The organism is Tabrizicola fusiformis (assembly GCF_013328815.1).
GTDB lineage: Bacteria > Pseudomonadota > Alphaproteobacteria > Rhodobacterales > Rhodobacteraceae > Fuscibacter.
In genome coordinates this window covers 55,333-165,199 of record NZ_JABUHN010000010.1, presented here as the reverse complement: position 1 = coordinate 165,199, position 109,867 = coordinate 55,333, and the positions used below count along the sequence as shown (strand labels likewise).

Here is a 109,867-nt window from a genome sequence, read left to right as displayed (position 1 = left end):
GGTCAGCTTGTCGATCACCGCGCCGGAATATTCGTCGTCCACGTCAACGATGACTTCCTCGACCGGCTCCATCTTCACGCCGTCTTCGTCCTTGAAGATCACGCGCGGGCGGCTGATCGACAGTTCAAAGCCTTCGCGGCGCATGTTCTCGATCAGTACGCCCATCTGGAGTTCGCCGCGGCCCGAAACCTCGAACGCTTCGCCGCCGGGGGTGTCGGCGATCTTGATGGCGACGTTGACTTCGGCTTCCTTGTTCAGCCGGTCGCGGATCACACGGCTTTGCACCTTGTTGCCGTCGCGGCCGGCAAGGGGCGAGTCGTTGATGCCGAAGGTCACGGTGATCGTCGGCGGGTCGATCGGCTGGGCGGGCAGGGCGGTATCGATGTCCAGCGCGCAAAGCGTATCGGCCACGGTGGCCTTGGTCATGCCGGCCAGCGTCACGATATCGCCCGCCACCGCCTCTTCAATCGCGGTCTGGGTCAGGCCACGGAAAGCCAGAACCTTGGTGACGCGGAACTGCTCGATCCGCTCGCCGGTGCGGGTCAGCGCCTTGAGGCTTTCGCCCACCTTCACCGTGCCGCTTTCGACGCGGCCGGTCAGGATGCGGCCGATGAACGGGTCGGCCGACAGCGTGGTCGCCAACATGCGGAAGGGTTCGGCCTGCTTGGCGATCTGCTTCGGCGCGGGCACATGTTTCACGATCAGGTCGAACAGCGCCGTCAGATCCTTGCGCGGCCCGTCCAGCTCCAGATCGGCCCAGCCCGAACGGCCCGAGGCATAGACATGCGGGAAATCAAGCTGTTCGTCATTGGCGCCCAGATTGGCGAAGAGGTCGAACACCTCGTTCAGCGCGCGGTCCGGTTCGGCATCGGGCTTGTCCACCTTGTTCAGCACCACGATGGGTCGCAGGCCAAGCGCCAGCGCCTTGGAGGTCACGAACTTGGTTTGCGGCATCGGGCCTTCGGCGGCGTCCACCAGCAGGCACACGCCATCGACCATGTTCAGGATCCGCTCCACCTCGCCGCCGAAATCGGCGTGGCCGGGGGTATCGACGATGTTGATGCGCACGCCGTTGTGTTCCACCGAGGTGCATTTGGCCAGAATGGTGATGCCGCGCTCGCGCTCGATATCGTTGCTGTCCATGGCGCGTTCGGAAACCGCCTGATTGTCGCGGAACGACCCGGACTGTTTGAGAAGCTCGTCAACGAGCGTGGTCTTGCCATGATCAACGTGCGCGATGATGGCGATGTTGCGAAGCTCCATCGGGAGGGGTCACTTTCAATTGTGCATTTGCAGCGCCGCTTACCGCGTTTCGCGGTCCGTGGCTAGGGGGGCCATCAGGTGGCGACGTAGCGGTCGCGGCGATGGTTGACGGCGATCACCAGATTGACGACGGCCGAGCCGAGGAAAGACAGCGCCACGGTGCGCAGCGGCAGGAAGGTCAGCGCCACCGCGAACAGGGCGGCGTCAAAGGCAAGCTGCGTCCAGCCCGCGCGAAAGCCGGTGCGGTCCTGCAGGATAAGCGCCAGAATGCCGATGCCGCCAAGGCTTGCCCCATGGCGGAACAGCGCCAGCAGGGCCGAGCCGGAAATCGCCCCGAACAGCACCGCGCCCACCACCGGGTTCAGCGCCTGAAACTGCACCCAGGACGGGAAGATCAGGGTCAGCCCCGACAGAAGCGCCACCGCGACAAAGGTCTTGATGGTGAATGCCAGCCCCATGCGGCGGTGTCCCAGCCAGTAGAACGGGATGTTCACCGCAAAGAACACCGCGCCAAAGGGCAGGGCGGTGGCATAGGATATCAGCACCGCCAGCCCCGCCGTCTGCCCGGTGAAAAGGCCAAGATGCGTCAGGATGGTGATGGCGAAACCCGCCATTCCGGCGCCATAGGCCAGACCTTGGGCATCTTCAAAGACGGTGTGGCGGGTGGTTTCGGGCAAGGCGGGGGGCATCGGGCCTCTCAGGTGGCGATATAGCGGTCTTTGCGGTGGTTTATCGCAAGAAACAGGTTGAAGACCAGCGCACCGAGGAATGACCAGCCCAGCGTAGCGGGCGCGATGAAAAAGGCTGACAGCGCGAAGAGCGCCGCATCGAAGATCAGTTGCGCATAGCCCGCGCGAAAGCCGGTGCGGTCCTGTAACATCAGCCACAGGATCGACACCCCGCCGAAGCTGCCGCCATGGCGCACCACCGCCAGCGCGGCAATGCCGAAGAGTGAGCCGAACAGGATGGCCGCGAAACCCGGCGCGATATGGTCAAAGCTGATCCAGCGCGGCAAGAGGGCAGTCAGCAGCGACAGCGCCGCAACGGTGGCCAGCGTCTTGAGCGCAAAGCCCGCCCCCATCCGCCGCCAGCCAAAGACCAGAAACGGCGCCGAAACCGCGAAATAGACCGCCGGAAAGCTCCATCCGGTGACATGGGCAATCAGGGCGGCGATGCCGGGGGTCTGGCCCGCGACAAAGCCCATATAGGACAGCACATGCATCCCCACCGCCCCCATGCAGACGCCAAAGGCGATGCCTTGGGCATCTTCGATGGCGGAATGATGGGTCGGGTCGGACATGGGGGCAGCCTAGCAGAGGTGGCTATAATGTCAATAATGCTGACCCTATTTCTGCACGCGCAGCCTGTGGCGCCAAAACCGCAGGAGCGAAAATCCGGGCAAAGGGGGGCTTTACAGCCCGGTGCCCGCTGCGGCACGAGAGCGGCATCCGCCAACACGAAGGGAGGCTGCGATGAATATCACCCGCTCGACCTTCGCAATTGGCGGAGCGTATCAGGCTTACGGACTGCGCCGGTCAAACCGACCGATCTGACGCCGCCGCCCGTTTCAGGGCCTGATCCTTTCCCAAGTCGATGCTGACTTGCCATCCCTTCGGATGGTCTGTCCGTTCCGGCTTTCCCACATCCAAACTCCAGAGGCCGCCCGGGCAAATCCCGGCGGGAATCCCGATGATCCAGACCCATATTGACCCGTCTGCCACACCTGTCGCCGCGCTTTCCGAACTGATCCGCCTGCATGGCGGGCGCCGCGTGCTGGTGACGCTGTTGCGGCTGATGCTGCGTGCAAGGCGGCCAAGGCCAGCCCATCCGCCGGATCTGATCGCCCGGCTCAGTCCGCATCTCCTGCGCGACATCGGGCTTGAGCCGGAACCACCGGCGCCCCCGCTGCCCGGCCTTCTGGCGCCGGGGCGGGCGGCTTGTTGAGCGGCAAGAAAAAAGGATGGGCAGATTGCCCATCCTACGCGGCCCAGCGGGCCATCAGGTGTAGGATGGGCAATCTGCCCATCCCGCCATTCAGCCGGCCAGCGCCTTGTTCAGATATTCATCGACCTTTTCCAGATAGCCGATGGTGGTCAGCCATTTCTGATCCGGGCCGACCAGCAGCGCGAGATCCTTGGTCATCCAGCCGTCTTCGACCGTGTCCACGGTGACCTTTTCCAGCGTGGTGGCAAAGCGCATCAGTTGTTCGTTGCCGTCCAGCTTGGCGCGGTGCTTCAGCCCGCCGGTCCAGGCGAAGATCGAGGCGATCGAGTTGGTCGAGGTCGCCTTGCCCTTCTGATGCTCGCGGTAGTGGCGGGTCACGGTGCCGTGGGCGGCTTCGGCCTCAACAATCTTGCCATCGGGCGTCATCAGGACCGAGGTCATCAGACCCAGCGAGCCAAAGCCCTGCGCCACGGTGTCCGACTGCACGTCGCCGTCATAGTTCTTGCAGGCCCAGACATAGCCGCCCGACCATTTCATCGCCGAAGCGACCATATCGTCGATCAGGCGGTGCTCGTAATGGATGCCCTTGGCCTTGAACTGCTCTTCGAATTCTTCGGCATAGATCTTGGCGAAGATATCCTTGAAGCGGCCGTCATAGGCCTTGAGGATGGTGTTCTTGGTCGAGAGATAGACCGGCCAGCCCTTGAGCAGACCATAGTTGAAGGACGAGCGGGCGAAATCGCCGATGCTGTCATCCAGGTTATACATGCCCATGAACACGCCCGAGGAGGGCGCGCTGTAAACGTCTTTCTCGATCACGGTGCCGTCCTCGCCGACGAATTTCATCGTCAGCTTGCCCGCGCCGGGGAAGCGGAAATCGGTGGCGCGATACTGGTCGCCAAAGGCGTGACGGCCGACCACGATGGGCTGGGTCCAGCCGGGCACCAGACGGGGGACGTTCTTGCAGATGATCGGCTCGCGGAAGATCACGCCGCCAAGGATGTTGCGGATGGTGCCGTTGGGCGACTTCCACATCTGTTTCAGGTTGAACTCTTCCACCCGCTGCTCATCGGGGGTGATGGTCGCGCATTTGACGCCGACACCGTATTTCTTGATCGCCTCGGCAGAGTCGATGGTGATCTGGTCATTGGTGCGGTCCCGCTCCTCGATGCCGAGGTCGTAATACTTCAGGTCGATGTCGAGATAGGGCAGGATCAGCTTTTGCTTGATGAAGTCCCAGATGATCCGGGTCATCTCGTCGCCGTCAAGCTCGACGACGGGGTTGGCTACCTTGATTTTGGTCATCTTGGGCCTCTTGGCTGTGGGGATTCGGATGGGGGCTGCATAGCGGAAAAGCGGCGCGCGGGGAAGATGGTATGCGACGGTATACAGAATTGTCGCAGCCTGTCGTCGGGCGGGATGCTTGCGGCGGGATGGGCATATTGCCCATCCTACGCGAACCAGAGGCGCGCCTTGGCCCTGACCCACTCCCAGAGTTGCGGGGCGCCGCGCGCCACCTTGACGCCAACCCGACTCTCCAACTGGTCATAGGTCACATCATAGGTAACCCAAGTCCCGCCGCCCGATTGCAGATTGGCCATCACCGGCTGCACCCTGTCCAGCGATTTGGCAAAGACGGCATCGGGGGTTTCGGCTGCCTCGAACTCATCCCAGAGCGCGCGGAAGGCCACGGCCAGATCTTGCGGCAGCAGGCCGAAAATCCGGTCGGCGGCGCGTTTTTCGGCGGCCATCGTATCGGCGCTGGCATGGGCAAGGCCATTGGCCGAATGGATCGGCACGTCGCCCACATCAATCTCGACCAGATCGTGGATCAGGAGCATTCGGATAACGCGGTTGATGTCCACGCCCGGCGCCGCCTGACCCTCCAGCACCATGGCATAAAGCGCCAGATGCCACGAATGCTCACCCGAGTTTTCCCGCCGCGACCCGTCGCACAGCGTCGTGGCGCGCAGCACCGATTTCAGCCGGTCCGCCTCGTTCAGAAAGGCGAATTGGGCGTCAAGATCGGCGCTCATGTTGCGGCCTCGTGTTTGGTGTTCCAAAGGGCCATGCCGATGGCCAGCAGCCCAAGCGGCAGCAGCAGGAGGACAAGCCACCCGCCCTGCATCCCCTTTCTGTCACAATGATGCAGCCCCTCAACCGGCAGCAGCGGGGCAAGGCACAGCGTGGCAAGGGCGGCCCAGATCAGGAATGTCCGGGTCTTTCGCGTGCACCACAGCCAGAGGGCGGCAAGAACGGCAAAGGGTGTGAGGGCCAGCGCAAGGTTGAGCAGCGTGACCTGAGATTTCAGGGCCGCCGCATAGCCGAAGGGCGTTTCATAATAGCATTCGCGCCAGGATTCTTCGGCGCGCGCCAGAAGGGCAAGAAGTGCCACCGGCGGCAGGATCGCCATGCCGGTGGCGGCCAGAACCCGCCCCGATGTCCGGCTCAATGCCCCACCGAATCGCGCGGCGCCATCGGGGCGGCGGCGCCGGTCCGCTTGGCCTTCAGGCTGCCTTCAAGGAACTTGCGCGCCCGCCGCTCGGCCAGGATCACCCGCACCGCCGTCATGAAGGCTTCCTGCGTGGTGGGTGAGGCGTCGAGCAGGATCTTCGAGACCTTTTCATAGAAACGGTCGTCGCCCAGCTCGTCCTGCGCGTCCAGCACGTCCTTGGCCAAAGCCTCGGTCAGATCCTGAAGGATGGCCATGTCAGCGGCTGACCTCGCCCAGACGACGCTTCACATAGGTCGAAACCGTGTCGATCATCGGCTTCATGTGATGTTCATCATCCTTGAAGAAGTGATCGGCGCCTTCGATCTGTTCATGGGTGATGGTGATGCCCTTCTGCTCGTGCAGTTTGTTCACAAGGCTGACGGTATCCTTCGGCGGCGCTACCTTGTCGGCGGTGCCGTTGATGATCAGACCGGACGAGGGGCAGGGGGCGAGGAAGCTGAAATCATACAGGTTCGCCGGCGGCGCGACCGAGATGAAGCCGGTGATCTCGGGCCGCCGCATCAGAAGCTGCATCCCGATCCAGGCGCCAAAGCTGAAGCCAGCGACCCAGCAATGCTTGGCGTTCTGGTTCATGCTTTGCAGATAGTCGAGCGCCGAGGCCGCATCGGACAATTCGCCGATGCCCATGTCATATTCGCCTTGGCTACGCCCGACGCCGCGGAAGTTGAACCGCATCACCGTGAAGCCAAGGTTATAGAAGGCGTAGTGCAGGTTATACACCACCTTGTTGTTCATCGTGCCGCCATATTGCGGGTGCGGATGCAGCACGATGGCAATCGGCGCGTCGCGGTCCTTCTGCGGGTGGTAGCGGCCTTCCAGACGGCCCTCAGGGCCGGCAAAAATCACTTCGGGCATTCGATCCGCCTCTTGCGCGAGGGATTTCTTGACGGAATCCCTCGGATAACTTAGAACCATTCCAAGAGTGAAGCCCATGGATGGCATTGCCTTTTGCAGGTAATGTCCGGGGGCTTTGGCGTCAATGGATTTGCAGGTGCAGGCATGAAACTCTCGACCAAGGGGCGCTATGCGATGGTGGCGCTGGCCGATCTGGCGCTGGCCGAGGCGCGGGCGGGCGGCGATGAGCTGATGTCGCTGGCCGCGATTTCCAAGCGGCAGGACATCTCGCTGCCCTATCTGGAGCAGCTTTTCGTCAAGCTGCGCCGCGCCGGTCTGGTCGAGGCGGTGCGCGGCCCGGGCGGCGGTTACCGTCTGGCGCGGCCGCCGGCCGATATCCGCGTCAGCGAGGTGATGGAGGCGGTGGAAGAGACCGTGGACGCGCTGCACACCGGGGCGGGGGCCAGTGGCGGCGTCTCGGGCACACGGGCGCAGAGCATGACCAACCGGCTGTGGGAGGGGCTTTCGGCGCAGGTCTATGTCTTCCTGCACCAGACCCGGCTTTCGGATGTGATCGGCAATCAGATGAAGCCCTGCCCGGCGGTTCCGGCGCTGTTTCAGGTGGTGGACGAGTGAGGCGCAGCTATCTCGACTGGAACGCCACCACCCCGCTGCGCCCCGAGGCGAAGGCGGCGATGGTTGCGGCGATGGAGGTGGTGGGCAACCCTTCCTCGGTGCATTCCGAAGGTCGGGCGGCCAAGGCGCTGATCGAGAAGGCGCGGGTGCAGGTGGCGGCGGCCTTGGGGGCGGAAGGGGCAGATATCGTCTTCACCTCGGGCGCGACCGAGGCGGCGGCACTGGCCTGCGCCGGGCGGGGGCTGGCTTGCGCAGCGGTGGAGCATGAGGCGGTGGCCGCCTGGTGTGATGGTGTGCTGCCGGTGGATGCGCAGGGCAGGGTGGCGGTGACCGATCCGGCCCGCACGGCGCTGCAACTGGCCAATTCGGAAACCGGGGTGGTGCAGGATCTGCCGCAGGGGCTGGCGGTGTCAGACCTGACGCAGGGCTTCGGCAAGCTGCCGCTCGCCTTCAACTGGCTGGGCTGTGACATGGGTCTTGTCGCCGCGCACAAGCTGGGCGGGCCGAAGGGCGTAGGTGCGCTGGTGCTGCGCCGCGGGCTGGATGTGTCGCCGCAGCTCAAGGGTGGCGGGCAAGAGATGGGGCGCCGTGCGGGCACCGAAAACCTGATTGGCATTGCGGGTTTTGGCGCGGCTGCTGCGGCGGCTGCGCGCGATCTGGCCGATGGGGTGTGGGAGCAGGTGGCGGAGATTAGAAATATTCTAGACTCAGCATTGTCTGCCCAGGGATTTGAGACTATTTCAGTCGGAAAATCGGTGCCGCGCCTGCCCAACACGCTGTGCCTCATCGCGCCCGGCTGGAAGGGTGAGACGCAGGTGATGGCGATGGACCTTGCCGGCTTTGCCGTTTCGGCAGGCTCGGCCTGTTCCAGCGGCAAGGTGCGCGCCAGCCGCGTGCTACGGGCGATGGGCTATGACGAGGGGCAGGCCGCACAGGCCATCCGCATCTCGATCGGCCCTTCGACCACCGAGGAAGAGGTTCTGCGCTTCACCGAAGCCTGGAGCCGCGACTACCGGCGCATCCGTTCGCGCGCCGCATGAATGACGGGGGGTAACCCCTTATGAGGAAAGGACAAGCCATGGCGGCTTTGGAAACTGAAGTGCGGGATGGCGTCGATCGGGAAACCATCGAAACCGTTCAGGCCATGGCGGGCAAATACAAATACGGCTGGGAAACCGAGATTGAAACCGAATATGCCCCCAAGGGCCTGTCGGAGGATATCGTGCGGCTGATTTCCGAAAAGAACGGCGAACCGGCATGGATGCTGGACTGGCGCCTTGCCGCCTATCGCCGCTGGTTGCAGATGGAAGAGCCGCGTTGGGCCATGCTGCATTACCCGGAAATCGACTATCAGGACCAGTATTACTACGCCAAGCCCAAGAGCATGGGCGTGAAGCCCAAATCGCTGGACGAGGTGGACCCGAAACTGCTGGCCACCTATGCGAAACTCGGAATTCCGCTGAAGGAACAAGCGCTTCTGGCCGGTGTCGAGGCGCCCGAGGGTGAGCGCAAGGTGGCCGTGGATGCCGTCTTCGATTCGGTTTCGGTCGGCACCACCTTCAAGGCGGAACTGGCCAAGGCCGGGGTGATCTTCTGCTCGATCTCCGAAGCGGTGCGCGAACATCCCGAACTGGTGCAGAAATATCTGGGCTCGGTCGTGCCGCAGTCGGACAATTTCTTTGCCACGCTGAATTCCGCCGTGTTTTCAGATGGTTCCTTTGTCTACATCCCGCCGGGCACCAAATGCCCGATGGAGCTTTCGACCTATTTCCGCATCAATGCCGAAAACACCGGCCAGTTTGAGCGGACGCTGATCATTGCCGACAAGGGCAGCTATGTGTCCTACCTCGAAGGTTGCACCGCGCCGAAGAGGGACACCCACCAACTCCATGCCGCCGTTGTGGAAATCGTCATTCTGGAAGACGCCGAGGTGAAGTATTCCACCGTCCAGAACTGGTATCCGGGCGATGAGAACGGCAAGGGCGGCATCTACAACTTTGTCACCAAGCGCGCCGATTGCCGGGGCGACCGGGCCAAGGTGATGTGGACGCAAGTGGAAACCGGCTCGGCGATCACATGGAAATATCCGTCCTGCATTCTGCGCGGCAATGACAGCCAAGGGGAGTTCTACTCCATCGCCATCGCCAACAATGCCCAACAGGCCGACACCGGCACCAAGATGATCCATCTGGGCAAGCGCACCAAGTCGCGCATCGTGTCCAAGGGGATTTCGGCGGGCCGCGCGCAGAACACCTATCGCGGGCTGGTGTCGATGCACCCCAAGGCCACCGACAGCCGCAATTACACCCAATGCGACAGCCTCCTGATCGGCGACAAATGCGGCGCCCATACGGTTCCCTATATTGAGGTGAAGAACAACTCCTCGCGCGTCGAGCATGAGGCGACCACCTCGAAGGTGGACGACGATCAACTCTTCTACTGCCGCAGCCGTGGCATGGATGAAGAAGAGGCGGTGGCGCTGGTGGTGAACGGCTTCTGCAAGGAAGTGCTGCAAGCCCTGCCGATGGAGTTTGCCATGGAGGCGCAAAGCCTTGTGGCGATCAGCCTTGAGGGTTCTGTGGGCTGATGGCGGAGCGGGCGCGCCAGATTGCCACAGGAGGCCGCCTCTGGCGCGGTGCGGCCTTGGCCGTTCTGGGCGGCGGAATCGGCGTTGCACTCTGGCGTGATCCGGCGCTGCTGGAGCGGCGCGAGGTGACGCTGCCGCTCGCGCTGGCCTTTGCGGCGCTGTGGATGGTGCCGCATCTGCGGGCGCGACGGGCGGCAGCCGGTTCAGCCGACGCGGCGGTGCAGCCAATCCGCGACCCGGGGGCAGACCGCGCGGCCATCGACCTCACGCTGGGCGGCGTTGCCGGGCTGATGTCGGGTGCTTTGTTCCTGTCCTTTGCCGGTTCGGCGGCGCTGCTGACACGGGGGCCGCATGTGGTGGACTGGGCTTTTGACCATCTGGAGACCAAGGGCCTTTGGGCGGTGATCGCAGCGGCGCTGGTGGCCGTGGTGTTGTGGCGGCTGATCAGCCTTGCCCTCATGGGGGCCATAAGGACCAGCCGGTTTCTGATGGGGTTTGTGATGGGCTTGTTCCTTTGGCTGCCGTTCCACGGCGCCTTTCAGGCCGGGCTCGCAAACCTCGGGTTTGAGTTGCCGGGTCTGATGACCCCCGTAAGCGGAGCAAACGGATGATCGTCACCACCACCCCCTCGATCGAAGGCCGTGCCATCACCGGCTATCTGGGCATCGTCACCGGCGAGGCCATTCTGGGCGCCAACATCTTCCGCGACCTCTTCGCGGGCATCCGTGACATCGTGGGTGGCCGCTCGGCTGCCTATGAACAGGAATTGGGCCGCGCCCGTGAAACCGCGCTGCGCGAGATGGAGCAAAAGGCCGCGGCGCTGGGGGCGCAGGCCATTGTCGGGGTGGACCTCGACTATGAGGTGATCAACAACATGCTGATGGTCTCGGCCTCGGGAACGGCGGTGCGTCTTGGCTGAGACCGAGGTCTCGACACTTGCGGCACATCTGGCGCTGTTGCGCGCCGAACTGCCTTTCGCGCGCCTGACGCGGGTGGTGGATGTCGGTGCCAATCCGCTGCTGGACGCGGCGCCTTATGCGGCCTTGCTGCGGCTGGGCGGATGCGACGTGGTGGGATTCGAGCCGCAGGACAAAGCATTTGCCGCCCTGATGCGCGACAAGGGCCCGAACGAGACCTATTTTCCCCATGCCGTCGGCGATGGCAGTGCGCAGATCCTGCATCTTTACACCTCGCAGGGGTTTGCCTCGGTCTTTCCGCCCAATCCTGAAGCCCGTATCCTTGCCACCGGCGACTGGCAGGAAATCACTGCCAAAGTGCCGTTCCAGACCGTCCGGCTGGACGATCTCGATACGCTGGGTGCGGTTGATCTGATCAAGATCGACATTCAGGGTGGCGAAGCGGCGGTGCTGGCCCATGCCCTCGGCGCCTTGGGCGAAGCCGTGGTCGTGATTACCGAACAGCGCTATTTCCGCCTTTATGAAGGCGAGCCGATGGCGGCTGGCGTGGATGCCGTGCTGACGGCGCAGGGCTTTGCCATCCACAAGCTGCTGTCGATCAACAGTTTTCAACTGAACTCGTCGCGGCGCAAGTTTCTGGCGCGTGAGGCGACGGCCGATCAGGCGGTTGATGGCGATGTGGCCTATATCCGCAACCCTGCCGGGATCGCCGGATGGAGTGACCAGCAGGTTCTGCATCTGACGCTGCTGGCGTCTTTGGTCCTCGAAAGTCACAGTCTTGTGCTGTATTGTCTGGACGAGGCGGTGCGCCGCGGGCTGGCCCGGCGCAATCTGGCCGACGCCTATCTGCGGCTTTTGCCCGATCATCTCTTGTCCCCCAAATTCAAGGCCGTCAAATGAGTGTCCCGCCCGCAGACACGGCACCCATACTGACCCTGCCGCCCGATGAGGCGGCGGCGGTGGCGGCGGCCTATGCGGCGGGGCGTGTGATCCTGGAATATGGCTCGGGCGGCTCGACCGTGCTGGCGGCCGAGATGGCGGGCAAGACCGTGACCTCGGTTGAAAGCGACCGGGCCTGGGCGCAGCGGATGCGCGACTGGTTCACGGCGCATCCCCCGGCCTCGCCGGTGACGGTCCATCATGCGGATATCGGCACGACCCGCGATTGGGGCTATCCGAAATATCTGCGCAGCCACATGAAATGGGCCGGTTATCCCATTGAAATCTGGGACGAACCCGGGTTCGTTGCGCCGGATGTCGTCTTGGTTGACGGGCGGTTCCGCATCGCCTGTTTCCTGACCGTGATGCTGAAGACGCCGCATCCGGTCACCGTGCTTTGGGACGATTACGACGATCGCCCGCATTATCACCGTGTCGAAACTCTGGTGCAGCCGGTGGCAAAGGCCGGCCGGCTGGCGCGGTTCGAACTCACCCCCACAGCCCTGTCGCCTGCGGCATTGCGGCTGCTGGCCGACAGCTATCTGGACCCGCGCTGACGGGACCGTCAAAAGTAGAATGAGGATAAAATGCTGGAAATCAACAACCTGCATGTGAAGCTTGAAGACGAGGACAAGGTGATCCTGCGCGGTGTCGATCTGAAGATTGGCGCAGGCGAGGTGCATGCCATCATGGGGCCGAACGGCTCGGGCAAGTCCACGCTGTCCTATGTGCTGTCGGGCCGCGATGGCTATGAAGTGACCGAGGGTTCCGCCACGCTGGAAGGGCAGGAACTTCTGGAGATGGAGCCGGAAGAGCGGGCGGCGGCGGGCCTGTTCCTTGCCTTCCAATATCCCGTGGAAATTCCGGGGGTTGGCAATATGACCTTCCTGCGCACCGCGTTGAATGCGCAGCGCAAGACCCGCGGCGAAGAGGAACTCTCGGCCGGGGATTTCCTGAAACTGGTGCGGGCCAAGGCCAAGACGCTGAAGATCGACGCGGAAATGCTGAAGCGTCCGGTCAATGTCGGTTTTTCGGGCGGCGAGAAGAAGCGCAACGAAATCCTGCAAATGGCCATGCTGGAACCCAAGATGTGCATTCTGGACGAGACCGATTCCGGCCTTGACGTGGATGCGATGAAGCTGGTGGCCGATGGCGTGAACGCGCTGCGCGATGCCGGGCGGTCTTTCCTTGTCATCACGCATTATCAACGGCTTCTGGACCATATCAAACCCGACGTGGTGCATATCATGGCCGCAGGCCGGATCATCAAGTCGGGTGGGCCGGAACTGGCGCTTGAGGTTGAGAACAACGGTTACGCCGATCTTCTGGCCGAGGTGGCGCAATGAACCTTCCCAAGGCGAAACAGGATGCGCTGACGGCGCGGCTTGCGGGCCTGTCCTTTGACGCCCGTGGCTGGCTGGGTGCGGCGCGGTCCGAGGCGCTGGCGCGGCTGGGCGCGATGGGCCTGCCGGGCAAGCGCGATGAATACTGGCGCTATACCGATCCGACCAGCCTGACCACGCCCGAGGCGCCGCCCGCCGCCGCCTTTGACGCCGGCGATGAGACGCCGGTGTTCGACGGTATCGACCGGGTGAAGCTGGTCTTCACCGATGGCGTGTTCGATGCTGACGCTTCGGACGATCTGACGCTGGCCGGGGTCGAGATCGAGCGGCTTGCCGAGGCTGGCGCGGCCGATATCCACTGGGCGCAGGGCCTTTATGGCGCGCTGGAGGCGCGGGGACAGACCCCGGTGCAACGCCCGCTGGCGGCGCTGGCCAGCGCCTTTGCCTCGGACGGCGTGCTGATCCGGGTGACGGGCCGGGCGGCCAAGCCGGTTTCCCTGATTTATCGCCATGTGTCAGAGACTTCCGATGCAATCCTGCATCACTGCGTGAAGCTTGAGCCGGGTGCCGAACTGACGCTCTTGGAAAACGGTCCCGCTGCCGCGCGCTTTACCAAGGTGCTGGAGGTCGAGGTGGGGACGGGCGCCCGCTTCCACCACATCCGCGCGCAGGGTCGTGACCACGCCCGCCGCGCGGCGACCCATGTCTTTGCCCGGATCGGGGCAGGGGCGCTGTTCAAATCCTTCACCCTGACCGCCAATGGCCGCCTGACGCGCAACGATGCGGTGCTGGAACTGGTGGGCGACGATGCCGTGGCCCATGTCGCGGGCGCCTCGATGGGCGACGGCGATTTCCACCATGACGACACCGTTTTCATCACCCATGAGGGCGAGCGTTGCGAAAGCCGTCAGGTTTTCAAGAAGGTGCTGAAGAATGGCGCCGTCGGCGTGTTTCAGGGCAAGATCCTGGTGAAGCCCGGCGCGCAAAAGACGGACGGCTATCAGATTTCCCAAAGCCTGCTTCTGGACGGCGACAGCCAGTTTCTGGCCAAGCCGGAACTGGAAATCTACGCCGATGACGTGAAATGCAGCCATGGCAGCACCTCGGGTGCGATTGACGATACCGCGCTTTACTACCTGCGCTCGCGTGGGGTGCCGCTGCGGCAGGCGCAATCGCTTTTGGTGCTGGCCTTCCTTGCCGAAGCGATTGGCGAGATCGAGGACGAGGCGATTGCCGAAGACATCCGCAGCCGTCTGGAGGGCTGGCTTCACCGCCACGCGCATTGAATGGCCGTCTCGACCGATATGCTGCGGGCATGGCGGCACCCAAGGGCGCTGATCCGCGAGAAGCTGGGGCAGGGGCCGCGCGAAGACCGCGCCCTTGCGCTGTTGATGGCGGCTTGCGGGCTGCTCTTCGTGGCGCAATGGCCGGTTCATGCCCGCGCCGCCTATCTGGACCCCACCACCCCGCTTGAGGCGCGGCTGGGCGGGGCGCTGCTGGGCAGCCTGTTCCTCCTGCCGCTGCTGGCCTATGCCGTGGCGGGTCTCAGCCATCTGGCGGCCCGGGCGGTCGGCGGCAAGGGGCAGGGGTTCGGGGCGCGTCTGGCGTTCTTCTGGGCGCTTCTGGCGGTGGCACCTGTGGCGCTGTTGCAGGGTCTGGTGGCCGGGATGATCGGGCCAAGCCCGGGGCTGATCGCGGTGCAACTGCTTGCCGGGGGCGGATTTTTGTGGATCTGGCTTTCAATGCTGGTCGAGGCGGAGCGCGGCTGATGCTGGAAGGTCTGGTGCTTGCGGCCCGCGATACGGTGATTGACGCGCGGGCGGGCGCGCAGCGGGTGATCGCGCTGCGGCTGCCGTTGGGCACGGCGGTTCTGGCGCTTCTGCTCACCTCGGTTCTGGCGGCCGTGCTGGCGGCGCTGACATTCCTCGCCTCGGGGATGGGCGACGATCCGGCGATGGCAGCGGTCTTTGGCAGCCCCTTCGGCCTTGCGCTGATGCAGGTCGCCGTGCAAGGCGTTGCGGCCTTTCTGATTTTCTTCATCGGACGGTTGTTCGGCGGCCGCGGGGCGCTGTCGGATGCGGTGGCGCTGATGGCCTGGCTTGAGGCGGTGCTGCTCTTGGTGCAACTGGCGCAGCTTGTGCTGATCTTTGCGCTGCCGCTTCTGGCCGAACTGCTGGGGCTGATGGCGATGGGGCTGTTCCTGTGGCTGCTGACGGTCTTTACCGCCGAGCTGCATGGCTTTCGCCGGCTGGGGATGGTGTTTCTGGGCATTCTGGCCACCGCGCTGGCGGTGGGCGTGCTGTTTGTCGGGATTTTGGGCATCAGCCCGGGAGGTTAAGCCATGTATGACGTGAACCGCATCCGCGCCGATTTCCCGATCCTGTCGCGGCAGGTGAACGGCAAGCCGCTGATCTATCTCGACAACGGTGCTTCGGCGCAAAAGCCGCAGGTGGTGATTGATGCGGTCACGCAGGCCTATTCGATGGAATATGCCAATGTTCACCGTGGCTTGCACTATCTCTCCAATCTTGCGACCGAAAAGTATGAAGCGGTGCGCGGCATTGTTGCGCGCTTTCTGAATGCCGGGTCGGAAGAGGAGATCGTCTTCACCTCGGGCACGACCGAGGGGATCAATCTGGTCTCTTACGCCTGGGCCGCGCCGCGTTTGCAGCCGGGCGACGAGATTGTTCTGTCGGTGCTGGAGCATCACGCCAATATCGTTCCGTGGCATTTTCTGCGGGAACGTCAAGGGGTTGTGCTAAAATGGGTGGATTGCGACGACAAGGGCGATCTTGACCCGCAGGCGGTGATCGACGCCATCGGGCCGAAAACCCGACTGGTCGCCGTGACCCAGATGTCGAATGTCACCGGAACCGTGGTGGATATTGCCGCGATCTGCGCCGCCGCCCGGGCGCGTGGCGTGCCGGTGCTGGTCGATGGCAGTCAGGGCGCGGTGCATATGCCGGTGGACGTGCAGGCCATGGGCTGCGACTTCTATGCGATCACCGGACATAAGCTATACGGGCCAAGCGGTTCCGGTGCGATATTCATTCGCCATGAGAGGATGGCCGAGATGCGGCCGTTCCTTGGCGGCGGCGATATGATCCGCGAGGTGACACGCGACACGGTGACCTACAACGACCCGCCCATGAAGTTTGAGGCCGGAACGCCTGGCATCGTGCAGCAGATCGGCATGGGCGTGGCGCTTGAATACCTGATGGCACTCGGCATGGCCTATATCGGCGCGCATGAGCGGGCCTTGCGCGACTATGCCCAAGCGCGGTTTTCGGGCCTCAACTGGTTGCAGATACAGGGAAATTCGACCGATAAGGGTGCGATCTTCTCCTTCACGCTGCAAGGGGCCGCCCATGCGCATGACATCTCGACCGTGCTGGACAAGCGCGGCATTGCCGTGCGTGCCGGCACCCATTGCGCCATGCCGCTGATGGAGCGGATGGGCCAGCACGCGACCTGCCGCGCGTCCTTCGGCCTTTATAACACCACCGAGGAAGTCGATGCGCTGATCTCGGCGCTGGAACTGTGTCACGAGCTTTTTGCCTGAACTTCCCGGCGGTTTCGCGTTGCACCGCCGGGCGTGTCAGGCTATAGCAGCGCGACAAGGCACCCATAGCTCAGCTGGATAGAGCGTTGCCCTCCGAAGGCAAAGGTCGCACGTTCGAATCGTGCTGGGTGCGCCAAACCTCCCACAGATGATTGTTCGATGTATTGACGGTTTGTCAGGCATTTCAGGGCTGTATCGGCATGGGCGGCGGGAGCTTATAATGACATAATATAGATTATGCGTTAATTGACCGTGCGGTGGGGGCCGCCCTGAGGCGGCCCTTTTTACACCACGGCGGCTTCGCGGAAGGCTTTGCCCTGCAGAACGCGGTCTATCGAAAGATCTGACAGATCAATGCTTTGCCAGCCGCCGTGCAGGATGTGTTCGGCCAGGCCGCGCCCGATGGCCGGCGATTGCTGCAGACCGTGGCCGGAGAAGCCGTTCATGAAGAAAAGGCTCGGCAGTTCCGGGTGCGGACCCAAAATCGCGTTCTGGTCCAAGGTGTTATAGGCGTAATGTCCCACCCAGTGGCGCACCACCTTCACCGCGTCAAAGCCCGGCGCGCGGTTCCAGAGTTGTTCCCAGATCACCTCTTCGAACAGGTTCAGGTCCGGCTCGAAATCGTCGGCGTCACAGGGGCCGTCGTTCTGCGGCACGGTGGCGGTAATCCACTGGCCCTGCTCGGGGCGCAGGTAAAATCCGGTATCCACCAGCAAGGGCGCATCGGGGTGGCGCGCGTTCGGGGCGTCGATCACGAAGACCGTGCGTTTGCGCGGCTCGACCGGCAGCGCAAGCCCGGCCCAGCCGGCGACCACGGCCGCACGGGTGCCCGCGGCATTCACCGCAGCATTGCAGGCGATCAGCCCGCCCTTGGCCAGATGCACGCCCGTCACCTTGCCGCCGGTGATTTCCAGCCCCACCGCCTCATCCGTCACAAACCGCGCGCCCTGCGCCTTGGCTGCGGCGCGGAAACCGGCCAAAAGGCCCATATTGTCGAACCAGCCTTCGTCCCGGGTGCCGAAGCTGCCTGCCGACAGATCTTCGACATTCAGCCAGGGAAAGCGCGCCTGCACCTGCGCCGGGGTCCAGACCTCGGTCGCGGCGCCGTGGCTGCGCTGCATGGCGGCCAGCTCTTCCAAAAGCGTGGCCCCCTCGGCGGTATGCGACAGGAAGAGATAGCCGTTTTCTTTCAGACCCAGGCTCCCTACCCCGGCCTCAACCCCAAGCCGTTCAGGGAAATTCCGAATAAAATCAACGCCGAACCGCGAGATTTCCACATTCACCGCCGTCGAGAACTGTGAGCGGATCGAGGCGACTGACAGCGCGGTCGAGGCTTTGGCAAAGCTGATGTCACGCTCGGCCACCAGCACCCGCAGGCCGGGCTGCATCCGGGTCAGCCAATAGGCGCAAGAGGCGCCCATCACCGCCCCGCCAATGATCACCACATCCACGCCTTCGGTCATCTCGCCTTCTCCGCCGTTGAACGGTCTCGACAGACCGTTGCGCGAAGGCATAGACTTCGGTCGGGGAAAGGACAAGCCGGGCGAATTACCGCAACCGCTTGTCGCAAAATGGGGAAAGCCGACGTGACAGAAATACTGTCGCTTTTGACACGCATTGCCGAGGCCAAGGCGATGGCCGAGGTCTGGTCGCTGGCAACCTCGCATCTGGCTGCGATGGGGTTTTCGCGGGTGAATTACGGTTTCACCCTGTTTCGCGGCAAACGGTCGGTCGGTGACCCGGATGATGCGCTGTTTCTGACCACGGCGGACCCGGTCTATGCGCAATTCTACTTCCGCAACGGATTTTTCGCCAAGACGCCGGCCTTTCGCTGGACGCTGAACAATGTCGGCGCCTGCACCTGGTCCTGGGTGCGCGAGGCGTTTCTGGCGGGCCGCCTGACGCCGGAAGAGGCCGAAACCGTGCGCCAGAACCTTGCCATGGGGATCGTGGCCGGCATCACGGTGAGTTTCCCCGAAAGCTCGACCCGGGCCAAGGGCGCGATGGGGCTGATCGCCGATCCGGGGCTGGACCCGCCCACGGTTGACCGCATCTTCGAGATGCGGCGGGACGAGATTCTGGCGCTGTGCCACATGATGCACCTGAAGCTGACGCACCTGCCCTTCCCCACCGCCCGCCGACCGCTGACCCAGCGGCAGCGCGAGGCGCTGGAATGGGTGGCCGATGGCAAGACCACGCAGGATGTGGCGCTGTTGATGGAGATTTCACCGGCCATGGTGGAAAAGCACCTGCGCTTGACGCGCGAGGCGTTGAGCGTGGACACCACGGCGCAGGCGGTGGCCAAGGCGGCGCTGATGAACCTAATCTTCACCCCCGACCCCGAGCCGGAACCGCTGGTCGCGGTGAGGTAGGGAATCCCTGACTTTCGTCAAGCCTGCCAAAATGGGACGTTTTCCGCGTTCCGTGAGTGATGGCTTCGGCCAGGAACAGCAGACGGGGATGGATTGCATTTTCAGTCCTGACCCGTCTGCAACGGCTGGCCGCGCTTCCCCGGCGTGGCTTCTCCCTGTCTGGGGCCGGTTCTTTGCCGGCTGGCCCTGCTTGGCCCTGCCCTCTGCCCGCATCCCCTGGGCATGGCGCGCGGTGCAGTCCGATGGGCTGCACCGCTTTTTCATGGCGATAGGACAGGGCAAAAAGAAAAGGGGCACCGGGTTGCCCCGATGCCCCTGCCCTGCAATCTGCGAGATGGATCAGCCCTGAACCATCTTGGCGACTTCGGCTGCGAAGTCTTCTTCCTTCTTCTCGACGCCTTCGCCCACCATCACCCGGGCATAGCCGGTGATTTCGACGCCGGCTTCCTTGGCGGCGGCTTCCACCGTCACGTCCGGGTTGATCACGAAAGCCTGGCCCAGCAGCGTGTTTTCCGACAGGAAGCGCTTCATGCGGCCCGGGATGATGTTGTTGTGGATCACGGCATCCGGCTTCGGCTTGGCCGAGGAGGCGTTTTCTTCCAGCGCCTTGGAGGTTTGCACCGCCAGTTCACGCTCGACGATCACCGGGTCCAGCGTCGCTTCGGAGAGCGACAGCGGGTTGGTGGCGGCGATGTGCATGGCGAATTGCTTGCCGATGGCCTGCGCCTTGTCGGCCGGGCCGTTCAGCGCGACCAGCACGCCGATCTTGCCCATGCCTTCGGTGGCGGCGTTGTGGACATAGGACACAACGGTTTCGCCTTCCAGAATGTGCATCCGGCGGAAGGTCATGTTTTCGCCGATCCGGGCGATCGATTCCTGGATCACCTCGTCAACGGTCTTGCCGTTGAGGTCGGCAGCCCGCACCACTTCAACCGACTCGCCGGTTTGCAGCGCCACCTTGGCCACTTCGCGCACCAGCGACTGGAAGTCGGCGTTCTTGGCGACAAAGTCGGTTTCCGAGTTGATTTCCACGGCCACGCCGCGGCCATCGGTCACGGCGACGCCCACCAGACCTTCGGCGGCAACGCGGTCGGCCTTCTTGGCGGCCTTGGCAAGGCCCTTGGTGCGCAGCCAGTCAACGGCGGCTTCCATGTCGCCATTGGTCTCGGTCAGCGCCTTCTTGGCGTCCATCATGCCTGCGCCGGTCGAATCGCGCAGTTCCTTCACCATCGCTGCGGTGATTGTCATGTCAGTCTCCTGAAAACGGATATGGCCCGGCGGCTAACACCGCCGGGTATCAAGCATGTGACGGGGCTCAGGCCTCGACAGCGGCGTCTTCTTCGGGCGCCGCTTCCAGCGCGCCAAGGTCAACGCCGGCGGCGCCCAATTGGGCCGACATGCCGTCCAGCGCCGCACGGGCCACCAGTTCGCAGTAAAGCGAGATGGCGCGGGCCGCGTCGTCATTGCCGGGGATGATATAGTCCACGCCCTTGGGCGAGCAGTTGGTGTCAACCACGGCCACAACCGGAATGCCCAGCTTCTGCGCTTCCAGAATAGCGAGGTCTTCCTTGCCAACGTCGATGATGAAGATCAGGTCCGGGGTGCCGCCCATTTCACGGATGCCGCCCAGCGAAGCCTGCAGCTTCGCCTGATCGCGTTCCATGTTCAGACGCTCTTTCTTGGTCAGGCCCTCGGCGCCCGAAGCCAGAACTTCGTCGATCTGCTTCAGACGGTTGATCGACAGCGAGATGGTCTTCCAGTTGGTGAGCGTGCCGCCCAGCCAGCGGTGGTTCATGTAGAATTGCGCGCAACGCTCGGCTGCTTCGGCGATCGGCTTTTGCGCCTGACGCTTGGTGCCGACGAACAGGATCCGGCCGCCCTTGGCGACGGTGTCGCGCACGACCTTGAGTGCGGCGTCCAGCATCGGGACGGTCTGCGTCAGGTCGAGAATGTGGATGCCGTTGCGGTCCCCATAGATGAACTCGCCCATCTTGGGGTTCCAGCGTGCGGTCTGGTGGCCGTAGTGAACGCCAGCTTCCAAAAGCTGACGCATGGTGAACTCGGGAAGAGCCATGTCCGTATCCTTTCCGGTTTTGCCCTTGGCAGGTGATCTCAGGGTTTCCCCCAACCGGTGGACCCTGCGGGATTTCTCCCCGCAAAGGCCCGCACCTGCCTGTGAAGTGCGCGCCCTTTACGCTGGCCGGATCAGGAACGCAAGCCGAAAGACCGGATCAGCGGCATTTGTGGCCGATGGCCGCGACATGGCGCAGATCGGTGCCGCAACAGCCGCCCAGCACCCGCAGCCCCGGCAGATGGCGGCGCAGCGCGGCATAGTCCGCCGCCAGCGCCTGCGGGTCGCCCGCGTCCAGCTCGGTCGCCTCATCCAGCTCGGCATGGCTGAGGCGTGAGGCATTGGCCCGGATCGCACCGATCCGCCCGGCCCAGCCGCCGCGCAACTGGTCGGCGAAATGCGACGGGTGGGCGCAGTTGATGCCATACCACGCCGGGTAACCGTCGGTGGCGGCATCGACAAGGGCCGTCGCCTCTTGCAGGGTCTGGCCGCCGATCAGCCGCCCGTCGGTTTCCACCGTGAAAGACAGCGCCACCGGCACCCCCATATCCTGCGCCGCCTCGGCAATGCCGATCGCCTCGCCGGTCGAGGAGATCGTCACCGCCGTCACCATATCCACGCCCGCGTCGGCCAGAACGGCCACCTGCCGGTGGTGATAGTCAAAGGCTTCGTCCGGGCCCAGCACGCTGTCGGGCCGGTAGGCATCGCCATGCGGGCCGATCACGCCGTTGATGATGGCCGCACCGCGGCCGTGGCCATCGCGCAGACCCTGGGCAAAGGCCACCGCCGCCCGGTTGGCGCGGTCGATCGCGCCCGGGGCAAGGCCCATCACCTCGCCCCAGCCTTCGCTGGCCCGCCATGTGGCGGTGTCCAGCACAAAGCCCATGTCCAGGGCCGCCGCCTGATCGAGAAAGCCGGTGAAATAGCGTTCCAGCGCCGCCCTGCCCGCGGGATCGTCCAGCAGGGGAAAGGCCGCGAATTGCGGCAGTTCCAGCCCTTCAAGAAAGATCATCGCGGTTTCCAGCCCGCCATCCGTCAGATGCAGCCCGCCGCCCATTCGGGACAAAAGCGCTGCGGTGGCCTCGCGTGACATCCTGCCCTCCCCGGCCCCACGCCCAAAGACCGCAACCGCGGGACCACCCGGCTGCGGTCCGCCCCCCGCAAGGGAAAGGCCCTGCCCCGCCATCCTAGCACGGAATTGCCGCCGCTGCGACGGCTGCAACCCCCCTTGCGCCTCTGGCGATGGCGGGCGATGAAAGGGCCATGACACCGGATATCCTCTGCATCGGCTCTGTCCTGTGGGACATCATCGGGCGTTCGCCCTCCTCCATGCGGCTGGGCGCCGATGTGCCCGGGCGCATCACCCGGCTGCCCGGCGGGGTGGCGATGAACATTGCCATGACGCTGGCCCGCTTTGGCCTGACCCCCGCCATCCTGACCGCCATCGGCCGCGACGCCGAAGGGGATGAGCTGATCGCCGCCTGTGCCCGTCTGGGCCTGCGGGTCGATCATGCCTATCGCTCGGATGACCTGCCGACCGACCGCTATATGGCGGTCGAAGGCGCCAATGGCCTGATCGCGGCCATTGCCGATGCCCATTCGCTTGAAGCGGCGGGGGACAAGATCCTTGCCCCGCTGGCCGATGGCGCCTTGGGAACGGTTGCGGCGCCCTGGCCCGGCCTGATCGCGCTGGACGGCAACCTGACCGAGGCGCTGCTGTCGCGCATCGCCGACAGCCCGCTGTTCGCTGCCGCCGATCTGCGCGTCGCCCCCGCCAGCCCCGGCAAGGCCGAGCGTCTGCGCCCGCTGATGCGCCATCCCCGCGCCACGCTGTATGTGAACCTCGAAGAGGCCAACCTGCTGACGCAGGGCTGCGCCGAAACCGCCGCCGAGGCCGCCGAGGCGCTTTTGCTGCGCGGGGCCGCCCGGGTGCTGGTCACCCATGGCGGCCAGCCCTGCGCCGAGGGCACGCAAGGCGCGGGTGTGATCACCGCCACGCCACCGCAGGTCATGGTCGCCCGCGTCACCGGCGCCGGCGACACCTTCATGGCGGCCCATATCGTGGCCGAACGTCAGGGCGCCCCGCGGGCCGAGGCCCTTGCCCGCGCCATCCACGCCGCCGCAATCTATGTATCCGGAGACATCGGCACATGAGCCTTCCCCTCACCTTCGCCCCCGAAGTGGCCGCCGCCCGTGCTGCTGGCACCCCCATCGTGGCGCTGGAATCCACCATCATCACCCATGGGATGCCCTTCCCACAAAACGTAGAAGCCGCCCGCGCCGTCGAGGCCGAGGTGCGCGCCCATGGCGCCACCCCCGCAACGATTGCCATCATGGACGGCCAGATTCACATCGGCCTGACCGATGCCCTTCTGGACCGTCTTGGACAGGCGTCCCATGTTGCCAAACTGTCGCGCGCCGATCTGGCGGCCTGTCTGGCGACTGGCGGCATGGGGGCAACCACGGTTGCCGCCACGATGATCTGTGCGCAACTGGCCGGGGTCGAGGTTTTTGCCACCGGCGGCATCGGCGGCGTGCATCGCGGCGCCGAAACCTCGTTCGACATTTCGGCCGACCTGCCGGAACTCGCCGCAACGGCGGTGACCGTGGTGGCGGCGGGGGCCAAGGCCATTCTCGACCTGCCCAAGACGCTGGAATATCTGGAAACCGCCGGCGTGCCGGTGATCGCCTTCGGGCAGGATGATTTCCCCGCCTTCTGGTCGCGCTCGTCCGGTTTGAAGGCCCCCCTGCGGATGGACAGCGCCGAGGCCATCGCCGCCGCTCACCGGATGCGCGGGCGGCTGGGCCTGCCGGGCGGGCAACTGGTGGCCAACCCGATCCCGGTCGAGGCCGAAATCCCGCGTGCCGAAATCACCCCCGCCATCGAAACCGCGCTGGCCGAGGCCGAGGCGCAGGGCATTGCCGCCAAAGAGGTGACGCCCTTCCTTCTGGACCGCATCCTTGCCCTGACCGAGGGGCGCTCGCTGACCTCGAACATCGCCCTTGTTCTGAACAATGCGCGGCTGGGGGCGGCAATTGCGCGGGCTTTGACGCGCTGACGCATTGTGCCCGGCGGGCCGGCTGCCTAGATTGGGAACGCTTGCAGGAGGCCCCATGTCCGAACCCGATCACCCCGCGCGCCGTTCCCTTCTCGGGGCGCTGCGTTCCTCTTTCCTGACCGGGCTTGTCGTGGTGCTGCCGGTCGGCCTGACGATCTATGTCGTCTGGGGCGTGATCGGCTGGATCGACGGCTGGATCCTGCCGCTGATCCCCTCGCATCTGCAACCCGATGCCCTGATGCGCCGCTATTTCGGCCCCGAGGCGAATTTCCCGGTGCGCGGCGTGGGGGTGTTGGTCTTCCTTGTCTTCACCGCGCTGATGGGCTGGCTGGCGCGCGGGCTGATCGGGCGCACCCTGATGCGGCAGGCCGAAGGCATCGTGGACCGGGTTCCCTTGGTGCGTTCGATCTATTCCGGGGTGAAACAGGTCACCGAGACCTTCTTTGCCAAATCCGAGAAAAGCTTTGACCGCACCTGTCTGGTGGAATTTCCCCGCCCCGGAAGCTGGGCCGTGGGCATGGTCTCGGCCGCGCCCAAGGGCGAAATCGCGGCTAAGCTGCCCGAAGGCGAAGAGATGGTCTCGGTCTTTCTCGGCCTGACGCCGCTGACCTCGGGGATGTTGCTGTTCGTGCCTGCGCGCGAGGTGATCTTCCTCGACATGAAGGCGGATGAGGCGATCCGGCTGATCGTTTCGGCCGGTCTGGTCTATCCGGTGACCAAGGAACAGGCGCAGGCGGCCATCGCCGCCCGCTGATCCGTTCACGACAGCAGGCTGGCGATGTCCAGCGTCGCCTCATGGCCCAGCTTGGCGCGGCCCGCGCGCAGGAATTTCGACGCCGCCCGCCGCCCCGCCTGATGCAGGCTTTCGATCAGCCGCGGATTGGGCAACAGCTTGGACCCCGCCGAAAGCGCGGTCATCGTGGCATCGTCGGCAATCAGATGCAGCCGCACATCCTTCATCCGCCCCCGCTCGACCCGGCCCTCCGCGATCAGGCGGCGGACAAAGCCGATGGCCCGCAACTCTCCCAACAGGGCGGCGTTGAAGCTGATTTCATTGATGCGGTCCTGTATTTCCATCGGCGTCACCGGCAGGCCCGGCCGCTCCATCGGGTTGATCGACACGATCAGCACATCATCCGGCAGATCGGGCGCAAACAGCGGAAACAGCGCCGGATTGCCAGAATAACCGCCATCCCAATAGGGCTCGCCCTCAATCTCCACCGCCTGAAATACCGTCGGCAGACAGGCCGAGGCCAACAGCACCGCCGGGGTGATCTCTTCGCCCGAAAACACCCGGATGCGCCCGCTTTTGACCCGGGTCGCCCCGATGAAAAGCTGTGGCCCCTTGTCGGCACAGACGCCCGCAAAATCCAGCCGCCGCACCACCGGCTCGAGCGGATTGCTCCAGCCGGGCCCCCAGGCATAGGGGGTGACCAGTTGCGCCGCGATCCCCGCCGGTGAGACCGGCATGGTCGAGGTCACGAAATCCGCCACCGCCGCCGCCTGCGGCCAGAGCGCCTTGAGCCAGGGCGCCAGCCGCAGGTCGCCCAACTCTGCCACATCGGCCCAAAGCCGCGCCAGACTGGCCCGCGCCCCCGCCGCCCCATCGGCAAGCCAGCCGGCCTTCAGCGCCGCCGCATTCAGCGCCCCCGCCGAGGTGCCCGAAATGGCGGCAATCTCCAGCCCCTCTTCCTCCAGCAGCCGGTCCAGAACGCCCCAGGTAAAGGCGCCATGCGCGCCGCCACCCTGCAAGGCCAGGTTGATCCGTGTCATCGCTTCTCCTGATCTGCCGGCACGGGTGACGCCTCCGGCGGGAGTATTTGGCAAGGTGCAAATCCTGCGATGCCTTGCCATTTGCACCTTTTGAAATACTCCCCCGGAGGGGCGACGCTGGCCGCCTGCGCTGCCGTCCGGCCTTAGAGCGCCGTCCAGCCGCCATCGACCGAGATTGTCGTGCCGGTCACCTGATCGGCATGGGGGCTGCAAAGGTAAACCACGGTGCCGCCGATCTGTTCCACCGTGGCGAACTGGCGCGAGGGCTGGCGTTGCAGCATCACCTCGCGGATCACGGTCTCGCGGTCCATGTTGTATTGCTTCATCGTGTCGGGGATCTGCGCTTCGACCAGCGGGGTCAGCACATAGCCCGGGCAGACCGCGTTGCAGGTGATGCCCTTGCCCGCCACTTCCAGCGCCACGGTCTTTGACAGGCCGACCACGCCATGCTTGGCCGCGACATAGGCCGATTTGAACGGGCTGGCGGTCAGGCCATGGGCCGAGGCGATGTTGACCACCCGGCCCCAGCCCTTGGCCTTCATCCCCGGCAGGGCGGCGGCGGTGGTGTGGAAGGCGGAGGACAGGTTGATCGCCAGAATCTGGTTCCACTTGTCCACCGGGAATTCATCCACCGCCGCCACGAACTGGATGCCCGCGTTGTTCACCAGAATGTCGCAGCCGCCGGCCTTTTCGATCAGGGCGCGGCAATCCTCGCCCTTGGACATGTCGGCAGCGATGTAGCGGGCGCTCACCGCATGGCGGGCGCCCAGCGCCTCGGCCAGCGCGTGATCCTCGGGGCGGTCGGTGAAGCTGTTCAGCACCACATCGGCGCCCGCCCGCGCCAGTTCCTCGGCCACGCCAAGGCCGATGCCCGAGTTGGAGCCGGTGATGATGGCGGTCTTGCCGCGGAGCAGGGCCATGGGAGCCTCCTTTTCTGGTTCGGCGCCAGCCTACATGCTGCACCTGCAAAGGAAAGCCACGAGCCCGTGTGCAATGCCAAAAAAAACGCCGGCGCGAGGCCGGCGTTAAGTCATTGAGGCAGGTTTCATACAGGCAAGAAACCTATCGAGCAGTAAGCATCTTATACGCCGCCTTTCTGAGCTATCCAAGCTAAAAGTTTGAATTGGCTGGCAAGCCGTCTTAGGCTGGTGGTCAAGAAAACCACGCGGCGGAGGATTGTTGCCGGAATGAAACAGGATTTTTTCACACCCTTGCGCCTTGGCCTGCGGGCGCTCGGGGCGGCGGCGATTCTCGGTCTGGCGGCTGCGGCGGCAGGGGCCGAACCGCGCCACGGCATAGCTATGTATGGCGAACCGGCGCTTCCACCCGATTTTGTGTCGCTGCCGCAGGCGAACCCCGATGCCCCGCAGGGCGGCCGCATCGTGCTAGGCGAGGCGGGCAGCTATGATTCGCTCAATCCCTTCATCGTCAAGGGTTCGCCCGCCACCGGCATCGCCGCGCTGACGGTCGAAACGCTGATGGGCCGCAACTATGACGAACCCTTCACGCTTTACGGCCTTCTGGCCGAATCGGTCGAGACGGATCCGGCCCGGACATGGGTGGAATTCACCCTGCGGGAGGGCGTCCGATTCTCGGACGGCAGCCCGGTGACGGTCGAGGATGTGATCTGGTCCTTCGAAAAGCTGGGGGTCGATGGCCATACCCGCTATTCCGCCGCCTGGAAGAAGATCGCCAAATCCGAACAGACCGGCCCGCGCAGCGTGCGCTTCACCTTCAACACCGAAGACCGCGAATTGCCGCTGATCCTCGGCCTGCGGCCGATCCTGAAAAAGGCGCAGTGGGAGGGCAAGGATTTCACCGTGGCCGGGCTTGAGGCGCCCATCGGTTCCGGCCCCTATGTGATCGACAGCTTCGAGCCGGGCCGCGCGATTGCTTACAAGAAGAACCCCGACTGGTGGGGCAAGGATCTGCCGTTCAACCGCGGTCTCTATAACATCGGCGAAATCCGCTATGAGTATTTCGGCGACAGTCTGGTGGTGTTCGAGGCGTTCAAGGCCGGCGACATCATGAGCTACCGCGAGGCGAACCCGGCAAAATGGGCGGCCAACTATGATTTCCCGGCGATTGCCTCGGGCGATGTGATCAAGGCGGAAATCCCGCATTCCCGCCCCTCGGGGATCGAGGGCTTTGCCTTCAACATGCGCAAGCCGGTCTTTGCCGACTGGCGCGTGCGTGAGGCGCTGATCCAAACTTTCAACTTTGAACTGGTGAACCAGACGCTGAACGCGGGCGCCCTGCCCCGGATCAGCTCGTATTTCGGCAATTCGGTTCTGGCGGGCGATGTGACCAATCCGGCTGCCGGGCCGGTTCTGGCGCTGCTTGAGCCCTATAAGGACAGCCTCCTGCCCGGCGCGCTGGAGGGCTATTCCCTTCCGGTCAGCGATGGCAGCGTGACCAACCGCGCCGGGCTGCGCAAGGCGACGGCCCTGCTGGAAGAGGCGGGCTGGACGGTGCAGGACGGCGTGCTGGCGAATGCGGCGGGCGAACCTTTCGCCTTTGAAATCCTGTTGCAGATCGGTGCCGACGACAGCATCGCCACGGCAAACATCTATGTCGAGGCGCTGAAGGCCCTTGGCATTGCCGCCAAGGTGACCGTGGTCGATTCGGCGCAATACAAGGAACGCACCACCGGCTTTGACTTTGACATGACGCATTACATCCGGTCGCTGTCGCTGTCGCCCGGCAATGAGCAGACGCTCTACTGGGGTTCGAGCGGGGTGAACGAGCCGGGGTCGCGCAACTGGATGGGGGTCAATTCGCCCGCCGTGGACGGGCTGATCGCCACCATGCTGACCGCGGACACGCCGGAAGCCTTTACCCAGACGGTGCAGGCGCTGGACCGGGTGCTGATTTCGGGGCGTTATGTGGTGCCGTTCGGTTATTCGCCGGTCTCGCGTCTGGCCTATGCCAAGAGCCTGCATTATCCTGACCATGTGCCGCTTTACGGCGATTGGCTGGGCTTTCAGCCCGATGTCTGGTGGGTTCAGGAATGAAGAAACTTGCGCTCTTGGCGCTGATCACCTTGGGCGCCTGCAACACGATTGCAGGCGCGGGCGAAGATGTCTCTGGCGGCGCGCGCACCGTTCAGGGCTGGTTCAACTGAGGGGCCGGGCACCGATGTCTTCGAAGACATCGGACCGGAGCCTTTGAAGGCTCCGCAGCGGAGTTGTCGAAAACTCCGCCTCCCCCCGGGGTATCAGGCGGCGTCTGCTGTGCGGGCGCCGTCCTTCAGCCGGATCACGGTGACCGAGCAATGCGCCTCGGCCACCACCCGCGCCGAGACGGAACCGAGAAAGCGCCGCGTCGTGGAATGGCCACGCGCGCCCATCATCAGGTGGTCGGCCTGCACCGCTTCGGCATGGTCGAGGATCGCGCTGGCCGGATCGGTGTTTTCCAGAATGGTATAGGTCAGCCGGTCATCGGGCAGTTCGATCCCCTCGGCCCAGCCGCGCAGCGCCACAAGCCGCGAGACATGCAGGTGGTTGCCGTCATCATCCGTCGTCTGGTCGATGCCCAGCCGCGCCGTCTTGATGACATTGACGCAAGCCACCCGCGCCTCGGGCGTGATCACCAGCATCCGCTTGACCGAGGAAAAGAGGGCCGCCGACAGCGCCTCCATTTCCGGCGCCAGATCGACGGCGACCAGCAGGATTGGCGCGCGGTCGCCATGGGCGGCGGTCGAGACCGGGGCGCCAAAACCCTTGACGCCCTTCATCGCGCGCTTGCGTTTCCAGACTGTCCAGAACCCGTCCTGCGCCAGTTTGTGGCCGCGCTCGGTGATCTTGACCTGCCGCGGATGGGTCAGGTCAAAGATCATCTGCGCCGCCGACTGATAGCGCCGGGCCGGGTCCACCTCCAGCGCGCGCAGGATGATCTCTTGCAGCCATTCGGGGATTTCCGTGCGCAGCGCCCGCGGTGGCACCGGATCGCGCCACAGCCGCTCGCGGACCTGTGACAGCTTTTCCGGCTCGCCAAAGGGCAGTTTGCCGGTGGCCATCTGATAGATCATCGCCCCCAGCGCATAAAGATCGCTGCGCAGATCGCCGCGCTGGCGCAGATATTGCTCGGGCGCGATATAGGGGAAGGTGCCCATCGGAATGGTGAATTCCTCGGCCAGCAGATCGGGCAATTCATCATGCCGCGACAGGCCGTAATCGACCAGCACCATCTCGCCGGTTTCGCGTTGCAGGAAGTTGTCGGGTTTCAGGTCAAGGTGGATTACATGCTGGCGGTGCAGGTCGGCCACCGCCTGCGCCATGCGCGCCGCCGCCTCGATCACCTCGTCCAGCGGCAGCGGCGCGCGTTTGACCAATTGGTGCATCGAGCCGCCGGGGATGCGTTCGGTCACGATATAGGCCATGCGCGAAAAATCGCCCTCGCCCATCACGCGCGGCACATGCGGGCCGGTCAGGCGGGGCATGATCATCTGCTCCACCTCGAAGCCCACAATCGTCGGGCCGTCGTAGCCGTCCAGAATGGTGGGAATCTTCATCACCATCGGCGTGCGGTAGAGCGGATGCGTCACCTCCCAGACCGTGGCGAAGCCGCCCTTGTGCAATTGCTCGCCCAAGGTGAAGCCGTCAATCTCAAGGCCCGGTTGCGGCTTGATCTGCTGCATCGGTCATTCCCCCTTGATCAGCCGCGAGGCCAGCGCCTCGGGCAGGCCCGCCGCCCGCACCTTGCGCGCGGTGGTGGCCGCGTCATAGGGCACCCGGCGAAAGGTCAGCTCGTTCTTGTCGGTATCGAGCATGGCATAGCCCGCCAGCGCCGCCCCGTCGCGCGGCTGCCCGACCGAGCCCACCACCGCCAGCCAGCGGCGCGAGCGGATCAGCGGCACCGCCTGCCCCTGCACCACCGGATGACCCATCACCCGGCCCGCAAGATCGCAGCTGTAAAGCTGCGGCCGGTGGACATGGCCGACAAGGATCACCCGGGCGTCCGAGACGCGAAAGCTGGGCATCGCCTTGGCCTCGCCGGTGACATAGATCCAGTCCTGCGGATCATTGGCGCTGGCATGGACGAAGAGGACATCGCCTTCGGTCGCGGTCAGCGGCAGGTCTTCCAGAAACAGCTTCTGCGGTGCGGTCAGCCGGTTCACCGTCCAGTCGATCACCCGGCGGGCATTGGCGTTCAGCGCGCCATCGGCGACACCGACGGCGCGGTCATGGTTGCCGCGCACCGCAAGGGCGCCCTGCGCCACCAGCGCCGCCACCTTGTCCACACACCAGCCCGGATCAGGGCCATAGCCGACCAGATCGCCCAGAAACACGATGCGGTCGGGCTTGCGCAGGGTCAGATCGGCCAGCACGGCCTCGAATGCCTCGCGGTTGGCGTGGATATCGGTCAGGATGGCCAGACGCATTCACTCTCCCCCTCCGACGCAGCACCGCGGCATCGTCCCCGGGCCAGCCTAGGCGCTCTGCGGCGGCGCGTCACCGCGACGCTATGTCCCGCTGACGCAGGGTTTTCAGGTCAGCGATGTCACCCAGAGGATCGTCGCATCATCATCGGAAACCGAAACCACGTTATGGCCCATCGAGGCGTCGTAATAGGCGCTGTCACCGCGGCGCAACTCGACCGGCTCGTAAAATTCGGTGTAAAGCCGGATCACCCCGGTCAGAACGAACAGAAACTCCTCGCCGTCATGGCGCACCCAGCCGTCGAATTCCTCCATGCTGCGGGCGCGGATCGTGGCGCGGTAGGGCAGCATCTGCTTTTTCGTCAGCGCGCCGGCAAGGAGTTCATGTTCGTAGGTGGTGGTGGCATGGGCCATCCCCTCGCCCGATTTCGTCACCGAAATGCGGCCCGAGACCTGCGCCTTGGAGGGCGGGGTGAAAAGCTGCGGCACGGACATATCCATGCCCTGCGCCAGCTTCTTCAGCGCCTCATAGGTGGGCGACATCTGGCCGTTCTCGATCTTGGAGAGGGTCGAGCGCGCCAGCCCCGCCTGCGCCGCCGCCTGTTCCAGCGTCCAGCCCTTGGCCTTGCGCAATTCACGCACACGCGGGCCAAGGTCCATCGGCTCGACCGAAGGGGCCGGGCCGGTCTCGCGGGCAATGCGGATCAGGCGTTTGGGATCGCTGGACATGGGCCTATGCCTTAGCAGAACCTTGCCTTGTTGCAAGCGGCTGAGGGGAGCGCCCGGGGCGGGCCGGGGCCTCCGGCGGGAGTATTTGAAGAAGGGCAAATGCACGGAGTTGCGGCAGGTTTGTGCGCGGGCGGCGCTTGCCGGGGGCCGGGCGGGGCGGTAACGGGGGGCATGGACCGCTTTCCGCCCTGCCCCGCGCCGTTCAATCTGGCCGCCCATGCCTTGGCGCGGGCCGGGGCGCTGGCCGACAAATCGGCCTTGCAGGTGATCCGGCCGCAGGGGGCCGAACGCTGGAGCTATGGCCGGCTTGAGGCGGCGGTGCGCGGCTTTGGCAGTGCGCTTCTGGCGCGGGGGTTGCTGCCGGGCGAGCGGGTGCTGCTGCGTCTGGGCAATTCGGCGGCCTTTCCGGTGGGGTTTCTGGGGGCCATCGCGGCGGGTCTGGTGCCGGTGCCGACCTCGGCTGCGCTGACCGGGCCGGAGGTGACGCGGCTTGCGGCGCGGATCGCCCCGGCGCTGGTGCTGGCCGAGGCGGGTGTGGCGCTGCCCGATCATCCGGCGCCGGTCATGACGGCGGCCGAGGTTCTGGCGGCCGAGGCTTTGCCGCCCTGTGACTGGGCGATGGGCGACCCAGACCGGCTGGCCTATATCGTCTTCACCTCGGGCAGCACGGGGGCGCCGCTGGCCGTGGCCCATGCCCACCGTGCGCTTTGGGCGCGGGGGATGATGCATCAGGGCTGGGAGGGGTTGGGCGAGGGTGACCGGCTGCTGCACGCCGGGGCCTTCAACTGGACCTTCACGCTGGGCACCGGCCTTTTGGACCCTTGGGTGAACGGTGCCACGGCGCTGATCCCGGGGCCGGGGGTGATGCCGGCGCAACTGCCTTTGCTGATGAAGCGGTTCGATGCCACGATCCTTGCCGCCGCCCCGGGGGTGATCCGGCAGATGCTGAAGGCACCCGTGCCCGCCCTGCCCCGGCTGCGCCACGGGCTGGTGGCGGGGGAGGCGTTGGCGCCCAGCTTGCGCGACCAGTGGCGCCGGGCGACCGGCACCGACCTGCACGAGGCGCTGGGGATGTCGGAATGCTCGACCTATCTGTCGGGCAATCCGGCGCGTCCGGCGCCCGAAGGGTTCACCGGCTATCCGCAGCCCGGACGGCAGTTGCGGCTGATCGACGGCCAGATCGCCCTGCACCGCAGCGACCCCGGTCTGATGCTGGGCTATCTCGATGCGCCCGAGGCGACGGCGGCACGGTTTGACGGCGACTGGTTCCTGACCGGCGATCTGGCCGAAGCGGGGCCGGACGGCGCCCTGCGCTTTCTTGGCCGCGCCGATGACATGATGAACCCCGGCGGCTTTCGCGTTTCACCGCTTGAGGTGGAGGGCGCGCTGGCCGGGGCCGAAGGTGTCACCGATCTGGCCGTCTGCGAGATCGCGCTGCGCCCCGGCGTCAGCGTGATCGCCTGCGCCTATGTCGCCGCTGCCGATCTGGAGCCCGCGCTGATCGCGCGTGCCGATCAGAGCCTTGCCCGCTGGAAACAGCCCCGGCTTTACCGCCGCCTGCCCGCCCTGCCCCGCAATGCCAATGCCAAGCTCAACCGCCGCGCCCTGCGCGCGGAACTGGAGTCCGCCGATGATCCGTCTTGATATCTTTTCCGATCCCGTCTGCCCCTGGTGCTATCTGGGCAAGGCCAATCTTGACCGCGCGCTTGAGGCGGCGCCGGAGCATCCCTTCCGCATTGAATGGCATCCGTTCCAGCTCAACCCCGACATGCCCGCGGCGGGGGTGGACAAGCGCCAGTATCTGGCCGACCGTTTCGGCGGCGCCGACAAGGTGGACGGTGTGCATCAGCGGTTGCGCGATATCGCCCGGCAGAATGGCGTGGACCTTGACCCGGACGTGCCCAAGCGCATTCCGAACACGCTGGATGCCCACCGGCTGATCCATTGGGCGGGGCTTGAGGGGCGGCAGACGCCGCTGGTTTCGGCCCTGTTCCGCGCCTATTGGAAAGAGGGCCGCGACATCGGCAACCGCGCCGTGCTGGCCGACATCGCGGCGGCGGCGGGGATGGACCGAGCCGTCACCCTGCGGCTGCTGGAAAGCGAAGCCGATGCCGATGACATCCGCGCCCGCGATCAGGACGCCCGCAAGAAGGGGGTCAGCGCCGTTCCCACCTTCCTGATCGCCCAGCAATATGTCGTCTCGGGCGCGCAGCCGCCCGAGGTCTGGGGCAAGGTGATTGCAGAACTGGCGGAGAAACGCGGGTGATCCTGGCGCATCTGCCATCGGGTTATGTGCTTGCACGTCTGGCCGGGCAGCCGCGAGGGCTGACCCTGATGGCGACGCTGGCGGGTGCGGTCTTTCCCGATCTGGACCTGATCTGGTTCTACCTGATCGACGACCGCGCCTTTCACCACCACCGCTATTGGGTCCACGCGCCCGGCTTCTGGCTGATCATCGCGGCGCTGGCCCTGCCGATGATCCGCCGTTTTGCCCCGAGCGTCCTGTTGCCCGCCGCGCTGTTTCTGGCCGCGGTCTTCCTGCACCTCGTGCTCGACACGCTGGCGGGCAGCATAATGTGGCTCTGGCCATTTTCCAACCGGCTTTATGCGCTGGTCGAGGTGCCTGCCACCCGGTCGCACTGGGTCCTGTCCTTCCTGACCCATTGGAGCGCCCTGGCCGAGCTGGCGCTGATCCTCTGGGCCGCTGTTCTGTGGTTCCGCCGTCCCAAATCTGCCGTGAAAGCCTGACATGCCCCAGACCCTGCCCTCGCGGACCGAGTTCACCATCCTCATCGCCATGCTCTTCGCCACCGTGGCGCTGTCGATTGACGCGATGCTGCCCGCGCTGCCCGAAATCGCCGCCACCATGAGCCCGGGCGCCCCGAACCGCGCGCAACTGGTGGTGACAAGCTTCGTGCTGGGCATGGGGATCGGCACGCTGTTCGCCGGGCCGCTGTCGGACCGTTTCGGGCGGCGGCGGGTGCTGCTGGCGGGGGGCGCGCTCTATGCGCTGGCGGCACTGGCCTGCTGGGCGGCGCCCTCGCTGGAAATGCTGCTGATCGCCCGCGTCATTCAGGGCATTGGCGCCGCCGGGCCGCGGACGGTGACACTGGCCATCGTGCGCGACCTCTATTCCGGGCGCGAGATGGCCAAGATCGTGTCTGTCGCAATGTCGATCTTTTCGTTGGTGCCTGCCGTGGCGCCACTGATGGGTCAGGCGGTGATGGGCTTTGGCCCCTGGCAGGGGATTTTCATTGCCTTTCTGGTCTTTTCGGCCCTGACCATGGGCTGGTTCGCCCTGCGTCAGCCCGAAACCCTGCCGCCCGAACGGCGCAAGCCGCTGGAGCCCGCCGCCCTCTGGGCCGCCACGCGCGAGGTGCTGTCGCTGCGCGTGGTGCGGCTGTCCATCCTTGTGCAGGCGCTGGTGTCGGGGATGCTGTTCGGCGTGCTGTCTTCGATGCAGGGGATATTCGATCTGCGCTTTGGCCGGGCCGAAAGCTTCCCCTTGTGGTTCGCGCTGATTGCCGTGGTGTCGATGTGGGGTTCGATCGTGAATGCGCGGGTGGTGGTGCGGCTGGGAATGCGGCGGGTGCTGAACCTGACCTTCGCGGCGCAGATCGCGGTGACGGGCGGGCTCTGGTTCCTGAATGTTGCCGGCCTCATGCCCGAGAGTCTCGCCTTTCCGGCGCATATCCTGTGGACCATCTGCATCTTTGCCATGATGGGGCTGACGCTGGGCAATCTGAACGCCATGGCGATGGAGCCCTTGGGCCATGTCGCGGGGCTGGCCGCCTCGGTGATCTCGTCCTTGGGCACCATCGGCTCGGTCTTGCTGGCGGTGCCGCTGGGGCTGCTGTTTGACGGCACGGCATTGCCGCTGATGGCGGGGGTGCTGGCCTATGCCATTCTCTGTCTGGGTCTGATGCGCTTGGCGCGTTAAGCCGGGCGAAAATTCTTCGGACGAAGAATTTTCTACTTGGCCCGGGCTTTTTCGGCCAGGTCGCGGGCGATGGCGAAGGCGCCCTTGATGCGGTCGGCTTCCGACTTCATCTCGCCCTGCAACACGATCTTGTTGCCCTGCACCTTTGCCGCTGCGCCCTGTTCGCGGATGAATTCCACCAGACCCGCCGGATTGGCGAATTTGTCATTGTGGAACTGCACCGTGGCGCCTTTCGGCCCGGCGTCGATCCGGCTGATGCCCGCGCGTTTGCACATCGCCTTGATCCGCACGATCAGCATGAGCGTGTTGACCTCTTTCGGCAACGGGCCGAAACGGTCGATCATCTCCGCAGCAAACCCCTCAAGCTCCACCTTGGTCGCCAGCGACGACAGGCGGCGATAGAGGCCAAGGCGGATGTCCAGATCGGGAATATAGGTCTCGGGGATCATCACCGGCACGCCAAGGTTGATCTGCGGCGACCATTGGTCGTCAATCGCACTCAACCCGCCGATCTCGCCGGATTTGATCTTGGCAATCGTCTCTTCCAGCATCTGCTGGTAAAGCTCATAGCCGACTTCCTTGATATGGCCCGACTGTTCCTCGCCCAAGAGGTTGCCCGCCCCGCGCAAATCAAGGTCATGGCTGGCAAGGTTGAAGCCCGCACCCAGATTGTCAAGGCTGCCCAGAAGCCGCAGCCGTTTCTGCGCCTGCGGTGTCAGCGGGCTACGCGGTTTCGTCGTGAGGAAGCAATAGGCCCGCGTCTTTGACCGGCCGACCCGGCCCCGGATCTGATAAAGCTGGCTAAGGCCGAACATATCGGCGCGATGCACGATCATCGTGTTCGCCGTGGGAATATCCAGACCCGATTCCACGATGGTTGTGGCCAAGAGCACATCCGCCTTGCCGTCGTAGAAATCATTCATCCGCTGATCCAGATCGCCCGCTGCCATCTGGCCATGCGCCACCAGATAGCTGACCTCCGGCACATGGGTTTTCAGGAACTCCTCGATCTCGGGCAGGTCCGACAGGCGCGGCACCACATAGAAGCTTTGCCCGCCGCGGTAATGCTCACGCAAGAGCGCCTCGCGGATGGTGATGGTGTCGAATTCGCTGACATAGGTGCGGATGGCCAGGCGGTCCACCGGCGGCGTGGCGATCAGCGACAGGTCACGCACCCCCGTCAGCGACAGTTGCAGCGTGCGCGGAATCGGCGTCGCAGTCAGCGTCAGGACGTGGATTTCCGAGCGCATTTCCTTCAGGCGTTCCTTATGGGCCACGCCGAAATGCTGTTCCTCGTCGATGATCAGCAGGCCAAGGTTCTTGAACCGCACGCCCTTTGCCAAAAGCGCATGGGTGCCGACCACGATATCCACCTGCCCTTCGGCCATGGCGGCGCGGGTGGCATTCGCCTCTTTGGCAGAAACGAAACGCGACAGGGGCTTGACCGATATCGGAAAGCCGCGGAACCGTTCGGCAAAGCTGCGATAATGCTGCCGGGCCAGCAGCGTCGTCGGGCAGATCACCGCCACCTGCATCCCCGACATGGCGGCGACAAAGGCCGCGCGCATCGCCACCTCGGTTTTGCCGAAGCCGACATCACCGACGACCAAGCGGTCCATCGGGCTGCCCTTTTCCAGATCGGCCACCACATCGGCAATCGCCGCAAGCTGGTCATCGGTTTCCTGATAGGGGAAGCGGGCGGCAAAAGCCTCCCATATGGAATGGGGCGCCTCCAGAATGGGCGCATGGCGCAGGGCACGCTCGGCTGCAATCCGCATCAGGCGGTCGGCAATCTCCTTGATGCGTTCCTTGAGCTTGGCCTTCTTGGCCTGCCATGCCCCGCCGCCCAGACGGTCCAGCAGCCCCTCTTCATGACCGTAACGGCTGAGCAGCTCGATATTCTCGACCGGCAGGTAAAGCTTGGCATTGTCGGCATATTCCAGAGCAACGCAGGCATGGGGCGCCCCCAGCGCGGTGATGGTTTCAAGGCCAAGGTAACGGCCCACCCCATGCTCGACATGCACCACAAGGTCGCCCGGAGACAGGCTTTCGGCGTCGCGCAGGAAGTTTTCGGCCTTGCGCTTGCGCCGGGGTTTGGCCGCCAGACGGTCGCCCAGAATGTCCTGTTCGGAAATCACGGCAAGGCCGGGCGCGGTGAACCCGGCCTCCAGCGCCCAGATCATCAGGAACAATCCGCCTTTGCCTTCAGGCACCTCGCGGAAATCCTTCACAAGGGCGGCGCCCTTGACCTTCTGATCGTCCAGAAGCCCCTTCAGCCGTTCCCGCGCGCCTTCGGACCATGAGGCGATCACCACCTGCCGGTCTTGACGCAACTCCTGAAGATGGTCGGCCAAGGCACCGAACAGGCTGATGCTTTCCTGTTGCCGCTCGGGCGCGAAGTTGCGGCCGATCCGCCCGCCGGAATCCAGAACCCCCGGCCCCGGCGCCTGCGCCAAGGGCGAAAGCTGCGCCACGCGCAGGGGCGCCAGTGCGGCCTCCCACGCGGCATCGTCCAGATAGAGCAGCCCCGGTGCGCAGGGTTTGTAGACCGAATCCAGCCGCCCGCGCGCATTCATCGCCTCGCGCCTTGCGTCATAGGCGTCGGCGATGCCTTCCCAGCGGGAAAGGCGGGCGGGCGTCACCTGATCGTCCAGCATGACCGAGGCATCGGGCAGATGGTCGAACAGCGTCTCAAGCCGCTCGTGGAAGAAGGGCAGCCAATGCTCCATCCCCTGATGCTTGCGACCCGCCGAAACGGCTTCATAAAGCGGGTCATCCTGCCCGCCTGCGCCGAATTCCACCCGGTAGGTCTGGCGGAAGCGGGTGATCGCGGCCTCGTCCAGAATGATTTCCGACATCGGGGCGAATTCGACGGCTGACAGCTTTTCGGTGGTGCGCTGGGTCACCGGATCAAAGCGGCGGGCGCCGTCCAACTGATCGCCAAAGAAATCCAGCCGGATCGGCCCGCCCTTGCCCGGCGGCCAAAGGTCAACGATGCCGCCGCGAATGGCGAAATCCCCCGGCTCGGCCACGGTGGAGACCGGCGAAAAGCCCATCCGCGCCAGAAAGCCGCGCAGATGTGCCTCATCCACCCGGTCGCCCACCCGGGCGGCAAAGCTGGCGCCGCGCAGCACCTCGCGCGCCGGTATCCGCTGCGTTGCCGCCGCCAGTGTGGTCAGCAGCACGAAGGCACCGTTCAGCCCCGCCGCCAGCGTGGCCAGCGTGGCCATCCGCCGCGCCGAAATCGTGGGATTGGGCGACACCCGGTCATAGGGCAGACAGTCCCATGCCGGAAATTCCAGCACCACGGTTCCGGGCGCCATGACGGCGAGGGCGGCGCGCATCGCCTCCATCCGCTTGTCGTCGCGCGCGACATGGATCACCGGCTGGCCGCGGCCCAGTTCGCGGATCAGCAGCCGGGCGTCAAAGCCCTCGGGCGCGCCGCCCGAGATGATGCGCTCGGCCGCCATTTAATGCGGAAAGCCGATCTGCATGTTCTGCCACATGCCGAACAGCGAAGTGACGAAGATGGCCACCATGCCCAGAAGCTGGGTGCCAAAACGGTGGCGGCGCAGCCGTTGATACAGCGCCTCGCCGCTGCCCGCCCCGGCCTCGATCAGCCGGGCCTGCCGCAGCGACAGCGCAAAGAGCAGCATCAGCGGAAAAAGCAGCAGCAGCAACGCCTGCGCAAATTCGATCCCATACCAAAACCCAAGGATCGACAGGACCGACAGCAGGAAACACACCATGCCGACCAGCCAGAGCCCGGCCTGACGCGAGATATATAGCATCCTCTGGGTGTTGATCCGCACCAGCGCCTCAAGATCCTGTTCGGCCTGTCCGCCATCGCGGCGGGCACGCTGGATCATGTCGAAGGGCACGCCCAGAACCCAGTGGCTGGCCATCGACCAGACCACCCCCAGCATGATCCAGTACCAAAGGTTCGAGAAGGACCGCAGGTCGATCAGCTCGAAAACGATCTTGTACCAGTCCAATGCCCGCGCGCCCCGTTCTGCCACACCGCCCCACCCGCGCCGAATTGACCGCTTGTGGACCTTGCGCTTTCCATGGCAGGCAAGGCGCATAATCGCAAGCCCCTTCGCCCGCGAGGTCCCCATGCACCCCATCGTTCCATCCGGTCACCGCCTGCGCCGCCTGCGCCGCTCGGCCCCGTTGCGGGTGCTGGTTCAGGAAAACACCCTGACCGTGGCTGACCTCATCTGGCCGATCTTTGTCCGCGAGGGCGTGAATCTGCGCGAGCCGATTGCCTCGATGCCCGGGGTAGACCGGCTTTCGGTCGATCTGGCGGTGAAGGCGGCGGAAGAGGCAGCGGGTTTGGGCATTCCGGTGATTTGCCTGTTCCCCTATACCGACCCGGCGGTGAAGACCCTCACCTGCGAAGAGGCGTGGAATCCCGAGAACCTGACCAACCGTGCCATCCGCGCCATCAAGGCTGCCGTGCCGGATATCGCGGTGATGACGGATGTGGCGCTGGACCCCTATAACGTGCTTGGCCATGACGGGCTTGTGGTGGATGGGGTGATCCTGAACGACGAATCCGTCGAAGCGCTGGTCAAGATGGCACTGGTGCAGGCCGAGGCAGGGGCAGACATCCTTGGCCCCTCGGACATGATGGACGGCCGGATCGGTGCAATCCGCAACGCGCTGGAGGGGGCCGGTCATCAGGGCGTGGCGATCATGTCTTATGCTGCAAAATATGTCTCGGCCTTCTACGGTCCGTTCCGCGATGCGGTGGGCGCCTCGGGCGCGCTGAAGGGCGACAAGAAGACTTATCAGATGAACTGCGCCAACAGCGACGAGGCGCTGCGCCTTGTCGCCCGCGATCTGGCCGAAGGGGCAGATATGGTGATGGTGAAACCGGGGATGCCCTATCTCGACATCTGCCGCCGAGTGAAGGACACTTACGGCGTGCCGACCTTCGCCTATCAGGTGTCGGGCGAATATGCGATGATCAAGGCGGCGGCGCTGAACGGCTGGATCGACGGCGAAAAGGCGATGCTCGAAAGCCTGATGGGATTCAAGCGCTCCGGCTGCGACGGCATCCTGACCTATTTCGCCCCCGCCGCCGCCCGGCTGATCCGCGCCGGTCTGTGATGCGACCAGATGACAGCGCCGCAAAGACCGGATAACCTTCTGTCAACAAAGGGCGGGTAAGCCCTGACGGGCGAGGAGGCGGCAGTATGGCGACCAAGGTTTCAAGACGGATCTTTCTGGCATCGGGCGGCGCGCTGGCGCTGTCGGCCTGTGTGACGGGCAATGGCATCGGCTCACGCGGTGCGGCGCAGATCGACGCGCGGGTGGATGCGACGCGCGACTATCTCTTTGGCCGCTATCCGGGCACGCGCGACCTTGCTTCGCGCGCGCTGGGGGTGCTTTATATGCCCCTGGTGACCGAGGCGGGGTTCGGCATCGGCGGCGGCTATGGCCGGGGCGCCTTGCGGATCAACGGGGTGACGGTGGATTATTATTCCGCCGCCCGGGCCACCATCGGCTTTCAGATCGGGGCACAGCAATATGCCCATGCGCTGTTCTTCATGACCGATGCCGCGTTGCAGGGCTTCCGGCGGTCCAATGGCTGGGCGGCGGGCGCCGATGTGCGCTATGCCACGCCGGAACAGGGCGCCAGCCTTGGCAAGGAAACCACCGAGATGGACCCGGTGATCGGCCTTGTCTTCGGTCAGCAGGGGTTGATCGCGGGGGCGACGCTGGCGGGCGTGAAGTATAGCCGGATCATTCCGTAATCCTTTGTGAGGATGGGCAGATTGCCCATCCTACCTGCGGTTCGGGCCTTCGTAGGATGGGTAATCTGCCCATCCTCCCCGTCAGCCCAACCGGCGGATCAGGCTGGAGGTGTCGTTCCGCCCGCCGCCCATTTGCTGCACATCCTTGTAGAACTGGTCGATCAGCGCCGTCACCGGCAGGGCCGCGCCGATCTGATCGGCGGTTTCCAGACAGATCTTCAGATCCTTGCGCATCCAGTCCACGGCAAAGCCGTAGTCGAACTTGCCTTCCAGCATGGTCTTATGGCGGTTGACCATCTGCCAGCTTCCGGCAGCACCCTGCGCGATCACCTCGACCACCGCCGCCCCGTCCAGCCCGGCCTTCTGGCCAAAGGCCAGCGCCTCGGACAGGCCCTGCATCAGGCCCGCGATGCAGATCTGGTTCATCATCTTGGCCAATTGCCCGGCGCCGCTGCCGCCAAGACGGCGGCAAATGCGGGCATAGGCGGCCATCACCGGTTCGGCCGCGGCATAATCGGCTTCGGTGCCGCCGCACATGATCGACAGCACGCCATTTTCCGCCCCCGCCTGACCGCCGGAAACCGGCGCATCGACGAAACCGATGCCGCGTTCGGCCGCCACCGCCGCCAGTTCGCGGGTGACCTGCGCCGAAACCGTGGTGTGATCGACCAGAACCGCGCCGGGCGCCATGCCGGCAAAGGCGCCATCAGCGCCAAGGCAGACCTGCCGCAGGTCATCGTCATTGCCGACGCAGGCCATCACGAAATCGGCGCCCGCCGCCGCCTCGCGCGCCGTCAGGGCGCGGGCGCCGCCATGGCGGGCAACCCAGGTTTCGGCCTTGGCCGGGCTGCGGTTCCAGACCGTCACCTGATGGCCCTTGGCCGCCAGATGCCCCGCCATCGGAAAGCCCATCACCCCAAGGCCCAGAAACGCCAGTTTCGCCATCGTGCAGATCCCCTTGCATTGCCGCCCATCCGGCTTTGGACTAGGAAGGCATCGCGTCATTCCCGTCAAGGACAGTCCCCCCGATGATCGTCGCCTTCCGCTGGCTTTTGCGTGCCCTTGCCGCCCTGATCGGGCTGGGTCTGGTGGTGGTCTTGCTGGCCTATTACATCCTTGGCCGGTCCCTGCCCGATTATGACGAGGACTTCACCCTGCCCGGCATCACCCAGCAGGTGGATATCGTGCGCAACAACAACAATGTGCCGCATATCTTTGCCCGCGATGAGGCGGATGCCTTTTATGCCTTGGGCTTCGTTCATGCGCAGGACCGGCTCTGGCAGATGACCATGCTGCGGCGCTCCGCCCAAGGCCGCCTGTCCGAGATTTTCGGCGCCCGCACCGCTAAGATTGATGAACTGTTGCGGCGGCTGGACATCTACACCCTCGCGCAAAGCTCGGTCGAGGTGCAGGACGACCGCACCAAGGCGGCGCTGACGGCCTATTCCGCCGGGGTGAATGCCTGGATCGCGCAGGTCAACGCCGGGGCGCGCGGCCGGGGGGCGCCCGAGTTCTTCTTCTTTTCCAATGAGATCGCCGCATGGTCGCCAGCCGACTCGCTGGCCATCCTGAAACTGATGGCGCTGCAACTGTCGGCGCATCTGGAGAATGAGGTGCAGCGCGCCCAGCTTTCGCTGGTTCTGGCACCCGAGCGTCTGGCCGATATCCTGGCCGACGATCCCAACCCCGCCGTGGCCGCCCTGCCCGAGTATTCCGGCCTGATGCCCGGCCCCTTCCCGCTGCCGCAGCCGAAGATGGCCTATCTGGACGATCCGCTGTCCCCCTTCCACAGCCGCGATTTCGCCGGCGCCTCGAACGCCTGGGCGGCGATGCCGGGCAAGTCGGCGGCGGGGGGCAGTCTTTTGGCCAATGACCCGCATCTGGGGCTGACGGCGCCGTCGATCTGGTATCTGGCGCGGCTGCAACTGCCCACGGGCGGGGTGATCGGCGGCACGATTCCGGGGATGCCGCTGGTTCTGGTCGGGCGGTCGGAAAAGCTGGGCTGGGGCCTGACCTCCTCCTATCTCGACGATCAGGACGTGGTGATCGAACGGGTGAACCCCGAGAACCCCGAGGAATATCTGACGCCCGAGGGGCCGAAACCCTTCATCACCCGCCGCACCATCATCACCATCAAGGATGCCGCCCCGGTCACCATCACCCAGCGCTGGACCGAAAGCGGCCCTGTGCTGCCCGGCAGCCACTATGACCTCGCCTCGGTCACGCCGCAGGGCCATGTCGCGGCGCTGGAATGGACGGCGCTCTCGGGCGCCGATACCTCGATGACGGCGGCGGTGCGGCTGATGACCTCGGCTTCGGTGGAGGAGGCGATCGAGGCGGGGCGGCTTTTCATCGCCCCGGCGCAGAACCTGATGCTGGCCGATGAAAACGGCATCGCCATGCAACTGATCGGCGCCATGCCCGCGCGTGACGCCAGCCACCGCACCAGGGGCCGGATGCCCGCCCCCGGATGGGAGGGGGCAAACCGCTGGACCGGGATGCTGCCCTATGAGGGCAATCCGCGCTTTGTGAACCCGGTGGGCGGCCTTCTGGGCAATACCAACAACAAGACGGTGGACCGCCCCTTCCCCAACCATGTGTCCTTCGACTGGGGGGACACCCAGCGGATTCAACGCTGGCTGGCGCTGATGAAGACCCGCGCCGTCCACACCCGCGAAAGCTTCATCGAGGCGCAGCTTGATACGGTTTCCCCCACGGCGCGCAGTCTGCTGCCGCTGATCGGCGCCGATCTGTGGTTCACCGGCGAACCCGCCCCCGATGGCACGCCCGAGCGCCTGCGCCAGCGCGCGCTGACCCTTCTGGCCGAATGGAACGGCGAGATGAACGAACATCTGCCCGAACCGCTGATCGCCGAAGCCTGGCTGCGCGCGTTGCAGGAACGGCTGACGCGGGATGAGCTTGGCCCCCTGGCCGATGAGTTTGTCCACCCCGAGCCGCTGTTCATCGAGCGGGTCTACCGCAACACCGCAGGCGCCTCGATCTGGTGCGACGTGATCCAGTCGGCGGCGGTGGAAACCTGCACCGACATTGCCCGTCTGGCGCTGGACGATGCGCTGCTGCAACTGTCGGAACGCTATGGCACCAATCTGGAAAGCTGGCGCTGGGGCGATGCCCATGTGGCGGCGCATGACCATCCGGTGCTGGGAGAGGTGCCGGTGTTGCGCTATTTCGTGAACATCCGGCAGTCCAGTTCCGGCGGCGATACCACGCTGATGCGGGGGCGCACCCGGGGCACCGGGCCCGATCCCTATACCAATGTCCATGCCGGGGCCTACCGTGGGGTCTATGACTTTGCTGATCCCGACAGTTCGGTCTTCATCATCTCCACGGGGCAGTCGGGCCATCCGCTGTCGCGCTTCTATGATGACCTGTCCGAGTTGTGGCGGCGCGGCGAATATATCCCGATGAGCCTGGACCCCGCCCTTGCCATCGCAGCCGCCGTCGGCACCACCACGCTGACCCCGGAAGGCAAATGAAGCCCGAGATCATCGAAACCCCGCGGCTGATCCTGCGCAAGGCACGGCCCGAAGATGCGGTCGATCTGCATGACGCGATGTCGCGGCCCGAGGCGATGCGCTACTGGACCCGCCCCGCGCATGAGCGGCTGGACGAGACCGAAGGCTTTGTCGCGCGGATGATCGTGGGCGAGGTCGGCGGCAAGGCCGATGATTTCGTGATCGTGTCCCGCGATCAGGGCCGGGTGATCGGCAAGGCCGGCGCCTGGAACCTGCCCGAGGTCGGTTTCCTGCTGCATCCCGGTTTCTGGGGCATGGGTCTGGCGCATGAGGCGATGGCGGCGGTGGTGGACCATCTTTTCCGCTGGCATGGGCCGGAGCATCTGACAGCCGAGGCCGACCCGCGCAATGCAGGCTCGTTGCGGCTGCTGGCGCGGCTGGGCTTCCGAGAAACCCACCGGGCCGAACGCACGCTGCTCTGGGGCGAGGAATGGTGCGATTCGGTCTATCTGGCGCTGCCGCGCGGGGATTGGGGCGGCAGGCCGGGCGCGTAGGATGGGCAATCTGCCCATCCTCTGATCGGCAAGATGGGCAGATTGCCCATCCTACAGGTCGCGGAAGCGCTTTTCCTGCCGGGCGGTCCAGCGCACGTCAATCTGCCAGCCCTCTTCGCCCTGCACCTCGGCCAGAACCACGCCTTCGGCGTGCAGCCAGGCATGGCGCCGGCCATCGGCAAAGGGCAGGGTCAGGTGCCGATCGGTCTTTTCCTCGTCAAAGGCGGCGGATACCGCATCGAGCAGCACCGCCACCCCCTCGCCCGTCACCGCCGAAATTGGGAACACCCGGTCACGGTTCGCGGCCTGCACCGCCAGCGCCTCACGCGCCGAAGGATCGACCAGATCCAGCTTGTTCCAGACCTCGATCAGCGGTGTCGCGGCATTCACCCCCAGCGATGCGAGGATATCGGTCACATCCGCCGCCTGTTCCGCCGTCTCGGGGTGGCTAATGTCGCGGACGTGCAGGATCAAGTCCGCCTCAAGCACCTCTTCCAGCGTGGCGCGGAAGGCGGCGACAAGCTGCGTCGGCAGGTCAGAAATGAACCCCACCGTGTCGGACGCGATGATCTTGCGGCCCGAAGGCAGGGTGATCCCCCGCATCGTCGGGTCCAGCGTGGCAAAGAGCATGTCCTTGGCCAGCACATCGGCCCCGGTCATCCGGTTGAACAGGGTGGATTTGCCCGCATTGGTATAGCCGACCAGCGCCACCACCGGGAAAGGCACCTTGCGGCGGGCGGCGCGGTGCAGCTCACGGGTCTTCACCACGCGGTCCAACTGCCGCTTCAGCCGGATCACCTGATCGTCGATCGCGCGGCGGTCGGCCTCGATCTGCGTCTCACCGGGGCCGCCGACGAAACCGAAACCGCCGCGCTGCCGCTCAAGGTGGGTCCAGGCCCGCACAAGGCGCGAGCGCTGATAGCTGAGAGCCGCCAGTTCCACCTGCAACACGCCTTCGCGGGTGCGGGCGCGGTCGGCGAAAATCTCAAGGATCAGGCTGGTGCGGTCCAACAGTTTGACCGACCATTCCTTTTCCAGATTGCGCTGCTGCACCGGCGAAACCGGGCCATCGACCAGCACCAGTTCCACCCCCAGCGCCTTGAACCGCGTGCCAAGCTCTTCAACCTTGCCGGCGCCGAACAACATGCCGGGATGCAGCTTGGCCAGCCGCACCACCTCGGCGCCCTTAACCTCAAGCCCCGGCAGGGCGGCGGCAAGGCTGACCGCCTCGGCCAGCCCATGTTCGGGCAGGCGGCGGGAGCGCGCGCTTTTCAGATCGGGATGCAGGATGAAGGCCCGGGTCGGCCGGGCGGCGGTTTCATAGGCATCAATCCCGCCGTCTTCCGACAGCGGGTCAAACTCTTCATCTTCCTCGGGAAGATCGGAAATCAGTCTTCACCCTCATAGAGATTGACCGGCCCGCCGGGCATGATGGTCGAGATCGCGTGTTTGTAGACAAGCTGCGACTGGCCATCGCGGCGCAACAGCACACAGAAATTGTCAAACCAGGTGATCACGCCCTGAAGCTTGACCCCGTTGATCAGAAAAATGGTGACCGGAACCTTGGATTTCCGGACATGGTTAAGAAAGGCATCCTGCAAATTCTGCTTGTCGGCGGCCATCGGTTTCTTGTCCTTGTTGTTCAGTCGCACGCAGTGATCCCCCTGACGGACCACCTCGGGCGCAGTATTGCGCGCGTTCGCGGCAGATTCCAGCCCCAAATCAGCGATTTACCGCCGCCAGAGTCAGCTTTTCCAGCCCTCTGGCAACAGAAGCGCCAGAATGGCCAGGGTTTCCAGCCGCCCCACCACCATCGCAGCGCCCAGGATCACCCGGCCCGCCCCGTCCACCTCGGTCCATGGCGCGGGAACCTCGACCATCTGCACCGCAAGGGGGCCGGTGTTGGTCAGGGCCGAAATCGCCAGAACCAGCGCCGATTCAAAGGGTTCCGCGGTCAGCGTCAAAAGCCCCGTCACCGCGACGATGGTGCAGGCGAAAAGCATGAAGAACACCCAGGCCAGATAGGTGCCGCCCCGCGCGATCTGCCGCCCGCCCATGGTTCCGGCCACCGCATTGGGATGGATCACGAGATCAAGTTCCTGCGTGGCGTGGCGGAAAAGCCCTGCCACCCGCAAGAGCTTGACCCCGCCCGCGGTGGTGGCGATGCCGCCGCCGACGATGGCCAGCCCCCAAAGCACCATTCCTGCCGGCGAAAGCCCGGTCCAGAGCGTGGTGCGCAGCCAATGTTCGCTTTCAAAGCCCGAGGTGGTGAGGAAGGACAGCGCCATGAAGAGATTGCCCCAGAGCGCACCCAACGCCGCGCCCAGATCCTCGCCCTGCCCCAGCCGCCAGGCCGCCGCCCATTGCCGCATCAGCAAAAGCCCCACGACCAGCGCCAGAATCACCGCGGCGGTGCGCAATTCTGCATCGCGCGTCAGCGGCCGGCTGCCCTGCCCCTGCCCCAGCGACAACAGCCGCCGCGACAGGGCGAGGAGCAGGAACAGCGCCACCAGCCCCTCGCCCGCAAGGCCCGCCTGCCCGCCCTGCAAGCCGCCCACCGGGGAAATCCCGCTGGTCGCCAGCGTGGACATCGCATGGCACAACGCCACCAGCGAGGCATCGCCGGCGAAGATCAGCAAGAGCCACAGAAGCAGTGTCAGCCCGCCATAAGCCGGCAGGAGCTGCAGCGCAAACCGGGCCATGCGCTGTCGGATGCCCGCCACCTCGACAATCTGCGCGCCGCCCTGACTGCGCCCCGGGGTGCGGCCGGACACCACCTCCATCCCGCCTAGGTTCAGGGGCGCCAGCACCGCCAGCGCCACAACCAGCGAATAGAACCCGCCCATCCAGCCGACAAAGGCCCGCCACAGATGCACCGTGGCCGTCAGTTCATCGGGGGCGTAAAGCGTGGCGCCCGTGGTGGTCAGCGCCGAAAGCATCTCGAACCAGGCATCGCCAAGGGGCAGCCCGCCGCCCTCGTCCGGCAAAAGCGGCAGCGCCAGAAGCGGCGGCAGCACCAGATAGACCGCCGCCACCGTGGCCAACTGCCCGCGCGCCGTAGGGCGGAACCGCCGCCCCGCCAGCGCCAGCGCCAGCATGACGCACAGAACCGCCACCATCAGCGCCGCATAAAGAAAGGCCCGCGCCAGCGCGTGGTCGCGCAAAATGGCGGCATGACCCGCCGGCAACAGCATCGCCGCCCCCGCCAAGGCCATCAGCAGGATCAGAAGCGGCGTATCGCGCAGCCGCGCCATTCAGAAGAACTCGACCGAGACCTGCAAGAGACGCTCGACCTCGCGCACGTCTTTGGACAGCGCGAAAAGCGCCACCACATCGCCGGTATCCACCCGCAGATCGCCGGTCGGCTTCATTACCTTGTCGCCCTTCATCACCCCGCCGACCAGCACCCCTTCGGGAAAGTCGATGTCGCGGATCAGCTTGCCCGCCATGGGCGAGGTGGTCAGCACCTGCGCCTCGATCACCTCGGCCTCGCCATCGCCCAAGGAATAGATCGCCCGCACCTTGCCGTGCCGGATATGGCGCAGGATCGACGAAACGGTGGTGGCGCGCGGGTTGATATAGGCGTCGATCTCAAGCGGGCCCATCAGGGGGGCAAGCGTCGGGTCATTGACCAGCGCAATCGCCATCGGGCAACCGGCCTGTTTCGCCCGCACCGCCACCAGAAGGTTGGTCTTGTCGTCATCGGTCACCGCAAGAACGGCATCGGCGCGGTCTACCGCGGCTTCGGTCAGCAGGTCGATATCCATGCCGTCGCCATGCAGCACGATGGTCCGCGTCAGCCCGTCGGCGGCCAGTTCGGCCCGGGCCCGGCTTTTCTCGATGATCTTGGCGCGCACGCGGTCGGTGCGCGCCTCAAGCGCGCGGGCCACGGCAAGGCCCACGTTGCCACCGCCGACGATCACCACCCGTTCCTGCTTTTGGGTCTTCTTGCCAAAGACTTCCAGCGTGCGGTTCACGTCCTCGACATGGGTGAAGACATAGATCTGATCCCCCGGCAGCAGGAAATCGCGCGGTTCGGGCGCGAAAAGACTGCCGCCGCGCCGCACCCCCACCACGATGGCGCGCAGCGTCGGAAACAGCTCGTTCAACTGGCGCAAGGGCGTCATCAGCACCGGGCAATCCTCGGTCAACTGGATGCCCAGAAGCTGCGCGCGGCCGGCCATGAAGCTTTCGGTGTCAAAGGCGGCGGGGGCGGCCAGCCGCTGCAAGGCAGCCTCGGCCACCTCGCGCTCGGGCGAGATCACCACGTCGATCGGCAGATGGTCGCGGCGGTAAAGATCGGCATAGATCGCATCCTGATAGGATTGCGCCCTGAGCCGCGCCACCTTGCGCGGCACCGAAAAGATCGAATGGGCAACCTGGCAGATCACCATGTTCACTTCATCGGAATAGGTCGCGGCGATCACCATATCGGCATCGCGCGCGCCCGCCCGCTCCAGAATGTCGGGATGGCTGGCAAAGCCATGCACGCCCTGCACATCCAGCGTCTCGGTCGCCCGACGCACGAGGTCGGCGTTCTGATCGACGATGGTCACGTCGTTCTTTTCACCCGAGAGGTGGCGGGCAATCTGCCAGCCCACCTGCCCGGCGCCGCAGATGATGACTTTCATCGCCTATTCCTCCTCGCCGTCATCCTCATCGGCGCGGCCCTGGCCCTTGGTGGTGGTGACCACGCCCAGCGATTTCAGCTTGCGGTGCAGGGCGCTGCGTTCCATGCCGACAAAGCCCGCGGTGCGGCTGATGTTGCCGCCAAAGCGGTTGATCTGGGTCAGCAGATACTCCCGCTCGAACACCTCGCGGGCCTCGCGCAGCGGCAGGGTGGCCATGGTGCCGCCCAGAACCAGCCGCGCCCCGCCGTCGCCCGCGCTTTCCTGTCCGGGCAGTTCGCGCGGTTCGATTGCGCCAGAGCTGTCGCCCAGGATCAGCACCCGCTCGATCACATTGCGCAATTGGCGGACGTTGCCGGGCCAGGACATGGTTTGCAGCATCGCCTCGGCCTCGGGCGTCAGGCTGCGGTTGGGCAGGCCCTGACTGCGGTGAAAGAGGTCGATGAAATGCCGGGTCAGTTCGGGAATATCCTCGCGCCGCTCTTCCAGCGAGGGCACGGCGATCGGCACCACGTTGAGACGGTCGTACAACTCCTGCCGGAAGCGACCTGCCGCGATTTCCGCCCGCAGGTCGCGCGTGGTCGAGGAGATCACCCGCAGATCGACGCGCACCTTGTCGGTGCCGCCGACCCGCATGAACTGCTGTTCGGTCAGCACGCGCAGAATTTTCGACTGGGTGCCCAGCGGCATATCCGCCACCTCGTCGAAATAGACCACACCGCCATGCGCCTGTTCCAGAAGGCCCTTTTCCACCCCCCGTTCGGCGGTTTCGCGGCCGAACAGCACCTCTTCCATGCGGTCCGGCTCGACCGTGGCGGACGAGACCGACACGAAGGGTGCTCCGGCGCGGTTGGAATGGGTGTGGATGAAGCGGGCGGCCATTTCCTTGCCCGAACCGGCGGGCCCGGCCAGCATCACCCGGCCATTGGATTTCGTCACCTTCTCAAGCTGCGCCTTCAGCGCGCGGAACGCGGTCGAAGAGCCCAGCATTTCGGCCGAAGCGCCATCGCGCCGCCGCAGGTCGGCGTTTTCGCGGCGCAGGCGGCTGGCCTCCATCGCGCGGGACACCACCACCATCAACTGGTCGATGTTGAAGGGTTTCTCGATGAAGTCATAGGCGCCCTGCTTGATCGCGGCCACGGCGATTTCGATGTTGCCATGGCCCGAGATGATCACCACCGGAATATCCGGGTTGTCGCGCTTGACGGTTTTCAGAATGTCGATCCCGTCCATCCGGCTGTCTTTCAGCCAGATATCCAGGATCATCAGCGCCGGCGGCTCGGCGTTGATCTCGGCCATGCATTCGTCGGAATTGGCAGCCAGACGCACCACATAGCCTTCGTCCTTCAGAATATCCCCGATCAGTTCGCGGATGTCCTTTTCGTCGTCGGTGATCAGAATGCTGGTCATCATCCCCCCTGGCCGGAAACCGCGGCCGCTTTCTTGCCCGCCCGCCGGATGCGGGGGGCGCGGGGCAGTCGGATGACCGCCATCGCGCCCGCATGGGCGTTACCTTCAAACAGCGGCGCATCCTCAAGCGTCAGCGTCCCGCCATGTTCTTCAATGATCTTCTTCACAATCGGCAGCCCAAGGCCGGTGCCCTTTTCGCGCGTGGTCACATAGGGCTCGAACAGGCGCGCACGATCAAGCGGCAGGCCGATGCCGTTGTCCATCACGCGGATTTCCGCCGCCGTCTCATCGGTGGTCAGCGTCACGCGGATTTCTGGTGAAAACGGTTGAGGGGCGCCTTTTTCCTGCAACGATTCAATGGCTTCCCCGGCGTTCTTGATTAGGTTTGTCAAGGCTTGCCCGATCATCGTGGCGTCCAGCTCCATCACCACCGGCTGATCCGGCACAGAGCGGCGGAAGGTGGTGCCGGGCTGGCCGTTTTCCTGCAACATCACGGCGGCGCGCAGAAGCGCGGTCAGGTCATTCTCGCGCCGGTCGGGTTCGGGCATCCGGGCGAACTTGGAAAACTCATCCACAATGCGGCGCAAGTCATTGGTCTGGCGCACGATCACATCGGCAAGCTGTTCCAGCTCGTCCGGCTCTGCCACCTCGCGGCGGAACTTGCGCTTGATGCGTTCCGCCGAAAGCTGGATCGGGGTCAGCGGATTCTTGATCTCATGCGCGATGCGGCGGGCAACATCGCCCCAGGCCGCCATCCGTTGGGCGCTGACCAGATCGGTCACGTCATCGAAGGCCACCACGAAACCTTCAAGCCGCCCGCCCTCGCTCTCGCGCACGGACATCCGCACCAGCAGGCTTTCCAGCTTGCCGCGCCGGGTCAGCCGGACCTCTTCCTGCACGGCGGCGCCGTCGCTCTCGTGCAGACGGTCAAACAGCGGCGCGAATTCGGGCACGGCAATGGCCAGCGCGGTATCGGCGCCTTCGGGCAGGTCCAGCAGACGCTCGGCGGCGCGGTTGGAAAAGTCGATCCGCCCTTCGGCATTCAGCCCGATCACCCCTGCGGTGACATTGGACAGGACGGAATCGAACAGCCGCCGCCGCTCTTCGGTCTGGCGGTGGTTTTCCACCAGCGCCTCGCGCTGGCCTTTCAACTGCCGGGTCATCTGGTTGAAGATGCGGCCCAGCATGGCGATTTCGTCGTCGCCCTCTTCCTCGATCACCCGCACGTCCAGATCGCCCGCGCCAACCCGCCCCGCCGCCGAAGCTAGCCGCCCCACCGGACGCGACAGGCGTTCGGCAAACCACAGGCCCAGCCAGACGGCGGCCAGCACAAGGATCAGCGCGAAACCCAGATAAAGCAGGCCGAAGTTGAACAGAACCGTGCCCCGCTCCGCCTCAAGCTGCTGATAAAGGGCGACGGTCTGCTTGGTATCATCCAGAAGCGACAACAGCCGCCCGTCCACCGTGCGCGAGACGTAAAGATAGCGGTCGGCAAAAGCCTCAAGATGCACCAGCGCGCGGAATTCGTCATTGGGCCAGTCTTCGATGATCACCGTCTCACCGGCCTTGGCCTTGGCGATATCGGCGGCATCGGGCATGTCGAAATCAAAGAGGAATGACCGCTCGCCCCGGGTTTTCAGCGTGCCTGTCCCGTCGATCAGGAAGACCTCTTTCAACCCGCGCTGGATGGCCGCCTGCCCTTGGGTCAGGACCGGGCGCACCTGCCCGTCGTCAAGGAAGAACTGCGACTGTTTGGCCACGTTCAGATAGGCCGCCAGCTTGCCCGCATCTTCGGAAAGCGCGGTGCGGTGTTCATCTTCATACGCCTGCGCCGCGGCGAGGGAGGAACCCACCACGTTGCGCACCCGGTCGGAAAACCAGCCTTCCAGCCCGATGTTCAGGTTCAGCACGGCAAAGACCGCGACCAGAATCGTCGGCACGAGGGCCACAAAGGCGAACACCCCGGTCAGCCGCAGGTGCAGCCGCGAGCCGGCCGACTGGCTGCGGCGGTCGGCGATCATTCGCACCACCCGCGCCAGAACCAGCGCCGCCACTAGCAGCACATAAACCAGATCGGCCAGCAGGATCAGGCGCAGCGTGTTGGACGAAGCGCCAAGGTCATAAGGCCCCAGCGCAAGGAAGGTCAGCACGGCAAGCACCGGCCCGAGCAGCACTAGCGCAAAGGTAAAGGCCGTCTGCACCCGGCGTTGACGGCGCAACCGTGTCAGCCGCAGCCAGGTGCCGCCTCTTGCGCCGGTAACCGCCACACCCGTCCCCCAAAACGGCGGGGGGCTGTGCCCATCCCGCAACATCGCCTGTTCCTGAAAGCCGGGGCTTTCGGGACACGCACCATGTTGCGCTTTTACATCAGCTTGCGCCGCCGTGTCACGCGGATATCGAGATCGGTGATCTTCTTGCGCAAGGTATTGCGGTTGATGCCCAGAAGGTCCGCACATCTGGCCTGATTGCCGCCGGTGGCATCCAGCGCAATCTCGATCAGCGGAATCTCCATTTCATGCAGGATGCGGTCATAGACCCCCGCCGGCGGCAATTGCCCGCCATGCAGATCGAAATAGCGTTTCAGGTGGCGGGCAATCGAGGCCGAGAGTTTCTCGCCCTCCATCCCGCCCTTGACCGGCATGGTCGGGGCGGCGGCGCCAAGGGCCGCTTCGACTTCGGCCTTGGAAATCTCGGGCTCGGTGGCGGTCACCAGCAGGCGGCGCAGCATGTTTTCCAACTGACGCACATTGCCCGGCCAGGGATGGGCCCGCACCAGAGCCATGGCCTCGGCCGACAGGCGCCGGGTGGCGCCCATCTCACGCTCGCCCTTGGCAAGGACGTGTTCGGCCAGCAGCGGAATATCCTCGACCCGCTCGCGCAGCGGGGGCACGGAAATGGTGACGCCGCCAAGGCGATAGTAGAGGTCTTTGCGGAACTTGCCCGCCTCCATCCGCTGCGCCAGATCGGCCTGACTGGTGGCCATGATCCGCGGCCCCTGTTCGCCCATGATGTCGAGCATCCGCACCAGACGGGCCTGCGCGTCTTCGTCAAAGTCGGCCACCTCGTCCAGCACCAGAGAGCCGCCCTTGGCGCGCGACAAAAGCGTGGAAATCCCGTCCACCCCGGCCAGATCGGCGGCCTGCGCCACCACAAAGGGCTGCCCCCTGCGGTCGCTGAAATCATGGATCGCGCGCGCGATGAGACTTTTGCCGGTGCCCGATTCGCCGGTGATCAGCACGGCGAGGTCCACGTTCATCACCCGCGCCACCAGCCGGTAAAGCGCCTGCATCGCGGGCGTGCGCCCCACCAGCGGCAGATCGTCGCCCGCCTCGCGCGGCTGCGGCGCCACTTTCGGCGCGTGGCGCTTCATCTCCAGCGCGCGGGCCGAACGCTTCATCAGGTCGGGCAGGTCGAAGGGTTTCGGCAGATAGTCGAACGCCTCCGCCTCGGCGGCCTGAATGGCGGTCATGATGGTGTTCTGCGCGGAAATCACGATCACCGGCAGGCCGGGCCGCATCCGGGCAATCTGCGGCAGCGCCTGAAGGCCGTTGCCGTCGGGCATGATCACGTCGGAGATCACCAGATCGCCCTTGCCCTCTTCGACCCAGCGCATCAGCGTCATCAGACTGCTCGTCGCATGAACCTTGCAACCCGCCCGGGTCAGCGCTTGCGTCAGCACCGTGCGGATGGTGCGGTCGTCATCTGCGACCAGAATTGTGCCATCCATCTAGCGGCTCTCCTTCTTTACTTTGGGAACGACGGGCAGCGAGACGCGGAACACGGTGCGCCCGGGCACCGAATCCACCGAAATCCAGCCCTCATGGTCGGATATGATCTTGGAAATCAGCGCGAGACCCAGCCCCGTGCCGTTCTCGCGCCCCGAGACGAAGGGTTCAAAGATGTCGGCGGCAATCTCGGGCGGAATGCCCGGGCCGTCGTCGATCACCTCGATCGTCAGGGGCAATATCGCGCCGGTGCCGTCCTTGCGGCGCAGGCGCAGCGACTGGTCATAGCGGGTGTGCAGCCGGATCGTGCCGCGCTTGCTGCCCGCAGCCTCGGCCGCATTCTTGATCAGGTTCAGGAAGACCTGCATCAACTGATCGCTGTCGGCCAGCGTCAGCGGCAGCGAGGGGTCGTAATCCTCGATGATCTGCATATGGGCGGCAAAGCCCATCTGCGCCGATTTGCGGGCGCGGTCCAGCGCGTCATGGATATTCACCGGCTTGCGGTCCGGCGGGCGCAGGTTGCCGAATTGCTCCACCTGCTCCAGCAGTTTCACGATCCGCCGGGTTTCCTCGACGATCAGATCGGTTAGCTCGCGGTCTTCGGGCGACAGGCCCATCGACAGAAGCTGTGCGGCGCCGGAAATCCCCGCCAGCGGGTTCTTGATTTCATGGGCCAGCATCTCGGCCATGCCGATGGCCGATTTCGCCGCCGATTTCACCTGCATCGCCCGGCCCAGACGGTCGGCCAGATCGCGGGGCGACATCAGGATCATCACATAATCGGCATTGTCATGCATCGGAGCGATCTGGATGTTGCATTGCACCGGCGGGCGTTCCCCGGTGGTCACATCCACATCGTTGATAAAAAGCGCGGCATGATTGGCACGGGCACGGGCCAGCGCCTCGTCCATCGGGGCGTCGATCAGCAGGCGGTCAAAGACCGGCCGGCCTTTCAGCATCCGCGACGAGGCGTTGAGGAAGGTTTCGCCCGCCGGGTTCACCTCGGCGATGCGCCCCTCGCGGTCGATCAGCACGGTGGGCACCGGCAGCGAGGCCCAGATCACCCCCGGAACCGGATAGGGCAGCCGATAAGCACTCATGCGGCCACCCCGGGGATTTCGGCGGCAGGTTCGGCAAACGCCTGCGGCAAAAGGCGCAGAACGGTGGCCGGATCGTCGCTGGTCAGGATGGCGCCGCGCAGGGCGGTGGTGCCCGCCGCCTCAAGATACCAGCCCAGATGCTTGCGCGCGACCTTGAGGCCCAGTTCGGTGCCGTAAAAGGCCAGAACCGCCTCGTAATGTTCGGCCACCAGATCGGCCAGCGCGGCGCCCTGCGGCACCTGCGGCGCGGGATGCCCATGCAGCGCATGGGCGATTTCCGCCAGAACCCAGGGCCGCCCCTGCGCGCCGCGCCCGACCATCACGCCCGCCGCCCCGGATTGCGCCCGCGCCTGCCGGGCGGTGGCGGCATCCACGATGTCGCCATTGGCGATCACCGGCACGGCCACGGCATCGACCACGGCGCGGATGGCGGCCCAATCGGCCTGCCCCTTGTAGAACTGGCACCGGGTGCGGCCGTGGATGGTGACCATCTTCACCCCCGCCCCCACCGCCGCCCGCGCTAGCGCCGGCGCGTTCAGGTCGCTTTCATCCCAGCCCAGCCGGGTTTTCAGCGTGACCGGCACCGAAACCGCGCCCACCACCGCCTCGATCAGCCGCAGCGCCAGCGCCGGTTCGCGCATCAGCGCCGAACCGCAGGCCCCCGCCCCGCCCGAGGCCGTGACCCGTTTCGCCGGGCAACCCATGTTGATGTCGATGACCTGCGCGCCCTGCGCCTCAAGATAGCGTGCCGCCTCGGCCATCCAATAGGGGTCGCGCCCGGCAAGCTGCACCGAGGTCGCAGCCTCGCCAAAGCCAAGCTCGGCCTTGGCGCGCGCAAGGGGGCGGTCGTTCATCACATCCTGCGAGGCGATCATCTCGGACACCACCAGCCCGGCACCAAAGCGCGCCACGATCCGCCGGAACGGCAGATCGGTGATCCCGGCCATCGGGGCCAGAAGCACGGGCGGAGTCAGGGCAAGGGCGTTGATCTCGGGCGACATGCGGGTTTCCTTCACGGGCGATCCTGCGCCTTCGGCGGCGCCGGGCCAAGGGATGGCAGCGATTGATATGCCGTCTTTTCGGGCAATGCGCAAATTTTGTGCAATCACGCCCGTTTTCGCGGCCAGATTGTCATGGCCGCCGCCTTGGCATAGCAAGACCGCAAGGAGAGCGCCATGACCGAGGTTTCCAGAACTGCCCCCGATACTGCCGCCATCATCGTTGCCGCCGGGCGCGGCACAAGGGCCGGGGGCGATCTGCCCAAGCAATGGCAGATGCTGGCCGGAAAACCCGTTCTGGCCCATACGCTTGCCGCCTTTGCCGGTTTTGCCCGGGTTCTGGTGATCCACCCCGACGACCGCGCCCGGGCCGAGGCGATTGCCGGAGATGCGCAGGTCGTGGAAGGCGGGGCGACGCGCGATGCCTCGGTCCGCGCGGCGCTTGAGGCGCTTGCGGGTCAAGGGATTGCCCGCGTTCTGATCCATGATGGCGCCCGTCCGCTGATTTCAAAGGCGGTTATCGCCCGCGTTCTGGCCGCGCTTGACCACCATCCCGGCGCCGCCCCGGCGCTGGCGGTGACAGATGCCTTGTGGACGGGCGCAGGCGGGCTGGTCTCGGGCACCCGCGACCGGGCCGGGCTTTACCGGGCGCAGACGCCGCAGGGGTTTCGTTTTGCCGAAATTCTCGCCGCCCACCGCGCCCATCCGGGCGGCGCGGCCGATGATGTCGAGGTCGCCCGCGCGGCAGGTCTTGACGTGGCCATCGTCGAGGGGGACGAAGACAATCTCAAACTGACCTTCCCCGGCGATTTCACCCGGGCCGGGGCGCTGTTGCAGAGGCGGAAGATGGATATACGATTGGGCAACGGCTTTGACGTGCATGCCTTTTGTGAGGGCGACCACGTCTGGCTGTGCGGGGTCAAGGTGCCGCATGGCCGGGGCCTCTTGGGCCATTCCGATGCCGATGTGGGGATGCACGCCCTGACCGATGCCATCTATGGCGCGCTGGCCGAGGGTGACATCGGCCGCCATTTCCCGCCCAGCGATCCGCAATGGAAAGGCGCCGCCAGCCATATCTTTCTGACCCATGCGGCAGAACTGGCCCGCGCCCGGGGGTTCACGATTTCCAACTGCGACGTGACGCTGATCTGCGAGCGGCCCAAGATCGGCCCCCATGCCGCCGCGATGCAGACGGCGCTGGCCGCCATTCTGGCGATTGATCCGGGCCGCGTCTCGGTCAAGGCCACCACATCGGAAGGCTTGGGCTTTACCGGGCGCGAAGAGGGGATTGCGGCGATTGCCACCGCAACGCTGGTGGCGGCATGACCCGGCTTCTGGCGATCTGGTTCGGTGTCGGCCTGCTGCGGCCCGCGCCGGGCACATGGGGCAGTCTGGTGGCGGTGCTGCTGGGCTGGACCATTGACCGCTATCTTGGCTTTCCCGCGCTGGTGACGGCGACGGTTCTGGTCACGCTCTTGGGCTTCTGGGCGGTGGGGGTCGAATTGCGCGACCGGCCCGGTGATGATCCGGGCGAATTCGTGATTGACGAGGTGGCGGGCCAGTGGATTGCCCTCCTCCTGCCCGCCGCCGCCTTTTGGGCGCGCGGCTGGGAGGGCTGGCTGCCCTGGCCCGCGCCGCTGGCGGCCTTTCTGTTCTTCCGGCTCTTCGACATCCGCAAACCCTGGCTGGTGGGCCGGGCCGACCGGCGCGGCGATGCGGCGGGGGTGATGCTGGATGACCTTTGGGCCGGACTGTTCGCCGGCATCGCAACGATTCTGGCCGCCGCTGCCTGGCACCTGCCGCTGATCCTGATGAGGTGAGCATGAAACCCGCCGATATCCTGCAAGCGGCCCGCTATTGGGGCCACCGCATCGCCACCGCAGAAAGCTGCACCGGCGGCATGGTTTCGGCGGCGCTGACGGATGTGGCGGGGTCGTCGGATATGTTCGAGCGCGGTTTCGTGACCTATTCCAACGCGGCCAAGCAAGAGATGCTGGGCGTCTTGCCCGAAACACTGGCGGCCCATGGCGCGGTCTCGGAACAGGTGGCCTGCGAAATGGCCGAAGGCGCGCTGCGCCATTCCGCCGCCGATCTGGCGGTATCAATCACCGGCATCGCCGGGCCGGGCGGGTCCGAGTTCAAGCCCGAAGGCCGGGTCTGCTTCGGGCTGGCCCGGCGCGGGCAGCCGACGCAGGTGGAAACCGTCGAGTTCGGCGCGAAGGGCCGCGACAAGGTGCGCCGCGCCGCGCGCGACCATGCGCTGTCGCTTCTGGCAAGGGCGCTCGGCTGATCGCCGGGGCCGAAGATTTTTCGGACGAAAAATCTTCTGGCGCTAGCCGTAAAGCACCTTCGCCCGCGACTCGAAGGCGCGCACCACGCGCTGCATGGCTTCGTTGAAGACCAGCCCGATGATGCCTGCCAGAATGGCGTTGCGAAATTCGAAATCCACTTCGAAGCCCACATCGCAGCCGCCCTCAGGCCGGTCGGCAAAGGTCCAGACCGATTTCAGATGCTTGAACGGCCCGTCGATATATTCGGTCAGGATGCGGTTCTGCCCGGGCAATAGGGTCACCCGGCTGCCGAACCGCTCGCGGAAGACCTTGAAGGAAATCACCAGATCCGCCTCCATCAGCTCGCCCCCTTCAACCGGCTTGCGGCTGCGGATGCGGGCGGCGGCGGTCCAGGGCAGGAATTCGGGATAGCGGGCGACATCGGCCACCAGCGCGAACATCTGATCGGCGCGGTAGGGCAGCGTCTTGGTTTCGGCGTGGCGGGGCATGAAGGGCCTTGGGTCGTCGGGGGGCAGGGTTTTGCCTGATCTCCCAATCCCGGGACCAAAGTGCAAGGGGGCGCGACCGATGGGCGCGCAAAAGGGCTTTGCAGCGCGGCAAAGCTGGCGCAAAACCGCAAGGCAAGCCGCCGGAAAGGACCGCGATGCCCGAACGTCCCTATGTGATCGACCAGATGATCAGCGCCAAATCCATCGCCGCCCGGGTCGAGGCGCTGGCGGCCACAATCACCGCCCATTACGCGGGCACCGACAAGCTGGTGGTGGTGGGCCTCTTGCGCGGTTCCTTCGTCTTCATCGCCGACCTCGTGCGCGAGATCGCCCTGCCGGTCGAGGTGGATTTCCTTGAGGCGAGTTCTTATGGCGATGCGATGCATTCCTCGCGCGAGGTGCGCATTCTGAAAGACCTGCGGGGCGAGATTGCCGGCCGCGACGTGCTGGTGGTCGAGGATATCGTCGATACCGGCTTTACCCTGTCCCACGTCAAGCGGCTGTTGCAGAGCCGCGAGCCGCGGCGGCTGGAGATTTGCGCCTTGCTCGACAAGCCTTCGCGGCGCGAGGTGGATATCCGCGCCACATGGACCGGATTTGAAATCCCCGACGAATTCGTCGTCGGCTATGGCATCGATTTTGCCCAGCGCAACCGCAACCTGCCCTTCATCGGCAAGGTGCGGTTCACCTGAATGCTGCCCGACCACCTTGCGCCGGGGCTGCGGGTGCTGTTTTGCGGCACGGCGGCGGGCACCGCCTCGGCCGCGCGGGGGCATTACTATGCCGGGCCGGGCAATCGGTTCTGGGGGCTGCTGGCCACGACCGGGCTGACGCCGCGGCAGCTTGCGCCGGAAGAGGACCATCTGCTGCCGGGATTCGGGCTGGGTCTGACCGATCTGGCCAAGGGCGTCGCGGGCATGGACCGCGAGATTCCGGCGGGCGCCTATGACCCGGCCCGGCTGGCGGCGCTGGTGGCAGAATGGCAGCCGGGGGTTGTGGCCTTTACCAGCCTGACCGCCGCCCGGCTGGCGCTGGGGGACAAGGCGCTGAATGCCGGACCGCAGCCCGGCGGCTTTGCGGGCAGCGCGGTCTGGGCCCTGCCCTCGCCTTCGCGCGCCAACGGGCATTTTTCGCCCGGGGTCTGGCAGGCGCTGGCCGATCATGTCAGGCTGCGGCCATGAACATGAATTTCCTTCTGCGCATGGCGCGACTTGTGCGCAACCCGCCTTCGCCCCGCATGGCGGCGCTGATGGCGGCGGTGATCGTGGCCTGTTTCGCCCTTTGGGGGATTGAGCAATTTTGGGGCTGGCCGGACTGGCTGACGGTGAACCGGCGGCGCTGATCCGCGCGGCGGCAGACCTGACGAAAAAGTCAACTTTCCCTCTGGTTGTGATAGTCTAGGGTGTCGGCGGTCAAACCAACGGTCCTGCCCCATGAAACGCCTTGCCTTTGCCCTTGCCGGGGCTGCCCTGATCGGCCTTGCCGCCTTCCTTCTGGTGACCGCCCCCCGGATGAGTCCGGTCGAGGCGCTGGCGGGGCTGAATGCCGATGCGGCGCGGGGGCAGGCGGTGTTCACCGCCGCCGGTTGCGCCTCGTGCCACATGGCGCCGGGGGCCGCGGGCGACCAGCGGCTGGTGCTGGCGGGGGGGCAGGAATTTGCCTCGCCTTTCGGGACATTCCTTGCACCCAACATCTCGCCAGACCCGGCAGAGGGCATTGGCGGCTGGACGCTTGAACAATTCGCCGGGGCGATCCGCGACGGGGTTTCACCCGAGGGGAGCCATTACTACCCTGCCCTGCCCTATGCCGCCTATGCGAAGATGACCGACACCGATCTGGTCGATCTCTGGGCCTATCTTCAGACGCTGCCGCCCTCGGCCACGCCGTCGCAGCCGCACCGGGTGGGCTTTCCCTTCAACATCCGGCGCAGTCTGGGCGGATGGAAGCTGTTGTTCCAGACGCGCGGCTGGGCTCTGGACACCGCCGCCACGCCCGAGCTTGAGCGGGGCCGCTACATCGTCGAGGCGCTGGCCCATTGCGGTGAATGCCATACCCCGCGCAATGTGTTTGGCGGGCTGAAGACCGGCCAATGGCTGGGCGGGGCGCCGGACCCTTCGGGCAAGGGGCGCATCCCCAACATCACCCCCGGCGGGCTCAACTGGTCCGAGGCGGAAATCGTGGAATATCTGACCACAGGCTTCACGCCCGAGTTCGATTCGGTCGGTGGCCATATGGCGCATGTGGTGGACAATATGGCCGCCCTGCCCGAGAGTGACCGCAAGGCCGTTGCGGCTTATCTCAAGGCGATTCCGGCGGTAACCCGCGAATGATCACCCTGATCGGTCAATATGACAGCCCCTTCGTGCGCCGTGTCGGCATCGCGCTGCGGCTTTACGGCCTGCCCTTTGCGCATCGCCCGTTGTCGGTGTTCGGCGATGGCGAGGCGGTGCGCGAGCTCAACCCGCTGATGCGGGTGCCGGTGCTGCTGCTTGAAGATGGCACGGCGCTGGTGGACAGCCATATGATTCTGGACCATCTGGATGGCCGGGCCGACGTGCCACTGTTCCCGCGTTCGGAACCCGGGCGGACGGCGGCCTTGCGGGTGGCAGCGCTGGCCTGCGGGCTGGCGGAAAAGGCGGTGAGCCTGTTCTACGAACGCCGCCTGCATGAGGTGACCTCGCCGGTCTGGGAGGCGCGCTGCGCGGCGCAGATCGGCTCGGTCCTGACCGCGCTTGAGGCAGAGCGGGCGGCACGGCCCGGGCCGTGGTGGTTCGGCGCGCAACTGGGCCATGCCGATATTGCACTGGCCTGCGCCCTGCGCTTTGCCAGCGATGCACACCCCGGCCTGATCACGCTGGCCGATTACCCGGCCCTTGCCGCCCATTCCGCCGCCGCCGAGGCGATGGCGGTCTTTGCCGAGATTTCGCAGCCCTTCGTCGCCCCCGCCTGAGGGTCAGCCGATCAGCGGGCCGGAGCGGCCATAGGTTTCGTCATAATGCCGCCGCAGGCGTTGCAGCGCGATGCGCAGCACGATCTTGCCCGAACGCGCCGCCCAGCCCATCCGCCGCTCTGCCGTCTCGATGCCTTCCAGAAAGCAGCAGACCCGCAGCGCCACATCGCCTAGACCCGGCCCCAGATCGCGCAGCGCCAGCGCCACGCGGTCGCGGGCATCGCGCGGGCCTTCGGCGCGATTGTCGGCGCGATAGCTGCCCCGGTCGCCGCCGGTCAGGAACCGCTCCCAGTTCTGCGCCACTTTCGGCCCCATCTGGGCCAGCTCGAAATCCTCGCGCAGCCGCTCTGCCGCCTCGACAAGCTCTTCCTCCAAAAACGGTTTGCCATCCTTGTCGCGGCGGCGGCCCAGCACGGCCACCGGGCTTTCGGCCAGATTGTGCCGTACCCGGCGCGGGCCGTCTTCCTCGGCCACATCCCGCTCGCCCCAGATGCGGTGCTGATCGGCAAAGGCCATCGGCGCCTCGGCCAGACCCGAGGCGAGTTTCGCCCGGTCGTCGGCGTCGATCATCCGTATCAGCGCGGCCCGGCCCGCCGTGGTGATCTCATAGCTCGACACCCGCCCCGCCTTGCGGCAGGTGATCCAGTCCTTCAGCGCGAAAGCCTGCGCGATGGCGCGCTCCATCACCCCGGTCCGCGCCGAACGGCCATCGGGAAATTCCCGCATCACCACCGCCTTTTCTAGATCGGGCGCGATGGCCAGCACCGCCCCCGGCTCTGCCAGACGGCGCAGAATGCGGCGGCCCTCGCGTTCCAGCGTGGCTTCATCGGCAACAAGGGTATGCGGGGCAACGGTCTGGGGACGGATCGGGGCTGACATCGGCGGCGTGTCCTTTTGCTGAGGGGAACCCGCAACGCCCGTTGCCGGTGCCAGCGCCGCCAGCGCCTCGTCCAGCAAAGGGTCATCGCGGCGCCTCTCGTAACGCCGCACCAGACGCATCACCGTCGAGGCATGGCGCCCGTCGCGCCGGGCCAGTGCCCGCAGCGACAGCCCCTCTTCGGTATGGTGCAGATACAGCTTCACCGCATCGGGCAACCAGCCGGGCAGACCCGCAACCGGGCCAAGATCGCTCTGCATCCTCGCGCTCCGTTCCATCGCAGCGGGTGTCCCCGTCAGGTCTTGGACTTTCGCAACCGTGAGTGGCATTGGTTACCTAAGGGTTAATTTCTGAGGCAACTCCGATAATTGTTTCCATTTCCTAAACATTCCAGAAACCTCCGCGCGGTCGAAAACGTCAAAATGCAACGCCGGGTTGCGTTGAGTTACTGTGACTCATCCCACTCAGGAGGCTTCCATGACCGATTTCCGCGCTTTTCTCGAAAACCTCAGCCGCCCGCGCCTTCTGGTCCGCGCCGCGCGTTTCGGAATCGGCGACTATCGCCGCGAACGTGACCTGCGCCGGCTGGTCCCGCAGCCGCTGCCACCCTCGCGGGCCGTGCCCTGCCTGATCGACGAAGAGGAACGCATGGAGACCTTCCGCCGCGAGGGCCGCGCCGATTACTCGGTCGCCCGCCATATCGAGGTGCTGATCGCGCTGATGGCCGAAGTGCGCCTGTTGCCGCGCGGGCCGCAGGCCGTCTGAAACGAAAAGGCCCGCGGCCTTGCGGCTGCGGGCCTGTCCGGCGCCGGGGCGCTTACATGCCAGAGCGCTTACATGAAGGCGTCGGGCATTTCCGATTTGCGCCGCGCGACATAGGCGTCAATCGCCTCGCGCACGCCCTCGTCAATCGCGGGCGCCTGATAGTCGCCCAGCATCTTCTTGACGCGGATATTGGCCAGCGTCTGGGTGTCGCGGGCGCCCTCTTCGTCCCAGGTTTCAAAGGGCTTGTAGTCCAGCAGGTCCGACCGCCAGAAGGCCGATTTGAAATTCGCCTGGGTATGGGCGCAGCCAAGGTAATGGCCGCCCGGACCAACCTCGCGGATCGCATCCATCGCCTGCGCATTGGCATCCAGCGAAATGCCCTTGGCCAGATGGTGCAGCGTGCCCAACTGGTCGGCATCCATCACGAATTTCTCGTAAGACGAGACCAGCCCGCCCTCCAGCCAGCCACAGGCGTGCAACATGAAGTTCACGCCGGCCAGCAGCGCCATGTTCAGGCTGTTCGCCGTCTCATAGGCCGCCTGCGCATCGGGCAGCTTCGAGCCACAGAACGACCCGCCCGAACGATAGGGCAGCCCCAGACGGCGGGCGAGTTGCCCGGCGCCATAGGTGATATGCGCGGCCTCGGGCGTGCCAAAGGTCGGCGCACCGCTGTTCATGTCGATCGAGGTCACGAAGGCGCCAAAGATCACCGGCGCGCCGGGGCGCACCAACTGGCTATAGGCCACCCCCGCCAGAACCTCGGCCAGCACCTGCGTCAGCGTGCCCGCCACCGTCACCGGCGCCATGGCCCCGCCCACGATGAAGGGCGAGATGATCGCCGCCTGATTGGCGCGGGCAAAAACCTCAAGTGCGCCCATCATGATGCCGTCAAAGGTCATCGGGCTGTTGATGTTGATCAGGCTGGTCATCACCGTGTTCTGGTCAACGAAACTGTCGCCGAACAGGATCTTGGCCATCTCCACCGAATCCGCCGCCCGGCTGGGTTCGGTCACCGACCCCATGAAGGGCTTGTCCGACAGCACCATATGGGCTCGCAGCATGTCCAGATGGCGCTTGTTCACCGGCACGTCGGTCGGCTCGCAGACGGTGCCGCCGGAATGGTGCAGCCATTTCGACATATAGCCCAGTTTCACGAAATTCTCGAAATCGGCCATGGTGGCATAGCGCCGCCCGCCTTCCATGTCCCGCACGAAGGGCGGGCCATAGACCGGCGCCAGCACAAGGTTACGCCCGCCGATCTCGACATTGCGCTCAGGGTTGCGGGCGTGCTGGGTAAAGGTGCGGGGCGCGGTGGAACAGAGCTTGCGCGCAAGGCCGCGCGGAATATGCACCCGCTCGCCGCGCACATCGGCGCCCGCTGCGCGCCACAGGTCCAGCGCGGCAGGATTCTCGACGAAATTCACGCCGATCTCTTCCAGCACCACCTCGGCATTATGCTCGATGATCTGCAGGGCTTCTTCGTTCAGAATCTCGAAATTCGGGATGTTGCGCTCGATGAACCGCGCCGTCTCGAACGAGACCGCCGTCCGTTCCGCCCGCCGGCTCGCCCCGCCGCCGCCCCGTGCCCGCCGTCCGCCTGCCACTTCGTTCATCTTCGCCTCCAACTCCGTTTGCCGCCCTTATGCCCCCAAGCGCCGCGCCGCCGTCCCCAAAATACGCCGCTTGGCCCCCAAAAGCGACATCCGCCCCCCTCGAAAACGACCCTTTCAGCTTGGCACAAATATCCTCCGGGGGTCCGGGGGTGGAAAACCCCCGGCGGCCCGCCCCAAGCGCCCCCCTTGCGATTCTCGCGCCCTTGTCTTACGCGGGCGCATGACCCAGCATGATCGCCTCCTCATCATCGACTTCGGCAGTCAAGTCACCCAGCTCATCGCGCGCCGCCTGCGCGAGCTGAATGTCTACTGCGAAATCCACCCCTACAACAAAATCGACAGCGCCTTTCTGAAGGACTTCGCCCCGCGCGCGGTGATCTTCTCGGGCGGGCCGGCCTCGGTTTACTGGGAAGGCGCGCCGATGCCGCCCGCGGGGGTTTTTGACCTTGGCGTGCCGATCCTCGGCATCTGCTATGGCCAGCAGGTGATGATGCATTGCCTTGGCGGCAATGTCGAAGGCGGTCATGGCACCGCCGAATTCGGCAAAGCCTTCGTCACCCCCAGCGACGATCGCCTGCCCCTTCTGGATGGCTGGTTCGAGGCGGGTAACGAACAGGTCTGGATGAGCCACGGCGACCATGTGTCGAAAATCGCGCCGGGCTTCCGCGTCTACGGCACCTCGCCCAACGCGCCCTTTGCCATCACCGCCGATGTTGCGCGCAATTTCTATGCCGTGCAGTTCCACCCCGAGGTGCATCACACCCCCAAGGGTGCGAAACTCTACGAGAATTTCGTGAAGCTGGCCGGGTTCAAGGGCGACTGGACCATGGGCGCCTACCGCGAAGAGGCGATCCGCAAGATCCGCGAACAGGTGGGTGACGCCAAGGTGATCTGCGGCCTGTCGGGCGGGGTGGATTCCTCGGTCGCCGCGGTGCTGATCCATGAGGCGATCGGCGACCAGCTTACCTGCGTCTTCGTGGACCACGGGCTGCTCCGGCTGGGCGAGGCGGAACAGGTCGTGACGATGTTCCGCGACCACTACAACATGCCGCTGATCCATGCCGATGAATCGGCCCTGTTCCTCGGCGCGCTGGAAGGGGTCTCCGACCCCGAGGTGAAGCGCAAGACCATCGGCAAGCTCTTCATCGACGTGTTCCAGAAACATGCCAATGAGGTGGGCGGGGCCAAGTTCCTTGCCCAGGGCACGCTTTACCCCGATGTCATCGAATCGGTGTCGTTCAGCGGCGGCCCCTCGGTCACCATCAAATCGCACCACAATGTAGGTGGTCTGCCGGAAAAGATGGGGCTGAAACTGGTCGAGCCGCTGCGCGAGTTGTTCAAGGATGAAGTGCGCGCGCTTGGCCGCGAACTCGGCCTGCCCGCCAGCTTCATCGGCCGCCACCCCTTCCCCGGCCCGGGCCTTGCCATCCGCTGCCCGGGTGAAATCACCGGCGAAAAGCTCGACATCCTGCGCCGGGCCGATGCGGTCTATATCGACCAGATCCGCAAGCACGGGCTTTATGACGAGATCTGGCAGGCTTTCGCGGCCATCCTGCCGATGCGCACCGTGGGCGTGATGGGCGACGGGCGCACCTATGATTACGCGCTGGCGCTGCGGGCCGTGACCTCGGTCGATGGGATGACGGCGGATTATTACCCCTTCACCCATGAGTTCCTGGGCGAGACCGCCACGCGGATCATCAACGAGGTGAAGGGCGTGAACCGGGTGTTCTACGACTGCACCTCGAAACCGCCGGGGACGATCGAACTGGAATGATCCGGCTGCGCGGTCAACTGGTCTGCCTTGCGGCAGAGGAAGCGGTGGCGGTGCAGAGGCACCGGCCCGCGCATGAGGCGCTGACCCGGGCCGAGCCGGGTTGCCTCAGCTTCGAGATTGCCGATACCGAAGACCCGCTGGTCTTTGAGGTGATGGAGACGTTCCGCAACCGCGCCGCCTTTGACGCCCATCAGGCGCGCACCCGCGACAGCGACTGGTTCGCGGCCACCCGCGGCATTCTGCGCCGCTTTCAGATCGAAGAAATCGGCGACTGACGGCGCCCCGGCGGGGCGCCGGGGCCACAGGATCAGGCGGGGAATTTGCCGTGGCCGGCAAGCGCGCTCAGGGGCAGGCGCTGGCTGGGCACTTCGCGGGCGCGCAGCGCCTCGGGCAGGCTGGCGGGGTCGCCGATGCGGCCGATGGCGACGATGGCATGGATCACATGGTCCTCGGGCAGATCAAGCGCCTTGGCTGCCGCCTCCGCGTCGAAGCCACCCATGCCATGCGCCGCCCAGCCCGCCAGATGGGCCTGAAGCGCAAGGCTGACCCAAGCCGCCCCGGCGTCGAACGCATGGGAGGGGTTGGCCACTTCGCTGCCGTCCGAGGCCGTGCGCGTGGTCTTCGAGGCCACGGCCACCAGCGCCGCCGCCTCTTTCGCCCAGCCGTTGAACGGCACCAGCGCGCCGGCAATCGCGGCAAAACCGGCATCGCCGCGCAGCCCCCAGGCAAAGCGCCAGGGCTGCACATTCACCGCCGAAGGCGCCCAGCGGGCCGCTTCGAGCAGGGTCAGCAGGGCCTCTTCCGACATGGTTTCCGCCGTGAAGGCGCGCGGCGACCAGCGGCCGGTGAATTGCGCATCGACCACATGATCGGGAACGCGGGGGGATTTGAGAGCGACGGTCATGGCAAGTCCTGCGGTAACGGCCTTGACGGCAATTTAGGGCCTGCCGCGCTGCGGCACAACGCGCGCTGATGCAGGGGCTGCCCTTCGGCTGCGCACAGATTGGCGGCGCCCTCTGGACATCCGGCGCCGCGCGCGTCAGCAAAGGCGGCCCGCATGACCGCCGCATGACCGCCGCAAACCCCAAGGAAGAACCGATGCCCGACGCCCGCCCCAATGCCGCGCTGCGCGCCGCCCTGTGGATGACCGGCGCCATTGCGGCCTTTTCCGCCATGGCGATTGCCGGGCGCCAGATTGGTGCTGCCCATGACACATTCGAGATCATGGGGGCCCGTTCCGCGGTCGGTCTGGCGCTGGTGCTGGTGATCGGCGGTGCGCGCGGGCAGTTGGGCCAGCTTTCCACCCGCCGCCTGCCCGGCCATGTGCTGCGCAACATCGTGCATTTCACCGGGCAGAACCTGTGGTTCTGGGCGCTGACCATGATCCCGCTTGCCCAGCTCTTCGCGCTGGAATTCACCATGCCGATCTGGGTGCTGCTGCTGGCGCCCCTGCTTTTGGGCGAGCGGATGACGCGGCCCCGCGCCCTTGCCGCCGCTTTGGGATTTGCGGGCATCCTGATCGTGGCGCGGCCCGACCCCTCGGCGCTGAACCCCGGGGTGCTGGCCGCGGCGGCGAGCGCGGTCTGCTTTGCGCTGACCTCGATCCTGACCAAGCGGCTGACGGTGGATGAGCCGGTGATCGGCATTCTGTTCTGGCTGACGCTGTTGCAGATGGCATTCGGCTTTGCCGGTGCGGCGCTGGACGGGCATGTGACATGGCCGACGGCGGCCACCGCACCCTGGCTGGCGCTGATCGGGGCCTCGGGGGTGCTGGCGCATCTGTCGCTGACCTCGGCCCTTCGGCTGGCCCCGGCAAGTTTCGTGGTGCCGATCGACTTCACCCGACTGCCGCTGATCGCGGTGCTGGCGGCGCTGTTCTATGACGAGCCGCTGGACCCTTGGGTGCTGCTGGGCGGGGCGGTGGTTTTCGCTGGAATCTGGATCAACCTGCGGGCCGAGCTACGCCCGAAAGGCCACAGTCCGGCGGTCACAAAACCGTGACGTCGCGTCATGAATTGACCCATCGCCCAATGCCGCCTTACCCTTTCTTCATGTTCGGCCTGCATGAGGGGATCACGTCAAGATGATCGGGGACGCGGGCGACGTTAAGGGATGAGGACCATGAAAAAGACACTGACGACGCTCGGGGCGCTGGCCCTGACCACCGCTGCCGCCCATGCCGGCGGGATCGACCGCTCGGGCCAGTCGGTGCTGGCGATCTTCGAGAAGGGCAATTATGCCGAGCTGTCCTTTGGCCGCGTGGCCCCGGATGTCTCGGGTGTGGCAACGGCGCCCTACGGCGGCTTTGCCTCGGGCGATATGGCCGGCGATTACAACCAGATCGGCATGGCGGTGAAGACCGACCTTGGCAAGAACCTGTCCTTCGCGCTGATCATGGATCAGCCCTTTGGCGCCAATGTGAGCTATCCGGTTCTGGCGGTTCCGCCGGCGGTCTATTACGCCGCAGGGTCCACCGCGACGCTTTCGACGACGGCGGTGACCGGGGTGCTGAAATACACCACCGAATCGAACGTCTCGGTCTATGGCGGTCTGCGCTATGAAACCATGCGCGCCGAAGCTTCGATGCCCTTCGTGGCCAGCTACCGCGTGTCCTCCGACACGTCGGGTGCCGCGGGCTATCTGGTGGGTGTGGCCTATGAAAAGCCGGAAATCGCCCTGCGCGTCGCGCTGACCTACAATTCCAAGATCAGCCATGATTTCAACACGGTGGAAGCCAGCCTGCTGACCGGCGGCCTTGACGTGGCCTCGACCACCACGGTGAATTCGCCGCAGAGCGTCAACCTCGACTTCCAGTCGGGCGTGGCCAAGGATACGCTGGTCTTCGGCTCGATCCGCTGGGTCGATTGGTCGTCCTTCGTGATCGACCCGACGAACTATCCGCCGGCCTCGGCTCTGGTGTCTTATGACAGCGACACGGTGACCTACAGCATCGGCATCGGCCGCCGCTTCAACGAGAATTGGGCAGGCGCCATCTCGCTGGGCTATGAGGGCAAGTCGGGCGGTTTCGCCTCGAACCTCGGGCCGACCGATGGCAAGAAGAGCATCACCATCGGCGCAACCTATACCAAGGACAACTGGAAGGTGTCGGGCGGTGTGTCTTATGTGATGATCGGCGATGCGCAAACCACGCTGAACGGCACCACCGCCTCGGCCAATTTCACCGACAATTCGGCGGTGGGTGTGGGTCTGCGGATCGGCTACAGCTTCTGATCACCGCGTGACGATGGTCTTGATCCCCGTGCCGATGGCGCGGGGATTTCCTTTTGGAATTGTCTTCATCACAAGAAACGGGTCGCGGTCTGCCGTGCCGCCGCTTAGGGTCGCGGCATGAATAAGAAGACACTCCCCCACCGCATTTCCCCCCTAGGCTGGCTTTTGATGGCGGCGCTGGCGCTGATCTGGGGCGGGTCTTTCGTGGCCAACCGTCAGGCGCTGACCGGGCTGCCGGTGCTGACCATCGTGGCCATCCGCGTTGGCGGCGGGGCACTGGCGCTCTGGCTCTGGATCGCGGTCCGGGGTTTGCCGGTGCCGCGCGGGGCGCGCTGGCTGGCGGCCTGCGCGGGGATGGGGATGTTCAACAACATCCTGCCCTTCACGCTGATCGTCTGGGGGCAGCAGCAGATTCCGGCCGGGCTTGCAGGCATCCTCAACGCCTCGACCGCGATGTTCGGCGTGCTGGTGGCGGCGGCGGTCTTTGCCGATGAGCGGTTGACCCTGCCCCGGCTGGTGGGCGTGGTGCTGGGCCTTGCCGGGGTGGTGGTGGCGATCGGCCCGGCGGCGCTGGCCGGGTTCGACCTGCGTTCGGCGGCACAACTGGCCTGCCTTGGCGCGGCGCTGTCCTATGCGGTGTCGGGCGCCTTTGGCCGGATCATGCTGCAAGGCGTGCGCCCGGAGGTGAGCGCGGCCGGAATGCTGACCGCGGCCAGCCTTGTGCTGGGGCCGGCGGCGCTGATGGTGGACGGACTGCCCGCCGCCCTGCCCGATGCCGCCACATTGGCCGCGCTGGCCTATCTGGCGCTGGCGGCTTCGGCGGTGGCCTATATCCTGTTCTATGCGGTTCTCACGCTGGCGGGGGCGGGCAATCTGGGGCTGGTCACGCTTCTGGTGGCGCCGGTCGCCATCGTGCTGGGCGCGCTCCTGTTCGGGGAACGTCTTTCGGCGGGCGCGCTGGCCGGGTTCGGCCTGATCGCGCTGGGGCTGGCGGTGCTGGACGGGCGCCTCCCGCTGCCCAAACGATTTTCCGCGTGAAATCAGCGGCGGGCCGCGCTATCGGTGACCAGCCCCGGAAAACCGGGCCGGAATAAGACAGGTGGCGCGATGATCTACAGCTCGGGCAGCGATTATCTGGCGGCGCCGCGCAAGCGGGTGCTGCTCTTCGGCATGTCGGGGCTGGGCAAGACCTATCTGGCCAATCTGATGCGGGCGGCGGGGGGCTGGTTCCACTACTCGGTCGATTACCGGATCGGCACCCGCTATATGGGCGAATTCATCGCCGACAATTTCAAGCGCGAGGCGATGAAGGTGCCCCTGCTGCGCGAATTGCTGATGAGCGATTCCGTCTATATCGCCTCGAACATCACCTTTGACAATCTGGCGCCGCTTTCGACCTATCTGGGCAAGCCCGGCGATCCGGCGCGCGGCGGCCTGCCCTTTGCCGAATATCAGCACCGTCAGGCGCAGCACGCGCAGGCCGAAGTGGCGGCGATGCTGGACACCACCCGTTTCATGGCGCGGGCGGAAGAGATTTACGGCTATCCGCATTTCCTCTGTGACACCTCCGGTTCCATCTGCGAGGTGGTCGAGGCGGAGGATCCGAAAGACCCGGTGATGACCGAGCTTGCGGCGCATCACCTCCTGGTCTGGATCAAGGGCAGCGAGGCCCACAAGGCCAAGCTCTGCGCCCGCTTCGATCAGGCGCCGAAGCCGATGTATTACCGCCCGGCCTTTCTGGCGCAGGTCTGGGGCGAGTATCTGGCACAGGAAGGCCGCGCCCCCGATCAGGTGGACCCGGACGCTTTCCTGCGCTTTGGCTATGCGCGGCTGCTCGACAGCCGCCAGCCGCGCTATGCCGCGATGGCCCGCTGGGGGGTGACGGTGACGGCCGAAGAGGTGGAGGCGGTGCGAATGCCCGGCGATTTTGACGCGCTGATCGCGCGCGCCATCGACCGCGAGGCGTGAAGGGGCTTCAGGGGCAGGCCTCGGCCAGCGCCTTGTCGGCGCCGTTCATGGTGATCCAGACCAGCGTGTAGCCCGCCGTCATGTTCATCGAAAAGGTCTGGGTCTTCGCCAGAAACTGCACCTCAAGCCCGCCAGAGGGAAGCGTGGCCCGCAAGAGGTCACCGTCGGGCCGGAACTTGAGCAGGAAGGGCAGGTCAAGCATGATCAGCCCAAGCGTCGTGGCCGGTGACAGCGGCCCCTTGACCGCAAAGGACCGCGCGCCGCCATCTACCGGGCACCAGACCGAGAATTCGTTGCCGGAAGTGGGATCGGTCACGGCGGCAATTCTGGCCTTGCCGTCGTCGGAGGTCCGCACTGTCCAGAGGGGTGACGGCACCGGATAGTCCATCTGCGGAACCGAGATGGCGACGCTGCGCGCCAGATCGGGGCCATCGGTAAAGCCGTATTCACTGTCGCAATGCTCCAGCACGCAGCTGTGGTATTCGATGCTGTTCGTGCCGGGGGTCAGATCGGCACAAGAGGCAGTGCAGGCCGGAATGTCAGCTGCTTGCCAGGGCATCGGTCCGGCGGGCACGGCACCGGGCGCGTTGGTGGTGGCGGCCGGATCCTCTGCCGAGCCCAGAATTGAAGAGACGCGGTCCTCGCTGCAGTTGCGGGCCGTGCAGGCGCCGAACTCGGCACTGGCCGCGCCGGAGGAAACATTCAGGCAGGCCAGGACGCATTGCTCGGCCATTATGTCAGAGGTGAGCCCGGCGTAGGCGGGTCTCAGGCCCGAGCCGCCTGCAGCAGCCGGGACGGGGCCAGGCTCCGCAGCGCCGTCCGCAGCGCCGTCGGTGGCCGTATCTTGCGCCGGATCGGTCGCGGCTTCGGCCGGGGCCGCCGCGGCAAGGTCACCGCAGGCGGCATCAATCGCGGCGGATGAACCGGCAAGCGACGCAGAGAAGACCGAATAGCCCGGCTCATTCAGCAGCGCGACGGAATTGCCGGCCTTTAGCGCCGCTATCTCGGCATAGGGCGGCAGAAGATCAGCGCGCCCGCGCCCGCCCGCCTCTTTGAACAACAGCGGGAAAATCGCGGTCCCGTCGATGTTGAGTTGCAGGACCGCATCCGGCCCCTCGGCGCCGCGAATCTCGATCGTGCGCTCCCCTCCGTCCGGTCCGCAGATCACCCAAAGGGCGGTGCCCATATTGCCATCTTCGGCGACAGCCGCCTTTCCGCGCCCCTCTTCGACCTCTTCAACGCGCCAGACCGCAGGGCGTGGCGTCGATTGCAACGGCGCCTCACCACATTCGTTGGTCACGCAGGATTGATAGGCTTCGCTGCCCGCCCCGGCGGTCTTGCGCTCGCATGACCAGACGCAGCGCTGAACCTCCATCACGTCCTCGGAAAGCGCTTGGGCAAGCGCCGCAGCACCAGCCGTCAGTGAACAAACAACACTTGCCAATGCTCCCCACCGCTTAAGCATTTCTCTCCCGCCCCTTGTTACCACCCACACGGTAATCTAATTACAGCGAGCATCTTCGGACAAGTGAAACCATGCCGATCACCCTGCCATCGACCCTGCCCGCCTTTGACGTTCTGCGGAACGAGGGCGTCATGGTCATGTCGCCCGAACGCGCCGCCTCGCAGGAAATCCGCCCGATCCGCATCGGCCTTCTGAACCTGATGCCGAAGAAGATTCAGACGGAAAACCAGTTCGCCCGGCTGATCGGTGCCACGCCCTTGCAGATCGACTTCCAGTTGATCCGCATGACCGAGCATCTGACCAAGAACACCGCCGCCGAACATATGGAAACCTTCTATCGCCCCTTCGCCGAGATCGAGGCGAGCGGGGAAAAGTTCGACGGGCTGATCATCACCGGCGCCCCGATCGAACATCTGCCGTTTGAGGAGGTGACCTATTGGGATGAGCTGCGCCGGGTGATGGACTGGACGCAGAGCCATGTGTTTTCCACCTTTGGCGTCTGCTGGGGCGGCATGGCGATGATCTATCACTTCCATGGCGTGCAAAAGCATATGCTGGACCACAAGGCTTTCGGCTGTTTCCCGCAGCAGAACATGGCGCCCACTTCGCCCTATCTGCGGGGATTTTCGGATGAATTCGTCATCCCCGTCAGCCGCTGGACCGAAATGCGGCAAAGCGAGATTGCGGCGGCTCCTGGGCTGCGCACCCTTCTGGGCAGCGCCGAGACCGGCCCTTGTCTGGTGGAAGATCCGGCGCATCGCGCGCTCTATATCTTCAACCATTTCGAATATGACAACGAGACGCTGAAGCAGGAATACGACCGCGACGTGGCCAGCGGCACGCCGATCAACGTGCCGATGAATTATTACCCCGGCGATGACCCGTCGAAAAAGCCGCTGAACCGCTGGCGCAGCCATGCGCATCTGCTTTACGGCAATTGGGTGAATGAAATCTATCAGGGCACGCCCTTTGATCTGGCGGAAATCGGGCGCTGATTGCGCCCTTTTTCTTGCGCCGTGAAAGCGTTAGTCTGACCGGGCCAGCCTCATGCGGAGATTTGCCATGACCCTGCCCTTTGACGGTGCCATCAGCCGCTATTACCGCGAGGGCGCCCCCGCTGGCGTCCGCAAGGCAATCGAAGGCGCGGGCAAGGACGATATCCTGACGGCTTCCTTTCCTTATGACGAGGAGATGAAGAAGAAGGATTACGAAGCGCATATGGAAAAGCTGCAGGTCGAACTGGTCAAGATGCTGGCCGACCTGCGCAGCACCGGCAAGCGGCTGATCGTGGTGTTCGAGGGGCGCGATGCGGCGGGCAAGGGCGGCACCATCGGCGTGTTGCGCGAAAACCTGAACCCGCGCAACTGCGCCGTGGTCGCCCTGGCCAAACCGACCGAGCGCGAGGCGGCGCAATGGTATTTTCAACGCTATGTCGATTGGCTGCCGGCCGCCGGGGAAATGGCGATTTTCGACCGCAGTTGGTATAACCGCGCGATGATCGAGCATGTCTTCGGCTTCTGCAAAGCCGAACAGCGGGAAAAGTTTTTCCGCCAATTGCCCGAGTTCGAAAAGATGGTGGTGGATGAGGGCATCATCCTGTTGAAGATCTGGCTTGAGGTGGGTCGGGCCGAACAGTTGCGCCGCTTCCTCGACCGCGAACAGGATCCGTTGAAACAGTGGAAGCTCAGCTCGATCGACATCGACGGCCTGCCGAAATGGGATGAATACACCGCCGCCATCGACGAAACGATGGAGCGCAGCCACTTCAAACACGCTCCCTGGACCGTGATCCTGTCGGATGACAAGCTGCGCGCCCGCATCGCCGCCGTGCAGACCGTGCTGGAAGCTGTGGACTACAAGGGCCGCGACAAGGGCGTGATCGGCAAGATCGACGACAAGATCGCGGGCGGCCCCAAGATCCGGCCGAAATGAAGACCAGCTATCACCACGGCAATCTGCGGCAGGCTCTGGTCGAGGCGGCGCTTGAGCTGATCGCGCAGCAGGGGCCGACCGGCTTTACCCTGTCCGAAGCGGCCAAGGCGGCGGGGGTGACCCCGGCTGCCGTCTATCGCCATTTCGCCGGGCGCGATGATCTGATCGCCGAGGTGGCGCGGCAGGGCTTCGACATCTTTGCGGCGCTGATGGAATTTGCATGGAACGGCGGCAAACCTTCGGCGCTGGCCGCATTCGAGGCGACGGGGCGGGCCTATCTGGCCTTTGCCCGCAAATATCCCGGCCATTACATGGCGATGTTCGAAAGCGGCCTTTCGCTGAACGCTCATCCCGATCTGGCCGCACTGTCGCAAAAGGCGCGGGCGGTGCTGGAGCAGGCGGCGGCGGCCCTGTCACAGAACCTGCCCGAGGGGCGGCGCCCGCCGGCCAGCATGGTCTCGGCCCATATCTGGGCTCTCAGCCATGGCGTGGTGGAGCTTTACATGCGCGGTCAGGGCGCCCGTGGGCCTTGGCCGCCCGAAGACCTGCTGGAAACCGGAATCGGCATTTACCTGCGCGGGCTGGGCCTGCTGCCGCCCGACCGTTAAAGCGTTTTGCGTTTTTGTTGATTGAACAAGTATCGGAATTCGAACGAAATTGGTTTGAATTCCGATACCATGTAAACGCAAAACGCTCTAGGCGGCCAGCGCGCGGGTATAGGCCAGAAGCACACCGTTCGGATGGCCCGCCAGCGAGACACCCAGCCGCGGGTTCACCTCGAACAGAAGCGGCTGATCGCCTTGGAGCTTGAAGTCGATGCAGCACAGCCCGTCCTGCCAGCCCACCGCTTGCAGCGCGGGCAACAGCGCGGGCAGATATTCGGTCCCCTCTGACCAGTCAAAGCTGCGGGGCCGCTGATGTTTGCCCAGAACATAGGGCTGATCAAAGGTGTGATAGGTGATCAACCGATGATAGATCGGAAGCCCGCCCTGCATCAGCACATGCAGCGCATATTCCCGGTTCCCGGCCACAATCGCCTGACGGAACCAGTCAGGCCCGGGGCGCAGGCGCCGGGCCTCGTCCGGGTCGGTCACCATGCGGCTTTTGGCGCCCCAGGCATCGCGCCGCTGTTTCAGGATGAAGGGCGGCGGCGTGTCTTCGGGCAGCAACGGCGGCACCAGATGGCCAAGCCCGGCACGGATCAGGTGCTGATTGAACGCAAGTTTGTCATCGCACAATGCCACCGCCTCTGCCGAGGGCAGCAGCGCACGCACCCCCTCGCCCGCCGCGATGCGCTGTGTCAGGGCGGCATGATCGGTCAAGGTCAGCGGCAGCACCACGTCATGCCGGGTCAGCGGCGCCTGTGCCAGATCGGCAGAGGTGATCACGAACTGGTCTGATCTGGCCGTGCGGCACAGCCGCTCGACCAAATCCGGCTTGTCGCCGACCAATATCCGAACCTTCCTCTTCAACAGTCAGGTGTCAGCGGAACAGCACCAGCGCGCCGGGGGCCCATGCCACCCGGGTCCGGGTGCCGATGTCCAGCACCGGACGGCCAAACACGTTGCGCATCGACAGGCGCAAGGGTTCGTCCGAACCGTCCAGCTTGATGTCGTAATAGGTCATGTCGCCGTAGTAGACGACTTCGGTGATCGTCGCCGGGCTTTCATGGTCGGGTGCGGTCTGGCCATCGAACAGGATGGTCAGGGTTTCCGGGCGGAAGCCCACGGTCGGGCCGCCCTCGCTTGGCTTGCCGGTGATCTGATCTTCGACGTCCAGCGTGAAGCGGCCGAAGCCCGGGGTCTCAACCTCGGCCTTGCCGCCGGCCTCGGACAGGATTTTCGCGGGCAGGAAGTTCATAGTGCCGATGAAGTCGGCCACCTTGCGGCTGGCGGGTTTGCGATAGAGCGTTTCGGGATCGGCCAGTTGGGCAATCTCGCCTTCGAACATCACGGCGATGCGGTCGGACATCACCAGCGCCTCTTCCTGATCATGAGTGACCAGAATGAAGGTGATGCCGACCTGCCGTTGCAGTTTGATCAGCTCCACCTGCATATGTTCGCGCATCTTCTTGTCGAGCGCCGAGAGCGGTTCGTCCAGCAGCAGCACCTTGGGTTTCAGGATCAGCGCCCGCGCCAGCGCCACCCGCTGCCGCTGCCCGCCCGAAAGCGCATGGGCCGCCCGCCCGCCATAGCCCTTGAGGCCGACCATCGCCAGCGCCTCTTCCACCGCCGCGGCCTTTTCGGCCTTGGAGCGCGGGTCTTTGCGCAGGCCGAAGCCGACATTCTCGCCCACGGTCATATGGGGGAAAATGGCATAGGACTGGAACACCATGTTGGTGGGGCGCACGTTGGCGGGCACGTTTTCCATGCTCTTGCCGTCGATCAGCACGGCGCCCGAGGAAATCCCCTCAAACCCGGCGATGGTGCGCAGGAGCGTGGTCTTGCCGCAGCCCGACGGACCGAGCAGCGAGAAGAACTCCCCGGCCTTGATCGTGGCGGTGATGCCGCGCAGGGCGTGGTAGTCGCCATAATATTTATGGACGTCCTTGAACTCGATCATGTTCGGTTTGTCGCTTGAGAACGTCACAGGAAGCCTCCGGTATCCTTGCCACCCGTCTTGGCGATGCCACGGCGGCGGAAATATTCAGCGATGGTCAGAAGAAGGATCGACAGCCCCACAAGGATCGTGCCGAGCGCGAGGATCGAGGGCACCTTGGCCGGGAAACGGAACTGGCCATAGATATAGACCGACAGCACCGTCTGATTGCCGCCAAGGAAATAGGCGATGATGAACTCGTCGATCGAGATGGTGAAGCAGATCAGCAGCGAGGACACGATCCCCGGCATCACCAGCGGCAGGATGATCAGCCGGAAGGTGGAAAGCGGCGTCTCGCCCAGGTCATAGGCCGCCTCTTCCAGCGATTTGTCCAGCGACTGGAAGGCCGAGGACAGGATCGCCACCGCGAAAGGCGTGGTGATCAGCACATGGCCCATGATGATGGTGAAGAGCGACAGGGGAACGCCGATGCCCAAGAGGATCACCAGCATCGACATCGAGATGATCATTTCCGGCAGCACCATGGGCAGCATGATCAGCCCCATGATCCCCGCCTTGGCCGGAAAGCGGAACCGGGTCGAGGCGCGGGCACCGAACACCCCCAGACAGGTCGCCAGCACCGCCGAAGAGACCGCGATGATGGCTGAGTTTTTCACCGCCCGGAACAAGAGGTCATCCTGCCACATCTGCGAAAACCACTCGGTGGTGAAACCGGAGAGCGGAAAGGCGATGACCTTGCTGTCGTTGAAGGCAAAGATCGGCAGCAGCACGATGGGGGCGTAAAGGAAGATCAGATAGACGATGGCATAGGTCTTCAGCGCGGAGAACTTCATTTCTGCGCCCTCAGGAAACGGCGGTTGAGCAAGAGGAAGACAATCGAGACGATGCAGACGATCAGCATGGTCGTCACCGCGATGGCCGATCCCAGCGCCTTGTTGTTCTGCTTGAGCATCTGCACCTCGATCATGTTGGCAATCATCGGCACCTTGCCGCCGCCGATCAGGTCGGGCGTCACATAATCGCCGATGGTCGGGATGAAGACGATCAGCACCGCCGCAATCACCCCCGGCATCGACAAGGGCAGCGTGACGCGCCAGAAGGTCAGAAGACGGCTTTCACCCAGGTCCTGCCCGGCCTCCAGCAGGCTGCGGTCGATCTTTTCCAGCGCCACGAAGATCGGCAGGATGGCAAAGGGCGCATAGGCATGGGCCAGCGTCATGATCATCGCCCCGGCGTTGTAGTTGATCGCCTGCAACGGTTCGTCGGTGATGCCAATGCCCATCAGCACCGTGTTGATCACCCCGTTATAGCCCAGGATGATGCCCTTCCACAGGAAGACCCGGATGATGTAGCTGGTCCAGAACGGAATGGTGATCAGGAACAGCCAGATCGACTTTTTCGAGGCGGGCACATGGAAGCTGACGAAATAGGCCACCGGATAGGCCAGCAGCACCGTCGCCAGCGTCACCGACATCGACACGGTCAGCGAGCGCAGCAGGATCAACTGCACATTCGGCGCGGTCCAGATCTTGATGTAATTGTCAAAGGAGAAGTCCCAGACGATCCGGCCCTGCTCGCTGGCGGCGAAGGAATAAAGGAACACCGTCGCCAGAGGTGCCGCCAGAAGCAGGATCGCATAGATCGCCGTCGGCGACACCAAGGCCAGCCCGCTGGCCGCCTCGGACTGCCGGATGCGGCCCCAGATTGACGCGTTCCCCATCATGCCCCCTGTTGAAGTGGCGTGTTTGTTACATTTTGATCAAATCTAGCCGCAGCGGCGAATATCCCGCAAGCAAAATTCGCCGGGCTCTGGCGAAAGATGTGCAGATGCCCGATTTGCGGGCAAGCCTTTCGAAGCGATCACCCGCCGATGCGTTCGATGGCGATGGCCCGCTTCTTCAGCTCGTCATACAGCGTCGGCAGCACCCGCACCGCGCCCACCGCCGCGCGCAGGGCGTCTGACAGACGCGCCTCGCTGGCATCGGCATCGGCCACACGCCAGACCATGCGGCGGGTCACGCCATCGTCATAGACAATCTCGGTGGCGCCCAGACGGGTCTTGCGCCACCCAAGGAAATCCGCCCCGCCGTGGGGGGCGTGGAAACCGGCCTGCTGTCCCATTTTCGGGCTTCCTTTTGCTCTGCTCTGGCGGAATCTTGCGCATGGTCAGACACTTGGTCAATTCCGCGCTGCAAGGCCCGGCCCCCGAAACCGCCGCGAGGGTGAATTTCGCGGCACATCGGCCACAGACAGGACACAAGACGGCGCAATCCGCCGCAAAGATGCCACAATGCCGCCACAATCGGCGGCGTCAAACCGCCATATCGCTGGGCGGCCGCGGCAGAAGCCGGGCAAGGCTTGCCAGCCCTGCCTCAAGCTGCTGGCGGGGAATATTGCCCACCATCGCCAGCCGCACCGCATTGGGCGCGCGGCCATGCACCATGGCATATTGATCGGCCGAGCGGACCAGCACGCCCTCATCCTCGGCCATGCGGGTAAAGGTCGAGGCGCGCCAGCCCTGCGGCAACCGCAGCCAGGCAAAGGGCATTCCCGCCTGCCAGGCCAGATCAAAGGCGCCCAGCCGGTTCACCGCCAGTTGCAGCCGCTCGCCCAATTCCCGCTGCACCCCGGCGCGGATGTCATTGGCCGCACCCGACTGGAACAGATCAAGGCACAGCGCCGTAACCGCCCGGCTCAGGGCGAAGAACCCGTGCTGCGCCGTCAGCCGCCCCGTCTCGCCCATGCCGGTCGGGCAGACGACATAGCCGAACCGCAGCGCCGCGCTGATGGATTTCGACAGGCTGCCGACATACCAGACCCGCTCGGGCGCCAGCGCCCGCAGCGCGGCATCGGCGGCGGTCCAGGGGGAATAGCATTCATCCTCAATCACTTGCAGGTCAAACCGGCGGGCGATGGCCACGATCTGCGCCCGCCGGGTCGCGCCCATCCGCGCGGTGGTGGGGTTCTGGGTGTCGGGCGTCAGGCACAGAACCTGCGGACCATGGCGGCGGCAGGCGGCCTCAAGCGCATCGGGGCGCATCCCCTCGTCGTCCATCTCGACGCCCACCACTTCGGCCCGCGCCAGCCGCGCGGCATAGCGGAAACCCGGGTAAGACAGGTCTTCGGTCAGCACCACCGGCCGGTCGCCGCGCAGACAGATCGACAGCACCAGCCCGATGCCATTCTGCCCGCCATGGGTCAGCATCACCTGATCGGCGTCCAGCGGGCCGATCACCCGGTCCGCCAGCCAGTCGCAGACCGCCGCCCGCAGCGGCGCCTCGGCGGTCTGGCTGGTGTAATCCAGCCAATCGGGGCCAACCGCACCCGCCATCCGGCGCAGCGCATCGGCAATCGCCTCGCCCTGCCCGACATCCGGCAATTGCGGTGAGCGCAGGTCCACCCGGCCCTGCGCCACACCCGGATCGCGCTCGAGAAACAGCGGCTGCGTCGGCCCCAGACGCGGCGCACGGGCGGCAACAAAGGTGCCGCGTCCCACCGTCGCCTCAAGCAGGCCCTCTTGCGTGGCAATCTGATAGGCGCGGCTGACGGTGCCCGGCGTGACAGACAATCGCCAGGCGAGATCGCGCACCGTGGGCAATTGTGTGCCTTCGGGCAATACAGCCGCCCGGATTGCCTCGCGCAGCGCCCGGGCCAGCGCCAGATACTTCGGCCCCTCGCCTTCGGGCAACAGCGGCGTCCAACTTGTCTCCATGACAATGTTCCTCTGGCGGCGGGAATCGCATGATTGTATGGTGTGTCTATCGAAAACGGTTCTTTGTATCAACACAAATGGAGATGATCATGTCCGCCCCCGTCGCCACCGGCCTCGCCCGCCCGCTTTCGCCGCAGGTTCCGCCCCTGTCGCGCATGGCCTTTGCGGTTGCGCGCACCGTGATGGCTTGGGAAACCCGCCGGATCGAGCGTCATGCGCTGCGCCGGCTGGATGATCACATGCTGCGCGACATTGGCCTGCCCGTGGATGAGGCAAGGGCCGAGGCGCAGAAACCCTTCTGGCGCGCCTAGGCGCCCTCCCGTTCCCCAACCTCGGGCCGCCTTCGGGCGGCCTCTTTTTTAGTCCCGGCCCATGGCCTGCATCCGCGCCACCAGCGCCGCCTTGCCCTGACGCTGCAGCCCGTCGCGCACGGCGGCGAAATCGGCATCGCTGCGGTTCTGGCTCAGTTTTGTCTTGGCGATGATCCGCACAATCTGCAACTCGAACCCCACAATCGCCGCCAGCATCCCGTCCATATAGTCGCGCGGCGCATCGGCCATCTTCCAGCCTGCCGCCCCCTCCATCTTGCGGGTCAGAAGGCCCACCGCCCGGCGCTTGAACTTGTCGCTGTCGTCCCAGCGGATTTGCGCCGTGACCTGCACCACCTGATAATTCCAGGTCGGCACCGCCTTGTGGGTGTCTGCCTTGGACGGATACCAGTCGGGCGAGACATAGCCGTCTTCGCCCTGGAACACCGCCAGCACCTCTTGCCCCTGCATCACCAACTCGTGCAGCCGGTTGGCGCGGGCGACATGGCCGATCATCCCCGCCCCGTCGCGCAACAGCGGCAGGGGATCGGCCACCAGCCCCTCGGTCGTCTGCGCAACCAGAGTGGCCAGCGGAAAGGCGGCAATCAGCCGGTCGGCCTCGTCCGGGTCGGCTTCGATGAAATGCGGCGGCAGATACATGGCAATCCTCCAGATGCAAAAAGGCGCCCGAAGGCGCCTTTCCGCAAGAAATTTCGCAAGCGATCAGCGCTTGGAGAACTGGAACGAGCGGCGGGCCTTGGCCTTGCCGTATTTCTTGCGTTCCACGACGCGGCTGTCACGGGTCAGGAAGCCGGCAGCCTTCAGCGCACCGCGCAGGGCGGGTTCATAAAGCTGCAGCGCCTTCGAGATGCCGTGCTTCACCGCACCAGCCTGGCCCGACAGACCGCCGCCGACCACGGTGGCGTAGACGTCGAACTGGCCTTCCACATTGGCGATGGTGAAGGGCTGCTTCAGGATCATCTGCAGAACCGGACGGGCGAAATAGACCGCCATTTCCTTGCCGTTGACCACGACCTTGCCCGAGCCGGGCTTGACCCAGACGCGCGCGATGGCGTTCTTGCGCTTGCCGGTGGCATAGGCGCGGCCCAGCTTGTCACGCACGGCGACGCGGGGGGCGGCAGCCACGGCTTCGGCGGCCGGAGCCGCAGCGCCGACGGCCGATTTCAGATCGTCGAGGGATTTGATGTCGGCCATGATCACGCGCTCCGGGTGTTCTTCGGGTTCAGGACTTTCAGGTCCAGAACGGTGGGCTGCTGCGCTTCATGCGGATGCTCGGCGCCGGCGTAAACGCGCAGGTTGGTCATCTGCTGACGGCCCAGACGGTTGCGGGTGATCATGCGCTCAACGGCCTTGACCACGACGCGCTCGGGATGCGCGCCTTCCAGCACCTGCCGCGCGGTGCGCTGCTTGATGCCGCCCGGATGGCCGGTGTGCCAGTAATAGACCTTGTCATTGCGCTTGTTGCCGGTCATCTGCACCTTGTCGGCGTTGACGACGATGACATTGTCACCCATGTCCATGTGGGGGGTGAAGGTCGGCTTGTTCTTGCCGCGCAGGATGTTGGCGACGATCGTGGCGAGGCGGCCCAGAACAACGCCCTCGGCGTCGATCAGGATCCACTTCTTCTCGATATCCGCCGGAGTAGCGGTGAAGGTTTTCATGTGGCTGTCCCATGAGGAATGGCGAGGGTTGCCCCCCGGAATCTCGGATGGCGGCTTATCGCCGGAAGCGCCCATCAGGTCAAGCGTCAACCTTCATTTAATACCAATCAAAATCAATGCGTTACAAAATACGGTATTATAATACCCCATTCCTCCCCAAGTATCCCACGGGGGTCCGGGGGTGTGAAACCCCCGGCGCCGACCTCACCGCAGGCGCGGCGGCTTCAGAGGATCGCTGCCCGGCGCCGCAGGGGCCGCCGGTTCCGGCGCCACCTCGGGCAGCGGCACGTCAAAGACCAGCCCGGCCCGCAGCAGCGCCGGCACTGCCGCCGCATCTGAGGCCATGAAGGTCACGTCCAGCTCTGCCGCATCCACGCCGGAAAAGGCCAGCGCCTCGGCCATGGCGCGGGCCAGCGGCGCCTCGGCCTCGGGCACGGCATCAAGGATGGCCAGCACATGACCCCGCCGCCCGCACTCATAACGCACCCCCGCCAGCACGGCGGCCCGCGCCAGCCCCGCGGCGCCTGAAAGGGTAAAGCGCAGCGCATCGTCCAGCGCGGGCGGCAGGCCCTGCGGCGGCACAAACGCCTCAACCTTCGCCTCCATCGCCTGCGGGTCGGCGCCCAGCCGTTCGGCGATGAAGCCCATCGCCTCGGGCGGCAACATCACCTCACTGGGCGCGCCGGTGCCGAAGTTCAGGCCCAGCGATACGCCCTGCCCCGCCAGATGCTGCGCCACGATCCGCCCGGGCAGCGCGGCATAGGGCAAGGGCGCATCGCCCAGCACCGCCAGCCGCTCTTCGGCGTCAAAGGCCAAGAGGACAGGGCCATCCTCAAGGTCAAAGACGCGGGGTTGAATGCGTTCACCCTCGGCCTCGCGCTCCAAGAGCAGGAAGAGCGGGACATCGGCCAGAAGGCGGTAAAAGGCCAAAGCCTCGGCCTCGCCGCCCGCGCGCATCGCGGCATGGGCCTGATCAAGAGCGGTCTGCATCGCGGTTCCTCCGGGCATCCAAGGCCAGACAGCGGTAGACCCGCCCCGGGCGGGCGGCAAGCAAAACCTGCGGTTCAGGACGGCGCCAGCGCCTCTTGCACCGCGCGGCGCAGGGCCGGAACCACCTCAGCCTCGAACCACGGGTGCCGCTTCAGCCAGCCGGAGTTGCGCCAGGACGGATGCGGCAAGACAAACACCCCCTGCGCGGCATGGGCGCGCCAGTCGGCCACGGCTGCCGTCACATCGCGCAGGCCCAGATGCCAGCGGATTGCGGCTCCGCCCAGCAGCACCCGCAGCCGCAGGTCGGGCAGGTCCGCCATCACCCGCGCCCGCCATGTCGCGGCACAAAGCGGCGGCGGCGGCAGGTCGCTGCCCTTCGCATCCAGCCCCGGAAAGCAGAAGGCCATCGGCACGATGGCCACGCGGGCAAGGTCATAGAACGCCGCCTCGTCCAGCCCCAGCCAGTCGCGCAGCCGCACCCCCGACGGGTCGGTAAACGGCCGGCCCGAGCCGTGGACCCGCACCCCCGGCGCCTGCCCCGCGATCAAGAGCCGCGCCCCGGGCCTGAACCACACCACCGGGCGCGGCGCATGTGCCGTCACCGTCGCGGCAAAGCGCGGCGCACACAGGCGGCAGGCGCGGATCTCATCGGCAAGTTCCATGGCCGCAGCCTGCCGCAAACTGCCCGCTGCCACAACGGCCCGGACCGGCACCGGCAAAGCGCGCTTCCTGTCACAGTCCGGGCAAAGCCGCGCCCGCCCCCTTGCGCCGCCCGCGCCCCATGTTAAGCCCGGAAAAACACCCCCCGGAACCCGCCCCCGGAAAGCTGCCCATGTATCGCGTCTCTCCCTTCGTGCGCCATTTCGCCGTTGCCCTGCTGGCCGGGGCCGGGGCGGCGACGCTTTGGGTCAACACCGATCCTGCGGGCTATTATGACGCCATCGAATACCGGCTGCTCGACCTGAACCTGCCCGGCTGGCTGGCACCGCAGGGGTTGAGCCTGACGCCGCTGTCGCTGGTGTCCGATGGGCTGATGGCGCTGTTCATGGCCTTCATCGGCAAGGAATTATGGGAGGCGCTGGTGCTGGAGCGCGGCGCGATGTCGGGCGGGCGGGCCCGGGCGCCGCTGTCGGCGGTGATCGGCGGCGCGTTGGGGGCGGTTCTGCTCTGGGTGCTGACCGGCGCCCTGATCGAGACGGCGATCGAGGCGGAATTTGCCACAGGCTGGCCGGTGCCGATCGGTTCGGACGTGGTTCTGGGCTATCTGGTGGGGCGACGGGTGTTCGGGCCGGGCCATCCGGCGCTGCATCTTTTGCTGCTCATCACCATCGGCTTTGACATTCTGGGGCTGGTGGTGATGGGTCTGGGCGACCCGGAGGTGACGCTGCGGCTGGTCTGGCTGGCGCTGCCTGCCCTCGCCTCGGGCGGGGTCTGGGCGCTGGTCGGGCGCCGCCCCGGCCCCCATGCGACCGAGCGGGACCGGCGGCGCGGCATGGCGCTCTGGCCCTATGTGCTGGCGGGGATCGTGAGTTTTATCGGCGTGGCCGCCTCGGGCCTGCCGCCGGCCTTGGGGCTGTTGCCGGTGATCCCGGCCATTCCCCATGCCGACCGCTCGTTCGGCCTGTTCGCCGAGGCGGAGGAATTCCTGCATGACCCGCTGAACCGGCTGGCGCATCTGCTGGTGCGGCCGCTGGCGCTGGTGCTGTTCCTGTTCGGGTTGACCCGCGGGGGGATCGAGCTTGCGGCCTTTGCCCCCACCACGCTGACCACGCTGGCGGCACTGTGGATCGGCAAGCCGCTGGGTGTGCTGGCCGGGCTGACGGTGGCGCTGGCCTTTCTGCGCGCAAGGCTGCCGCAGGGGGTGGCCGGGCGCGACCTGTTGCTGATCGCCATGGTGTCGGGCATGGGCTTTACGGTGCCGGTTGTGGCGTTGGACAGCGCCCTGCCCGGCGGCGGCATGACCGAGGCGGCACGGCTTGGCCTTGCGCTGTCGCTTTTGGCGGGGCCTTTGGCGCTTCTGGCGGCACGGCTGCTGAAACGGTGAACAATTTCGCCGCCCGCAGCCCATTGTCAATCAAACTGCGATGACGACATAATCGTGCCCCAATAGCACGGTATCGCAAGAGGTCAGGAACCCGGCGGATGAAACGGGTCGTTAAGGACACTCCGCTATCCAGGGCAGGACGGGGCAAGAGGCAGGGATGATCGCGTTCGAAGACGTCAGCAAATCCTTCTGGACCGGGCGGACGCGCAAAGTCATCCTCGACCGCGCCTCGTTCAAGGTGGAGCTGGGCAATTCGCTGGGCATCCTCGCCAAAAACGGCACCGGCAAGACCACCGTGATCAACATGATGGCGGGCCTTGAAAAGCCGGATGAGGGGCGGGTGATCCGCACCTCGCGCATTTCCTTTCCGCTGGGCTTCATGGGCGGCATCACCGCCAAGCATTCGGCCACCGAAAACAGCCGCTATATCGCGCGGCTCTATGGCCTTGACCCCGATTATGTCGAAAGCTTCTGCCGCTGGCTCTGCGCGCTGGACGATTATTTCGACCTGCCGATCGGCAAATATTCCTCGGGGATGCGGTCGCGGTTTTCCTTTGCGCTGATGCTGGCGCTGGAATTCGACATCTATCTGATTGACGAGGGGATGCCCTCCTCGACCGATGTCGAGTTCAACCGCAAGGCCGGGCAGGTTCTGCGGCAGCGGCTCAAGAATGCCACGGTGATCATCGTGTCGCATCAGGCGGCCACGCTGGAAAAATTCTGCCGTTCCGCAGCCGTGCTGCGCAATGGCCAGTTGTATATGTTCGACACTCTGGAAGAGGCGAAGCGGCTTTATGACTATGAAGCTCAAAGTTAATCGGTTCCGCACCCGCCGTCCCGACCCTGTTGCACCGGCTCCGGCGGCGCCCGTGGCGGCTCCCGTTGCCGCCGCCGCGCCCCCCCGCCTTCCCGTGACCGAGGTTCCGCCCCGTCCCGCCGCCGCGCCCGCGCCGCGCCCGCAGCCGGTGATCGGCGATGATGCGTTTCAGCCCGGGGCCGAGGAGGACGGCTTTGGCGCCGGCCCCTTCCCCACCGCCGCCCGCGCGCCGCAGAATGCTGCGCCAACCGGGACCGCCATGGTTCCCCCCGGCTCGCCCGAAGCTGCGCCGATGGAAATCGACGCCATCCGGCGCGAGGGGCTGACCGGGCGCCAGTTGCGCATGGCCCGCCGTCTGGCGCAAAAGCACGAACTGCCCGCAACCTCGGATTTCGACGCGGTGCGCCTGTTGCGCGCCCGCGGCATTGACCCGTTCCAAAGCAACGCGGTGCTGGACCTTGTGACAAGCGCAGGGGGCGGCGGCGACGGCCTGCCGCCGGGCGGCTCGCGGGCGCTGACCGTGACGCCGGGCGGACAGGGCGGGATGCAACTGCCGCAGACGATCAAGGCTGCACAACTGCCCTCGCCCGAATTGCGGGCCGAACAGGCCCATATCGCCGAGGTTGGCCGCATTCAGCGCGACATTGCCCGCCGCCGCCGCCGCCGTTCGGCGCTCTTGATGGCGCGGCTGTTCATCTTTGTGATCCTGCCGACGATCCTTGCCGGGATCTATTATTACACCATCGCCACGCCGCTTTATTCGGCCAAGACCGCCTTCGTCATCCAGCAGGCCGAACCGGCGGCGGCGGCGGGCATGACCAGCCTGTTGCGCGGCACGCCCATGGCCTCGTCTCAGGACAGCATCGCGGTGCAGGGCTATCTGCAAAGTCAGGTCGCCATGACCCGGCTTGAGGCCGACAACGGCTATCGCGCGCATTTCTCGGCCCCCGAAATCGACCCGATCCAGCGCATCGCACCCGATGCCTCGGAGGGGGATGTCTACCGGCTTTACCGCAAGACGGTGAAAATCTCATATGACCCGACCGAAGGCGTCATCCAGATGGAGACGATGGCCGCCGATCCGCAAAAGGCGGTGGAGTTTGCCGAGGCGCTGATCGGCTATGCCGAAGAGCAGGTCGATCAGATGACGCTGCGCCTGCGCGACGACCAGATGAAAGGCGCGCAGGAAGCCTATGACGAGGCCGAGGCCAAACTGGCCGATGCCAACCGCCGCGTGGTCGAGTTGCAGGAACGGTTCAAGACCATTTCCTCGGAGGTCGAGGTCTCGCTGATCACCGGCCAGATCGGCCAGCTTGAGGGCCAGTTGACGCAAGACAAACTGTCGCTGGCACAGATGGAATCGAACGAAAGCCCGAATGCCGCCCGTATGGAACCGCTGAAACGCCGCATCGCCACGCTGGAAGAAGAAATCGGCAAGCTGCGCGCCAAGCTGACCGAAGACAGCGCCTCGGGCCTGTCGGTGGCCAAGATTCAAAGCGAACTCCTCATGGCGCAGGCCGATGTGCAGACCCGGCAGATGCTCTTGGCCTCGTCCTTGCAGGCGATGGAATCTTCACGGGTGGAAGCCAACCGCCAGACCCGCTATCTTGCCATCTCGGTCGCTCCGGTGGCCCCGGACGAAGCCTCTTATCCGCGTGCCTTTGAAAACACGCTGGTGGTGCTGCTGATCTTTACCGGGGTCTATCTGATGATCTCGATGACAGTGGCGATCCTGCGCGAGCAGGTCACGGCCTGAGGTGACAATGAAAGACGTATCCATCGGCGGCCTGACCGCCGGCAATGACCGCCCCCTTCTGGTGATCGCGGGGCCCTGCCAGTTGGAAAGCCTGGACCATGCCCAGATGATCGCAGGCGTTCTGGCCGAAGCCTGTGCCAAGGCCGGCGCGCAATATGTGTTCAAGGCCAGCTATGACAAGGCCAACCGAACCAGCCTCAAGGGCAAGCGCGGCATGGGGATGGAGGCGGGCCTCAAGGTGCTGGCGGCCGTCAAGGCTATGGGAATGCCGGTGCTGACCGATTTCCACGAGCCGGAACAGGCCGCCGAAGTGGCCTCAGTAGTGGATGTGCTGCAAATCCCGGCCCTTCTCTGCCGTCAGACCGACCTTCTGCTGGCTGCGGGCCGCACCGGCGCGGTGGTGAATGTGAAGAAGGGCCAGTTTCTGGACCCCTATGGCATGGCCAATGTCGCCGAAAAGATCGCCTCGACCGGCAATGAAAAAATCATGCTGACCGAGCGGGGCACCACCTTTGGCTATAACGGCCTTGTGGCCGATATGCGCAGCCTGCCGATCATGGCGCGCACCGGCTATCCGGTGATCATGGATGCCACCCATGCCGTGGCCTTCCCTGGGGGCCTTGGCGACAGTTCGGGTGGGCAGCGCGAGTTTGCGCCGGTGCTGGCGCGGGCTGCGGTGTCGCTGGGCATTGCCGGGGTTTTCCTTGAAACCCACCAAGACCCGGACAAGGCGCCGTCAGACGGGCCGAACATGATCCGCCTGCATGACATGCCCGCGCTGATCGACAGCCTGATGGGTTTCGACCGGCTGGCCAAGGCCAATCCGCTGCGGGTGTGACACGCCTCCGGGGGGCGGCAGGAAAAATTTTCGCCGAAAATTTTTCGCGCCCGGCCCCGGGGTTCAGCCCGGAAGCTGTTCTTTCAGGAACTGCATAGTCACGCTCAACCCATCCGGCGCGATGCCATGCGGCGTGCCTTCCATGATATGGCCGTAGACGTCGAACCCCGCCGCCGCCAGCGCCTCGGCGGCGCGGTCCATTTCGGCAAAGGGCACCACCGGGTCACGGTCGCCATGGATCAGCATGACCGGCGGGCGGGTTTTCACCTCGCCCAACAATTCCGGGGCAAGCAGCCGGCCGGAAATCGCCACCACCGCTGCCACGGCCGGGGCGCGGCGGGGGGCGACATGCAGGCTCATCATCGCGCCCTGCGAAAAACCGACCAGCGCCAGCGCCTCGGGGCCAAGGCCCTCGGCCACAAGGCGGGCGTCAAGGAAGGCGTTGAGGTCTTCGGCCGAACGGGCCCCCCCGGCCTTGGCCTCTTCCTCGGGCGTGCCGTCCATCCAGGGGATGCCGAACCATTGCCGCCCCATCGGGTTGCCGGCACAGGGCTCGGGCGCGTCGGGGGCGACAAAGACCGTATCGGGCAGGTGCGGCGCCAAGGGATCGGCCAGACCCAGAAGGTCGGCCCCATCGGCGCCATAGCCGTGCAGGAACACCACAAGGCTGCGCGTCTTGCCCGAGCGGGCGGCTTTGCGGCCGAATTTCAGTTCTCGCGTCATCGGATGCCCTCTCTTGACCGGATCACCCGGTAGTAGGCCCAAAGCGCACGCGCCGCAACGGCACGCCAGGGGCTCCAGTCTTCGGCCATGGTGCGCAGGGCGCGTTCGGTGGGCCGGTCGGGCAGACCGAAGAGGTGCCGCGCCCCCTCTTGCAGGGCAAGATCACCGGGGGCGAAGACATCGGCTCGCCCCAGCGCGAACATCGCATAAATCTCGGCGGTCCAGAGGCCGATGCCGGGCACCGCCGTCAGCACCTTGACCACCTGCGCATCGGGCATGTCGCGCAGCGCGGCAAAGTCGATGCCCGATTGCGCCAGCGCCCTGCCATAGCGGGCCTTCTGCCGGGAAAGGCCCGCCGCGCGCAGGTCTTCGTCGCTGGCTGCCGCCATGGCGTCCTGTCCGGTCAGCCCCGCCGCCTCAAGCCGTTTCCAGATCGCATCGGCCGAAGCGACGGAAACCTGCTGGCCGACGATGGCATCGAGAAGCGCGGTGAAGCCGTCTTCCTGCCGGCGCAGCGGCAAGGGCCCGGTCAGCGCCAGCGCCGCGGCAAACCGGGCATCCTGCCCGGCCAGCCATGCGGCGCCTTCGGCCACGCAGGCATCGGTCTGTATGATCCGTCCGAACATGGTTTCCTCTTTTGCCCTTGCTGCCCTGCGGGCGTGGGTCTACGCCTTGCGCATCATGCAAGACGTAGACGACCGCCTCGCCCGCCGCAATGTTCTGGTCCTTGTTGCCGCGCAGGCGGTGCTGGGGGCGCAGATGCCCATCATCTTCACCATTGCCGGTCTTGCAGGCCAGTCATTGGCGCCCAACCCCTGCTGGGCGACGCTGCCAATCTCGGCGGCCGTTCTGGGCTCGATGCTGACCGCGACGCCGATTTCCGCCTTCATGACGCGGTTCGGGCGGCAGGCGGGTTTCGTGGTGGGGGCCATGGGCGGCGCCACCGGGGCGCTGCTGGGGGCGCTGGGGCTGTTGTGGTCCAGTTTCTGGCTGTTCGTGCTGGGCGGGTTGTTTACCGGCATCTATATGAGCGCGCAGGGCTTTTACCGCTTTGCCGCCGCCGATACCGCAAGCCCCGCCTTCCGGCCCAAGGCGATTTCCTGGGTGATGGCGGGGGGGCTGCTGTCGGCCGTCTTCGGCCCGCAACTGGTGAAGGCGACCGCCGAGGCGATGGTGGTGCCCTTCCTTGGCAGCTATCTGGCGGTGGTCGCGCTGAATGCGGTCGGTGTGCTGCTGTTCATCTGGCTGAAAATCCCCAAGCCGCGCCCGCCAGCGCCCGGCGCCGCTCAGGGCCGCAGCCGGATGGAACTGATCAAAACCCCGGTGATCGCGGTGGCGATGATCTGCGCCACGGTCTCTTATGCGCTGATGAATCTGGTGATGACCTCTTCGCCGCTGGCGGTGGTGGGCTGCGGGTTCCAGACCTCGGATGCGGCCAATATCGTGACGGGCCATGTGCTGGCCATGTATGCGCCGTCCTTCATTACCGGCCATGTGATTGCCCGGCTGGGGGCCGAGCGGGTGGTGGCGATCGGCCTCTTCATTCTGGCAGGAGCCGGAGGGGTGGCGCTGGCCGGGGTTGATCTGGAGAATTTCTATCTCGCGCTGATCCTGTTGGGGATCGGCTGGAACTTCGGCTTCATCGGCGCCACGGCGATGCTGACCGCAGCGCAGGCGCCCGAAGAGCGTGGCCGGTTGCAGGGGCTGAACGACCTGATCGTGTTCGGCGGGGTGACGCTGGCCAGCCTGTCGTCGGGTGGGTTGATGAACTGTTCCGGCGGATCGGTGCAGGCGGGCTGGCAGGCGGTGAACCTGGCGATGACGCCGTTCCTGATCCTCGCTGGGGGCGCGCTGATCTGGCTGATGCTGCGGCCGAAGGAAACGCGCTAGAATCCCTGGCGTTGCGCTTTTGGCCGGGGTCGGACCGGGGGTTTCACACCCCCGGACCCCCGTGGGATATTTTCAGACAGATGAAAAGGGCGCGGATTACCAGCGGCCGCTGAGCGCCTGCCAGAGCAGGGAGCCGCGGCGGCGGAACTCGGACAGGGTCAGTCGGTCTTCGGCGACGGCCATTGGGTCGCTTGCCGCGAGCCGCAGCAGGCTCTCAGTCTGCCAACCGGCCAGCAGCGCCTCTTGTGGCAGCCCGCGCAGCGCCGCCCGGCCTTGCCTTGCGGCGTGAAGTTGCAACAGCCCCGCCCGGGCCAGCGCCTGCACCGCAGCAGGCCGACCGTCCACCAGCGGCAGCCGCCCCCGCGCTTCAAGTGCCGGAACCGCGCGCAGGAACCCGGCCAGCCCGGCGGCGGCGCCGAATTGCCGCGCCACAGCGACCGCCGCAGCATCGCCCCCCAGCGCCTGCACAGACAACGCCATCAGCGCGCCTGATGTGGCGTCGAGATAGCTCTGAAACGCCGCCGGATCGGCAAAAGCCTCGCTCCAGACATCCCAGCGACGGGCCTCGGCCATGGCCTGCAAGGCCGCCACCGGCAGCGCACAATCGCGGATCAGGGCATGAAGCGGACCGGCCACCTCATGGGCGCGGGGCGTGGGTTCGGCGACCACATCGACCCACCATTGCAGCCGCATTTCGGCGATCATCGGTTCCTTGCTGGCCCAGGGCGCGCGGGCCAGTTCCAGATTGTAGGCATAAAGCACCGCCAGCGCCGGACGCGCCGGCGGCCGCGCCGCCATCAGCGCCGCGAAACGGTCGGGGTCGCCCTTCTGCACCAGATCGGCGCAGTCCTGCCATCCGGGCGCGGTCCATGTCATGCCGGGGCACCAATGTCGCGGATCAGTTTCCAGGTGATGGCATCCAGCAGCGCCTCAAAACTGGCATCCACGATGTTGGGCGACACGCCGACGGTGGACCAGCGGCGGCCCTGCCCGTCTTCGCTGTCGATGATGACCCGCGTCACCGCTTCGGTGCCGCCATTGGTGATGCGCACCTTGAAATCCACCAGTTTCATATCGTCGATGCAGGTCTGATAGGGGCCGAGATCCTTGGCCAGCGCCTTGGCCAGCGCGTTGACCGGGCCACGGTCGCCGCCGGTTTCGTCCATGCTGTCGCTGACCGACATCATCTTGCGGTCACCGATTTTCACCACGACCACTGCTTCGGACAGGCTGATCATCCGGTCATACTTGTTCTTGCGGCGTTCCACCGTGACGCGGTAGCGCTTGACCTCGAAGAAGTCCGGGCAAAGCCCCAGTTCCCGCCGCGCCAAAAGTTCAAAGCTGGCCTGAGCGCCGTCATAGGCGTAACCCTGATCCTCGCGCTCCTTGATGATTTCAAGGATGCGGCCAAGGCGGGGGTCCTTCGGCTCCACCTCGATGCCCGCGCTGGCGAGCCTTGCGCGCAGGTTCGATTGCCCGGCCTGATTGCTCATCGGGATGACGCGGGCATTGCCGACCGCCTCGGGCGGGATATGTTCGTAGGTGGTCGGGTCTTTCAGGATCGCGCTGGCATGAAGGCCCGCCTTATGGGCAAAGGCGCTGGCGCCGACATAAGGCGCCGCCCGCAACGGCACGCGGTTCAGGATATCGTCCAGCATCCGGCTGGTTTTCAAGAGCCCTGCCAGCGCGTGATGGCTGACGCCGGTGTCAAACCGGCTGGCATAGGGTTCTTTCAGCAGAAGCGTCGGGATCAGCGTCACCAGATTGGCATTGCCGCAGCGTTCGCCCAAGCCATTCAGCGTGCCCTGCACCTGCCGGCATCCCGCCTCGACCGCCGCCAGCGAATTGGCCACGGCATTGCCGGTGTCGTCATGGCAATGGATGCCCAGCCGGTCGCCCGGAATACCCGAGGCAATCACCTCCGCCACCACGCGGCCCACTTCAGAGGGCAGCGTGCCGCCGTTAGTGTCGCACAGGACCACCCAGCGGGCACCCTCATCCAGCGCGGCGCGCAGGCAATCCAGCGCATAGCCGGGATTGGCGCGGTAGCCGTCAAAGAAATGCTCGGCATCCAGCATCGCCTCGCGGCCCTTGGCGACCAGATGGGCGATGGAGGCGCGGATCGCCTCGCGGTTTTCCTCAAGGGTCACGCCAAGGGCGGTGGTGACGTGAAATTCATGCGTCTTGCCGACAAGACAGACGGCGGGCGTTTCGGCATTGAGGACCGCCGCCAGAACATCGTCATTCTCGGCAGAGCGGCCCACCCGTTTCGTCATACCGAAGGCGGTCATCGTGGCGCGCAAGGGCGGCGCCTCGGCAAAGAACTCGCTGTCGGTGGGGTTGGCGCCGGGCCAGCCGCCCTCGACATAATCGACGCCAAGCGCATCCAGCGCCAGGGCGATCTGGCGCTTTTCGGCGGCCGAGAACTGCACGCCCTGCGTCTGCTGCCCGTCGCGCAGCGTGGTGTCGAATAGGTAAAGGCGTTCCATCCTACTCTCCCCACAACGCATCGAGCAGGTTCACGTCAAACTCTTCGAGCCGTTCGAACTCCGGCTCGGCGTCTTTCATATCCTTTACGGCGACGCCAGCGGCCCTCAGCCCGTCACGAATGCGATCAGCCGCCGCCCAGTCCTTCCTCGCCTTGGCTCGGTCACGCTTCTGCAAGAGATCGCGGATCAGCCCGGTCTCGGCATCCGAAAATCCCTTCACGCGCGTCCAATCGGGCACGCCGTTGTCCATGAAGCCCAGAAGGTGAAGGCTGCCGCGCAATGCCGAGGCATCACCAGCATTCGACAATGCATGGCATTGTGTAATGGCCTCATGGGTATTCAGATCATCACCAAGAGCATCGACAACCGGTCGATATGGCTCTGTATCGTTCTTGGACAAGCCGACTTGCCGATACCATTTTATCAATGTCTGCTTTGCTTGTGCCGCCTTCTCCGCCGTCCAGTCCATCGGGCTGCGGTAATGGGTGGAGAGGTAAACGAACCTTATCACCTCACCCGGCACGCCCTGATCCAGCAAATCCCTTACCGTAAAGAAATTCCCCAAGCTCTTGGACATCTTCTTGCCCTCGACCTGCAGCATCTCGTTGTGCATCCAGACCTTGGCAAAGCCAGAACCGGGATGCGCGCAGCAGCTTTGGGCGATTTCGTTTTCGTGGTGGGGGAATTGCAGGTCAAGGCCGCCGCCGTGAATGTCGAATTCGTGCGAATGTCGCTGCGCTTCGACTGAAAGTTTTTCCTTAAGGTCTTCCCACAAGAGCTTGTCGGCCATCGCCGAGCATTCGATATGCCAGCCGGGCCGCCCCCGGCCCCAAGGGCTGTCCCAGCCCGGTTCCTCGTCGGACGATGGCTTCCACAGCACGAAATCCATCGGGTCTTCCTTGATGGGCGCGACCTCCACCCGGGCGCCGGCGATCATGTCATCGACCGACCGGCCCGAGAGCGCGCCATACTCCTTGTAGGAGCGCACGCGGAACAGGGCATGTCCCGCCGCCTCATAGGCATGACCGCCGGCAATCAGCCCCTCGATCATCGCGATCATCGCGCCGATGAACTCGGTCGCACGCGGCTCGTGATCGGGCCGCAGCGCGCCCAAAGCATCCATGTCGGCGTGATACCAGCCGATGGTTTCCTCGGTCCGCTCGTGGATCAGGTCCTCCAGAGAACCCGCAGCACCTGCCTTCTGGCGGGCCAAAGCTGTGGCGTTGATCTTGTCATCCACATCGGTGAAGTTGCGGACATAGGTGACATGATCTGCCCCATAGACATGCCGCAGCAGCCGATAGAGCGTGTCGAACACCACCACCGGGCGGCCGTTGCCCAGATGGGCGCGGTCATAGACCGTGGGGCCGCAGACATACATCCGCACGTTCTTGTCGTCGATCGGGGTGAAGTCTTCCTTCATCCGCGTCTTGGAGTTGTGCAGCCGGATTTTCATGTCTTCCCCCAAAGCAGCCTCAGGCACGCCCTTCCCGGCGCGGGTCTAGCAAGTTCGGTCTTCCGGAGGAATGACGAATGCGCCCGCGCGACCAATGGTCAGCAGGTAATGCAGCAGGTGCCGATGATGCAGCGTTTCGTCATGCTGGCTTGGCTATCACGCGGGCCCGGCGCAGCGCAAGGCCCGCGTGGGGTGTCAGGTATAGCTCACAATCTCATATTCTACGCCATCGGGGTCGCGGAAGTAAAAGCGGCGACCGGGTTCGTAATCGGCATGAGAATGCGTCTCGATCCCCTCGGCCTTGACACGCGCTTCGGTGGCGTCGAGGTCATCGACCACCACCGCCAGATGGTTCAGCTCGCCCGCCGTGGTATAGCTGTCTGGCGGGCCGCCTTGCGCGCCCTGCCCGCGGTAAAGCGCCAGATACTGGTCCTTGGTGCCCACATGCACCGAGCGTCCGCCATAGATCGACCCACCCTGCCAGCGGGTCTGCCAGCCGAAGAGGCGCTGCAACCGGGCGGCGGTCGCCTCGGGGTCGGGGACGGTCAGGTTGACGTGTTCCAGAAATGCCATGGTCGCGGCTCCTTTTGCCTTGCGATTTGTCTTGCGATTCGGGGTCATGGCCTCTTTTGTGGAATCTCAAGCGCACTTGAGATCAAGGGACATGGATGACCCGCGGACTTTCCATCGGCGATCTGGCCGCGCGCACCGGGCTGTCGGTGCCCGCCATAAGGCATTACGAAACGCTGGGTCTGCTGGCGCCCTTGCGCAATGCCGGCGGGCATCGCCGCTATGACCGCAGCGACATCCGGCGGCTGTCGTTCGTGCGCATCGCGCAGGGCCTGGGCTTTCCTCTGGCCGAACTTGCGCAGGTGCTGGCCGGGCTTCCGCAGGGCCGCCCGCCCTCGCGGCAGGATTGGGCGCGGATCGGCACCGGGTTCCGGGTGCAGATCGACGCCCGCATCGCCGCGCTGGAAGGGCTGCGCGACAGGCTGGACGGCTGCATCGGCTGCGGCTGCCTGTCGCTGGACAAATGCGCGCTGTGGAATCCCGGCGATGCGGCGGCCCGCCATGGGCCGGGGCCGCGCTGGCTGATGGGGGACCGGCACGAACCGGATTGAAGCTGCGCTTGTGGCGGCGGGCACAAGGGGGCGCTGCCCCCTCGGGATATTTGGGAGCGCGCCCGAGTGGCTTGATCGGACGGCGATTGCCTGTAGGCTGGCGGCATGACCCGCGCTTTCGTCAACGCCCGTTGCGCCGTCCTGCCCGGCGCCACTCACTCCGACCCTTGGGGCGGCGGGCATGATGCGTGGAAGGTGGGCGGCAAGCTCTTTGCCGTGGTGGGCGCGATGGAAGACCATGGCGTGTCGGTGAAATGCCCCGATGTCGAGACCGCCCGCCTGCTGATCGAGGTGGGCCGCGCCGAACGCGCGCCCTATTTCCACGCAAGCTGGGTGCGCCTGCCCTGGGGTTTGGTGGATGAGGCCGAACTGGGCGAGCGGCTGGAAACCTCCTACCGGATCATCCGCGCCAGCCTGCCGAAGAAGGTGCAGGCCAGCCTTGGCTGACCCTTTGCAGCCCTGGCCTTCCGGCTCTGCCTCTTGCGATAAATGATTAACATGTTAAATTGTTGATCCGAGGGGGAGCCTGCGATGAACCATGACGATCTGAACCACTGGTCGAAACGCGCCGCCGACTGGGCGCGCGACTATCACGCCGGCCTGCGTGACCGTCCGGTGCGGGCGCCATTGGTGCCGGGCGCCACCGCGGCGCAGCTTGCTGCGACGCCACCGGAGGCCGCCGAAGACATGGCCGCGATCTTTGCCGATTTCGAGCGGATCGTTCCCGGCGCGATGACCCATTGGCAGCACCCGCGCTTCTTCGCCTATTTCCCGGCCAATGCCTCACCCGCCTCGATGCTGGCCGAGCAACTGGCCAATGCGATGGCCTGTCAGGGGATGCTGTGGCAGACCTCGCCCGCCGCGACCGAGGTGGAGCAGGTGATGATCGGCTGGCTGCGGCAGGCGCTTGGCCTGCCGGAGGGGTTTACCGGCACGATCCACGATTCCGCCACCACCGCCACGCTGTCGGCGGTACTGACCATGCGCGAGGCGGCGCTGAACTGGCAGGGCAATGCCGAAGGGCTGTCCGCCCTGCCCCGGCTGCGGCTTTATGCCAGCGCCGAGACCCATTCGAGCGTGGACAAGGCCGCAAGGGTGGCGGGCATCGGGCAGACCAATCTGGTCAAGGTGCCGACCGATGGCAGCCTGTCGATGAAGCCCGGCGCGCTGTCGGGCGCAATTGCCGCCGACCGCGCGGCGGGGATGCTGCCCGCCGGGGTGATCCTTTGCGCCGGGGGCACCTCGGTTGGCGCCTTTGACCGGATTGCCGATTGCATTGCCGTTGCCCATGCCGAGGGGCTGCCGGTGCATGTCGATGCCGCCTGGGCCGGCTCGGCGATGATTGCACCCGAGTTCCGCGCCCTTTGGGCCGGGGTGGAACAGGCCGACAGCATTGTCTTCAACCCGCATAAATGGCTGGGCGCGCAGTTTGACTGCGCCGTGCAGTTCCTGCGCGATCCGGGGCCACAGGTGAAAACCCTTGGCCTGCGCCCGACATATCTGGAGACGGCGGGACGCGAAGAGATCGTCAATTTCAACGAATGGACCGTGCCGCTGGGCCGCCGCTTTCGGGCGCTGAAACTGTGGTTCCACCTGCGCGCCTATGGGCTTGAGGGGTTGCGCGGGATGATCCGCAACCATGTGGCCTGGGCGCAAGAGGTTTGTGAGACGCTGCGCGCCCTGCCGGGCGTGACCATCACCACCGAGCCGCGTCTGTCGCTCTTTACCTTCGCGCTGGAGGGGGATGCCGCGACCGAGGCGCTCTTGTCACGGATCAACGATGATGGCCGGATTTACCTGACGCAGACGCGCCATGACGGGCGCTATGTGATCCGGGTGCAGGTCGGGCAATTCGACTGCACCCGGGCCGATGTCATGGTGATTGCGGCAGTGGTGGCCGAACTGATGGAGGGGTAAATGCTGCGCGCGCTGGTCCTGCTGATCCTGATGCCCTTCGCCGCGCTGGCGCAGGACTATCCCGCGCCACTGTCGGACAAGGTGAACGATTGGGCCGGGGTGCTGTCGCCCGAGGCTGCGGCGCGGCTGGAAGACCGCCTGCAGACGGCGCGGGACGAAACCGGGGTCCATGTGGTGCTGGTCACCATGGCGCGGTTGGCCGACCATGGCGGCGCGGGAATGCGGATCGACAGCTATGCCAAGGGCCTCTTCAACGCCTGGGGCGTGGGCGACAAGGCGCGCAATGATGGGGTGCTGATCCTTGTCGCCACCGAAGACCGCGAAATCCGGGTGGCTTTGGGGGTGGGCTATGATGCGGTCTGGGACAATGCGGCGCAGGCGGCGATCGACCGGGGCTTTCTGCCCGGGTTCCGGGCGGGAAGGATCGAGGCCGGGATCGAGGCCGGGGTGGACCAGGTGATCACCCGCATTGCCCGTCCCTTTGCGGCGGGTCAGCCCGCCGAAGTGGTGCCGGATGCAGGCTTGCCGCTGCCGCTTCTTGGGCTTGGGATCGGCGCGGTTCTGCTTCTGGCGCTGCGCCAGAGGATCGGCGACGGATGGCAGCGATTTGCCCGCTGCCCCTCCTGCGGCCATCGCGGGCTTGAGCGGACGACGGGCGAGACGATGATTGCCGGAACCACCACCCCCGGCGAAGGCTGGCGGCTGACGCGCTGCCCCTCATGCGGGCATGAGCGGCGCGAGACCCTTCTGATCCGCACAGGCGGTTTCGGCAAGGGCGACAGTCAGGGCGACTCGGGCAGTAGCGGCTTTGGCGGCGGGCGCTCTTCGGGTGGCGGCGCTTCGGGGCGTTGGTGACGGCTCTTGTCACTGGACGCGCCGCGCGACGGGCGGCAGGTTTGGCGCAGACCCGGAGGTTTCCCATGCGCCGCCTTGCCCTTGTCTTTGGCCTGCTTGCCACCCCTGCCTTTGCGCAAAGCCCGCGCGATGCGATCTTCCCTTCGGATGCATCCTGCTATCTGCGCCATTACAGCGCCGGACATCTGGCCAGCCACCCGCAGCAGAACGTCGCCGAAATCGCCCTTGGCCCCGAACCCGCTACCTTTGACGCGCCGGTTCTGGGGCTGCGGCTGGCGCTATACCGGCGGGGCAGCAACACCCGGTATGAGGGCCGCGCCGCCTGCGAGAATACCGGCGGCGCGCTTTCGTGCCAGCTTGAGGGGGATGGCGGCTGGTTCACGCTCTGGCCCAAGGCCGATGGCACGCTGCGCCTTGAGGTCGGGCACGGCGGCCTGACCTTCGAGGCGGCCGATTTCCTTGAGGTTTCGGGCATCTCCGGCGATGACCGGGTGTTCGTTCTGCCCCGGGTTCCCGCGGATTCCTGCCCCTGAGTCTCAGCCTTCACGCTCGGCCAGATCCAGCCATTCCTCTTCGGCGGCGGCCAGAAGGGTCTGCCGTTCGCTCAACCCCTCGCTGCCCTTGCGGAATTTGGCGGGTTCCGTCTCATAAAGCCCGGGGGTGGAGAGGAATTCGGTCAGCTTGGCAATTTCCGCCTCAAGCCGGGTGATGACGGCGGGCAGCGCCTCAAGCCGCTTCTTTTCGGTAAAGGTCAGGCCACTTTCGGCGCGCTTGGGTTCGGGCGCCGCCACCGGGGCAGATTTCGCCGAAACCGCAGCCGCAACCGCCTCGGCCACGGGGCGCTGGGCGGCATAATCCGACCAGCCGCCCGGATAGACGGTGGCGCGCCCCCGCCCCTCCAGCGCCACGGTCTGGCTGGCCACGCGGTCGATGAAATCGCGGTCGTGGCTGACCAAAAGGACGGTGCCGTCATATTCGCCCAGAATATCCTGCAGCAGGTCCAGCGTTTCCACGTCCAGATCGTTGGTCGGTTCATCCAGAATCAGCAGGTTCGACGGTTTCGCCATCAGCTTGGCCAGCAAGAGCCGCGCCTTCTCGCCGCCCGACAGGCTGCGCACCGGGGCGCGGGCCTGCCGTTCGTCAAAGAGGAAATCCTTGAGATAGGCCACCACATGGCGCGGATTGCCGCGCACCAGCACCTGATCCGAAGCGCCCGAAACCTTCATCGTCGGATCGCCGGTCAGGTTTTCCCAAAGGCTCGCCTCTGGGTCGAGCTGGGCGCGGCTCTGATCAAAGACCGCGATGTCCAGATTGGTGCCAAGGGTCACCGTGCCGCTGTCGGGCGCCTCTTGCCCCACCAGCATTTTCAGCAAGGTGGTCTTGCCCACGCCATTGGGGCCGACGAAGGCCACCCGGTCGCCGCGCAACACCCGCAGGTCAAAGTCCTTGAGGATGAGCTTGTCGTCATAAGCCTTTGAAATCCCCTTCGCCTCGATCACCTTACGGCCTGAGGTGGGGCCGGCGTCCAATTCCATCGCCGCCGTGCCCTGACGGCGGATCTGGCTGGCACGTTCTGCCCGCAAGGCCGCCAGCGCCCGCACCCGGCCCTGATTGCGCTTGCGCCGGGCCGAGATACCTTCGACCGCCCATTTCGCCTCGGCCTTGATCTTGCGGTCCAGCTTGTGGCGCGCCTCATCCTCTTCGGCCCAGATGGTTTCGCGCCAATCCTCGAACCCCTCGAACCCCGCCTCGCGGCGGCGGACCTGACCCCGGTCGATCCAGAGCGTCGCCTTGGTCAGCGCCCGCAGAAAGGCGCGGTCGTGGCTGATCAGGACGAAAGCCTGCCGGGTTTCGGAAAGCTGCGCCTCAAGCCACTCGATCGCCTGAATGTCCAGATGGTTGGTCGGCTCGTCCAAGAGCATCAGCTCGGGCGCCTCGGCCATCAGCTTGGCCAGTGCGGCGCGGCGCCGTTCGCCGCCCGAAGCGGTGGAGACCGGGGTTTCGGGATCGAACTTCAGCCCCTCGGCCGCCATGGCCACGCGGTATTCCTCGCCCTCGGACAGGCCCGAGGAGGCATAATGGCCCAAGGTGGCAAAACCCGAAAGGTCGGGGTCTTGCTCCATATAGCCGACACTGACCCCGGGCGGGACGACACGGATGCCGTGATCGGCCTCGACCAGCCCGGCCATCACCTTCATCAAGGTGGATTTGCCCGAACCGTTGCGGCCGACAAGCGCCACCCGGTCCCCCGGCTGAACCACAAGGTCAAGACCGTCGAAAACCGGATTGCCGCCGAAGGTCAGCGAAATCTGCGAAAGCTGGAGAAGGGGTGCGCGTGCCATGGCCGCGAGGTATGCGCAGCGCGCGGCGGCGTCAACATGGGCCAAATTCCTTGCAAGGAATTTACAGTGGCTTTGCGCCTAACCGGCCAGCGCCCGCAGCGCCCGAGCGCGGGCGGGCGGGATGGCGGCAATCTCGACCCCGGTGAAGACATGCAGCGTGTCAAGGTCGCGGTCGATCACCGCATGATCCGACACCCAGCCCCCCATCGCCAGGTAGCTGCGCAGGAGGGGCGGCAGCGCGGCGGGCGTGCCGCGGCCTTCGGCGGCGGGCAGGTCCACCGTTTCGGGCGCGCGGCGGCCCGGGCGGTGCTGCGGCGGGCCGACATGATGCGCCAGCACCGCCAGCGCCGCGGCATGACCGGCAGGATGCGCGCCACGCAGGGATGAACAGCCGAACAGCAGCCCTGCCCCGCAATCATCGACGATCCGCGTCATCGCGGCCCAGGCCAGCCGCAGGATATCGGGGTCCGCGGCGCCCGGGGCGAGGCAGAAGCGGCCCATCTCGATCATCGGGGCGGGCAGTGCCGCCAGCGGCGCCAGATCATAGAACTGCGCCGCATAGCTTTGCTCCAGCCCCGCGGGCCCCGCGATCACCTGCAGCCGGTAGCAGCACAGCAGCTCACCCGCCGCCGTCTCGACCAGCAGGTGCTGGCAGGCGGCGTCATGGGCATCGGCATCCGTGCCCGCCCCCGCGCCGCGAAAGCAGATCTGGCGCAGCGCAAGGGCGCGGGCGATGTCCTGTGATCCTTCGGCCAACCTTGCGCGCAGCCGTCCGGTTTCCAGCGCCTGCATCCGGCCTCTCCTGCTGTTGAACGGCCGGACTTGCGGCAACCCTTGGCGCCCCGGCCGTTCCGCCCTATTTCTGGCGCTGTCGGCGCCGCCCTGCAAGCGCCGCGATGCAGCAATGGAAGGGTGCGATGGAAAAACTGATCCTGTCCGACGACGAGTGGCGCAGCCGGCTGTCCGATCTGGCCTATAAGGTCACGCGGCAGCACGGCACCGAGCGCGCCTTTACCCATGACGATTTCCCCGATGTGGCGGGCACCTTCCGCTGCCAGTGTTGCGGGGCGCCGCTGTTCGATGCCGAAGACAAGTTCGATTCGGGGTGCGGCTGGCCCAGCTTCACCGCGCCGATCGACGGCGAGATCGTGGGCGAGTCCGAGGATCGCAGCTTTGCCATGCGGCGGACCGAGGTGCATTGCAACCGCTGCGACGCGCATCTGGGCCATGTCTTCCCTGACGGGCCTGCCCCCACCGGGCTGCGCTATTGCATCAACGGGGTCGCGCTGGACTTTCAGCCGGAAGAGTGACAGCCGCCAAGGGGCTGCATCCGCAGCCCCCTCCGCCCCTTTGGTCTGCCGTCAATCCAGGATGTCGCCGGCGCGCAACTGGCCGACCGAGCCGAAGAGTTGTTGCAGGAAGGTCAGGCCGCGGATGTTCGGCTTGGTCACCCGGCGCGAGATGGCGACGACCTTGCCGTCTTCCAGCCCGAAGCGTTCGACATTCTCGACCACGCCTTCATCATTGAAGGTGATCGAGACGACCTGCCGGTCGATCTCTTTCGGCTCGAATCCGCCGCGGGTCTGCCAGCGGCTTTGCACATAGAACCAGCCGACATCGTTCAAAAGCCCCGAGGCGGAAGGCCGGCCCAGCGTGGCCGCAACGGTTTCGCGGCTGTCCTTGCCGACCTCGATCAGCTTCAGCTCCTCATCCGAGGGGACATAGCCGTGATTCTGATAGATCGGCGTGCAGGCCGCCACCGCCAGCAGGACCACCAATAGCCCGGCCCGCAGGCAAAGCCGAGTAATGCCGTGTCGTGCCATTGCGCCCCTCGATCCCACTCGCCACTGGCGGAGCGCCCCGTCACCCTTGCAAGCACCGCGTCGCGGCACTATCCGGGGGGCTGGACCTGCGTCCGCTCTGGTTCTGTCCCAAGGGCTTACAGAAGGACGCGCTTCTGTTCAAGAATGCACTGCTTGGCCGGGCGGTGATCGCCCCGATCCTGTCCGCCATCCCTGCCGCCATCCCGGCCCCGAGGAGAACCGCCATGACCACGCAAACCGCCGCGCCAACCGCTTTGCCCAGCCAGCCGCTTCGTGTGGCGACCCTGGCCAGCCGCAAGCCGACCCGCTTTGCCTTTCGCCCCGACGGCGCGGCACGGGAAATGATCGCGGCGGCGCTTGGCCTTCTGGATTTGCCCGCACTGGAACTTGTCGGCGAAATCCGCCCCGAGGGCCGCCGCGACCTGCGGCTTGAGGCGCGGCTGGTGGCCGAAGCGGTGCAGCCCTGTTCGGTGACGCTGGCCCCGGTGCCCGCCAAGGTGGAGGAGCCGGTGCTGCGCCGCTATCTGGCCGATTATGCGGCACCGCAGGGCGATGAGGTGGAAATCACCGAAGACGAAAGCGAACCCCTGCCCGAAGTGATCGACATTGCCGCCGTCGCGGTCGAGGCGCTGGCCCTGGCGCTGCCCGCCTGGCCGCGCGCGCCGGGGGCCGAACTGGGTGAGGCGGTCTTTGCCGAACCGGGTGTCGCGCCGATGCGGCAGGCCGACCTCAACCCCTTTGCCGGGCTGGCCAGCCTCGCCGAGCGGCTGAAAAAGGATGACGGGGCGGGCGAATAACCCTTTGGCAGAAAGGGGCTTGCGCCCGGGCGGAATCCGGCTATGTTCCGCGCCTCATTCAGGGGCTTTCCGCCCTGCCTTGGTGCAGGGTTCAGGTTTCTGAAATCAAAGGAAAATCAGGGGCATGTCCCCCAACTTCGAGGTCGAGACATGGCTGTCCCGCAGAACCGAGTCACCCGTTCGCGCCGCAACATGCGCCGCGCCCATGACGCGCTGGTTGCCGGCAACCCGCAAGAATGCAGCAACTGCGGCGAGCTGAAGCGCGCCCACCACGTCTGCCCGTCCTGCGGCCACTATGATGCCCGTGAAGTCGTGGCGACCAAGGCCGTCGATACGGACGAGGACGCGGCGTAAGCCGCCTCTGACGCCGCCGCGCCCCGATGGCTTCCGGAACCTCAACTCCGACCACCGAAGGCGCGACGCGCGTTGTCATTTCCGTTGATGCGATGGGCGGAGATCGCGGTCCGGCGGCAGTTGTCGCCGGCCTTCTGATTTCTGCCGAGATGCTTCCCGAGGCCGGTTTCGTGCTGCATGGCGACGAGGCCGAGCTTTCGCGTCTGCTCGCACGGCATCCGGCGATTCTCGATCGTGTGACGCTGCGCCATGCGCCGCGGGCCGTGTCGATGACCGACAAGCCTAGTCAGGTGATGCGCCATGGCGACGGCACCTCGATGTGGTCCGCCATCGACTCGGTCAAATCGGGCGAGGCGCGGGCGGCGGTGTCTTGCGGCAATACAGGCGCGCTGATGGCCGTGTCGATGCTGCGGCTGCGCAAGCTGCCGGGCGTGAACCGGCCCGCCATCGCCTGCTATTGGCCCTCGCGCAACCCGTCCGGCTTCAACGTGATGCTGGACGTGGGGGCCGACATCAAGGCCGAGGCGGCGGACCTTCTGCAATATGCCGCAATGGGCGCCTCATACGCGCGCAACGGCATGAACATCCTGCGACCGCGTGTCGGGCTCTTGAACGTCGGCACCGAAGACCACAAGGGCCGGGCCGAACTGCACGAGGCCGCGCGCCAGATGGCCGCTGCGGCCCAAGCGGGGGATTACGATTACATCGGTTTCGTCGAGGGCAGCGACCTGCCCTCGGACCGGGTGGATGTGATCGTGACCGATGGCTTCACCGGCAACATCGCCCTGAAGACCGGCGAAGGCACGGCCAAGCTGATTTCCGATTTCCTGCGGGAGGCGTTCAACGCCGGCATCCTGTCGAAATTCGCGGCCTTGCTTGCGCTCAACTCATTGAAGCGGTTGCAAAAGCGGATGGACCCGCGCCGGGTGAACGGCGGGGTGTTTCTGGGGCTGAACGGCACCGTGGTCAAATCCCATGGTTCGGCGGATGAAACCGGCATCGCCGCAGCAATCCAGTTGGCCCACCGTCTGGCCACCGCGGACTTCACCCAACGGCTTGCGGCGCGGGTTGCATCGGCAGGCCGTGCGGGGCAGGATGCCGCCGCAGAGGGGCATACAGACGGGCAGAAGGCAGGGTCCAGCGAATGACGATACGCGCCGTGGTCAGGGGCGTCGGGCACTATCTGCCCGAACGTGTTGTGCCCAACAGCGAGCTTGAGGCCCTGGTCCAGACCTCGGATGAATGGATTCGCAGCCGCTCGGGGATCGAGCGGCGGCATTTTGTCGCCGAAGGCCAGACCACCTCGGATATCGGCACCCGCGCCGCCCGCGCCGCCCTGGCCGATGCCGGGCTGGAGCCGGGCGATATCGACGTGATCATCGTCGCCACCTCGACCGCCGATCTGACCTTCCCTTCGGCTGCCACGATGATCCAGGGCGCCTTGGGCATGACCGGCGGCTTTGCCTTTGACGTGCAGGCGGTCTGCGCCGGGTTTGTCTTTGCCCTGACCAACGCGAATGCGCTGATCATCTCGGGTTCGGCGAAACGGGTGCTGGTGATCGGGGCGGAAACCTTTTCCAGGCTGATGGACTGGACCGATCGCAGCACCTGCGTCCTGTTCGGCGACGGCGCGGGTGCCTTGGTGCTGGAAGCCAGCGAAGGCGCAGGCGCCAATACCGACCGCGGCATTCTGGCGACCGACCTGCACAGCGACGGCCGTTTCCGCGACATTCTTTATGTCGATGGCGGGGTTTCGACCGGCACCACCGGGCACCTGCGGATGGAAGGCAAGGAAGTCTTTCGTCATGCCGTTGAAAAGCTTGCCGAAACCGCCCATACGGGCCTCGACAAGCTGGGACTGACCGGCGCCGATGTGGACTGGATCGTGCCGCATCAGGCCAATATCCGAATCATCGAAGCCACCGCCAAGCGGATGCAGGTGCCGATGGACCGCGTTGTGGTCACCGTGCAGGACCATGGCAACACTTCGGCCGCCTCGATTCCGCTGGCGCTGTCGGTCGGCAAGGCGCGCGGGCAGATCAAACCCGGCGATCTGGTGGTGACCGAGGCGATCGGAGGCGGCCTTGCCTGGGGATCGGTCGTTCTGCGCTGGTGACAGCGCTTCAATCCCCCGCTCCAAGTGATTGATATTGACTCGGAAATCCCAAGCGCCCAATCTGCCCTGAATAACCCGGGGGGGATATGATGAGCGAAAAGACTCTGACGCGGATGGATCTGTCCGAGGCCGTCTTCCGTGAGGTGGGCCTCAGCCGCAACGAATCCGCGCAACTGGTGGAATCGGTGCTGTCGCATATGTCCGACGCGCTGGCTTCGGGCGAGACGGTCAAGATCTCGTCCTTCGGCACCTTCTCGGTGCGCGACAAGACGGCCCGTGTCGGCCGCAACCCCAAGACCGGCGACGAGGTTCCGATCTCGCCACGCCGGGTGCTGACCTTCCGCCCGTCGCATCTGATGAAGGATCGCGTGGCGCTGGGCAAGAAGACCTAAGGAGGTCCGTCG

The 109,867-nt window shown here is 65.5% G+C and carries 117 protein-coding genes and 1 tRNA gene (1 of these 118 cut by a window edge); 64 read left to right on the top strand and 54 right to left on the bottom strand.

What is annotated here, in order from left to right; translation table 11 throughout:
* The 3 genes from typA to HS053_RS16525 all read right to left on the bottom strand — a co-directional run.
* A protein-coding gene (gene typA / locus HS053_RS16535; RefSeq protein WP_174212371.1) for a translational GTPase TypA crosses the window boundary here: on the bottom strand, positions 1-1,263 show its 5' portion. Its footprint begins 552 nt before the window's first position; the window shows 1,263 of its 1,815 coding nt (coding positions 1-1,263); it begins with the start codon at positions 1,261-1,263; the stop codon falls past the left edge of the window.
* Positions 1,264-1,337: 74 nt separating this feature from the next.
* Positions 1,338-1,952 carry a YitT family protein gene (locus HS053_RS16530; protein WP_458358906.1) on the bottom strand — a complete coding sequence of 205 codons (615 nt, stop codon included), beginning with the start codon at positions 1,950-1,952 and terminating at the stop codon, positions 1,338-1,340.
* Between the two features lie 8 nt (positions 1,953-1,960).
* On the bottom strand, positions 1,961-2,563 hold the full coding sequence (locus HS053_RS16525; protein ID WP_174212370.1) for a YitT family protein: 603 nt from the start codon (positions 2,561-2,563) through the stop codon (positions 1,961-1,963).
* A 389-nt stretch (positions 2,564-2,952) separates the two neighbouring features.
* On the opposite strand from HS053_RS16525, the gene HS053_RS16520 reads away from it, so the two are divergent.
* The gene (locus HS053_RS16520; protein ID WP_174212369.1) at positions 2,953-3,207 is read left to right on the top strand and encodes a hypothetical protein; all 255 of its coding nucleotides are present in this window, start codon (positions 2,953-2,955) and stop codon (positions 3,205-3,207) included.
* Between the two features lie 90 nt (positions 3,208-3,297).
* Here HS053_RS16520 and HS053_RS16515 read toward each other — a convergent pair whose 3' ends face one another.
* The 5 genes from HS053_RS16515 to HS053_RS16495 all read right to left on the bottom strand — a co-directional run bounded on the left by HS053_RS16515 (position 3,298) and on the right by HS053_RS16495 (position 6,577).
* Positions 3,298-4,512 (bottom strand): NADP-dependent isocitrate dehydrogenase, encoded by a 1,215-nt coding sequence (locus HS053_RS16515; RefSeq protein ID WP_174212368.1) that lies wholly within the window; start codon positions 4,510-4,512, stop codon positions 3,298-3,300.
* A gap of 146 nt (positions 4,513-4,658) precedes the next feature.
* The gene (locus tag HS053_RS16510) at positions 4,659-5,243 is read right to left on the bottom strand and encodes an HD domain-containing protein (protein ID WP_174212367.1); all 585 of its coding nucleotides are present in this window, start codon (positions 5,241-5,243) and stop codon (positions 4,659-4,661) included.
* A complete protein-coding gene (locus HS053_RS16505; protein ID WP_174212366.1) occupies positions 5,240-5,659 on the bottom strand; it encodes a hypothetical protein in 420 nt (139 codons plus the stop codon). Before HS053_RS16505 ends, HS053_RS16510 begins: the two co-directional genes overlap by 4 nt.
* The gene (locus tag HS053_RS16500; RefSeq protein ID WP_174212365.1) at positions 5,656-5,916 is read right to left on the bottom strand and encodes a hypothetical protein; all 261 of its coding nucleotides are present in this window, start codon (positions 5,914-5,916) and stop codon (positions 5,656-5,658) included. Before HS053_RS16500 ends, HS053_RS16505 begins: the two co-directional genes overlap by 4 nt.
* A 1-nt stretch (position 5,917) precedes the next feature.
* Positions 5,918-6,577, bottom strand: a complete 660-nt coding sequence (locus tag HS053_RS16495; RefSeq protein WP_174212364.1) for an alpha/beta hydrolase — start codon at positions 6,575-6,577, stop codon at positions 5,918-5,920.
* Between the two features lie 144 nt (positions 6,578-6,721).
* Here HS053_RS16495 and iscR point away from each other — a divergent pair, with 144 nt between their 5' ends.
* From iscR to HS053_RS16430, 13 genes are all read left to right on the top strand, one after another.
* Positions 6,722-7,192, top strand: a complete 471-nt coding sequence (gene iscR / locus HS053_RS16490; protein ID WP_174212363.1) for a Fe-S cluster assembly transcriptional regulator IscR — start codon at positions 6,722-6,724, stop codon at positions 7,190-7,192.
* The gene (locus tag HS053_RS16485; protein WP_174212362.1) at positions 7,189-8,232 is read left to right on the top strand and encodes an aminotransferase class V-fold PLP-dependent enzyme; all 1,044 of its coding nucleotides are present in this window, start codon (positions 7,189-7,191) and stop codon (positions 8,230-8,232) included. Before iscR ends, HS053_RS16485 begins: the two co-directional genes overlap by 4 nt.
* 38 nt (positions 8,233-8,270) lie before the next feature.
* Positions 8,271-9,779, top strand: coding sequence for a Fe-S cluster assembly protein SufB (gene sufB, locus HS053_RS16480; protein WP_174212361.1), 1,509 nt, complete (start codon positions 8,271-8,273; stop codon positions 9,777-9,779).
* The gene (locus HS053_RS16475) at positions 9,779-10,390 is read left to right on the top strand and encodes a hypothetical protein (RefSeq protein ID WP_174212360.1); all 612 of its coding nucleotides are present in this window, start codon (positions 9,779-9,781) and stop codon (positions 10,388-10,390) included. Before sufB ends, HS053_RS16475 begins: the two co-directional genes overlap by 1 nt.
* Positions 10,387-10,698: a heavy metal-binding domain-containing protein gene (locus HS053_RS16470; protein ID WP_174212359.1), complete on the top strand. Its 312-nt coding sequence runs from the start codon at positions 10,387-10,389 to the stop codon at positions 10,696-10,698. The genes HS053_RS16475 and HS053_RS16470 overlap by 4 nt, the downstream gene beginning before the upstream one ends.
* A complete protein-coding gene (locus HS053_RS16465) occupies positions 10,691-11,596 on the top strand; it encodes an FkbM family methyltransferase (protein WP_174212358.1) in 906 nt (301 codons plus the stop codon). The genes HS053_RS16470 and HS053_RS16465 overlap by 8 nt, the downstream gene beginning before the upstream one ends.
* Positions 11,593-12,192 carry a class I SAM-dependent methyltransferase gene (locus HS053_RS16460; RefSeq protein WP_174212357.1) on the top strand — a complete coding sequence of 200 codons (600 nt, stop codon included), beginning with the start codon at positions 11,593-11,595 and terminating at the stop codon, positions 12,190-12,192. The genes HS053_RS16465 and HS053_RS16460 overlap by 4 nt, the downstream gene beginning before the upstream one ends.
* A gap of 30 nt (positions 12,193-12,222) precedes the next feature.
* Entirely contained in the window at positions 12,223-12,981 is a 759-nt protein-coding gene (sufC, locus tag HS053_RS16455; protein WP_174212356.1) for a Fe-S cluster assembly ATPase SufC, read from the top strand.
* Positions 12,978-14,264 carry a Fe-S cluster assembly protein SufD gene (gene sufD, locus HS053_RS16450; protein WP_174212355.1) on the top strand — a complete coding sequence of 429 codons (1,287 nt, stop codon included), beginning with the start codon at positions 12,978-12,980 and terminating at the stop codon, positions 14,262-14,264. The genes sufC and sufD overlap by 4 nt, the downstream gene beginning before the upstream one ends.
* A complete protein-coding gene (locus HS053_RS16445) occupies positions 14,265-14,747 on the top strand; it encodes a YIP1 family protein (protein ID WP_174212354.1) in 483 nt (160 codons plus the stop codon). It begins immediately after the preceding gene.
* Entirely contained in the window at positions 14,747-15,316 is a 570-nt protein-coding gene (locus HS053_RS16440) for a YIP1 family protein (protein WP_174212353.1), read from the top strand. Before HS053_RS16445 ends, HS053_RS16440 begins: the two co-directional genes overlap by 1 nt.
* A 3-nt stretch (positions 15,317-15,319) precedes the next feature.
* On the top strand, positions 15,320-16,540 hold the full coding sequence (locus HS053_RS16435; RefSeq protein WP_174212352.1) for a cysteine desulfurase: 1,221 nt from the start codon (positions 15,320-15,322) through the stop codon (positions 16,538-16,540).
* Positions 16,541-16,599: 59 nt separating this feature from the next.
* Positions 16,600-16,676, top strand: a tRNA-Arg gene (locus tag HS053_RS16430).
* 148 nt (positions 16,677-16,824) lie between these two features.
* On the opposite strand, the gene HS053_RS16425 is transcribed toward HS053_RS16430, so the two are convergent.
* Positions 16,825-18,003 carry an NAD(P)/FAD-dependent oxidoreductase gene (locus tag HS053_RS16425; protein ID WP_174212351.1) on the bottom strand — a complete coding sequence of 393 codons (1,179 nt, stop codon included), beginning with the start codon at positions 18,001-18,003 and terminating at the stop codon, positions 16,825-16,827.
* 108 nt (positions 18,004-18,111) lie between these two features.
* Between HS053_RS16425 and HS053_RS16420 the strand changes: the two genes are divergently transcribed.
* Positions 18,112-18,912: a helix-turn-helix transcriptional regulator gene (locus HS053_RS16420; protein ID WP_174212350.1), complete on the top strand. Its 801-nt coding sequence runs from the start codon at positions 18,112-18,114 to the stop codon at positions 18,910-18,912.
* A 339-nt stretch (positions 18,913-19,251) separates the two neighbouring features.
* Here the strand turns inward: HS053_RS16420 and tsf are convergent, their stop codons facing one another.
* The 3 genes from tsf to HS053_RS16405 all read right to left on the bottom strand — a co-directional run bounded on the left by tsf (position 19,252) and on the right by HS053_RS16405 (position 22,076).
* The gene (gene tsf, locus HS053_RS16415) at positions 19,252-20,160 is read right to left on the bottom strand and encodes a translation elongation factor Ts (protein ID WP_174212349.1); all 909 of its coding nucleotides are present in this window, start codon (positions 20,158-20,160) and stop codon (positions 19,252-19,254) included.
* Positions 20,161-20,227: 67 nt separating this feature from the next.
* On the bottom strand, positions 20,228-20,986 hold the full coding sequence (gene rpsB, locus HS053_RS16410; RefSeq protein ID WP_174212348.1) for a 30S ribosomal protein S2: 759 nt from the start codon (positions 20,984-20,986) through the stop codon (positions 20,228-20,230).
* A 157-nt stretch (positions 20,987-21,143) separates the two neighbouring features.
* A complete protein-coding gene (locus HS053_RS16405; protein ID WP_174212347.1) occupies positions 21,144-22,076 on the bottom strand; it encodes a homocysteine S-methyltransferase family protein in 933 nt (310 codons plus the stop codon).
* Between the two features lie 170 nt (positions 22,077-22,246).
* Between HS053_RS16405 and HS053_RS16400 the strand changes: the two genes are divergently transcribed.
* From HS053_RS16400 to HS053_RS16390, 3 genes are read left to right on the top strand one after another with little or no spacing between them, the layout of a single operon-like run.
* Entirely contained in the window at positions 22,247-23,137 is an 891-nt protein-coding gene (locus tag HS053_RS16400; protein WP_347233345.1) for a PfkB family carbohydrate kinase, read from the top strand.
* Positions 23,134-24,042, top strand: a complete 909-nt coding sequence (locus tag HS053_RS16395) for a pseudouridine-5'-phosphate glycosidase (protein WP_174212345.1) — start codon at positions 23,134-23,136, stop codon at positions 24,040-24,042. Before HS053_RS16400 ends, HS053_RS16395 begins: the two co-directional genes overlap by 4 nt.
* A gap of 55 nt (positions 24,043-24,097) precedes the next feature.
* Entirely contained in the window at positions 24,098-24,796 is a 699-nt protein-coding gene (locus tag HS053_RS16390; RefSeq protein ID WP_174212344.1) for a DUF502 domain-containing protein, read from the top strand.
* A 5-nt stretch (positions 24,797-24,801) separates the two neighbouring features.
* Here the strand turns inward: HS053_RS16390 and HS053_RS16385 are convergent, their stop codons facing one another.
* Positions 24,802-25,815 (bottom strand): patatin-like phospholipase family protein, encoded by a 1,014-nt coding sequence (locus tag HS053_RS16385; RefSeq protein ID WP_174212343.1) that lies wholly within the window; start codon positions 25,813-25,815, stop codon positions 24,802-24,804.
* 143 nt (positions 25,816-25,958) lie between these two features.
* Positions 25,959-26,735, bottom strand: a complete 777-nt coding sequence (locus HS053_RS16380) for a 3-hydroxybutyrate dehydrogenase (RefSeq protein WP_174212342.1) — start codon at positions 26,733-26,735, stop codon at positions 25,959-25,961.
* A gap of 267 nt (positions 26,736-27,002) precedes the next feature.
* Here HS053_RS16380 and HS053_RS16375 point away from each other — a divergent pair, with 267 nt between their 5' ends.
* Both HS053_RS16375 and HS053_RS16370 read left to right on the top strand, forming a co-directional pair.
* Complete coding sequence (locus HS053_RS16375) at positions 27,003-28,829, top strand: extracellular solute-binding protein (protein WP_174212341.1); 1,827 nt, start codon at positions 27,003-27,005, stop codon at positions 28,827-28,829.
* Positions 28,826-28,939, top strand: a complete 114-nt coding sequence (locus tag HS053_RS16370; RefSeq protein ID WP_174212340.1) for an entericidin EcnA/B family protein — start codon at positions 28,826-28,828, stop codon at positions 28,937-28,939. The genes HS053_RS16375 and HS053_RS16370 overlap by 4 nt, the downstream gene beginning before the upstream one ends.
* Positions 28,940-29,032: 93 nt before the next feature.
* Here the strand turns inward: HS053_RS16370 and HS053_RS16365 are convergent, their stop codons facing one another.
* From HS053_RS16365 to HS053_RS16355, 3 genes are all read right to left on the bottom strand, one after another.
* Entirely contained in the window at positions 29,033-30,454 is a 1,422-nt protein-coding gene (locus HS053_RS16365; protein ID WP_174212339.1) for a serine/threonine protein kinase, read from the bottom strand.
* A gap of 3 nt (positions 30,455-30,457) precedes the next feature.
* A complete protein-coding gene (locus HS053_RS16360; RefSeq protein WP_174212338.1) occupies positions 30,458-31,198 on the bottom strand; it encodes a metallophosphoesterase family protein in 741 nt (246 codons plus the stop codon).
* A 105-nt stretch (positions 31,199-31,303) separates the two neighbouring features.
* Complete coding sequence (locus HS053_RS16355; protein ID WP_174212337.1) at positions 31,304-31,924, bottom strand: helix-turn-helix domain-containing protein; 621 nt, start codon at positions 31,922-31,924, stop codon at positions 31,304-31,306.
* A 171-nt stretch (positions 31,925-32,095) separates the two neighbouring features.
* Here HS053_RS16355 and HS053_RS16350 point away from each other — a divergent pair, with 171 nt between their 5' ends.
* Genes HS053_RS16350 through HS053_RS16335 form a run of 4 tightly spaced genes read left to right on the top strand, consistent with a single transcriptional unit; the run spans position 32,096 to position 35,864 of the window.
* Positions 32,096-33,568 carry a class I adenylate-forming enzyme family protein gene (locus HS053_RS16350; protein WP_174212336.1) on the top strand — a complete coding sequence of 491 codons (1,473 nt, stop codon included), beginning with the start codon at positions 32,096-32,098 and terminating at the stop codon, positions 33,566-33,568.
* Positions 33,555-34,190, top strand: coding sequence for a DsbA family oxidoreductase (locus HS053_RS16345; RefSeq protein ID WP_174212335.1), 636 nt, complete (start codon positions 33,555-33,557; stop codon positions 34,188-34,190). Before HS053_RS16350 ends, HS053_RS16345 begins: the two co-directional genes overlap by 14 nt.
* The gene (locus tag HS053_RS16340) at positions 34,187-34,672 is read left to right on the top strand and encodes a metal-dependent hydrolase (protein ID WP_174212334.1); all 486 of its coding nucleotides are present in this window, start codon (positions 34,187-34,189) and stop codon (positions 34,670-34,672) included. Before HS053_RS16345 ends, HS053_RS16340 begins: the two co-directional genes overlap by 4 nt.
* 1 nt (position 34,673) lies before the next feature.
* Positions 34,674-35,864, top strand: coding sequence for a multidrug effflux MFS transporter (locus tag HS053_RS16335; protein WP_174212333.1), 1,191 nt, complete (start codon positions 34,674-34,676; stop codon positions 35,862-35,864).
* Between the two features lie 32 nt (positions 35,865-35,896).
* Here HS053_RS16335 and mfd read toward each other — a convergent pair whose 3' ends face one another.
* A complete protein-coding gene (gene mfd, locus HS053_RS16330; protein ID WP_174212332.1) occupies positions 35,897-39,334 on the bottom strand; it encodes a transcription-repair coupling factor in 3,438 nt (1,145 codons plus the stop codon).
* Complete coding sequence (locus HS053_RS16325) at positions 39,335-39,883, bottom strand: component of SufBCD complex (protein WP_347233344.1); 549 nt, start codon at positions 39,881-39,883, stop codon at positions 39,335-39,337.
* A 97-nt stretch (positions 39,884-39,980) separates the two neighbouring features.
* Here HS053_RS16325 and hemB point away from each other — a divergent pair, with 97 nt between their 5' ends.
* A complete protein-coding gene (gene hemB, locus HS053_RS16320; RefSeq protein ID WP_174212331.1) occupies positions 39,981-40,979 on the top strand; it encodes a porphobilinogen synthase in 999 nt (332 codons plus the stop codon).
* 86 nt (positions 40,980-41,065) lie between these two features.
* Positions 41,066-41,626, top strand: coding sequence for a lipid-binding SYLF domain-containing protein (locus HS053_RS16315; protein ID WP_174212330.1), 561 nt, complete (start codon positions 41,066-41,068; stop codon positions 41,624-41,626).
* An 81-nt stretch (positions 41,627-41,707) separates the two neighbouring features.
* Here the strand turns inward: HS053_RS16315 and HS053_RS16310 are convergent, their stop codons facing one another.
* Positions 41,708-42,571, bottom strand: a complete 864-nt coding sequence (locus tag HS053_RS16310; protein ID WP_174212329.1) for an NAD(P)-dependent oxidoreductase — start codon at positions 42,569-42,571, stop codon at positions 41,708-41,710.
* Positions 42,572-42,654: 83 nt separating this feature from the next.
* On the opposite strand from HS053_RS16310, the gene HS053_RS16305 reads away from it, so the two are divergent.
* Positions 42,655-45,123, top strand: a complete 2,469-nt coding sequence (locus HS053_RS16305; RefSeq protein WP_174212328.1) for a penicillin acylase family protein — start codon at positions 42,655-42,657, stop codon at positions 45,121-45,123.
* Positions 45,120-45,656, top strand: coding sequence for a GNAT family N-acetyltransferase (locus HS053_RS16300; protein WP_174212327.1), 537 nt, complete (start codon positions 45,120-45,122; stop codon positions 45,654-45,656). The genes HS053_RS16305 and HS053_RS16300 overlap by 4 nt, the downstream gene beginning before the upstream one ends.
* Before the next feature lie 51 nt (positions 45,657-45,707).
* Here the strand turns inward: HS053_RS16300 and hflX are convergent, their stop codons facing one another.
* Complete coding sequence (hflX, locus tag HS053_RS16295) at positions 45,708-46,907, bottom strand: GTPase HflX (RefSeq protein ID WP_241699899.1); 1,200 nt, start codon at positions 46,905-46,907, stop codon at positions 45,708-45,710.
* On the opposite strand from hflX, the gene HS053_RS22360 reads away from it, so the two are divergent.
* A complete protein-coding gene (locus tag HS053_RS22360) occupies positions 46,809-47,063 on the top strand; it encodes a hypothetical protein (protein WP_241699895.1) in 255 nt (84 codons plus the stop codon). The two genes, hflX and HS053_RS22360, sit on opposite strands and share 99 nt — an antisense overlap.
* Here HS053_RS22360 and hfq read toward each other — a convergent pair.
* From hfq to dusB, 8 genes are all read right to left on the bottom strand, one after another.
* The gene (hfq, locus tag HS053_RS16290) at positions 47,045-47,278 is read right to left on the bottom strand and encodes an RNA chaperone Hfq (protein ID WP_054006118.1); all 234 of its coding nucleotides are present in this window, start codon (positions 47,276-47,278) and stop codon (positions 47,045-47,047) included. The two genes, HS053_RS22360 and hfq, sit on opposite strands and share 19 nt — an antisense overlap.
* Positions 47,279-47,401: 123 nt before the next feature.
* Positions 47,402-48,910: a TrkH family potassium uptake protein gene (locus HS053_RS16285; RefSeq protein ID WP_174212326.1), complete on the bottom strand. Its 1,509-nt coding sequence runs from the start codon at positions 48,908-48,910 to the stop codon at positions 47,402-47,404.
* Complete coding sequence (gene trkA / locus HS053_RS16280; RefSeq protein WP_174212325.1) at positions 48,911-50,287, bottom strand: Trk system potassium transporter TrkA; 1,377 nt, start codon at positions 50,285-50,287, stop codon at positions 48,911-48,913.
* Positions 50,288-50,290: 3 nt separating this feature from the next.
* Positions 50,291-51,694, bottom strand: coding sequence for a nitrogen assimilation response regulator NtrX (gene ntrX / locus HS053_RS16275; RefSeq protein WP_174212324.1), 1,404 nt, complete (start codon positions 51,692-51,694; stop codon positions 50,291-50,293).
* Positions 51,694-53,961 carry a sensor histidine kinase NtrY-like gene (locus HS053_RS16270; RefSeq protein ID WP_347233343.1) on the bottom strand — a complete coding sequence of 756 codons (2,268 nt, stop codon included), beginning with the start codon at positions 53,959-53,961 and terminating at the stop codon, positions 51,694-51,696. The genes ntrX and HS053_RS16270 overlap by 1 nt, the downstream gene beginning before the upstream one ends.
* A 95-nt stretch (positions 53,962-54,056) precedes the next feature.
* On the bottom strand, positions 54,057-55,421 hold the full coding sequence (locus HS053_RS16265) for a response regulator (RefSeq protein WP_174212322.1): 1,365 nt from the start codon (positions 55,419-55,421) through the stop codon (positions 54,057-54,059).
* Complete coding sequence (locus HS053_RS16260; protein ID WP_174212321.1) at positions 55,422-56,519, bottom strand: two-component system sensor histidine kinase NtrB; 1,098 nt, start codon at positions 56,517-56,519, stop codon at positions 55,422-55,424.
* Entirely contained in the window at positions 56,516-57,520 is a 1,005-nt protein-coding gene (gene dusB / locus HS053_RS16255; protein WP_174212320.1) for a tRNA dihydrouridine synthase DusB, read from the bottom strand. Before dusB ends, HS053_RS16260 begins: the two co-directional genes overlap by 4 nt.
* A 174-nt stretch (positions 57,521-57,694) precedes the next feature.
* Between dusB and HS053_RS16250 the strand changes: the two genes are divergently transcribed.
* Genes HS053_RS16250 through HS053_RS16240 form a run of 3 tightly spaced genes read left to right on the top strand, consistent with a single transcriptional unit; the run spans position 57,695 to position 59,807 of the window.
* Positions 57,695-58,843 carry a bifunctional 2-C-methyl-D-erythritol 4-phosphate cytidylyltransferase/2-C-methyl-D-erythritol 2,4-cyclodiphosphate synthase gene (locus HS053_RS16250; RefSeq protein ID WP_174212319.1) on the top strand — a complete coding sequence of 383 codons (1,149 nt, stop codon included), beginning with the start codon at positions 57,695-57,697 and terminating at the stop codon, positions 58,841-58,843.
* Positions 58,840-59,337 (top strand): phosphatidylglycerophosphatase A family protein, encoded by a 498-nt coding sequence (locus tag HS053_RS16245; protein WP_174212318.1) that lies wholly within the window; start codon positions 58,840-58,842, stop codon positions 59,335-59,337. The genes HS053_RS16250 and HS053_RS16245 overlap by 4 nt, the downstream gene beginning before the upstream one ends.
* 2 nt (positions 59,338-59,339) lie before the next feature.
* Positions 59,340-59,807, top strand: coding sequence for a CinA family protein (locus tag HS053_RS16240; RefSeq protein WP_174212317.1), 468 nt, complete (start codon positions 59,340-59,342; stop codon positions 59,805-59,807).
* A gap of 42 nt (positions 59,808-59,849) precedes the next feature.
* Here the strand turns inward: HS053_RS16240 and HS053_RS16235 are convergent, their stop codons facing one another.
* On the bottom strand, positions 59,850-60,296 hold the full coding sequence (locus tag HS053_RS16235) for a type II toxin-antitoxin system RatA family toxin (protein WP_174212316.1): 447 nt from the start codon (positions 60,294-60,296) through the stop codon (positions 59,850-59,852).
* Between the two features lie 155 nt (positions 60,297-60,451).
* Between HS053_RS16235 and hpt the strand changes: the two genes are divergently transcribed.
* The 5 genes from hpt to HS053_RS16210 all read left to right on the top strand — a co-directional run bounded on the left by hpt (position 60,452) and on the right by HS053_RS16210 (position 63,246).
* On the top strand, positions 60,452-60,988 hold the full coding sequence (gene hpt, locus HS053_RS16230; RefSeq protein WP_174212315.1) for a hypoxanthine phosphoribosyltransferase: 537 nt from the start codon (positions 60,452-60,454) through the stop codon (positions 60,986-60,988).
* On the top strand, positions 60,989-61,477 hold the full coding sequence (locus HS053_RS16225) for a mismatch-specific DNA-glycosylase (protein WP_174212314.1): 489 nt from the start codon (positions 60,989-60,991) through the stop codon (positions 61,475-61,477).
* Positions 61,474-61,638: a hypothetical protein gene (locus HS053_RS16220; RefSeq protein WP_174212313.1), complete on the top strand. Its 165-nt coding sequence runs from the start codon at positions 61,474-61,476 to the stop codon at positions 61,636-61,638. Before HS053_RS16225 ends, HS053_RS16220 begins: the two co-directional genes overlap by 4 nt.
* A gap of 91 nt (positions 61,639-61,729) precedes the next feature.
* Positions 61,730-62,626, top strand: a complete 897-nt coding sequence (locus tag HS053_RS16215; RefSeq protein WP_174212312.1) for a c-type cytochrome — start codon at positions 61,730-61,732, stop codon at positions 62,624-62,626.
* Positions 62,623-63,246 (top strand): glutathione S-transferase family protein, encoded by a 624-nt coding sequence (locus HS053_RS16210; RefSeq protein ID WP_194245602.1) that lies wholly within the window; start codon positions 62,623-62,625, stop codon positions 63,244-63,246. Before HS053_RS16215 ends, HS053_RS16210 begins: the two co-directional genes overlap by 4 nt.
* Positions 63,247-63,249: 3 nt before the next feature.
* Here the strand turns inward: HS053_RS16210 and HS053_RS16205 are convergent, their stop codons facing one another.
* Positions 63,250-64,383: a DUF6456 domain-containing protein gene (locus HS053_RS16205; protein ID WP_174212311.1), complete on the bottom strand. Its 1,134-nt coding sequence runs from the start codon at positions 64,381-64,383 to the stop codon at positions 63,250-63,252.
* Between the two features lie 217 nt (positions 64,384-64,600).
* Between HS053_RS16205 and HS053_RS16200 the strand changes: the two genes are divergently transcribed.
* Positions 64,601-64,888, top strand: coding sequence for a DUF6477 family protein (locus HS053_RS16200; protein ID WP_174212310.1), 288 nt, complete (start codon positions 64,601-64,603; stop codon positions 64,886-64,888).
* 68 nt (positions 64,889-64,956) lie between these two features.
* Here HS053_RS16200 and HS053_RS16195 read toward each other — a convergent pair whose 3' ends face one another.
* A complete protein-coding gene (locus HS053_RS16195) occupies positions 64,957-66,501 on the bottom strand; it encodes a trimethylamine methyltransferase family protein (protein ID WP_174212309.1) in 1,545 nt (514 codons plus the stop codon).
* Between the two features lie 220 nt (positions 66,502-66,721).
* Between HS053_RS16195 and guaA the strand changes: the two genes are divergently transcribed.
* Together guaA and HS053_RS16185 are read left to right on the top strand one after the other, a co-directional pair.
* Entirely contained in the window at positions 66,722-68,278 is a 1,557-nt protein-coding gene (gene guaA, locus HS053_RS16190; RefSeq protein ID WP_174212308.1) for a glutamine-hydrolyzing GMP synthase, read from the top strand.
* Positions 68,275-68,553: a putative quinol monooxygenase gene (locus HS053_RS16185; RefSeq protein WP_174212307.1), complete on the top strand. Its 279-nt coding sequence runs from the start codon at positions 68,275-68,277 to the stop codon at positions 68,551-68,553. The genes guaA and HS053_RS16185 overlap by 4 nt, the downstream gene beginning before the upstream one ends.
* Before the next feature lie 32 nt (positions 68,554-68,585).
* Here HS053_RS16185 and HS053_RS16180 read toward each other — a convergent pair whose 3' ends face one another.
* Positions 68,586-69,182 (bottom strand): nitroreductase family protein, encoded by a 597-nt coding sequence (locus HS053_RS16180; protein ID WP_174212306.1) that lies wholly within the window; start codon positions 69,180-69,182, stop codon positions 68,586-68,588.
* Between the two features lie 164 nt (positions 69,183-69,346).
* On the opposite strand from HS053_RS16180, the gene HS053_RS16175 reads away from it, so the two are divergent.
* The 4 genes from HS053_RS16175 to HS053_RS16160 all read left to right on the top strand — a co-directional run bounded on the left by HS053_RS16175 (position 69,347) and on the right by HS053_RS16160 (position 73,477).
* Positions 69,347-70,279, top strand: a complete 933-nt coding sequence (locus HS053_RS16175; RefSeq protein ID WP_458358905.1) for a DMT family transporter — start codon at positions 69,347-69,349, stop codon at positions 70,277-70,279.
* A gap of 120 nt (positions 70,280-70,399) precedes the next feature.
* A complete protein-coding gene (locus HS053_RS16170; RefSeq protein WP_174212305.1) occupies positions 70,400-71,509 on the top strand; it encodes an OmpP1/FadL family transporter in 1,110 nt (369 codons plus the stop codon).
* A gap of 117 nt (positions 71,510-71,626) precedes the next feature.
* Positions 71,627-72,547 (top strand): DMT family transporter, encoded by a 921-nt coding sequence (locus HS053_RS16165; RefSeq protein WP_174212304.1) that lies wholly within the window; start codon positions 71,627-71,629, stop codon positions 72,545-72,547.
* Between the two features lie 69 nt (positions 72,548-72,616).
* The gene (locus HS053_RS16160) at positions 72,617-73,477 is read left to right on the top strand and encodes an ATPase (RefSeq protein ID WP_174212303.1); all 861 of its coding nucleotides are present in this window, start codon (positions 72,617-72,619) and stop codon (positions 73,475-73,477) included.
* Positions 73,478-73,484: 7 nt separating this feature from the next.
* Here the strand turns inward: HS053_RS16160 and HS053_RS16155 are convergent, their stop codons facing one another.
* Complete coding sequence (locus tag HS053_RS16155) at positions 73,485-74,852, bottom strand: hypothetical protein (protein ID WP_174212302.1); 1,368 nt, start codon at positions 74,850-74,852, stop codon at positions 73,485-73,487.
* A 161-nt stretch (positions 74,853-75,013) separates the two neighbouring features.
* Here HS053_RS16155 and metA point away from each other — a divergent pair, with 161 nt between their 5' ends.
* From metA to HS053_RS16140, 3 genes are all read left to right on the top strand, one after another.
* Positions 75,014-75,937: a homoserine O-acetyltransferase MetA gene (gene metA, locus HS053_RS16150; RefSeq protein WP_174212301.1), complete on the top strand. Its 924-nt coding sequence runs from the start codon at positions 75,014-75,016 to the stop codon at positions 75,935-75,937.
* Positions 75,938-76,004: 67 nt separating this feature from the next.
* On the top strand, positions 76,005-76,874 hold the full coding sequence (gene ppk2 / locus HS053_RS16145; RefSeq protein ID WP_174212300.1) for a polyphosphate kinase 2: 870 nt from the start codon (positions 76,005-76,007) through the stop codon (positions 76,872-76,874).
* Complete coding sequence (locus HS053_RS16140) at positions 76,871-77,482, top strand: TetR/AcrR family transcriptional regulator (protein ID WP_174212299.1); 612 nt, start codon at positions 76,871-76,873, stop codon at positions 77,480-77,482. Before ppk2 ends, HS053_RS16140 begins: the two co-directional genes overlap by 4 nt.
* A gap of 87 nt (positions 77,483-77,569) precedes the next feature.
* On the opposite strand, the gene HS053_RS16135 is transcribed toward HS053_RS16140, so the two are convergent.
* The 6 genes from HS053_RS16135 to HS053_RS16110 form a co-directional block, all read right to left on the bottom strand.
* Positions 77,570-78,346: an ATP-grasp domain-containing protein gene (locus tag HS053_RS16135; protein ID WP_174212298.1), complete on the bottom strand. Its 777-nt coding sequence runs from the start codon at positions 78,344-78,346 to the stop codon at positions 77,570-77,572.
* 10 nt (positions 78,347-78,356) lie between these two features.
* Entirely contained in the window at positions 78,357-79,436 is a 1,080-nt protein-coding gene (locus HS053_RS16130) for an ABC transporter ATP-binding protein (protein WP_174212386.1), read from the bottom strand.
* A 23-nt stretch (positions 79,437-79,459) separates the two neighbouring features.
* Positions 79,460-80,266 carry an ABC transporter permease gene (locus HS053_RS16125; protein ID WP_174212297.1) on the bottom strand — a complete coding sequence of 269 codons (807 nt, stop codon included), beginning with the start codon at positions 80,264-80,266 and terminating at the stop codon, positions 79,460-79,462.
* Positions 80,263-81,153 carry an ABC transporter permease gene (locus HS053_RS16120; RefSeq protein WP_174212296.1) on the bottom strand — a complete coding sequence of 297 codons (891 nt, stop codon included), beginning with the start codon at positions 81,151-81,153 and terminating at the stop codon, positions 80,263-80,265. The genes HS053_RS16125 and HS053_RS16120 overlap by 4 nt, the downstream gene beginning before the upstream one ends.
* A 140-nt stretch (positions 81,154-81,293) precedes the next feature.
* The gene (locus tag HS053_RS16115; RefSeq protein ID WP_174212295.1) at positions 81,294-81,554 is read right to left on the bottom strand and encodes a hypothetical protein; all 261 of its coding nucleotides are present in this window, start codon (positions 81,552-81,554) and stop codon (positions 81,294-81,296) included.
* Between the two features lie 190 nt (positions 81,555-81,744).
* Positions 81,745-83,145 (bottom strand): aminotransferase-like domain-containing protein, encoded by a 1,401-nt coding sequence (locus tag HS053_RS16110; RefSeq protein WP_174212294.1) that lies wholly within the window; start codon positions 83,143-83,145, stop codon positions 81,745-81,747.
* Between the two features lie 89 nt (positions 83,146-83,234).
* Between HS053_RS16110 and HS053_RS16105 the strand changes: the two genes are divergently transcribed.
* Positions 83,235-83,456, top strand: coding sequence for a DUF1127 domain-containing protein (locus tag HS053_RS16105; RefSeq protein ID WP_174212293.1), 222 nt, complete (start codon positions 83,235-83,237; stop codon positions 83,454-83,456).
* A gap of 48 nt (positions 83,457-83,504) precedes the next feature.
* On the opposite strand, the gene HS053_RS16100 is transcribed toward HS053_RS16105, so the two are convergent.
* The 5 genes from HS053_RS16100 to HS053_RS16080 all read right to left on the bottom strand — a co-directional run bounded on the left by HS053_RS16100 (position 83,505) and on the right by HS053_RS16080 (position 86,787).
* Entirely contained in the window at positions 83,505-84,113 is a 609-nt protein-coding gene (locus tag HS053_RS16100) for an FMN-binding negative transcriptional regulator (protein ID WP_174212292.1), read from the bottom strand.
* Positions 84,114-84,176: 63 nt separating this feature from the next.
* Positions 84,177-84,668: a 30S ribosomal protein S9 gene (gene rpsI, locus HS053_RS16095; RefSeq protein ID WP_174212291.1), complete on the bottom strand. Its 492-nt coding sequence runs from the start codon at positions 84,666-84,668 to the stop codon at positions 84,177-84,179.
* Positions 84,669-84,670: 2 nt separating this feature from the next.
* Positions 84,671-85,135 (bottom strand): 50S ribosomal protein L13, encoded by a 465-nt coding sequence (rplM, locus tag HS053_RS16090; RefSeq protein WP_174212290.1) that lies wholly within the window; start codon positions 85,133-85,135, stop codon positions 84,671-84,673.
* A gap of 204 nt (positions 85,136-85,339) precedes the next feature.
* Positions 85,340-86,125, bottom strand: a complete 786-nt coding sequence (locus HS053_RS16085; RefSeq protein ID WP_174212289.1) for an SseB family protein — start codon at positions 86,123-86,125, stop codon at positions 85,340-85,342.
* 74 nt (positions 86,126-86,199) lie between these two features.
* Positions 86,200-86,787, bottom strand: coding sequence for a uracil-DNA glycosylase family protein (locus tag HS053_RS16080; protein ID WP_174212288.1), 588 nt, complete (start codon positions 86,785-86,787; stop codon positions 86,200-86,202).
* 170 nt (positions 86,788-86,957) lie between these two features.
* Here HS053_RS16080 and HS053_RS16075 point away from each other — a divergent pair, with 170 nt between their 5' ends.
* From HS053_RS16075 to kdsA, 4 genes are all read left to right on the top strand, one after another.
* Positions 86,958-88,169, top strand: coding sequence for a Na+/H+ antiporter NhaA (locus HS053_RS16075; RefSeq protein ID WP_174212287.1), 1,212 nt, complete (start codon positions 86,958-86,960; stop codon positions 88,167-88,169).
* A 157-nt stretch (positions 88,170-88,326) separates the two neighbouring features.
* On the top strand, positions 88,327-88,986 hold the full coding sequence (locus tag HS053_RS16070) for an ABC transporter ATP-binding protein (protein ID WP_174212286.1): 660 nt from the start codon (positions 88,327-88,329) through the stop codon (positions 88,984-88,986).
* Positions 88,987-89,080: 94 nt separating this feature from the next.
* Positions 89,081-90,742: a capsule biosynthesis protein gene (locus tag HS053_RS16065; RefSeq protein ID WP_194245601.1), complete on the top strand. Its 1,662-nt coding sequence runs from the start codon at positions 89,081-89,083 to the stop codon at positions 90,740-90,742.
* 7 nt (positions 90,743-90,749) lie between these two features.
* Positions 90,750-91,580, top strand: coding sequence for a 3-deoxy-8-phosphooctulonate synthase (gene kdsA / locus HS053_RS16060; protein ID WP_174212285.1), 831 nt, complete (start codon positions 90,750-90,752; stop codon positions 91,578-91,580).
* Positions 91,581-91,643: 63 nt separating this feature from the next.
* On the opposite strand, the gene HS053_RS16055 is transcribed toward kdsA, so the two are convergent.
* Complete coding sequence (locus tag HS053_RS16055) at positions 91,644-92,303, bottom strand: alpha/beta hydrolase (RefSeq protein ID WP_174212284.1); 660 nt, start codon at positions 92,301-92,303, stop codon at positions 91,644-91,646.
* On the bottom strand, positions 92,300-92,929 hold the full coding sequence (locus HS053_RS16050; RefSeq protein ID WP_174212283.1) for a DNA-3-methyladenine glycosylase family protein: 630 nt from the start codon (positions 92,927-92,929) through the stop codon (positions 92,300-92,302). The genes HS053_RS16055 and HS053_RS16050 overlap by 4 nt, the downstream gene beginning before the upstream one ends.
* Positions 92,930-92,984: 55 nt before the next feature.
* On the opposite strand from HS053_RS16050, the gene HS053_RS16045 reads away from it, so the two are divergent.
* Positions 92,985-94,193, top strand: a complete 1,209-nt coding sequence (locus HS053_RS16045) for an MFS transporter (RefSeq protein ID WP_174212282.1) — start codon at positions 92,985-92,987, stop codon at positions 94,191-94,193.
* 96 nt (positions 94,194-94,289) lie between these two features.
* Here HS053_RS16045 and HS053_RS16040 read toward each other — a convergent pair whose 3' ends face one another.
* The 4 genes from HS053_RS16040 to HS053_RS16025 form a co-directional block, all read right to left on the bottom strand.
* Complete coding sequence (locus HS053_RS16040) at positions 94,290-95,069, bottom strand: phytoene/squalene synthase family protein (protein ID WP_174212281.1); 780 nt, start codon at positions 95,067-95,069, stop codon at positions 94,290-94,292.
* Entirely contained in the window at positions 95,066-96,682 is a 1,617-nt protein-coding gene (gene cimA / locus HS053_RS16035) for a citramalate synthase (RefSeq protein ID WP_241699893.1), read from the bottom strand. Before cimA ends, HS053_RS16040 begins: the two co-directional genes overlap by 4 nt.
* 1 nt (position 96,683) lies before the next feature.
* Positions 96,684-98,138 carry a cysteine--tRNA ligase gene (gene cysS / locus HS053_RS16030; protein WP_174212279.1) on the bottom strand — a complete coding sequence of 485 codons (1,455 nt, stop codon included), beginning with the start codon at positions 98,136-98,138 and terminating at the stop codon, positions 96,684-96,686.
* 195 nt (positions 98,139-98,333) lie between these two features.
* Positions 98,334-98,711: a VOC family protein gene (locus HS053_RS16025; protein ID WP_174212278.1), complete on the bottom strand. Its 378-nt coding sequence runs from the start codon at positions 98,709-98,711 to the stop codon at positions 98,334-98,336.
* 95 nt (positions 98,712-98,806) lie between these two features.
* Here HS053_RS16025 and soxR point away from each other — a divergent pair, with 95 nt between their 5' ends.
* The 5 genes from soxR (at position 98,807) to HS053_RS16000 (ending at position 102,564) form a co-directional block, all read left to right on the top strand.
* Entirely contained in the window at positions 98,807-99,259 is a 453-nt protein-coding gene (gene soxR, locus HS053_RS16020) for a redox-sensitive transcriptional activator SoxR (protein WP_174212277.1), read from the top strand.
* 105 nt (positions 99,260-99,364) lie between these two features.
* On the top strand, positions 99,365-99,706 hold the full coding sequence (locus HS053_RS16015) for an MmcQ/YjbR family DNA-binding protein (RefSeq protein WP_174212276.1): 342 nt from the start codon (positions 99,365-99,367) through the stop codon (positions 99,704-99,706).
* An 84-nt stretch (positions 99,707-99,790) separates the two neighbouring features.
* On the top strand, positions 99,791-101,176 hold the full coding sequence (locus tag HS053_RS16010; protein WP_174212275.1) for a pyridoxal phosphate-dependent decarboxylase family protein: 1,386 nt from the start codon (positions 99,791-99,793) through the stop codon (positions 101,174-101,176).
* Positions 101,177-102,031 carry a TPM domain-containing protein gene (locus HS053_RS16005; protein ID WP_174212274.1) on the top strand — a complete coding sequence of 285 codons (855 nt, stop codon included), beginning with the start codon at positions 101,177-101,179 and terminating at the stop codon, positions 102,029-102,031.
* Positions 102,032-102,096: 65 nt separating this feature from the next.
* Positions 102,097-102,564 (top strand): hypothetical protein, encoded by a 468-nt coding sequence (locus HS053_RS16000; protein ID WP_174212273.1) that lies wholly within the window; start codon positions 102,097-102,099, stop codon positions 102,562-102,564.
* A gap of 3 nt (positions 102,565-102,567) precedes the next feature.
* Here HS053_RS16000 and HS053_RS15995 read toward each other — a convergent pair whose 3' ends face one another.
* Positions 102,568-104,373, bottom strand: a complete 1,806-nt coding sequence (locus HS053_RS15995; protein WP_174212272.1) for an ABC-F family ATP-binding cassette domain-containing protein — start codon at positions 104,371-104,373, stop codon at positions 102,568-102,570.
* Positions 104,374-104,451: 78 nt separating this feature from the next.
* On the bottom strand, positions 104,452-105,165 hold the full coding sequence (locus HS053_RS15990; protein ID WP_174212271.1) for a GNAT family N-acetyltransferase: 714 nt from the start codon (positions 105,163-105,165) through the stop codon (positions 104,452-104,454).
* A gap of 125 nt (positions 105,166-105,290) precedes the next feature.
* On the opposite strand from HS053_RS15990, the gene msrB reads away from it, so the two are divergent.
* The gene (gene msrB / locus HS053_RS15985) at positions 105,291-105,683 is read left to right on the top strand and encodes a peptide-methionine (R)-S-oxide reductase MsrB (RefSeq protein ID WP_174212270.1); all 393 of its coding nucleotides are present in this window, start codon (positions 105,291-105,293) and stop codon (positions 105,681-105,683) included.
* A 51-nt stretch (positions 105,684-105,734) separates the two neighbouring features.
* On the opposite strand, the gene HS053_RS15980 is transcribed toward msrB, so the two are convergent.
* Complete coding sequence (locus tag HS053_RS15980) at positions 105,735-106,196, bottom strand: outer membrane protein assembly factor BamE (protein WP_174212269.1); 462 nt, start codon at positions 106,194-106,196, stop codon at positions 105,735-105,737.
* 224 nt (positions 106,197-106,420) lie between these two features.
* Between HS053_RS15980 and HS053_RS15975 the strand changes: the two genes are divergently transcribed.
* The 5 genes from HS053_RS15975 to ihfA all read left to right on the top strand — a co-directional run bounded on the left by HS053_RS15975 (position 106,421) and on the right by ihfA (position 109,855).
* Positions 106,421-106,993, top strand: a complete 573-nt coding sequence (locus tag HS053_RS15975; RefSeq protein WP_174212268.1) for a YceD family protein — start codon at positions 106,421-106,423, stop codon at positions 106,991-106,993.
* 150 nt (positions 106,994-107,143) lie between these two features.
* Positions 107,144-107,347 (top strand): 50S ribosomal protein L32, encoded by a 204-nt coding sequence (gene rpmF / locus HS053_RS15970; RefSeq protein ID WP_174212267.1) that lies wholly within the window; start codon positions 107,144-107,146, stop codon positions 107,345-107,347.
* Positions 107,348-107,373: 26 nt separating this feature from the next.
* The gene (gene plsX / locus HS053_RS15965) at positions 107,374-108,495 is read left to right on the top strand and encodes a phosphate acyltransferase PlsX (protein ID WP_174212266.1); all 1,122 of its coding nucleotides are present in this window, start codon (positions 107,374-107,376) and stop codon (positions 108,493-108,495) included.
* Positions 108,492-109,463 (top strand): beta-ketoacyl-ACP synthase III, encoded by a 972-nt coding sequence (locus HS053_RS15960; protein ID WP_174212265.1) that lies wholly within the window; start codon positions 108,492-108,494, stop codon positions 109,461-109,463. The genes plsX and HS053_RS15960 overlap by 4 nt, the downstream gene beginning before the upstream one ends.
* Before the next feature lie 89 nt (positions 109,464-109,552).
* Positions 109,553-109,855: an integration host factor subunit alpha gene (gene ihfA, locus HS053_RS15955; protein WP_174212264.1), complete on the top strand. Its 303-nt coding sequence runs from the start codon at positions 109,553-109,555 to the stop codon at positions 109,853-109,855.
* Positions 109,856-109,867 lie beyond the last annotated feature (12 nt).

Coding starts and splice junctions, on each gene's coding strand:
- HS053_RS16530 (WP_458358906.1), bottom strand. CDS start 1,952: ATGCCCCCCGCCTTGCCCGAAACCACCCGCCACACCGTCTTTGAAGAT.
- HS053_RS16525 (WP_174212370.1), bottom strand. CDS start 2,563: ATGTCCGACCCGACCCATCATTCCGCCATCGAAGATGCCCAAGGCATC.
- HS053_RS16520 (WP_174212369.1), top strand. CDS start 2,953: ATGATCCAGACCCATATTGACCCGTCTGCCACACCTGTCGCCGCGCTT.
- HS053_RS16515 (WP_174212368.1), bottom strand. CDS start 4,512: ATGACCAAAATCAAGGTAGCCAACCCCGTCGTCGAGCTTGACGGCGAC.
- HS053_RS16510 (WP_174212367.1), bottom strand. CDS start 5,243: ATGAGCGCCGATCTTGACGCCCAATTCGCCTTTCTGAACGAGGCGGAC.
- HS053_RS16500 (WP_174212365.1), bottom strand. CDS start 5,916: ATGGCCATCCTTCAGGATCTGACCGAGGCTTTGGCCAAGGACGTGCTG.
- HS053_RS16495 (WP_174212364.1), bottom strand. CDS start 6,577: ATGCCCGAAGTGATTTTTGCCGGCCCTGAGGGCCGTCTGGAAGGCCGC.
- iscR (WP_174212363.1), top strand. CDS start 6,722: ATGAAACTCTCGACCAAGGGGCGCTATGCGATGGTGGCGCTGGCCGAT.
- sufB (WP_174212361.1), top strand. CDS start 8,271: ATGGCGGCTTTGGAAACTGAAGTGCGGGATGGCGTCGATCGGGAAACC.
- HS053_RS16475 (WP_174212360.1), top strand. CDS start 9,779: ATGGCGGAGCGGGCGCGCCAGATTGCCACAGGAGGCCGCCTCTGGCGC.
- HS053_RS16470 (WP_174212359.1), top strand. CDS start 10,387: ATGATCGTCACCACCACCCCCTCGATCGAAGGCCGTGCCATCACCGGC.
- HS053_RS16460 (WP_174212357.1), top strand. CDS start 11,593: ATGAGTGTCCCGCCCGCAGACACGGCACCCATACTGACCCTGCCGCCC.
- sufC (WP_174212356.1), top strand. CDS start 12,223: ATGCTGGAAATCAACAACCTGCATGTGAAGCTTGAAGACGAGGACAAG.
- sufD (WP_174212355.1), top strand. CDS start 12,978: ATGAACCTTCCCAAGGCGAAACAGGATGCGCTGACGGCGCGGCTTGCG.
- HS053_RS16445 (WP_174212354.1), top strand. CDS start 14,265: ATGGCCGTCTCGACCGATATGCTGCGGGCATGGCGGCACCCAAGGGCG.
- HS053_RS16440 (WP_174212353.1), top strand. CDS start 14,747: ATGCTGGAAGGTCTGGTGCTTGCGGCCCGCGATACGGTGATTGACGCG.
- HS053_RS16435 (WP_174212352.1), top strand. CDS start 15,320: ATGTATGACGTGAACCGCATCCGCGCCGATTTCCCGATCCTGTCGCGG.
- HS053_RS16425 (WP_174212351.1), bottom strand. CDS start 18,003: ATGACCGAAGGCGTGGATGTGGTGATCATTGGCGGGGCGGTGATGGGC.
- HS053_RS16420 (WP_174212350.1), top strand. CDS start 18,112: ATGGGGAAAGCCGACGTGACAGAAATACTGTCGCTTTTGACACGCATT.
- tsf (WP_174212349.1), bottom strand. CDS start 20,160: ATGACAATCACCGCAGCGATGGTGAAGGAACTGCGCGATTCGACCGGC.
- rpsB (WP_174212348.1), bottom strand. CDS start 20,986: ATGGCTCTTCCCGAGTTCACCATGCGTCAGCTTTTGGAAGCTGGCGTT.
- HS053_RS16405 (WP_174212347.1), bottom strand. CDS start 22,076: ATGTCACGCGAGGCCACCGCAGCGCTTTTGTCCCGAATGGGCGGCGGG.
- HS053_RS16400 (WP_347233345.1), top strand. CDS start 22,247: ATGACACCGGATATCCTCTGCATCGGCTCTGTCCTGTGGGACATCATC.
- HS053_RS16395 (WP_174212345.1), top strand. CDS start 23,134: ATGAGCCTTCCCCTCACCTTCGCCCCCGAAGTGGCCGCCGCCCGTGCT.
- HS053_RS16390 (WP_174212344.1), top strand. CDS start 24,098: ATGTCCGAACCCGATCACCCCGCGCGCCGTTCCCTTCTCGGGGCGCTG.
- HS053_RS16385 (WP_174212343.1), bottom strand. CDS start 25,815: ATGACACGGATCAACCTGGCCTTGCAGGGTGGCGGCGCGCATGGCGCC.
- HS053_RS16380 (WP_174212342.1), bottom strand. CDS start 26,735: ATGGCCCTGCTCCGCGGCAAGACCGCCATCATCACCGGCTCCAACTCG.
- HS053_RS16375 (WP_174212341.1), top strand. CDS start 27,003: ATGAAACAGGATTTTTTCACACCCTTGCGCCTTGGCCTGCGGGCGCTC.
- HS053_RS16370 (WP_174212340.1), top strand. CDS start 28,826: ATGAAGAAACTTGCGCTCTTGGCGCTGATCACCTTGGGCGCCTGCAAC.
- HS053_RS16365 (WP_174212339.1), bottom strand. CDS start 30,454: ATGCAGCAGATCAAGCCGCAACCGGGCCTTGAGATTGACGGCTTCACC.
- HS053_RS16360 (WP_174212338.1), bottom strand. CDS start 31,198: ATGCGTCTGGCCATCCTGACCGATATCCACGCCAACCGCGAGGCATTC.
- HS053_RS16355 (WP_174212337.1), bottom strand. CDS start 31,924: ATGTCCAGCGATCCCAAACGCCTGATCCGCATTGCCCGCGAGACCGGC.
- HS053_RS16350 (WP_174212336.1), top strand. CDS start 32,096: ATGGACCGCTTTCCGCCCTGCCCCGCGCCGTTCAATCTGGCCGCCCAT.
- HS053_RS16345 (WP_174212335.1), top strand. CDS start 33,555: ATGATCCGTCTTGATATCTTTTCCGATCCCGTCTGCCCCTGGTGCTAT.
- HS053_RS16335 (WP_174212333.1), top strand. CDS start 34,674: ATGCCCCAGACCCTGCCCTCGCGGACCGAGTTCACCATCCTCATCGCC.
- mfd (WP_174212332.1), bottom strand. CDS start 39,334: ATGGCGGCCGAGCGCATCATCTCGGGCGGCGCGCCCGAGGGCTTTGAC.
- hemB (WP_174212331.1), top strand. CDS start 39,981: ATGCACCCCATCGTTCCATCCGGTCACCGCCTGCGCCGCCTGCGCCGC.
- HS053_RS16315 (WP_174212330.1), top strand. CDS start 41,066: ATGGCGACCAAGGTTTCAAGACGGATCTTTCTGGCATCGGGCGGCGCG.
- HS053_RS16310 (WP_174212329.1), bottom strand. CDS start 42,571: ATGGCGAAACTGGCGTTTCTGGGCCTTGGGGTGATGGGCTTTCCGATG.
- HS053_RS16305 (WP_174212328.1), top strand. CDS start 42,655: ATGATCGTCGCCTTCCGCTGGCTTTTGCGTGCCCTTGCCGCCCTGATC.
- HS053_RS16300 (WP_174212327.1), top strand. CDS start 45,120: ATGAAGCCCGAGATCATCGAAACCCCGCGGCTGATCCTGCGCAAGGCA.
- HS053_RS22360 (WP_241699895.1), top strand. CDS start 46,809: ATGCAGCTTGGCCAGCCGCACCACCTCGGCGCCCTTAACCTCAAGCCC.
- hfq (WP_054006118.1), bottom strand. CDS start 47,278: ATGGCCGCCGACAAGCAGAATTTGCAGGATGCCTTTCTTAACCATGTC.
- HS053_RS16285 (WP_174212326.1), bottom strand. CDS start 48,910: ATGGCGCGGCTGCGCGATACGCCGCTTCTGATCCTGCTGATGGCCTTG.
- trkA (WP_174212325.1), bottom strand. CDS start 50,287: ATGAAAGTCATCATCTGCGGCGCCGGGCAGGTGGGCTGGCAGATTGCC.
- ntrX (WP_174212324.1), bottom strand. CDS start 51,694: ATGACCAGCATTCTGATCACCGACGACGAAAAGGACATCCGCGAACTG.
- HS053_RS16265 (WP_174212322.1), bottom strand. CDS start 55,421: ATGGATGGCACAATTCTGGTCGCAGATGACGACCGCACCATCCGCACG.
- HS053_RS16260 (WP_174212321.1), bottom strand. CDS start 56,519: ATGAGTGCTTATCGGCTGCCCTATCCGGTTCCGGGGGTGATCTGGGCC.
- dusB (WP_174212320.1), bottom strand. CDS start 57,520: ATGTCGCCCGAGATCAACGCCCTTGCCCTGACTCCGCCCGTGCTTCTG.
- HS053_RS16250 (WP_174212319.1), top strand. CDS start 57,695: ATGACCGAGGTTTCCAGAACTGCCCCCGATACTGCCGCCATCATCGTT.
- HS053_RS16245 (WP_174212318.1), top strand. CDS start 58,840: ATGACCCGGCTTCTGGCGATCTGGTTCGGTGTCGGCCTGCTGCGGCCC.
- HS053_RS16240 (WP_174212317.1), top strand. CDS start 59,340: ATGAAACCCGCCGATATCCTGCAAGCGGCCCGCTATTGGGGCCACCGC.
- HS053_RS16235 (WP_174212316.1), bottom strand. CDS start 60,296: ATGCCCCGCCACGCCGAAACCAAGACGCTGCCCTACCGCGCCGATCAG.
- hpt (WP_174212315.1), top strand. CDS start 60,452: ATGCCCGAACGTCCCTATGTGATCGACCAGATGATCAGCGCCAAATCC.
- HS053_RS16225 (WP_174212314.1), top strand. CDS start 60,989: ATGCTGCCCGACCACCTTGCGCCGGGGCTGCGGGTGCTGTTTTGCGGC.
- HS053_RS16220 (WP_174212313.1), top strand. CDS start 61,474: ATGAACATGAATTTCCTTCTGCGCATGGCGCGACTTGTGCGCAACCCG.
- HS053_RS16215 (WP_174212312.1), top strand. CDS start 61,730: ATGAAACGCCTTGCCTTTGCCCTTGCCGGGGCTGCCCTGATCGGCCTT.
- HS053_RS16210 (WP_194245602.1), top strand. CDS start 62,623: ATGATCACCCTGATCGGTCAATATGACAGCCCCTTCGTGCGCCGTGTC.
- HS053_RS16205 (WP_174212311.1), bottom strand. CDS start 64,383: ATGCAGAGCGATCTTGGCCCGGTTGCGGGTCTGCCCGGCTGGTTGCCC.
- HS053_RS16200 (WP_174212310.1), top strand. CDS start 64,601: ATGACCGATTTCCGCGCTTTTCTCGAAAACCTCAGCCGCCCGCGCCTT.
- HS053_RS16195 (WP_174212309.1), bottom strand. CDS start 66,501: ATGAACGAAGTGGCAGGCGGACGGCGGGCACGGGGCGGCGGCGGGGCG.
- guaA (WP_174212308.1), top strand. CDS start 66,722: ATGACCCAGCATGATCGCCTCCTCATCATCGACTTCGGCAGTCAAGTC.
- HS053_RS16185 (WP_174212307.1), top strand. CDS start 68,275: ATGATCCGGCTGCGCGGTCAACTGGTCTGCCTTGCGGCAGAGGAAGCG.
- HS053_RS16180 (WP_174212306.1), bottom strand. CDS start 69,182: ATGACCGTCGCTCTCAAATCCCCCCGCGTTCCCGATCATGTGGTCGAT.
- HS053_RS16175 (WP_458358905.1), top strand. CDS start 69,347: ATGACCGCCGCAAACCCCAAGGAAGAACCGATGCCCGACGCCCGCCCC.
- HS053_RS16170 (WP_174212305.1), top strand. CDS start 70,400: ATGAAAAAGACACTGACGACGCTCGGGGCGCTGGCCCTGACCACCGCT.
- HS053_RS16165 (WP_174212304.1), top strand. CDS start 71,627: ATGAATAAGAAGACACTCCCCCACCGCATTTCCCCCCTAGGCTGGCTT.
- HS053_RS16160 (WP_174212303.1), top strand. CDS start 72,617: ATGATCTACAGCTCGGGCAGCGATTATCTGGCGGCGCCGCGCAAGCGG.
- HS053_RS16155 (WP_174212302.1), bottom strand. CDS start 74,852: ATGGAGGTTCAGCGCTGCGTCTGGTCATGCGAGCGCAAGACCGCCGGG.
- metA (WP_174212301.1), top strand. CDS start 75,014: ATGCCGATCACCCTGCCATCGACCCTGCCCGCCTTTGACGTTCTGCGG.
- ppk2 (WP_174212300.1), top strand. CDS start 76,005: ATGACCCTGCCCTTTGACGGTGCCATCAGCCGCTATTACCGCGAGGGC.
- HS053_RS16140 (WP_174212299.1), top strand. CDS start 76,871: ATGAAGACCAGCTATCACCACGGCAATCTGCGGCAGGCTCTGGTCGAG.
- HS053_RS16130 (WP_174212386.1), bottom strand. CDS start 79,436: ATGATCGAGTTCAAGGACGTCCATAAATATTATGGCGACTACCACGCC.
- HS053_RS16125 (WP_174212297.1), bottom strand. CDS start 80,266: ATGAAGTTCTCCGCGCTGAAGACCTATGCCATCGTCTATCTGATCTTC.
- HS053_RS16120 (WP_174212296.1), bottom strand. CDS start 81,153: ATGGGGAACGCGTCAATCTGGGGCCGCATCCGGCAGTCCGAGGCGGCC.
- HS053_RS16115 (WP_174212295.1), bottom strand. CDS start 81,554: ATGGGACAGCAGGCCGGTTTCCACGCCCCCCACGGCGGGGCGGATTTC.
- HS053_RS16110 (WP_174212294.1), bottom strand. CDS start 83,145: ATGGAGACAAGTTGGACGCCGCTGTTGCCCGAAGGCGAGGGGCCGAAG.
- HS053_RS16105 (WP_174212293.1), top strand. CDS start 83,235: ATGTCCGCCCCCGTCGCCACCGGCCTCGCCCGCCCGCTTTCGCCGCAG.
- HS053_RS16100 (WP_174212292.1), bottom strand. CDS start 84,113: ATGTATCTGCCGCCGCATTTCATCGAAGCCGACCCGGACGAGGCCGAC.
- rpsI (WP_174212291.1), bottom strand. CDS start 84,668: ATGGCCGACATCAAATCCCTCGACGATCTGAAATCGGCCGTCGGCGCT.
- rplM (WP_174212290.1), bottom strand. CDS start 85,135: ATGAAAACCTTCACCGCTACTCCGGCGGATATCGAGAAGAAGTGGATC.
- HS053_RS16085 (WP_174212289.1), bottom strand. CDS start 86,125: ATGCAGACCGCTCTTGATCAGGCCCATGCCGCGATGCGCGCGGGCGGC.
- HS053_RS16080 (WP_174212288.1), bottom strand. CDS start 86,787: ATGGAACTTGCCGATGAGATCCGCGCCTGCCGCCTGTGTGCGCCGCGC.
- HS053_RS16075 (WP_174212287.1), top strand. CDS start 86,958: ATGTATCGCGTCTCTCCCTTCGTGCGCCATTTCGCCGTTGCCCTGCTG.
- HS053_RS16070 (WP_174212286.1), top strand. CDS start 88,327: ATGATCGCGTTCGAAGACGTCAGCAAATCCTTCTGGACCGGGCGGACG.
- kdsA (WP_174212285.1), top strand. CDS start 90,750: ATGAAAGACGTATCCATCGGCGGCCTGACCGCCGGCAATGACCGCCCC.
- HS053_RS16055 (WP_174212284.1), bottom strand. CDS start 92,303: ATGACGCGAGAACTGAAATTCGGCCGCAAAGCCGCCCGCTCGGGCAAG.
- HS053_RS16050 (WP_174212283.1), bottom strand. CDS start 92,929: ATGTTCGGACGGATCATACAGACCGATGCCTGCGTGGCCGAAGGCGCC.
- HS053_RS16045 (WP_174212282.1), top strand. CDS start 92,985: ATGCAAGACGTAGACGACCGCCTCGCCCGCCGCAATGTTCTGGTCCTT.
- HS053_RS16040 (WP_174212281.1), bottom strand. CDS start 95,069: ATGACATGGACCGCGCCCGGATGGCAGGACTGCGCCGATCTGGTGCAG.
- cimA (WP_241699893.1), bottom strand. CDS start 96,682: ATGGAACGCCTTTACCTATTCGACACCACGCTGCGCGACGGGCAGCAG.
- cysS (WP_174212279.1), bottom strand. CDS start 98,138: ATGAAAATCCGGCTGCACAACTCCAAGACGCGGATGAAGGAAGACTTC.
- HS053_RS16025 (WP_174212278.1), bottom strand. CDS start 98,711: ATGGCATTTCTGGAACACGTCAACCTGACCGTCCCCGACCCCGAGGCG.
- soxR (WP_174212277.1), top strand. CDS start 98,807: ATGACCCGCGGACTTTCCATCGGCGATCTGGCCGCGCGCACCGGGCTG.
- HS053_RS16015 (WP_174212276.1), top strand. CDS start 99,365: ATGACCCGCGCTTTCGTCAACGCCCGTTGCGCCGTCCTGCCCGGCGCC.
- HS053_RS16010 (WP_174212275.1), top strand. CDS start 99,791: ATGAACCATGACGATCTGAACCACTGGTCGAAACGCGCCGCCGACTGG.
- HS053_RS16005 (WP_174212274.1), top strand. CDS start 101,177: ATGCTGCGCGCGCTGGTCCTGCTGATCCTGATGCCCTTCGCCGCGCTG.
- HS053_RS16000 (WP_174212273.1), top strand. CDS start 102,097: ATGCGCCGCCTTGCCCTTGTCTTTGGCCTGCTTGCCACCCCTGCCTTT.
- HS053_RS15995 (WP_174212272.1), bottom strand. CDS start 104,373: ATGGCACGCGCACCCCTTCTCCAGCTTTCGCAGATTTCGCTGACCTTC.
- HS053_RS15990 (WP_174212271.1), bottom strand. CDS start 105,165: ATGCAGGCGCTGGAAACCGGACGGCTGCGCGCAAGGTTGGCCGAAGGA.
- msrB (WP_174212270.1), top strand. CDS start 105,291: ATGGAAAAACTGATCCTGTCCGACGACGAGTGGCGCAGCCGGCTGTCC.
- HS053_RS15980 (WP_174212269.1), bottom strand. CDS start 106,196: ATGGCACGACACGGCATTACTCGGCTTTGCCTGCGGGCCGGGCTATTG.
- HS053_RS15975 (WP_174212268.1), top strand. CDS start 106,421: ATGACCACGCAAACCGCCGCGCCAACCGCTTTGCCCAGCCAGCCGCTT.
- rpmF (WP_174212267.1), top strand. CDS start 107,144: ATGGCTGTCCCGCAGAACCGAGTCACCCGTTCGCGCCGCAACATGCGC.
- plsX (WP_174212266.1), top strand. CDS start 107,374: ATGGCTTCCGGAACCTCAACTCCGACCACCGAAGGCGCGACGCGCGTT.
- HS053_RS15960 (WP_174212265.1), top strand. CDS start 108,492: ATGACGATACGCGCCGTGGTCAGGGGCGTCGGGCACTATCTGCCCGAA.
- ihfA (WP_174212264.1), top strand. CDS start 109,553: ATGAGCGAAAAGACTCTGACGCGGATGGATCTGTCCGAGGCCGTCTTC.